Annotated in this window: 99 protein-coding genes (2 of these 99 running past the window's edge); 64 read left to right on the top strand and 35 right to left on the bottom strand. The window is 71.7% G+C overall.

Annotation, left to right across the window (positions count from 1 at the left end):
• The 3 genes from ACWCPF_RS09190 to ACWCPF_RS09200 all read right to left on the bottom strand — a co-directional run.
• Positions 1-685, bottom strand: partial view of a SpoIIE family protein phosphatase gene (locus tag ACWCPF_RS09190; RefSeq protein ID WP_451044345.1) — the 5' end (the start) only. The gene continues 1,514 nt to the left of window position 1, outside the view; only the first 685 of its 2,199 coding nucleotides appear in the window; the start codon lies at positions 683-685; the stop codon falls past the left edge of the window.
• Positions 686-1,001: 316 nt separating this feature from the next.
• Positions 1,002-1,694, bottom strand: a complete 693-nt coding sequence (fomD, locus tag ACWCPF_RS09195) for a cytidylyl-2-hydroxypropylphosphonate hydrolase (RefSeq protein WP_451044346.1) — start codon at positions 1,692-1,694, stop codon at positions 1,002-1,004.
• 84 nt (positions 1,695-1,778) lie between these two features.
• The gene (locus ACWCPF_RS09200) at positions 1,779-3,164 is read right to left on the bottom strand and encodes a class II fumarate hydratase (protein WP_451044347.1); all 1,386 of its coding nucleotides are present in this window, start codon (positions 3,162-3,164) and stop codon (positions 1,779-1,781) included.
• Between the two features lie 146 nt (positions 3,165-3,310).
• Between ACWCPF_RS09200 and ACWCPF_RS09205 the strand changes: the two genes are divergently transcribed.
• Complete coding sequence (locus tag ACWCPF_RS09205) at positions 3,311-3,832, top strand: SigE family RNA polymerase sigma factor (protein WP_451044348.1); 522 nt, start codon at positions 3,311-3,313, stop codon at positions 3,830-3,832.
• Entirely contained in the window at positions 3,829-4,338 is a 510-nt protein-coding gene (locus ACWCPF_RS09210; RefSeq protein ID WP_451044349.1) for a hypothetical protein, read from the top strand. Before ACWCPF_RS09205 ends, ACWCPF_RS09210 begins: the two co-directional genes overlap by 4 nt.
• A 184-nt stretch (positions 4,339-4,522) precedes the next feature.
• Here the strand turns inward: ACWCPF_RS09210 and ACWCPF_RS09215 are convergent, their stop codons facing one another.
• Positions 4,523-6,190 carry a fumarate hydratase gene (locus ACWCPF_RS09215; RefSeq protein ID WP_451044350.1) on the bottom strand — a complete coding sequence of 556 codons (1,668 nt, stop codon included), beginning with the start codon at positions 6,188-6,190 and terminating at the stop codon, positions 4,523-4,525.
• 164 nt (positions 6,191-6,354) lie between these two features.
• Here ACWCPF_RS09215 and ACWCPF_RS09220 point away from each other — a divergent pair, with 164 nt between their 5' ends.
• Both ACWCPF_RS09220 and ACWCPF_RS09225 read left to right on the top strand, forming a co-directional pair.
• Positions 6,355-7,062, top strand: a complete 708-nt coding sequence (locus tag ACWCPF_RS09220; RefSeq protein ID WP_451044351.1) for a DUF1707 SHOCT-like domain-containing protein — start codon at positions 6,355-6,357, stop codon at positions 7,060-7,062.
• Positions 7,063-7,191: 129 nt separating this feature from the next.
• Positions 7,192-7,569, top strand: a complete 378-nt coding sequence (locus ACWCPF_RS09225) for a WhiB family transcriptional regulator (RefSeq protein ID WP_451044352.1) — start codon at positions 7,192-7,194, stop codon at positions 7,567-7,569.
• Positions 7,570-7,674: 105 nt separating this feature from the next.
• On the opposite strand, the gene glpX is transcribed toward ACWCPF_RS09225, so the two are convergent.
• Positions 7,675-8,709, bottom strand: coding sequence for a class II fructose-bisphosphatase (gene glpX, locus ACWCPF_RS09230; RefSeq protein ID WP_451044353.1), 1,035 nt, complete (start codon positions 8,707-8,709; stop codon positions 7,675-7,677).
• Positions 8,710-8,840: 131 nt separating this feature from the next.
• Here glpX and ACWCPF_RS09235 point away from each other — a divergent pair, with 131 nt between their 5' ends.
• Positions 8,841-9,362 carry a DUF4245 domain-containing protein gene (locus tag ACWCPF_RS09235; RefSeq protein ID WP_451044354.1) on the top strand — a complete coding sequence of 174 codons (522 nt, stop codon included), beginning with the start codon at positions 8,841-8,843 and terminating at the stop codon, positions 9,360-9,362.
• A gap of 131 nt (positions 9,363-9,493) precedes the next feature.
• Here ACWCPF_RS09235 and ACWCPF_RS09240 read toward each other — a convergent pair whose 3' ends face one another.
• The 3 genes from ACWCPF_RS09240 to xseA form a co-directional block, all read right to left on the bottom strand.
• Positions 9,494-10,084 (bottom strand): malonic semialdehyde reductase, encoded by a 591-nt coding sequence (locus ACWCPF_RS09240; RefSeq protein ID WP_451044355.1) that lies wholly within the window; start codon positions 10,082-10,084, stop codon positions 9,494-9,496.
• A gap of 137 nt (positions 10,085-10,221) precedes the next feature.
• Positions 10,222-10,452 (bottom strand): exodeoxyribonuclease VII small subunit, encoded by a 231-nt coding sequence (locus tag ACWCPF_RS09245; protein ID WP_451044356.1) that lies wholly within the window; start codon positions 10,450-10,452, stop codon positions 10,222-10,224.
• Between the two features lie 82 nt (positions 10,453-10,534).
• Complete coding sequence (gene xseA, locus ACWCPF_RS09250; protein ID WP_451044357.1) at positions 10,535-11,755, bottom strand: exodeoxyribonuclease VII large subunit; 1,221 nt, start codon at positions 11,753-11,755, stop codon at positions 10,535-10,537.
• Between the two features lie 187 nt (positions 11,756-11,942).
• Between xseA and ACWCPF_RS09255 the strand changes: the two genes are divergently transcribed.
• Both ACWCPF_RS09255 and ppgK read left to right on the top strand, forming a co-directional pair.
• Positions 11,943-12,971, top strand: coding sequence for a 4-hydroxy-3-methylbut-2-enyl diphosphate reductase (locus tag ACWCPF_RS09255; protein WP_451044358.1), 1,029 nt, complete (start codon positions 11,943-11,945; stop codon positions 12,969-12,971).
• Positions 12,972-13,000: 29 nt separating this feature from the next.
• Positions 13,001-13,747, top strand: coding sequence for a polyphosphate--glucose phosphotransferase (gene ppgK, locus ACWCPF_RS09260; RefSeq protein WP_451044359.1), 747 nt, complete (start codon positions 13,001-13,003; stop codon positions 13,745-13,747).
• Positions 13,748-13,793: 46 nt separating this feature from the next.
• Here the strand turns inward: ppgK and ACWCPF_RS09265 are convergent, their stop codons facing one another.
• A complete protein-coding gene (locus ACWCPF_RS09265; protein ID WP_451044360.1) occupies positions 13,794-14,252 on the bottom strand; it encodes a DUF6542 domain-containing protein in 459 nt (152 codons plus the stop codon).
• Positions 14,253-14,662: 410 nt separating this feature from the next.
• Here ACWCPF_RS09265 and ychF point away from each other — a divergent pair, with 410 nt between their 5' ends.
• A complete protein-coding gene (gene ychF, locus ACWCPF_RS09270; RefSeq protein WP_451044361.1) occupies positions 14,663-15,751 on the top strand; it encodes a redox-regulated ATPase YchF in 1,089 nt (362 codons plus the stop codon).
• 225 nt (positions 15,752-15,976) lie between these two features.
• A complete protein-coding gene (locus tag ACWCPF_RS09275) occupies positions 15,977-18,730 on the top strand; it encodes an NPCBM/NEW2 domain-containing protein (RefSeq protein WP_451044362.1) in 2,754 nt (917 codons plus the stop codon).
• Positions 18,731-18,835: 105 nt separating this feature from the next.
• Here the strand turns inward: ACWCPF_RS09275 and ACWCPF_RS09280 are convergent, their stop codons facing one another.
• Positions 18,836-19,978: an FHA domain-containing protein gene (locus tag ACWCPF_RS09280; RefSeq protein WP_451044363.1), complete on the bottom strand. Its 1,143-nt coding sequence runs from the start codon at positions 19,976-19,978 to the stop codon at positions 18,836-18,838.
• Between the two features lie 103 nt (positions 19,979-20,081).
• Here ACWCPF_RS09280 and ACWCPF_RS09285 point away from each other — a divergent pair, with 103 nt between their 5' ends.
• Genes ACWCPF_RS09285 through ACWCPF_RS09310 form a run of 6 tightly spaced genes read left to right on the top strand, consistent with a single transcriptional unit; the run spans position 20,082 to position 29,852 of the window.
• The gene (locus tag ACWCPF_RS09285; RefSeq protein ID WP_451044364.1) at positions 20,082-21,128 is read left to right on the top strand and encodes a hypothetical protein; all 1,047 of its coding nucleotides are present in this window, start codon (positions 20,082-20,084) and stop codon (positions 21,126-21,128) included.
• A 1-nt stretch (position 21,129) separates the two neighbouring features.
• Positions 21,130-22,749 carry a PP2C family protein-serine/threonine phosphatase gene (locus tag ACWCPF_RS09290; RefSeq protein WP_451044365.1) on the top strand — a complete coding sequence of 540 codons (1,620 nt, stop codon included), beginning with the start codon at positions 21,130-21,132 and terminating at the stop codon, positions 22,747-22,749.
• Positions 22,746-24,329 (top strand): VWA domain-containing protein, encoded by a 1,584-nt coding sequence (locus tag ACWCPF_RS09295; RefSeq protein WP_451044366.1) that lies wholly within the window; start codon positions 22,746-22,748, stop codon positions 24,327-24,329. The genes ACWCPF_RS09290 and ACWCPF_RS09295 overlap by 4 nt, the downstream gene beginning before the upstream one ends.
• Positions 24,326-25,345 (top strand): NYN domain-containing protein, encoded by a 1,020-nt coding sequence (locus tag ACWCPF_RS09300; RefSeq protein WP_451044367.1) that lies wholly within the window; start codon positions 24,326-24,328, stop codon positions 25,343-25,345. The genes ACWCPF_RS09295 and ACWCPF_RS09300 overlap by 4 nt, the downstream gene beginning before the upstream one ends.
• On the top strand, positions 25,342-26,415 hold the full coding sequence (locus ACWCPF_RS09305) for a hypothetical protein (RefSeq protein ID WP_451044368.1): 1,074 nt from the start codon (positions 25,342-25,344) through the stop codon (positions 26,413-26,415). Before ACWCPF_RS09300 ends, ACWCPF_RS09305 begins: the two co-directional genes overlap by 4 nt.
• Complete coding sequence (locus ACWCPF_RS09310) at positions 26,412-29,852, top strand: hypothetical protein (RefSeq protein ID WP_451044369.1); 3,441 nt, start codon at positions 26,412-26,414, stop codon at positions 29,850-29,852. The genes ACWCPF_RS09305 and ACWCPF_RS09310 overlap by 4 nt, the downstream gene beginning before the upstream one ends.
• A gap of 182 nt (positions 29,853-30,034) precedes the next feature.
• Here the strand turns inward: ACWCPF_RS09310 and ACWCPF_RS09315 are convergent, their stop codons facing one another.
• Complete coding sequence (locus ACWCPF_RS09315; RefSeq protein ID WP_451044370.1) at positions 30,035-30,943, bottom strand: squalene/phytoene synthase family protein; 909 nt, start codon at positions 30,941-30,943, stop codon at positions 30,035-30,037.
• A 53-nt stretch (positions 30,944-30,996) separates the two neighbouring features.
• A complete protein-coding gene (locus tag ACWCPF_RS09320; protein WP_451044371.1) occupies positions 30,997-32,178 on the bottom strand; it encodes a serpin family protein in 1,182 nt (393 codons plus the stop codon).
• Positions 32,179-32,368: 190 nt separating this feature from the next.
• On the opposite strand from ACWCPF_RS09320, the gene ACWCPF_RS09325 reads away from it, so the two are divergent.
• The 6 genes from ACWCPF_RS09325 to ACWCPF_RS09350 all read left to right on the top strand — a co-directional run bounded on the left by ACWCPF_RS09325 (position 32,369) and on the right by ACWCPF_RS09350 (position 39,436).
• Positions 32,369-33,673, top strand: coding sequence for a DUF4190 domain-containing protein (locus ACWCPF_RS09325; RefSeq protein ID WP_451044372.1), 1,305 nt, complete (start codon positions 32,369-32,371; stop codon positions 33,671-33,673).
• A 158-nt stretch (positions 33,674-33,831) separates the two neighbouring features.
• On the top strand, positions 33,832-34,584 hold the full coding sequence (locus ACWCPF_RS09330) for a GntR family transcriptional regulator (protein WP_451044373.1): 753 nt from the start codon (positions 33,832-33,834) through the stop codon (positions 34,582-34,584).
• A gap of 415 nt (positions 34,585-34,999) precedes the next feature.
• A complete protein-coding gene (locus ACWCPF_RS09335; RefSeq protein WP_451044374.1) occupies positions 35,000-35,278 on the top strand; it encodes an SPOR domain-containing protein in 279 nt (92 codons plus the stop codon).
• Between the two features lie 73 nt (positions 35,279-35,351).
• Positions 35,352-35,762 carry a (deoxy)nucleoside triphosphate pyrophosphohydrolase gene (locus ACWCPF_RS09340; RefSeq protein WP_451044375.1) on the top strand — a complete coding sequence of 137 codons (411 nt, stop codon included), beginning with the start codon at positions 35,352-35,354 and terminating at the stop codon, positions 35,760-35,762.
• A 193-nt stretch (positions 35,763-35,955) separates the two neighbouring features.
• Positions 35,956-36,363, top strand: coding sequence for an ATP-binding protein (locus ACWCPF_RS09345; RefSeq protein WP_451044376.1), 408 nt, complete (start codon positions 35,956-35,958; stop codon positions 36,361-36,363).
• Between the two features lie 271 nt (positions 36,364-36,634).
• The gene (locus ACWCPF_RS09350) at positions 36,635-39,436 is read left to right on the top strand and encodes a SpoIIE family protein phosphatase (RefSeq protein WP_451044377.1); all 2,802 of its coding nucleotides are present in this window, start codon (positions 36,635-36,637) and stop codon (positions 39,434-39,436) included.
• A gap of 7 nt (positions 39,437-39,443) precedes the next feature.
• Here ACWCPF_RS09350 and ACWCPF_RS09355 read toward each other — a convergent pair whose 3' ends face one another.
• Positions 39,444-40,901: a hypothetical protein gene (locus tag ACWCPF_RS09355; RefSeq protein ID WP_451044378.1), complete on the bottom strand. Its 1,458-nt coding sequence runs from the start codon at positions 40,899-40,901 to the stop codon at positions 39,444-39,446.
• Positions 40,902-41,112: 211 nt separating this feature from the next.
• Here ACWCPF_RS09355 and ACWCPF_RS09360 point away from each other — a divergent pair, with 211 nt between their 5' ends.
• Both ACWCPF_RS09360 and ACWCPF_RS09365 read left to right on the top strand, forming a co-directional pair.
• On the top strand, positions 41,113-42,288 hold the full coding sequence (locus tag ACWCPF_RS09360) for a hypothetical protein (RefSeq protein WP_451044379.1): 1,176 nt from the start codon (positions 41,113-41,115) through the stop codon (positions 42,286-42,288).
• A 145-nt stretch (positions 42,289-42,433) separates the two neighbouring features.
• Positions 42,434-42,790, top strand: a complete 357-nt coding sequence (locus ACWCPF_RS09365; RefSeq protein ID WP_451044380.1) for a hypothetical protein — start codon at positions 42,434-42,436, stop codon at positions 42,788-42,790.
• Here ACWCPF_RS09365 and ACWCPF_RS09370 read toward each other — a convergent pair.
• The 4 genes from ACWCPF_RS09370 to ACWCPF_RS09385 are packed head-to-tail and all read right to left on the bottom strand — an operon-like array spanning position 42,771 to position 46,674.
• The gene (locus tag ACWCPF_RS09370) at positions 42,771-43,541 is read right to left on the bottom strand and encodes a succinate dehydrogenase/fumarate reductase iron-sulfur subunit (protein ID WP_451044381.1); all 771 of its coding nucleotides are present in this window, start codon (positions 43,539-43,541) and stop codon (positions 42,771-42,773) included. The two genes, ACWCPF_RS09365 and ACWCPF_RS09370, sit on opposite strands and share 20 nt — an antisense overlap.
• Positions 43,538-45,496, bottom strand: a complete 1,959-nt coding sequence (locus ACWCPF_RS09375; protein WP_451044382.1) for a fumarate reductase/succinate dehydrogenase flavoprotein subunit — start codon at positions 45,494-45,496, stop codon at positions 43,538-43,540. Before ACWCPF_RS09375 ends, ACWCPF_RS09370 begins: the two co-directional genes overlap by 4 nt.
• 35 nt (positions 45,497-45,531) lie before the next feature.
• A complete protein-coding gene (locus tag ACWCPF_RS09380) occupies positions 45,532-46,365 on the bottom strand; it encodes a hypothetical protein (protein ID WP_451044383.1) in 834 nt (277 codons plus the stop codon).
• 18 nt (positions 46,366-46,383) lie between these two features.
• Entirely contained in the window at positions 46,384-46,674 is a 291-nt protein-coding gene (locus tag ACWCPF_RS09385; protein ID WP_451044384.1) for a hypothetical protein, read from the bottom strand.
• 273 nt (positions 46,675-46,947) lie between these two features.
• Between ACWCPF_RS09385 and ACWCPF_RS09390 the strand changes: the two genes are divergently transcribed.
• The 3 genes from ACWCPF_RS09390 (at position 46,948) to ACWCPF_RS09400 (ending at position 52,399) form a co-directional block, all read left to right on the top strand.
• On the top strand, positions 46,948-49,374 hold the full coding sequence (locus ACWCPF_RS09390) for an ABC transporter family substrate-binding protein (protein ID WP_451044385.1): 2,427 nt from the start codon (positions 46,948-46,950) through the stop codon (positions 49,372-49,374).
• Between the two features lie 149 nt (positions 49,375-49,523).
• Positions 49,524-51,431: a translational GTPase TypA gene (typA, locus tag ACWCPF_RS09395; protein WP_451044386.1), complete on the top strand. Its 1,908-nt coding sequence runs from the start codon at positions 49,524-49,526 to the stop codon at positions 51,429-51,431.
• Between the two features lie 107 nt (positions 51,432-51,538).
• Positions 51,539-52,399, top strand: coding sequence for an AfsR/SARP family transcriptional regulator (locus ACWCPF_RS09400; RefSeq protein ID WP_451044387.1), 861 nt, complete (start codon positions 51,539-51,541; stop codon positions 52,397-52,399).
• A gap of 548 nt (positions 52,400-52,947) precedes the next feature.
• Here the strand turns inward: ACWCPF_RS09400 and ACWCPF_RS09405 are convergent.
• Positions 52,948-56,292 (bottom strand): BTAD domain-containing putative transcriptional regulator, encoded by a 3,345-nt coding sequence (locus ACWCPF_RS09405; RefSeq protein ID WP_451044388.1) that lies wholly within the window; start codon positions 56,290-56,292, stop codon positions 52,948-52,950.
• Positions 56,293-56,690: 398 nt separating this feature from the next.
• On the opposite strand from ACWCPF_RS09405, the gene ACWCPF_RS09410 reads away from it, so the two are divergent.
• Positions 56,691-57,491: a HEAT repeat domain-containing protein gene (locus ACWCPF_RS09410; RefSeq protein ID WP_451044389.1), complete on the top strand. Its 801-nt coding sequence runs from the start codon at positions 56,691-56,693 to the stop codon at positions 57,489-57,491.
• 133 nt (positions 57,492-57,624) lie between these two features.
• On the opposite strand, the gene ACWCPF_RS09415 is transcribed toward ACWCPF_RS09410, so the two are convergent.
• A complete protein-coding gene (locus tag ACWCPF_RS09415; protein ID WP_451044390.1) occupies positions 57,625-58,131 on the bottom strand; it encodes a DinB family protein in 507 nt (168 codons plus the stop codon).
• A gap of 144 nt (positions 58,132-58,275) precedes the next feature.
• Between ACWCPF_RS09415 and ACWCPF_RS09420 the strand changes: the two genes are divergently transcribed.
• The 11 genes from ACWCPF_RS09420 (at position 58,276) to ACWCPF_RS09470 (ending at position 71,612) form a co-directional block, all read left to right on the top strand.
• The gene (locus ACWCPF_RS09420; RefSeq protein WP_451044391.1) at positions 58,276-59,046 is read left to right on the top strand and encodes a class I SAM-dependent methyltransferase; all 771 of its coding nucleotides are present in this window, start codon (positions 58,276-58,278) and stop codon (positions 59,044-59,046) included.
• A 532-nt stretch (positions 59,047-59,578) separates the two neighbouring features.
• Complete coding sequence (locus ACWCPF_RS09425) at positions 59,579-61,192, top strand: peptide ABC transporter substrate-binding protein (protein ID WP_451044392.1); 1,614 nt, start codon at positions 59,579-59,581, stop codon at positions 61,190-61,192.
• Between the two features lie 152 nt (positions 61,193-61,344).
• Complete coding sequence (locus ACWCPF_RS09430; protein ID WP_451044393.1) at positions 61,345-62,271, top strand: ABC transporter permease; 927 nt, start codon at positions 61,345-61,347, stop codon at positions 62,269-62,271.
• Entirely contained in the window at positions 62,264-63,205 is a 942-nt protein-coding gene (locus ACWCPF_RS09435) for an ABC transporter permease (protein ID WP_451044394.1), read from the top strand. The genes ACWCPF_RS09430 and ACWCPF_RS09435 overlap by 8 nt, the downstream gene beginning before the upstream one ends.
• Before the next feature lie 11 nt (positions 63,206-63,216).
• The gene (locus ACWCPF_RS09440) at positions 63,217-64,278 is read left to right on the top strand and encodes an ABC transporter ATP-binding protein (RefSeq protein WP_451044395.1); all 1,062 of its coding nucleotides are present in this window, start codon (positions 63,217-63,219) and stop codon (positions 64,276-64,278) included.
• A complete protein-coding gene (locus ACWCPF_RS09445; protein ID WP_451044396.1) occupies positions 64,271-65,419 on the top strand; it encodes an ABC transporter ATP-binding protein in 1,149 nt (382 codons plus the stop codon). Before ACWCPF_RS09440 ends, ACWCPF_RS09445 begins: the two co-directional genes overlap by 8 nt.
• Positions 65,420-65,691: 272 nt before the next feature.
• The gene (locus tag ACWCPF_RS09450) at positions 65,692-67,323 is read left to right on the top strand and encodes a peptide ABC transporter substrate-binding protein (RefSeq protein ID WP_451044397.1); all 1,632 of its coding nucleotides are present in this window, start codon (positions 65,692-65,694) and stop codon (positions 67,321-67,323) included.
• A gap of 6 nt (positions 67,324-67,329) precedes the next feature.
• Positions 67,330-68,253: an ABC transporter permease gene (locus ACWCPF_RS09455; RefSeq protein ID WP_451044398.1), complete on the top strand. Its 924-nt coding sequence runs from the start codon at positions 67,330-67,332 to the stop codon at positions 68,251-68,253.
• Positions 68,246-69,310 carry an ABC transporter permease gene (locus tag ACWCPF_RS09460; protein WP_451044399.1) on the top strand — a complete coding sequence of 355 codons (1,065 nt, stop codon included), beginning with the start codon at positions 68,246-68,248 and terminating at the stop codon, positions 69,308-69,310. The genes ACWCPF_RS09455 and ACWCPF_RS09460 overlap by 8 nt, the downstream gene beginning before the upstream one ends.
• Positions 69,311-69,517: 207 nt before the next feature.
• Complete coding sequence (locus ACWCPF_RS09465) at positions 69,518-70,525, top strand: ABC transporter ATP-binding protein (protein WP_451044400.1); 1,008 nt, start codon at positions 69,518-69,520, stop codon at positions 70,523-70,525.
• Complete coding sequence (locus tag ACWCPF_RS09470; RefSeq protein ID WP_451044401.1) at positions 70,518-71,612, top strand: ABC transporter ATP-binding protein; 1,095 nt, start codon at positions 70,518-70,520, stop codon at positions 71,610-71,612. The genes ACWCPF_RS09465 and ACWCPF_RS09470 overlap by 8 nt, the downstream gene beginning before the upstream one ends.
• A 276-nt stretch (positions 71,613-71,888) precedes the next feature.
• Here the strand turns inward: ACWCPF_RS09470 and ACWCPF_RS09475 are convergent, their stop codons facing one another.
• Positions 71,889-74,027 (bottom strand): prolyl oligopeptidase family serine peptidase, encoded by a 2,139-nt coding sequence (locus ACWCPF_RS09475; RefSeq protein ID WP_451044402.1) that lies wholly within the window; start codon positions 74,025-74,027, stop codon positions 71,889-71,891.
• 180 nt (positions 74,028-74,207) lie between these two features.
• Here ACWCPF_RS09475 and ACWCPF_RS09480 point away from each other — a divergent pair, with 180 nt between their 5' ends.
• The 8 genes from ACWCPF_RS09480 to ACWCPF_RS09515 all read left to right on the top strand — a co-directional run bounded on the left by ACWCPF_RS09480 (position 74,208) and on the right by ACWCPF_RS09515 (position 81,992).
• Positions 74,208-74,402, top strand: a complete 195-nt coding sequence (locus tag ACWCPF_RS09480; RefSeq protein WP_451044403.1) for a hypothetical protein — start codon at positions 74,208-74,210, stop codon at positions 74,400-74,402.
• A gap of 28 nt (positions 74,403-74,430) precedes the next feature.
• Complete coding sequence (mshB, locus tag ACWCPF_RS09485; protein WP_451044404.1) at positions 74,431-75,342, top strand: N-acetyl-1-D-myo-inositol-2-amino-2-deoxy-alpha-D-glucopyranoside deacetylase; 912 nt, start codon at positions 74,431-74,433, stop codon at positions 75,340-75,342.
• The gene (locus ACWCPF_RS09490) at positions 75,342-75,752 is read left to right on the top strand and encodes a DUF6113 family protein (RefSeq protein ID WP_451044405.1); all 411 of its coding nucleotides are present in this window, start codon (positions 75,342-75,344) and stop codon (positions 75,750-75,752) included. The genes mshB and ACWCPF_RS09490 overlap by 1 nt, the downstream gene beginning before the upstream one ends.
• A gap of 154 nt (positions 75,753-75,906) precedes the next feature.
• Positions 75,907-78,447, top strand: coding sequence for a hypothetical protein (locus tag ACWCPF_RS09495; protein WP_451044406.1), 2,541 nt, complete (start codon positions 75,907-75,909; stop codon positions 78,445-78,447).
• A gap of 110 nt (positions 78,448-78,557) precedes the next feature.
• On the top strand, positions 78,558-79,478 hold the full coding sequence (locus ACWCPF_RS09500) for an ABC transporter ATP-binding protein (protein WP_451044407.1): 921 nt from the start codon (positions 78,558-78,560) through the stop codon (positions 79,476-79,478).
• A complete protein-coding gene (locus ACWCPF_RS09505) occupies positions 79,475-80,215 on the top strand; it encodes an ABC transporter permease (protein WP_451044408.1) in 741 nt (246 codons plus the stop codon). The genes ACWCPF_RS09500 and ACWCPF_RS09505 overlap by 4 nt, the downstream gene beginning before the upstream one ends.
• A complete protein-coding gene (locus tag ACWCPF_RS09510) occupies positions 80,212-81,378 on the top strand; it encodes a sensor histidine kinase (protein ID WP_451044409.1) in 1,167 nt (388 codons plus the stop codon). The genes ACWCPF_RS09505 and ACWCPF_RS09510 overlap by 4 nt, the downstream gene beginning before the upstream one ends.
• Positions 81,375-81,992 carry a response regulator gene (locus tag ACWCPF_RS09515; RefSeq protein WP_451044410.1) on the top strand — a complete coding sequence of 206 codons (618 nt, stop codon included), beginning with the start codon at positions 81,375-81,377 and terminating at the stop codon, positions 81,990-81,992. The genes ACWCPF_RS09510 and ACWCPF_RS09515 overlap by 4 nt, the downstream gene beginning before the upstream one ends.
• A gap of 685 nt (positions 81,993-82,677) precedes the next feature.
• On the opposite strand, the gene ACWCPF_RS09520 is transcribed toward ACWCPF_RS09515, so the two are convergent.
• On the bottom strand, positions 82,678-83,523 hold the full coding sequence (locus ACWCPF_RS09520) for a transglutaminase family protein (RefSeq protein ID WP_451044411.1): 846 nt from the start codon (positions 83,521-83,523) through the stop codon (positions 82,678-82,680).
• Positions 83,520-84,551 (bottom strand): GNAT family N-acetyltransferase, encoded by a 1,032-nt coding sequence (locus ACWCPF_RS09525; protein WP_451044576.1) that lies wholly within the window; start codon positions 84,549-84,551, stop codon positions 83,520-83,522. The genes ACWCPF_RS09520 and ACWCPF_RS09525 overlap by 4 nt, the downstream gene beginning before the upstream one ends.
• A gap of 140 nt (positions 84,552-84,691) precedes the next feature.
• On the opposite strand from ACWCPF_RS09525, the gene fdxA reads away from it, so the two are divergent.
• Both fdxA and ACWCPF_RS09535 read left to right on the top strand, forming a co-directional pair.
• Positions 84,692-85,012 (top strand): ferredoxin, encoded by a 321-nt coding sequence (gene fdxA / locus ACWCPF_RS09530; RefSeq protein ID WP_007495984.1) that lies wholly within the window; start codon positions 84,692-84,694, stop codon positions 85,010-85,012.
• Positions 85,013-85,125: 113 nt separating this feature from the next.
• On the top strand, positions 85,126-86,226 hold the full coding sequence (locus ACWCPF_RS09535) for a bifunctional succinyldiaminopimelate transaminase/glutamate-prephenate aminotransferase (protein ID WP_451044412.1): 1,101 nt from the start codon (positions 85,126-85,128) through the stop codon (positions 86,224-86,226).
• A 234-nt stretch (positions 86,227-86,460) separates the two neighbouring features.
• Here ACWCPF_RS09535 and ACWCPF_RS09540 read toward each other — a convergent pair whose 3' ends face one another.
• Complete coding sequence (locus ACWCPF_RS09540; RefSeq protein WP_451044413.1) at positions 86,461-86,910, bottom strand: ATP-binding protein; 450 nt, start codon at positions 86,908-86,910, stop codon at positions 86,461-86,463.
• Between the two features lie 314 nt (positions 86,911-87,224).
• Positions 87,225-88,184 (bottom strand): heavy metal transporter, encoded by a 960-nt coding sequence (locus tag ACWCPF_RS09545; protein WP_451044414.1) that lies wholly within the window; start codon positions 88,182-88,184, stop codon positions 87,225-87,227.
• A 94-nt stretch (positions 88,185-88,278) separates the two neighbouring features.
• Between ACWCPF_RS09545 and dapE the strand changes: the two genes are divergently transcribed.
• Together dapE and ACWCPF_RS09555 are read left to right on the top strand one after the other, a co-directional pair.
• Complete coding sequence (dapE, locus tag ACWCPF_RS09550; RefSeq protein ID WP_451044415.1) at positions 88,279-89,358, top strand: succinyl-diaminopimelate desuccinylase; 1,080 nt, start codon at positions 88,279-88,281, stop codon at positions 89,356-89,358.
• Between the two features lie 109 nt (positions 89,359-89,467).
• Entirely contained in the window at positions 89,468-90,226 is a 759-nt protein-coding gene (locus tag ACWCPF_RS09555; RefSeq protein WP_451044416.1) for an LOG family protein, read from the top strand.
• Positions 90,227-90,355: 129 nt separating this feature from the next.
• On the opposite strand, the gene folP is transcribed toward ACWCPF_RS09555, so the two are convergent.
• On the bottom strand, positions 90,356-91,216 hold the full coding sequence (gene folP / locus ACWCPF_RS09560) for a dihydropteroate synthase (protein WP_451044417.1): 861 nt from the start codon (positions 91,214-91,216) through the stop codon (positions 90,356-90,358).
• 130 nt (positions 91,217-91,346) lie between these two features.
• On the opposite strand from folP, the gene ACWCPF_RS09565 reads away from it, so the two are divergent.
• Both ACWCPF_RS09565 and ACWCPF_RS09570 read left to right on the top strand, forming a co-directional pair.
• Positions 91,347-91,691: a DivIVA domain-containing protein gene (locus tag ACWCPF_RS09565; protein WP_451044577.1), complete on the top strand. Its 345-nt coding sequence runs from the start codon at positions 91,347-91,349 to the stop codon at positions 91,689-91,691.
• Positions 91,688-92,272: a DNA-3-methyladenine glycosylase I gene (locus ACWCPF_RS09570; RefSeq protein WP_451044418.1), complete on the top strand. Its 585-nt coding sequence runs from the start codon at positions 91,688-91,690 to the stop codon at positions 92,270-92,272. Before ACWCPF_RS09565 ends, ACWCPF_RS09570 begins: the two co-directional genes overlap by 4 nt.
• A gap of 111 nt (positions 92,273-92,383) precedes the next feature.
• Here the strand turns inward: ACWCPF_RS09570 and chcB are convergent, their stop codons facing one another.
• A complete protein-coding gene (gene chcB / locus ACWCPF_RS09575) occupies positions 92,384-93,175 on the bottom strand; it encodes a 2-cyclohexenylcarbonyl CoA isomerase (protein ID WP_451044419.1) in 792 nt (263 codons plus the stop codon).
• Positions 93,176-93,553: 378 nt separating this feature from the next.
• Here chcB and ACWCPF_RS09580 point away from each other — a divergent pair, with 378 nt between their 5' ends.
• Positions 93,554-93,721: a DUF3117 domain-containing protein gene (locus ACWCPF_RS09580; RefSeq protein WP_003966491.1), complete on the top strand. Its 168-nt coding sequence runs from the start codon at positions 93,554-93,556 to the stop codon at positions 93,719-93,721.
• Between the two features lie 229 nt (positions 93,722-93,950).
• Here ACWCPF_RS09580 and ACWCPF_RS09585 read toward each other — a convergent pair whose 3' ends face one another.
• On the bottom strand, positions 93,951-94,649 hold the full coding sequence (locus ACWCPF_RS09585) for an O-methyltransferase (protein ID WP_451044578.1): 699 nt from the start codon (positions 94,647-94,649) through the stop codon (positions 93,951-93,953).
• A 235-nt stretch (positions 94,650-94,884) separates the two neighbouring features.
• Between ACWCPF_RS09585 and sigE the strand changes: the two genes are divergently transcribed.
• The 5 genes from sigE (at position 94,885) to ACWCPF_RS09610 (ending at position 100,097) form a co-directional block, all read left to right on the top strand.
• Positions 94,885-95,598, top strand: a complete 714-nt coding sequence (gene sigE / locus ACWCPF_RS09590; RefSeq protein WP_451044579.1) for an RNA polymerase sigma factor SigE — start codon at positions 94,885-94,887, stop codon at positions 95,596-95,598.
• The gene (locus ACWCPF_RS09595; protein ID WP_451044420.1) at positions 95,595-96,608 is read left to right on the top strand and encodes an anti-sigma factor family protein; all 1,014 of its coding nucleotides are present in this window, start codon (positions 95,595-95,597) and stop codon (positions 96,606-96,608) included. Before sigE ends, ACWCPF_RS09595 begins: the two co-directional genes overlap by 4 nt.
• A 112-nt stretch (positions 96,609-96,720) precedes the next feature.
• Entirely contained in the window at positions 96,721-98,529 is a 1,809-nt protein-coding gene (locus ACWCPF_RS09600) for a trypsin-like peptidase domain-containing protein (RefSeq protein ID WP_451044421.1), read from the top strand.
• Between the two features lie 265 nt (positions 98,530-98,794).
• On the top strand, positions 98,795-99,256 hold the full coding sequence (locus tag ACWCPF_RS09605) for a sec-independent translocase (RefSeq protein ID WP_451044422.1): 462 nt from the start codon (positions 98,795-98,797) through the stop codon (positions 99,254-99,256).
• 181 nt (positions 99,257-99,437) lie between these two features.
• Positions 99,438-100,097, top strand: a complete 660-nt coding sequence (locus tag ACWCPF_RS09610) for a hypothetical protein (protein WP_451044423.1) — start codon at positions 99,438-99,440, stop codon at positions 100,095-100,097.
• Positions 100,098-100,159: 62 nt separating this feature from the next.
• Here ACWCPF_RS09610 and ACWCPF_RS09615 read toward each other — a convergent pair whose 3' ends face one another.
• From ACWCPF_RS09615 to ACWCPF_RS09625, 3 genes are read right to left on the bottom strand one after another with little or no spacing between them, the layout of a single operon-like run.
• Positions 100,160-101,293, bottom strand: a complete 1,134-nt coding sequence (locus tag ACWCPF_RS09615; protein WP_451044424.1) for an Mrp/NBP35 family ATP-binding protein — start codon at positions 101,291-101,293, stop codon at positions 100,160-100,162.
• Between the two features lie 43 nt (positions 101,294-101,336).
• A complete protein-coding gene (locus ACWCPF_RS09620) occupies positions 101,337-101,936 on the bottom strand; it encodes a DUF1003 domain-containing protein (protein ID WP_451044425.1) in 600 nt (199 codons plus the stop codon).
• 14 nt (positions 101,937-101,950) lie between these two features.
• The gene (locus tag ACWCPF_RS09625) at positions 101,951-103,246 is read right to left on the bottom strand and encodes a magnesium transporter MgtE N-terminal domain-containing protein (protein WP_451044426.1); all 1,296 of its coding nucleotides are present in this window, start codon (positions 103,244-103,246) and stop codon (positions 101,951-101,953) included.
• A gap of 175 nt (positions 103,247-103,421) precedes the next feature.
• On the opposite strand from ACWCPF_RS09625, the gene ACWCPF_RS09630 reads away from it, so the two are divergent.
• On the top strand, positions 103,422-104,174 hold the full coding sequence (locus ACWCPF_RS09630) for a hypothetical protein (protein WP_451044427.1): 753 nt from the start codon (positions 103,422-103,424) through the stop codon (positions 104,172-104,174).
• A 47-nt stretch (positions 104,175-104,221) separates the two neighbouring features.
• Here ACWCPF_RS09630 and ACWCPF_RS09635 read toward each other — a convergent pair whose 3' ends face one another.
• Together ACWCPF_RS09635 and ACWCPF_RS09640 are read right to left on the bottom strand one after the other, a co-directional pair.
• Entirely contained in the window at positions 104,222-104,752 is a 531-nt protein-coding gene (locus ACWCPF_RS09635; RefSeq protein WP_451044428.1) for a hypothetical protein, read from the bottom strand.
• Positions 104,753-104,785: 33 nt separating this feature from the next.
• On the bottom strand, positions 104,786-105,916 hold the full coding sequence (locus ACWCPF_RS09640; protein ID WP_451044429.1) for a magnesium and cobalt transport protein CorA: 1,131 nt from the start codon (positions 105,914-105,916) through the stop codon (positions 104,786-104,788).
• A gap of 457 nt (positions 105,917-106,373) precedes the next feature.
• On the opposite strand from ACWCPF_RS09640, the gene ACWCPF_RS09645 reads away from it, so the two are divergent.
• From ACWCPF_RS09645 to ACWCPF_RS09660, 4 genes are all read left to right on the top strand, one after another.
• The gene (locus ACWCPF_RS09645; RefSeq protein WP_451044430.1) at positions 106,374-106,958 is read left to right on the top strand and encodes a suppressor of fused domain protein; all 585 of its coding nucleotides are present in this window, start codon (positions 106,374-106,376) and stop codon (positions 106,956-106,958) included.
• 251 nt (positions 106,959-107,209) lie between these two features.
• Positions 107,210-107,851, top strand: a complete 642-nt coding sequence (locus ACWCPF_RS09650) for a DUF6758 family protein (RefSeq protein ID WP_451044431.1) — start codon at positions 107,210-107,212, stop codon at positions 107,849-107,851.
• Positions 107,852-107,987: 136 nt separating this feature from the next.
• Complete coding sequence (locus tag ACWCPF_RS09655) at positions 107,988-108,845, top strand: PHP domain-containing protein (protein ID WP_451044432.1); 858 nt, start codon at positions 107,988-107,990, stop codon at positions 108,843-108,845.
• A gap of 59 nt (positions 108,846-108,904) precedes the next feature.
• Complete coding sequence (locus ACWCPF_RS09660) at positions 108,905-109,510, top strand: MarC family protein (RefSeq protein WP_363166931.1); 606 nt, start codon at positions 108,905-108,907, stop codon at positions 109,508-109,510.
• Between the two features lie 80 nt (positions 109,511-109,590).
• Here the strand turns inward: ACWCPF_RS09660 and ACWCPF_RS09665 are convergent, their stop codons facing one another.
• Positions 109,591-109,743, bottom strand: coding sequence for a hypothetical protein (locus ACWCPF_RS09665; protein ID WP_451044433.1), 153 nt, complete (start codon positions 109,741-109,743; stop codon positions 109,591-109,593).
• Positions 109,744-109,938: 195 nt separating this feature from the next.
• Between ACWCPF_RS09665 and ACWCPF_RS09670 the strand changes: the two genes are divergently transcribed.
• Complete coding sequence (locus tag ACWCPF_RS09670) at positions 109,939-110,835, top strand: NYN domain-containing protein (RefSeq protein ID WP_451044580.1); 897 nt, start codon at positions 109,939-109,941, stop codon at positions 110,833-110,835.
• 106 nt (positions 110,836-110,941) lie between these two features.
• Here ACWCPF_RS09670 and ACWCPF_RS09675 read toward each other — a convergent pair whose 3' ends face one another.
• Together ACWCPF_RS09675 and ACWCPF_RS09680 are read right to left on the bottom strand one after the other, a co-directional pair.
• Positions 110,942-111,847 carry an alpha/beta fold hydrolase gene (locus ACWCPF_RS09675; protein WP_451044581.1) on the bottom strand — a complete coding sequence of 302 codons (906 nt, stop codon included), beginning with the start codon at positions 111,845-111,847 and terminating at the stop codon, positions 110,942-110,944.
• A gap of 127 nt (positions 111,848-111,974) precedes the next feature.
• Positions 111,975-114,559: the 3' portion of a DEAD/DEAH box helicase gene (locus ACWCPF_RS09680; protein ID WP_451044434.1), read on the bottom strand. 181 nt of this gene lie beyond the right edge of the window; the window shows 2,585 of its 2,766 coding nt (coding positions 182-2,766); the start codon falls outside the window, past its right edge; the stop codon is at positions 111,975-111,977.

The following is a 114,559-nucleotide window of genomic DNA, read 5'->3' on the forward strand; positions in this document are numbered from 1 at the left end:
GGTCGGTGCGCCGCAGCCGCAGCATGATGCGGTCCGCCGCGGGCCGCTCGTCGCCGACCGGCAGCGGGTCGCGCAGATAGACGAGGATCGCGTCGGAGAAGGTCGGCACGGTGGCCCGGCACAGCCCCATCACGATCTCGTCGAGGTCCAGGCCGCGGGCGATCCGCCGGGTCGCCGCGCCCACGAAGCGCAGCCGGTCGCCGTCCCGCCGCATCGGCGTGGGCCGGCCGGGCGTCACCGCGCCGCCGCCGCGCCGGTCCTGCGGGCCGGCCGCGCGCTCCGGGCGGGCCTCGGCGCCGCCCGGCTGGGCGGGGATGGACTCGGGCGCGGGGCGCGGCCGATGCTCGCCCACGTTCGGCTTGGCCCGCGCGGGCGACGCTCCCGTCGCCTCGTCGGACGCCGACGGCTGGGAGTGCTCGGTGTCGGAACCGGCCTCCGGACCGGCCGGATCCTTTCCCGTGTTTCCCGCGGCTTTGTGGCCGCCGCCCTGGCTGCCCTGGCCGCCCATGTCGCCTTTGCCGCCCTTTCCGCCTTTGCCGCCCTTTCCGCGCGTCGCCGTGCCCGAGGTGTCGGGCGGTAAGGCGGCTGCGCCCGGCACGGGCGCCGGGGTATGCAGGAGTGCCCCACGGGGGTCCGTGGGGTCGACGCCCTGGGGGCGTTCGTAGGAGGTGGGCTGCTCCGTCACGCGTGTCGAATCCGTCCGTCCGGGGCTGCGCGCCGCGCGCGCAGTTGGTCCCGCAGGAAACCCGATACCCGGAATACGTGTCCCCGGAACGGAAATCCCGCGTGGTCAGAGGTTGTTCCTGTGTCACGGGTGGACCGGACGCGGCCCGGGGGGCCGACGTCGAACATCCCGCCGGTGTTGCCGTCGTGCCCCTCGCTCACGTCCTGCCGCCCCTCGGTGACGTTCGGTCAGACCCGGCGTCTGCTCCGGGAGTTACTACCTGCGTGCCTTGCGGAGGACGATCCTACGTTTGTTGCCCGGGGGCACATCAAGGGTCTCACGTGGACATGTGCGCGGGAGTGCGGTCCCAGTCCTCCGGCAGCAACGGTACGGCCCAGGACGGATCCGGGCGCCAGTGCTGCCAGCCCTCGTTGTACGGCGGCCCCCAGGAACGGATCGATTCCACCGCCCGGCGGCCCGCCTGACGCACCTGTGCGGCCACCGTGACGTCCATCAGTCCGTCCTGCTGGGCCTGCGCGAACTCGTCCTCGTCGCGCCAGCCCCAACTGCGGTCCGGGTACACGCAGATGTCCAGGAAATGGTCCTCGGAGTCCACCCCGCCGTCCCAACGGGCCAGCGGCTGCTCCAGGTTGACGTACCAGTTCTTGAACTGCCAGCCCGGCTCCCAGAACAGCCACACCGACCAGGGCTCACCGGGCCGGGCCAGCTTCAGCACGCCGGTGCCGAACCAGTGGTCGCGCCGCACGGTCCGGGGCTTGGTGTACCGGGTGCGCAGCGGTTCCTGGTGCGGCGAGGTGCCGTCCGCGAGCACCGGCTTGACGCACTCCGTGCCCGGGGCCAGCCACACGGCGAGCAGCTCCTCGTCGTCCCGCACGACGGTGACCGGGCGGGCGATGTGGACCTGCGCGCCGCCGTTCTCCCGGTAGCGCCACAGGATCCGGTCCCCGGGCCGCCAGAAAGCGGCCGCGCCGCCCGTTCCTACGCGTCTCACCGCTCCACCGTCTGCCATGCACAGATATTAGGTGCCATGGGCATACGACGCTGCGGCGCGCGTCACGGTTCTCACGCCGGGGCGTGAAGGTTTCTGGCGCTGTTACGGGTGTGTCATCCGCAGGACATCCAGCGCCTCGTCGAGTTGCCGAACCGTCAGGTCCCCGCGCTCCACGTATCCGCCCTCCAGCACCGTCTGCCGGATCGTCTTCCGCTCCGAGAGGGCCTTTTTGGCCACCTTCGCGGCCTCCTCGTACCCGATGTACTTGTTCAGCGGGGTGACGACGGACGGCGAGGACTCGGCGTACTCGCGGGCGCGCTCGCGGTGGGCGACGATGCCGTCGACCGTCCGGTCGGCGAGCAGCCGCGACACGTTGGCGAGCAGCCGGATCGATTCCAGCACGTTCTTCGCGATCACCGGCAGCATCACGTTGAGCTCGAAGTTGCCGGCCGCGCCCGCCGTGGCCACCGTCGCGTCGTTGCCGACGACCTGTGCGGCGACCATCAGCACGGCCTCCGGGATCACCGGGTTGACCTTGCCGGGCATGATCGAGGAGCCGGGCTGGAGGTCCGGCAGGCTGATTTCGGCCAATCCCGTGCGCGGCCCCGAGGCCATCCAGCGCAGATCGTTGGCGATCTTCGTCAGGCCCACGGCGATGGTCCGCAGCTGCCCGCTGGTCTCGACGATGCCGTCCCGCGCGCCCTGCGCCTCGAAGTGGTCGCGCGCCTCGGTCAGCGGCAGCCCGGTGGCCCGCGCGACCTCCTCGATGACGGCGGCGGAGAAACCGGGCGGTGTGTTGATGCCGGTGCCGACGGCCGTACCGCCCAGCGGCAGCTCGGCGAGCCGGGGGAGGGAGGCGGTCAGCCGCTCGACGCCGTACCGCACCTGCGCGGCGTACCCGCCGAACTCCTGGCCCAGGGTGACGGGCGTCGCGTCCATCAGATGGGTGCGCCCCGACTTCACGACGTCGGCGAACTCCGCCGACTTCCGCTCCAGGGACGCCGCGAGCCGCTCCAGCGCGGGGATCAGATCGCGCGTGACGGCGGCGGTGGCCGCGATGTGGATCGAGGAGGGGAAGACGTCGTTGGAGGACTGGGAGGCGTTGACGTGGTCGTTGGGGTGCACGCCGCGGCCCAGCCGCTCACTGGCCAGCGTGGCCACGACCTCGTTGGCGTTCATGTTGGACGACGTACCGGACCCGGTCTGGAACACGTCCACCGGGAAGTGCTCGTCCCACCGGCCCTCGGCGACCTCGGCGGCGGCCTCCTGGATGGCGTCCGCGATGTCCTTGTCGACCACCCCGAGCTGCGCGTTCACCTTCGCCGCGGCGCCCTTGATGCGGGCCAGGGCCTCGATGTGCGCGCGCTCCAGGCGCTGCCCCGAGACGGGGAAGTTCTCGACGGCGCGCTGCGTCTGGGCCCGCCACTTGGCGTCCGCCGGGACGCGTACCTCGCCCATGGAGTCGTGCTCGATCCGGAATTCGCTCATGCCCGGTACAGCGAACGGGACGGCGGGGATGTTCCGGCGTTGCGCCGATCGGGTGACACCCTCCTTGTGACTCAGGTCTCACCGAGGCCATGCAGCAGACGAGGGGGCGGCCGCGTCGTGGAGGGGTGACAGGAAGGGAGGAGCGTGTGGAGACGGACTTCCAGGAGTTCGTGGCCGCTCGATCGGCCGCGTTGTTCAAGGGCGCGTTCGTCCTCACGGGAAACCGTGAGGCGGCGGAGGACCTCGTCCAGGAGACCCTGGAGAAGGCCTGCCGCAAGTGGCGCACCATCGCTGCGAAGGACGCTCCGGACGCCTACGTCCGGCGGATCATGGTGAACCTCGCCAACGACCGCTGGCGGAGATTCCGCCGCCTGACCACGACCTCGCACCCGGACGGCGCCGACCCGGCCGCCCCCGGGGACGAGTACGGACAGGTGGACAGCAGGGACCAGTTGGTGCGCGCACTGCAACGACTGCCCATGCGGATGCGGACGGTCGTGGTGCTGCGGTACTTCCACGATCTCTCGGACCTCGAGATAGGGGCCGACCTCGGCGTCTCGCCGAGCACGGTCCGCTCCCAGCTCGCCCGGGGGATCGAGAAGCTCAGAAGCCAGTTCCCCGCACTCTCCGAACCTTCGCCCCAGCGGCACACGGAAGGAATCCGATGACTTCGTACGGCGACGCGCCGGCTTCCGGCCGCACACCTTTCGAACAGGAACTGATGAACGCCATGAACGATTTCGCGAACTCCGCCGACGCCCCCGACTTCGACGCGCCCCAGATCCAGCGCCGCACCCGGCGCCGCCGGACCGTCGGCATCGCCGCCGTCGCCGCCGCCCTCATCGCGGCCGGCGGCGGCACGGCCCTGGCCACCTCGGTCGCGGGCGGCGGCAAGGCCTCGACCCCGGCGGCGACCAGCACGTCTGCCAAGGGCGACGACGCCACCACCCTGCTCTACCTCTTCAGCGACGGCGCGACCACGCGGATCCCCCTCGCGGGCCTCAGCCTGGACATGGCCAAGCCGCTGCTCGAAAAGACGCAGACGAAACTCGGCACCGTCACCAAGAAGGCCGTCAAGGGCTGCAAGCCGAACTCGGTGCTCGAGGTGACCCCGCACGCCCCGAAGACCATCAAGCCGGGCGACACGGTCGACTTCACCATCTGCGCCGGCTGACCGGGCCCCGACCTGACAACGACGCCCGCCCCTGCGCCAATCAGGGGCGGGCGTCAGCAGGCAGCCCGTCCGGCGCTTGAGGACAAGGCCCGTTCAGGGCCGACGGGGTCCGGGGGCGGAGCCCCTGGGGGACGGGACGGGTAGGGGCGGCGGGGGCGAAGTCGTCCCCACCGCTCCACCGGCACTACACCAGCCCCGGTCCCCGAACCGGGATCGTCGTGAACGTCGGGGCGGGGGCCGGGTCCTGGAAGAAGTCGTTGCCCTTGTCGTCCACGACGACGAACGCCGGGAAGTCCTCGACCTCGATCTTCCAGACGGCCTCCATGCCGAGTTCCTCGTACTCGACGACCTCGACCTTCTTGATGCAGTCCTGGGCGAGCCGGGCGGCGGGGCCGCCGATGGAGCCGAGGTAGAAGCCGCCGTGCGCGTCGCACGCGTCCGTGACCTGTTTGCTGCGGTTGCCCTTGGCGAGCATCACCTTGGAGCCGCCCGCGGCCTGGAACTGCTCCACGTAGGAGTCCATGCGGCCGGCGGTCGTCGGCCCGAAGGAGCCGGACGCGTAGCCCTCGGGGGTCTTAGCCGGGCCCGCGTAGTACACCGGGTGGTCCTTCAGGTACTGCGGCATCTCCTCGCCCGCGTCCAGCCGCTCCTTGATCTTGGCGTGCGCGATGTCGCGGGCCACGACCAGCGGGCCGGTGAGCGAGAGCCGGGTCTTGACCGGGTACTTCGTCAGCTCGGCGAGGATCGACTCCATCGGCTGGTTCAGGTCGATCCTGACGACGTCCGACGACTCGTCGAGGTGCTCGTCCGTCGTCTCCGGCAGGAAGCGCGCCGGGTCGGTCTCCAGCTGCTCCAGGAAGACGCCCTCGGCGGTGATCTTCGCGACGGCCTGGCGGTCGGCGGAGCAGGAGACGGCGATGGCGACCGGGCAGGACGCGCCGTGCCGCGGCAGGCGCACCACGCGCACGTCGTGGCAGAAGTACTTGCCGCCGAACTGCGCGCCGATGCCGATCTTCTGCGTCAGCTCGAAGACCTTCTCCTCCAGCTCCGTGTCCCGGAAGCCGTGCCCGAGCGGCGAGCCCTCGGCCGGGATCTCGTCCAGGTAGTGCGCGGAGGCGTACTTCGCGGTCTTCAGCGCGTACTCGGCGGACGTGCCGCCCACGACGATCGCCAGGTGGTACGGCGGACAGGCGGCCGTGCCCAGCGAACGGATCTTCTCCTCCAGGAACTTCATCATGGAGGCCTCGTTCAGGACCGCCTTCGTCTCCTGGTAGAGGAACGACTTGTTGGCGGAGCCGCCGCCCTTCGCCATGAACAGGAACTTGTACGCGCCGCCGTCGGTGGCGTACAGCTCGATCTGCGCCGGGAGGTTGGAGCCGGTGTTCTTCTCGTCCCACATGGTCAGCGGGGCCATCTGCGAGTAGCGCAGGTTCAGGTTCAGGTACGCGTCGTAGATGCCGCGGCTCAGCGCCGCCTCGTCGCCGCCCTCGGTGAGCACGTTCTGGCCGCGCTTGCCCATGACGATCGCCGTGCCGGTGTCCTGGCACATCGGCAGCACGCCCGCGGCCGCGATGTTCGCGTTCTTCAGCAGGTCGAGCGCGACGAACTTGTCGTTGGCCGAGGCCTCCGGGTCGTCGATGATGCGCCGCAGCTGCGCGAGGTGCGCGGGCCGCAGATAGTGCTGGATGTCGTGGATCGCCTCCTCGGCGAGCTTGCGCAGCGCCTCCGGCTCGACCTTGAGGAACGTCCGCCCGTCGGCCTCGAAGGTGGAGACACCCTCGGCGGTCACCAGCCGGTAGGGGGTGGTGTCCTCTCCCATGGGGAGCAGATCGGTGTACGCGAACTCAGGCATCTCGCCCATTCCTCACTCGACAGACAGCGGCCGCCTCCATTGGCGGGCGCTCACCAGCGTAGAACCTGCCTCGGACGGCGGGCTTGTGAGGTAAGGCTCAGTTCGAACGCGGACCACCCGGACGGGGGCTATCGCGATCTATCGTGTTTGGGTACGCTGGCCCCGTGGACCTTCAGAAGCAGACCGCTGCCGCCCCCACACCGACGGCCGAGTTGCGCGCCTCGGACGCCGACCGTGACCGTATCGCCGACATGCTCCGCGAGGCCCTCGCGGAGGGCCGGCTCACCGCCGACGAGCACGCCGAGCGCGTCGAGGGCGTCCTGGCCGCCAAGACCGTCGGCGAGCTGGAGGTCTTCGTCCGGGACCTGCCCGCCGCCCATGAGCGGCGCACGGCCCCCGGCCCCGGCCCCGCCTTCGCCTCGGCCCCCAGTCGGCCCACCCCCGGCGCGATACCCGCCGACCCGGACGACACCGTGGTCGCGGTCTTCAGCAGCGCCGTCCGCAGAGGCCGTTGGCGCGCGGGCCGCCGCCTGCACGCGTACGCGGTCTTCGGGAGCGTCGAGATCGACCTCACCGAGGCGCTGTTCGAGTACCGGCAGGTCGTGATCAAGGCGTTCTCGGTCTTCGGCAACGTGGAGGTCCGCGTCCCGGAGAACGTCTCGCTGCGCGGCACCGGCGGCGCGGTGCTCGGGAACTTCGAGGTGGTCTCGCTCGACTCCCCGCAGCACGACGCCCCGGTGGTCTATGTGGACGGCTGGGCGGTACTGGGCAACATCGAAGGCCGGCCGAAGCGCGGAGAGCTCGTCGCGGACATTCTCGATCGGGTTCAGGACAAGGTCGACAAGAGTTTGCGCAAACACCTGGACCGTTGACGGTAGTGAAGAGGGCCGGGGAGCCGGAGCGGCCGCGGTGGTTCGGAACCCAGTGCATAGGCACGCGCACAGCGGGTAGGCCTTGCTGCATCGTCTCTCGCTCGCGAAGCCGTCGTCAGGAGTAGACCCGTGCTGCAACCGCCGCATTCGTCCCTGCAGGTCGCCGCCGTACCGGCCCAGCGGGTACCAGCGCGCGACAGGGATCAAGACGCTCCCTGGCATACCGAGGCGGTGTGCCGGCGCGACGAGGCAGGCCTGTTCTTCGCCCCCTCCAAGGAGCCCACCGCCGCCCGGCTCTCCCGCGAGGAAGCGGCGAAGCGGGTCTGTGCGCGCTGCCCCGTCATGGTGCAGTGCCGCGAACACGCGCTCCTGCAACCCGAGCCCTACGGCGTCTGGGGCGGCCTGACCGCCGCGGAACGCCGCGTGGTCCTCGCCCGACGCCGCCGTCGCGACGTGGAACTGCAGAAGGCGGCCCGCGCGACGGGTCGCATAGCGGCAGCGGGCTGACGGCCCTGACCGGCTGAGAGAAGGCCCCACAGAAATGGGGCGCCCCCTCCGCACCGGGGGCGCCCTGCTTCTTGTGGCTTTCTTGCTTTTGAGGGGACGCCGCCGCTACTTCGCCCGGTCGAAATCGACCGCGCTGTACGCGCGGAGCTTGGCCAGCCGGTGCTCGGAGTCGATCCGCCGAACCGTCCCGGACTTCGACCGCATCACGATCGAGTCGGTGGTCGCGGTCTCCGACCGGTACCGCACCCCGCGCAGCAGCTCGCCGTCCGTGATGCCGGTGGCGACGAAGAAGACGTTCTCGCCGGTCACCAGGTCCTCGGTGGTCAGCACCCGGCCCAGATCGTGCCCGGCGTCGATCGCCCGCTGCCGCTCCTCGTCGTCCTTGGGCCACAGCTTGCCCTGGATGACACCGCCCAGACAGCGCACGGCGCAGGCCGAGATGATGCCCTCGGGCGTGCCGCCGATGCCGAGCAGCAGGTCGACGCCGGTGCCCTCGCGCAGGGCCAGGATCGAGCCGGCCACATCACCGTCGGAGATCAGCTTGATCCGCGCACCGGTCGCCCGGATCTCCTCGATGATGCCCTCGTGCCGCGGCCGGTCGAGGATGACGACGGTGACGTCCTCGGGCGTGCCCCGCTTGGCCTTGGCGACGCGCCGGATGTTCACGGAGACGGGTGCGTCGATGTCGACGAAGTCGGCCGCCTCCGGCCCGGTGACCAGCTTGTCCATGTAGAACACGGCGGACGGGTCGAACATCGCCCCCCGTTCGGTGGCCGCCAGGACGGCGATCGCGTTCGGCATGCCCTTCGCCGTCAGCGTGGTGCCGTCGATCGGGTCGACCGCGATGTCGACCTCGGGCCCGGTGCCGTCGCCGACGCGCTCGCCGTTGAAGAGCATCGGGGCTTCGTCCTTCTCGCCCTCGCCGATGACGACCACGCCGTTCATCGACACGGTGGAGACGAGCGTCCGCATGGCGCGCACCGCGGCGCCGTCGGCGCCGTTCTTGTCGCCGCGTCCCACCCAGCGGCCCGCGGCCATGGCGGCGGCTTCGGTCACCCGGACCAGCTCGAGGGCGAGGTTGCGGTCGGGGGCTTCGGAGGGGACGTCGAGTTCGGACGGCAAGTGATGATGCTCGGTCATCGGAGCGCACCTTTCTGACTGATACGACGACGGCCGGATGAGGGTTCGATCCCCGACTCTATCGTCAGTCCGACAAAATGAGCAGGGGACCCCACGGATGAGCGCACCGGGCACCTGCGACGATAGGGGGCGTGGCAGGTTCGAAAGGCAAGCAGAAGACAGCCCGGGACATGGTCCTCTCCCTGGGCGTGATCATGATTGCGGCGGGGGTCATCTACCTCTTCGTCCCGCACGACGATCGCGCTCCCGACGTCAAGAAGGTCGACTACCGCGTCGAGCTCCTCACGGCGCGCCGCGCGGCGTCGTACCCGGTGGCCGCGCCCGAGGGCCTGCCCGACACCTGGAAGGCGACCTCGGTGCGCTTCAAGGCCGCCGACTCCGACGCCTGGCACCTCGGCTTCCACGCCCCCGACGGGGAGTACGTGGCGATCGAGCAGTCCACTCAGAAGCGCTCGCAGTTCATCGAGCAGGCCAGCCAGGGCGCGACGGCGACGAAGGTCACCGAGCAGATCGGCGGCCGCACCTGGACCCGCTACACCGGCGGCCGCTACGACGCGCTCGTGCTGGACGCCGAGGGCTCCACCACGGTGGTCGCGGGCACGGGCTCCTTCGAACAGCTGTCGACGATGGCCGGCGCGCTGAAGCTGGCGTGAGCCTCCGGGGTCACCGGGCATGAGTGAGCCCCCGGCGCGATGGGGGATCGCCGGGGGCTCAGGTCATGAAGACGGCTCAGGTCATGAAGACCGCTCACCGCTCACCGCTCACCAGGAGCGGGACGGGTGCGTCAGACGGTGGTGACGACCTCGTCGTAGGCCCGGCGCGGGGAGCGCGGGTACCAGGCGCCCTCGCCCGGCTTGCCGATGTTGACGACCATCAGCGGGGTGTGGTCGTCGTCGAGGAACTCCTTGCGGATGCCCTCGAAGTCCATGCCGTTCATCGGGCCGGCGGCGAGGCCCGCGGCGCGGATGCCGATGATGAAGTACGCGGCCTGGAGGGCGGCGTTGACGGTGGCGGAGTCCTCGCGGGCGGCGCGCGTGCCGAAGATGACGTCCTTGGCCTGGGGGAAGGCCGGGAACAGGGTCGGCAGCTCCTCGTGGAACTCGATGTCCGCGGAGAGGATCGCGACCAGCGGGGCGGTGGCGGTCTTGGCCTGGTTGCCCTCGGCCATGTGCTGCACCAGGCGCTCGCGGGCCTCGGCGGAGCGGACCAGGGTGATGCGCAGCGGGGTCTGGTTGAACGCCGTCGGCCCGTACTTGACCAGGTCGTAGATGGCCTGGATCTGCTCGTCGGTCACCGGCTCGTCGGTGAAGGTGTTCGCGGTGCGGGCCTCGCGGAACAGCAGGTCCTGGGCGGCGGCGTCAAGAACGAGAGACATGCGTCGACTTTCTGTGGTGCGTGTCCGGATCCGGACTGCCGGACCCGCTGACATCCACGACGCTACGCGAGGGAAGTTCAAGGTTCAACGAAAATGAGGTCCGCAGTGACCGTAATCACAGCTTTCGTCCCGTGTGCCTACTTGTCCCCGGCCTCCCCTTCGGCCTCCTCCTCGGCGAGCGCCGCGTCCAGCCGGGCCCGCGCGCCCTCCAGCCAGCGTCGGCACACCTTGGCCAGCTCCTCGCCGCGCTCCCAGAGGGCGAGGGACTCCTCCAGGGTGGTGCCGCCCGCCTCCAGCCGCCGGACGACCTCGATCAGCTCGTCGCGTGCCTGCTCGTACCCGAGGGTTTCCTCGACCTTGCCCGTCATGCACCCCGTCCTAGTTCTCGTCGTTGCCTTGGTCTGTCGCCTGCTGCGGTCTGCCTGAGCTCAGGTGAGCTCTGGCCCGTCGTCAGCTGTGGTCGTCGTGGTCGACCCGCACCGTGAACTCGCCCTCGGCGACCCGCGCGCGCAGCGGCTCGTCCGCCGCCACCTCGGCCGGATCCCGGACCACATGCCCGTCCGCCCGCTGCAGCACCGCGTACCCCCGCTTCAGCGTCGCGGCCGGCGAGAGGGCCACCACGCGTGCGTGCGTATGCGTCAGCTCGGAATCGGCGCGGTCCAGCAGGTGCCCGACCGTGCGCCGGGAACGGCCGACGAGCGCGGCGACGTGATCGGCCCGCTCGTCGATCATCCGGTGCGGATCCTGTATCGCGGGCCGCGCGAGCGCATGGGCCAGCCCGCGCTCCTCCCGCTCCACGAACGCCTCCGCACACCGGCGCGCACGCCCGCGCAGCATCCGCACCCGCTCCAGCTCCTCGCCGACGTCCGGCACCACCTTCTTCGCGGCGTCGGTCGGCGTCGAGGCGCGCAGGTCGGCCACATGGTCGAGCAGCGGGTTGTCCGGCTCGTGCCCGATCGCCGAGACGACCGGCGTACGGCAGGCCGCGACCGCCCGGACCAGCTGCTCGTCCGAGAACGGCAGCAGATCCTCCACGCTTCCGCCGCCGCGCGCGACGATGATCACGTCCACGTCCTCCAGGTCGTCCAGCTCCTTCACGGCCTGGACGACCTGCGTCACCGCGTGCACGCCCTGGACGGGCACATTGCGCACCTCGAAGCGGACGGCGGGCCAGCGGTGCCGGGCGTTCTCCAGCACGTCCCGCTCGGCCGCGGAGGCCCGCCCGCACACCAGCCCGATGAGCTGCGGCAGAAAGGGCAGCGGCTTCTTCCGCGCAGGCGAGAAGAGACCTTCCGAGGCCAGCGACTTCTTCAGCTGCTCCAGCCGCGCCAGCAGCTCACCGACGCCCACCGGCTTTATCTCCACGGCCCGCAGCGACAGCTGACCGCGCGGCGCGTACCACTCCGGCTTCGCGTGGACGACGACCCGCGCGCCCTCGCCCACGACGTCCGCGACCGCGTCGAACACCTGTCGGTAGCAGGTCACGCCCACGGAGATGTCGTGCGACGGGTCCCGCAGCGTCAGAAACACGACGCCGGCGCCCGGACGCCGCGACAACTGCGTGATCTGCCCCTCGACCCACACCGCGCCGAGCCGGTCGATCCAGCTTCCGATGAGCCGCGAGACCTCGCCCACGGGCAGGGGCGTCTCGGCGGACGTGTTGACAGCCATGCTCGCGAGGGTAGTGGGCACCGCTGACAATCCGGCGCCCGCTGCACAGGACGCCGCTGTCGGCTGCGCCGGTCACGGAAATTCAGCCCGTCCGGCGATTGAGGACAAGGCCAGTTCAGGGCCGAAGCGGGGGCCTGGGGGGCAGCAGCCCCGAGCGACGCCAGCGGTGGCCGACCCCGGCCTTACGATGGGACGCATGACTGCTTCGCCTGGCCGCCGCCGTGTCCTGCTCGCCGCTCCCCGGGGCTACTGCGCGGGCGTCGACCGTGCCGTGATCGCCGTCGAGAAGGCCCTGGAGCAGTACGGGGCCCCGGTCTACGTCCGGCACGAGATCGTCCACAACAAGTACGTCGTGCAGACCCTGGAGAAGAAGGGCGCCATCTTCGTCGAACGGACGGAGGAGGTCCCGCCGGGCAACATCGTCATGTTCTCGGCGCACGGCGTCGCCCCGGTCGTCCACGAGGAGGCCGCGCGCGGGCGGCTCGCCACCATCGACGCGACCTGCCCGCTGGTCACCAAGGTCCACAAGGAAGCCGTCCGCTTCGCCAACGAGGACTACGACATCCTCCTGATCGGGCACGAGGGCCACGAGGAGGTCATCGGCACCTCCGGTGAGGCGCCCGACCACATCCAGCTCGTCGACGGCCCCGCAGACGTCGCCAAGGTCGAGGTCCGCGACCCGTCGAAGATCGTCTGGCTCTCCCAGACCACCCTCTCGGTCGACGAGACCATGGAGACGGTCGACGCCCTCAAGGAGAAGTTCCCGCAGCTCATCTCCCCGCCCAGCGACGACATCTGCTACGCCACGCAGAACCGTCAGCTCGCGGTGAAGCAGATGGGCGCGGAGGCGGAACTGGTCATCGTGGTCGGCTCCCGCAACTCCTCGAACTCCGTGCGGCTGGTCGAGGTCGCCAAGCTGGCCGGCTCCCGCGCGGCCTACCTGGTGGACTTCGCGAGCGAGATCGACGAAGCCTGGCTGGAGGGCGTGACCACGGTGGGCGTCACCTCCGGGGCCTCCGTCCCGGAGATCCTCGTCGAGGAGGTCCTGGCCTGGCTCACCGAGCGCGGTTACGGGGACGTCGAGCTGGTCAAGGCCGCCGAGGAGCACATCACCTTCTCGCTGCCCAAGGAACTCCGCCGTGACCTGCGCGAAGAGGCCGCGGCGCTGGTCGCCGAGCGCGGCGGGCGCGGTGCCGCGGAGGCCTCGACTGAGTGACTGTCAGTCGATCGTCGTAACGTAGGGCCATGCAGATCTTCGGCGTGGACATCGGCGGATCCGGAATCAAGGGCGCCCCGGTGGACCTGGACAAAGGCGACCTGGCTCAGGAGCGCCTGAAAGTACTCACCCCGCACCCGGCGACGCCCGAGAGCGTCGCCGACGGGGTGCAGCAGGTCGTGGAGCACTTCGGCTGGACCGGCCCGGTGGGCCTGACCTTCCCCGGCGTGGTCACCGGCGGATCCACCATCCGTACGGCGGCCAATGTGGACAAGAGCTGGATCGACACGGACGCGCGCGCGTTGTTCGGCGAGCGCCTGGGCGGCCTGCCGGTGACGATGGTCAACGACGCGGACGCGGCGGGTGTGGCCGAGATGGCCTTCGGCGCCGGCCGCGACCGCAGCGGCACGGTGATCCTGCTGACGTTCGGCACGGGCATCGGCAGCGCCCTCTTCGTGGACGGCGTGCTCATCCCCAACACCGAGCTGGGCCACCTGGAGCTGAACGGCCATGACGCGGAGAAGCGCGCCAGCAGCAAGGCCAAGGAGGACGGCGAGCTGACCTGGGAGCACTGGGCGCGCCGCGTCCAGAAGTACCTGGAGCACGTCGAGATGCTCTTCTCTCCCGAGCTGTTCATCATCGGCGGCGGCGTCAGCCGAAAGTCGGAGAAGTTCCTGCACTTCATCGAGGGCGTCAAGGCGGACATCGTCCCGGCCCAGCTGCAGAACAACGCGGGGATCGTGGGGGCGGCGATGCACGCGGCGAAGGGCAGCTAGGCGCTCCGCTCAGCGCTCCGCTGGTAGTGCCGCGATGTGTCGTCGTTCAGCTGCCGCGCCGTTGTGGCTGGTCGCGCAGTTCCCCGCGCCCCTTTGGGGCGCTGCTGATCTGCGGCCGAGTCCGTCGTACGGCGTGGCGGCGGGCCGCCGCTCGGCGCAGGCCGCGCGCCAGGATGGTCAGCGCGGCCAGGAGCGTCCCCCCGTACAGCCAGCCGACCTGGGTGGCCAGCGCCGTGACCAGCCCCATCAGCCGCGCCCCGAACCCGTGCCCGCCCTCGGCCACCGGCAGCAGCCCGACGGCGAACGCGATCGGCACGACCACGGGCGCGGAGAGCAGCTCGCCGCCGCGCACCCACAGGGCGGTCAGCAGGCACACCGGCAGGAACAGCACGCCGTACGCCGTCAGCGAGGAACCGAACAGCAGCTGGATCAGGCACCCGAGCACGAACATCAGCGCACTGCTGAAGAGCCCGGCGCCGAGCCCGGTGAGCCGCGGATTGGGCACCCGCCGCCCGCCAGGCCACCCGGAGGGCTGTGCGGGGGAGGGACCGTCGGCGCCGGCGGGACGACTCCGAGGAACGGCAGGACGAAGAGGCCGAGCGGCCGGAACGGCCGGAACGGACGGAACGGGCGGAAGGGGCGGCAGAGCCGGAAGGGGCGGCGGCGGGTCGCGCCGGGTGGCGCCTCGGCTCGGCGGACGGGTCCTGTGTTGCTCCACTGGGCCAACTTAGGTCGGTTTATGTGCCGAATCGGGTGTCGGACACGCCGGGGCCCCGAGCTTGGCCATCCGTTCGACAGGTCCGCCGGGCCGCGTCCGCGCACGCCGTAAACTGGTGGACCGGTCGGCCCTCCGCCCCCTGGCCCTCGCCTCGAGGGAACCGGCCCCCTGGCCCTCTCACTACGGGAAGTCGCAACGTGTCGCTCACGATCGGAATCGTCGGCCTGCCGAATGTCGGCAAGTCGACCCTGTTCAACGCCCTGACCAAGAACGACGTGCTGGCGGCCAACTACCCGTTCGCCACGATCGAGCCGAACGTCGGGGTGGTCGGCGTCCCCGACGCGCGCCTCACGAAGCTGGCCGAGATCTTCTCCTCCCAGCGCATCCTCCCGGCGACGGTCGACTTCGTCGACATCGCGGGCATCGTGCGCGGCGCGAGCGAGGGCGAGGGCCTGGGCAACAAGTTCCTCGCGAACATCCGCGAGTCCGACGCGATCTGCCAGGTCATCCGCGCCTTCAAGGACGAGAACGTCGTCCACGTGGACGGCAAGGTCTCGCCGAAGGACGACATCGAGACGATCAACACCGAACTGATCCTCGCGGACCTCCAGACGATCGAGAAGGTCCTGCCCCGCCTCCAGAAGGAGTCGCGGATCAAGAAGGACGTCGTCCCGAAGGTCGCGGCCGTCGAGGCGGCGAAGGAGATCCTGGAGAAGGGCGACACCCTGTTCTCCGCGGGCATCGTCCAGGGCTCCGGCAACGAGGAGCTCCTGCACGACCTGCACCTCCTGACCACCAAGCCGTTCCTCTACGTCTTCAACGTCGACGAGGACGAACTGGTCGACGAGGACTTCAAGACCGAACAGCGCGCCCTGGTCGCCCCCGCCGAGGCGATCTTCCTCAACGCCAAGCTGGAGCAGGACCTCGCCGAGCTGGACGAGGAGGACGCGATGGAACTCCTGGAGTCGGTCGGCGCGGAGGAGCCCGGCCTCGCCACCCTCGCCCGAGTCGGCTTCAACACCCTCGGCCTGCAGACCTACCTCACCGCAGGCCCCAAGGAATCCCGCGCCTGGACCATCAAGAAGGGCGCCACCGCCCCCGAGGCCGCCGGTGTCATCCACACCGACTTCCAGAAGGGCTTCATCAAGGCGGAGGTCATCTCCTTCGCCGACCTGGTGGAAACCGGCTCGGTCGCCGAGGCCCGCGCCAAGGGCAAGGCCCGCATGGAGGGCAAGGAGTACGTGATGCAGGACGGGGACGTGGTGGAGTTCCGCTTCAACGTCTGATTCAACGTCTGATACGTCCGGCGAAAGGCCGTCCGACCTGCGGTGGAGCGGGTCGGGCGGCCTTTCGCCGTCCGCCCGGAATCCGCAGCGTGCTGACGGCGGCCGGCGTGTAGCAGTAGCAGACGCACCACCTCAACGACCAGCCTGCCGATGCCTTCCGTGATGATCAAGTAGCGCCCTATAGTGACCGCCGACTTGCGATGATCGATCAGTGATGGGAGCAGGATGGACTGGAAACGGCGCGTGCTCGTCCTCGGCACCACGGCGACGGCGCTGGCCGCGCTGATGACCGTCCCGGCATCGGCCCAGCCGACGGGTACCACCCGCTACGTGAGCGTCACGGGTTCCGACGCGAACCGCGGCACCGCGAAATCCCCGTTCCGCACGGTGCAGAAGTGCGCGACGACAGCGGTCGCCGGTGACACGTGTGTGATCGCGTCCGGCACCTACCGGGAGACCGTCACTCCGGCCCGCAGTGGAACCGCCTCGGCCCGGATCACCTATCGGGCCGCGCCGGGAGCGGACGTCGTCATCGACGGGAGCGACCCGGTCACCGGATGGTCGGCGGTGACCGGGTCGGACCTGTCGCAGCTGGAGGCGGCGGATCCGACGCTGGCCGGCTCGGACTTCTCCGCGGCCGTCTCCGCCGGCCGGATCTACCAGACCGGCGTGGTGCTGGACCCGGAGCTTCCGGGCAACCAGCTGTTCGTCGACGGCCGCATGCTCGGCGAGGCCCAGTGGCCCTACCCCGGCACCGATCCCACGCGCCCGAACTACCACTCGGCCGACTCGGGCACGACCGACACCCTCTACGACTCCGCCCTGACCCAGCCCGCCGGGTACTGGGAAGGGGCCAGGCTGACCTCGCACAACTGGTTCGTCAGCGAGACCGGCACCGTCACCGGTTCGAGCGTCGGCTCCGTGACGGCGTCCGGCCTGCCCGCCTGTGTCGGCCTCAGCCCCCACCAGCAGAACCTCTACTCCCTCACCGGCAAGCTGCAGGCCTTCAGCCACTCCGGTCAGTGGTTCTACGACGAGGACACTCACAAGCTGTACCTGTGGACGGCCGACAGCGGCAGCCCGGCCACGCACCTGGTGGAGGCCAAGCAACGCAACGTCGCCATCGATCTGTCGGGACGCTCCTACATCTCGGTGGTCGGCATAGGCATCCGCTCGGCCACGGCCCAGACCTCCGCGTCGTCCGCTCACAACGTGCTGGATGACATCGATGCCAAGTACGTCTCCCACTACATGGACCTCAAGGTCGACCCGGGCAAGGTCACGCCGACCGACGCGTGCGACGTGCTGACGGCCGGGGAGACGACCAGCGGCATCCTCCTGCGGGGTACCGCGAACACCCTGCGCAACAGCAGGATCGACGCCAGCGCGGGCAACGGGGTCCTGGCTGCCGGTTCCGGCAACACGGTGACCGACAACCTCATCACGCGCGTCGACTACCGCGGCAGCTACGCCGCCGGGATCAACGTGCTCGGCAGCGACCACACCATCACGCGCAACACCGTGACCAACAGCGGCCGCAGCAGCATCAACATCGACAACAAGGTCGCCGGGACGACGTCCTCGGGCCACGAGATCGCCTACAACGATCTGTCGGACTACGGGAACCTCGTCGTCGACGTCGGCGCGATCTACGTCTGCTGCCGGGTCGACCTCGCGGGGACGGAGATCCACCACAACCTCCTGCACGACGCGGCAGCCTTCGCGGCCAGCGCACCGGCACCGGGTGTGTATCTGGATAACTCCACTTACAACGGGACCATTTACAACAACGTGGCGTGGAACCGCACCACCTACGGCGCCGTGCTGATCAACCCCAACGGAGGCACCACCTCCGGCAACCGCGTCTACAACAACACCAGCGGCACCGACCGCAAGTCCGTCAGTCTTTTCCCCGGCACGTACTCGGACACCGAGGTGGCCAACAACATCGGTGACGCCGACACCGTGGACGGAGTGTCCTCGACCAACAACCTCCCCCAGGCGTCGGGCCCGGAGTTCACGAACCCTGCGGCGTACGACTTCACCCTCAAACCGACGTCTCCCGCCCGCAATTACGCGCTGGTCCGTCCGCCGGCCACCGACGGGTACACCGACCCTGCGCCCAGCGCCGGCGCCTACCAGTACGGGGCGGCCAAGTGGAGGGCCGGAACGGCGCAGGTCGTCGCCGGTCTTCCGCTGGTGACGCAGGTCGGTGGCGACACGGTGCCGGCCGGGGTCGCCCCGGTGGTCGGCGGCGGCGACCAGGCCCGGGTCGAGGTCACCGTCCGCAACGACGGTCCGCGCTCGGTCTCCTCTCCGAGGGTCGAGCTGGCGGTCCCCGCCGGCTGGACCGCCCGACCGCTCGGCAAGGCGCCGAAGCACCTGGCCTCCGACCGCTCCGTGACCTTCGCCTTTACGGTGACCTTGCCGGCCACCGCCGAACCCGGCAGCGGCACGCTGACCGCCACCACCTCGTACGAGGTGAGCGGCAAGGGACGGCTGCGGCAGGAGACGGCCACGGCGGTGGCGGTCGCACCGGCGGCGCCGGACGGCGAGGTCGTGCTGTCGCACCACGAGTGGATCAGCGGCACCAGCGGGTGGATGAGCCCGACGGTCGACAACAGCGTCGGCGGCTGGTCGCCGATCAGCATGCTCGGCCAGGTCCACCCGACGGGCATCGGCGTCGCCTCGCCGTCGACGGTGCGTTACTACGTCGGCGGTCAGTGCAGCCGGCTGGCGGCGACCGTCGGCATCGACGACGCCGTGCGCAACGTCGGTCCGGAGGGCGGCACGTCGACCTTCCAGGTGATCGGTGACGGCCGGGTGCTGTTCGACAGCGGCGTGCTGACCCGCGACGACGTCCGTCAGGCCGACATCGACCTGACCGGCGTCCGGGTCCTCGACCTGGTGGTCGGCGACGCCGGCGACGGCGGCTACAACGACCGCGCCGACTGGGCGGGTCTGAACGCCACCTGCTGACCCGGCTCGCCCGCAGACCATGAGACGCCGTGGCGCGAATACGCGCCACGGCGTCGTGCTGCCGCACCCCCCAGGCCTCCAGGCATCCAGGCCACCGAGAGTCCTTCAGAACATTCGGGTGATCGCTTCCGCTTCCTTTCCCGTTGGTGGCTTGCGGCGTTGCCAGTCTTCGGCCAGTTCGGCCGGGAAGCGGCGTCCGCTGCGGGCCAGGACGACGCCCTCGGTCAGTTCCAGTTCGTCGCCGGCGTGGAAGCCGCGCGCGGAGTCCTTCGGGAGGTCGCGCCAGGGGCCCGGGTTCGACTTGCCCGTCGACCGCCATCGGGTGCCGAAGCTGCTCAGGTCGGTGGCGTGCACGGCTCCTCCCGTGACCCGCAGTTCCACGTGGGCGCGGCTCACGCGGGTGGCGACGTCGCCGGGCAGCAGGTCGTGCAGGGCGATGCCGTCGGGGTCCGGCTTCCGGCCGATCCGTACCGTCGAGCCGTCCTCCAGGGTGAAGCGGGCCGCGACGCTGTCGGCGATCAGCAGCTTGATCTGGACGGTGGCCGTGCGCGGGCCGTCGTCCAGCAGTTCGAGGCCGTGGTACTCGCAGGTCGGGACGGAGCGCCGCATGCGGGGCAGGAGCACATGCGTGCCCTTGCGGCTGTCGTACGCGGTGCACCGGCCGTCCGGGCAGCGCCAGTTGCGTCGCACCACCTCGGAGCGGGGCTTGCGCCGGGGATCGAGCAGACCCTGTTTCTTCAGGACCGACTCCTCCTTCTTGCGCGAGATCTCCGCCGGCGTGGCCACTCCCATGTCCAACGGGACCAGCCGGACCGTGCCGTGCGGTCCGGGCACGGGCTCCAGGAAGTCGTCGGTGTTGCCCTGGAGGAAGGCGAAGTCGTCGCGGGCGTCCCGGTAGTGGTCGCCGGTGATGACCGGGATGCCGGTCATCTCGCACAGCTCCAGGACCCGTCCGTCCGCGTCGCCCAGCTCCTCGACCAGGCCGAGCCGCACCCACTTCGCCAGCAGCAGCACGTCCGCCGGGTCGGCGAACTCGTGGCGGCCGCCGCCGTGGCGCAGGCTGCGGTCGGCGACGAGATACAGCTTGACGTCCGGATCGCGGGCGAGCCGCACGGCCGCGTCGACGACGAGGGCGAGGCGGCGCAGCGAACGCTGGCCCGGCTCGCCGAGGCTCTGGTTGCGCACCACGTTCGAGAGATCGACGAGGAAGCACGCCTCTTCGAAGTCCGATGTCAGATGCTTCTGCACAAGATTCCCCCGCTTCCCCGAAAGTCCTTACGCGCCCACTGATGTGATGTTAATTACTTTGTAGGGCATTGGTCTTGGGGATCCAGAAACGCGGGGGGCGGAGATGACCGAGTGGGGTTCGCTGGCGGACGAGACGTCGTCCGGGGGGTGGCAGCAGGCGGCTCCGCCTCCCTCGTCGGCGCCTCCCCCGGCGGCCGACGACGACGAGTGGGGCAGTCTCGACTCCGGGACGCCTGCTCCCGACCCGGCCGCCTCGCCGGCACAGGACTCCGCAGGAGCCGGTGGACGGCAATTCGGGGCTTCCGCGCCTCCGACGGGCGTGCCGGTGCCGTCCCCGGAGGTCGTCGCCTCCCTGCTGACGGCCGGTGAGACGCTGTGGGCCCAGGTCGACGGCGCCGTCGCGGTGCTCGGCTCCGGCTGCCACGTCACCGCGGTGTACGGCGGCGATCCGGACGGCTTCAGCGGCTGGCGTCCCGTCACGGTCGTCGACCCGGCCCGGCTCATCGTGCGCCCGGTGCCGCTGTCCCTGGCCGAACCGCCCGTCGGCGCGGCCACTTCCGTCGCCGAGCTCTACACCGACACCGAACCGCCGCAGACCGGCGAACCCCTGCGCGCCGCCCGCTTCCCGGTCGGCCACGGGCCCGACCTGGACGCCCTGCTGGACCGGGCGCTCGCCGAGGAGCGCGAGCGGGTGCGCGCCGAGGCCGCCGCGGCGGCCCGCCGAGTGCAGGAGGAACTCGCCTACGCCCACCGGGAGCTGGCCGAACAGACCGAACTCGCCGAGCGCGCCGCGCGGTTGCGTGAGCAGGCCGCCGAGGAGTCGGTGCAGCGGTCGCGGCGGGAGGCCGAGCGGCGGATCGCCGCCGCGCAGAGCCAGGCCGGTCAGCGGATCGCCGCCGCCGAGAACCTGGCCGGTCAGCGGATCGCCGGCGCCGAGGCGGCGGCCCGGCGGGAGGTCGACGACGCCCGCGAACAGGTGGCGCAGGCGGTCCGGCAATGGCAGCACCGGGCCGAGCAGGCGGAGGCCGAACGGGCCCGCGCCACCGAGGAGTTACAACGCGTCAGCCGGGCGAGCGCGCAGCGCCTGGTGTTCCTCGGTGTGCTGGCCGTGATCGCGGTCCTGCTCGCCTTCGTCCTCAAGGGAGTGTGACGTGAGCGAACACGCTGACGACGCCATCGGCCGCGACGCCGACATCGGCACGGGCCCCGGCCTCGTCCTGAGCCCCGGTCCCGACGACGACCGCCACGGCGACGGCCATGCCAACCGGAACGAATGCCGCGAACCCGACCACAATTCCGCAGGGGAGCACGGCCCGGTCCCGGAGACCGAAGCGGCCGAAGCGAACGACCCGGTCCAAGCGAACGACGCGGCCGACACGGTCGAAACTGCCGAGGACGCCGCGGCTGCCGCGGATGTCGACTTCGTCGACACCGCCGAGGACACCCAAGAGATGCAGCGGCCCGAGTTCGTCGCCGTCGCCATCCCCGAGATCACCGTCCGCTGGCATCAGGACCTGGCGCCGACCCTGCGCGAGTGCGTCGACGAGCACGGTCGGCCCGAACGGGACGAACTGATCGCGGAGTTGCCCGAGCTCTGGCATCGGGTGGACTCCGCGCTGCGGCGGCTCGGGCCCGGCTGTCTGGTGACCGAGTCCGTGCGGCACGACGCGTACGAGGGCTGGCAGATCGCCGCGCTGCCGCGCTACGACCTGGAGGGCGGCGTCGAGTTCCACGACCGGCGCGAGGTCGCGCCCGCGCCACGCGACCGGCGGGCCCTCGTGCAGGCGCTGGTGGACGCCGTCGCGGAGCGGCCCTGTCTGGACCTGCGGGACGCCCTGCAACTGCTCGGGGTGTTCGCCGGCACGTTCCCGCCCGGCCTCGACGCGGTGAGCCACCGCCTGCTGGGCCATGACCTGCGGCAGGGCGTGGCGGCGGGCATGGCGGCACTGCACGAGGCCCTCGCGCGCCGCGCCCCGGACGGCGTCTCGGCGACCTGCTACCGGGAGAGCGCGGTCGGTTCCCGCAAGGCCAAGGGCGACCCGGCCACCGACAACGAGGACGCGGCCGGCGCCAGTCGCGACGTCTCCGGCACGGTGCGCTGCGCCGTGTTCGACGGGGTGACCGGCGAGGGAGACGGCTCCGGCCGGATCGCCGCCCAGGCGGCGCTGAGCCAGATCGAGCGGATCTGGAGGTCGGCGGAGGACCTGCCCCCGCAGCAACTCGTCGACGAACTGGACGTGTTCGTGCGCCGGGCCACGGACACGGGGAGCGCGGCGGCCGTCCTGGCCACCGTGCGCCCGGACGGCACGGCCGGCCTGGTGTCCGTCGGGGACGCCGAGGCCTGGCTGGTGCGGCCCCTGCGCGAACCGGCGTCGGGCGGGCCGCCCTCGCGGGAATCCGCCTACGCCGCATGGAAGCTGACCCCCGCCCACACCGGCTACGCCGAGCGGCTGCGGATCACCCCGCACGCCCAGGGCGACGCATCGGCCCTGGTCAACTACCTCGGCAACGGCCCCGGCCGCTGGGCGCAGACCGTGGTCGCCCTCGCCCCGGGAGACCTGCTGCTGCTCGCCTCGGACGGGGCGACGGAACCCGAACGGGACCGCTGGTTCGGCGCCGTACTGGCCGAACTGGCCGCCCGGATCGAGGCGTCGGGGCGGCCGCTCGCCCCGGGGCTCGCCGCGGCCCTCGTCCAGCGGGCGGAGACCCTGGGCGGCTGGGACAACGCCACGGCACTGGTGTGTGGGATCGGGGAGGCGAAGGAAGCATGACCACTGAGGACATCAAGCTCGGAGCGGACCGACCGCAGGTCCATGTCGACCAGGAGTTCTTCCTCTCGGTCGCACCGCGCGTACTGCGCCGCGCCGACCGGGTCGCGGACGGCATCGCCTATGTGCTCGCGGTCGACGACAGCTCGTCGATGGACATCAAGGCCGACGCGGCCACGAACGAGTTCGCGGACCCGAACAACCCGCAGGACACCAGCCGCAAGGACGTGGCCGTGGCCGGGGTACGCGAGTTGGTGGCGGCGCTGCCCCCGGACGCCGGGGTCGACGTCATCACCTTCGGGCAGCACGCGGGCCTGCGCTTCTCCGGCACGGCGGGCGAACTGCGCAACAAGGGCAGCTGGCCGGGCAACGCCCAGGGCGAGCGCTGGCGGACCGACATCGAGGGCGCGCTGCGGGAGGCGTACGCGCAACTCGGCCGGCGGACGGCGGCGTCCCGCCGGGTGGTGCTGCTCAGCGACGGACTGCCCAACTCCGGTGAGTCCGACCCGCGGCGGCTCGCCGCGATCGCCCAGGAGGCCGCCGGTCGCGAACTGCACACCGACGTCATCGGCATCGGCGAGGGCGCCGACTACCCCCTGCTGGAAGGGCTCGCGCCGACCGGGATGACCGCCCATGTGTCGTCCCGCGCGACCGCCGCCGAGAAGATGCGGGAGATCACGGCGAGCTTCGCGGCCTACGGCCGGGACGTCGTCGCGGGCAGCGCCGAGCTGTCCCTGCAGATCCACCCCAACATCAAGGTCGTCGCCGTCTACCAGATCGACCCGGTGCGCCGACGCCTGGACGGCGTGGTCTCCGACGGCGCGGGACACCGCCCCAGCCGGGTCCGGCTCACCCTGGGCGCGGTCGGCGCGGGCGACGAGGGCCAGCTGCGCTACGTCCTGAAGCTGCGCGCGCCCGACCGGACCAGCAGGACCGCGCTCCTCGTCGCCAAGGCGAGCGGGCGGATCGGCTCCGGGGCCGAGGCGCGGGAGCTGGGGGAGGCGACGACCCATGCGTGGGTCGTGAACGATCCGAACACCCCGATCCTGCGCCCCGACTACCGCCGGGAGGTGGACGCCGCGGAACTCGAACAGGACATCAACAACCGGGTCGCCGCGGCCGGTTCCACCACCGAACGGGAACGGATCTACGAGGAGGGCATCGAGCGGGCCCGCCGGATCCCCGACCCCGTGCTGATCGCCGCCTTCCAGCAGGCGGCCGCGGGACTGCGCGAGGGAATGCAGGCGAAGGACGTGCTCAACGAGTCCCGCGCCTCCTCCAGCCGCAGCAGCTCCAGCCGCAACAAACGGGACTGGTTCAAGGACATCCAGGTGGAGATGCCCGACGAGATCCGGGCCAGCCGCAGACAGCGCAGCCTGTACGACGACGACGGCGACACCGACTCGTACGGCGGCGGCTCCTACGGCGGCGGGTCGGGCAGCGGCGGCGGCTACGGCGGCGGCTACGACCCGGGTCGCGACAGCGGCCGGCGCTCCCACGGCGGACCGGTCCGGGGCCGTGACACCGGAGCCGACGACGGAGCCGACGCCCCGACCGACCCGCCGCGCCGGAGCGGCTCATGACCGTGCCCGTCATCATCGACGCGTCGAACGTGGCCGCGACCAGCCAGACCCCGTGGCCGTTCTCCCGGGTCGTCGAGGTACGGGAGGCATGGCTGCGCCGGCATCCCGGCGCCGATGTCATAGCCGTCCTGGATGCCACCGTCCGACCCCACCTGGACGACCAGAAACTCGTCGAACAGGCCGAACGCGCCCGATGGCTCCAGGTCTACCAGGGCGACGCGGACGACCGGATCCTCGCGCTCGCCGACCAGTACGACGCGGCGATCGTCTCCGACGACAACTTCCGCTACGCCCGCCGTGAGCACGCCTGGCTGCAGGGCAACAGCTCCCGGGTCTTCAGCGTGCGGCGGATGCGCGGAGAGGTCATTCTCAGCCTGCGCCACCTGGGCGTCGCCACCGACCAGGAGATCGAACGCGACCGGCTCAAGAAACTCCGCAAGGCCGGGCTGCTGCACCCCGATTCCGAGAAGCGGTTCCGGCATGCCTCGGGCGGCTCCGGCTGTGTGCACGCCGACGACGAACTGCGGCCCCGGCACGTGCACAAGCAGGGCACCCGCTGGTACTGCCGGCTCTGCTACTTCGACGTGACCGAGACGGTGGCGGAGGCGCCGCTGACGCCGGGGCCCGGCGCCGGACCGGTCCGGGTGACGGTGCTGCACGGTCATCGCACCCGGGAATCGCTCGCCGTGCCCCCCGAGGGCATGACGCTGGGCCGGCCCTCGCGCGGCCGTCCGGAGGTCACCGTCGTCACCACCGGACTGGACGAGCAGCAGGTCCGGCAGATCTCCCGGGCCCATGTCCGCATCTTCCTCGACGACGACGGCAAACCGCTGGTCGAGCACATCCCGGACCCCTGCCAGAACGCGTCGTTCCTCAACCCCGAGCTGGACTTCCGGGGCCGCCCGCAGTCCTCCCGGCTCGCCACCGGGACGCCGTACGCGCTGGAGGACGGCGACGAACTCTGCCTCGGCCCGGGCACCGTCCGGCTCCGGATCGGCTTCGGGAGCGACGAGTGACCGGCTTCGAACCGCAGTGGGTGCACGCGGACAGCCCCGACGAGAACGGCTCCCCGCGCAGAGCCTGGGTGCCCGCCGACTACGGGATGGACGGACGGTTCGCCACCCGGGAGATCATCTCCCGGGGCGGCCAGGGGTACGCCCTGCTCGCGGAGGACCGCTGGTCCGGCGGCGACGTCGTGGTCAAGGGCCTGTGGTGGCCCGAGACGGCGCTCGACGACCCGCAGAACGTCCTCACCACCCTGTCCCAGCATCAGAAGGCCCGCAGACAGGGGCTGCACGCCGCACGGCAGGCGGCGCAGCTGACACAGCAGTGCCCCGTCGTGATCAGTGTGGAGGCCCAGCCCTCGCCGTCCCTGACCGAGGCCGGCCACCCGCGGCCGCTCGTCGAGAGCTTCCTGGTGCAGCAGTTCATCGGAGCGCACGGCACCGCCTCGATCACCCTGCAGCAGGACATCGACGCCCGGAAGGCGAACGAGGACCACTACACCGAGGCCGAACTCCTCGACCTGGCCGAGCAGTTGTGCAACACGCTCGCCGCCCTGCACGCCGACCGGCACGAGAACGACAAGTCGTCCAAGGGCTGGATCCACGCCGACATCAAACCGGAGAACATCCTGGTCCTGGGCCCGCCCGCCCGCTATGTCCTGATCGACTACGACGCGGCCGTGCGGATCGGCGGACGGGTCGACACCACCACCCCCGCCTACGCGCCGCCGTCCGCCGAGGGCACCGACGAGCCCAGCGAGAAGGCCCCCGCGGCCGAGCGCTTCGACATCTACATGCTCGGCGCCACCCTCGCGCACGCGGCCGGGCTCAAACGTCTCTCCGAGGAGCACCGCCGCCAGCTGTACGCGGAGAAGCCCGCCTACACGGACACCGCCGAGGCCCGCAGGTATCTCACCTCGCTGGGCCACGGACCGGTGCTCACCAACGCCCTCATCACCTGTCTGTCCTGGCGGACCTTCCGCCTCTCCACCGTCGACCGCGTCCGTATCGACCTCGCCCGCGCCCGCCGGGTCACGGCCCTGCAGTCCGCGCTGCGCACCCTGGGAGGCGGATCCCGATGACCGCGAACGCCACCTTCGGCCGACTGCTCACCCAGGTCCGGGGACGCTCCGGACGCTCCTGGGAACCGCGCACCGTGCAACTGCGCCCCGGGCAGCTGCGTTCCTCCGGCGCGAACGCGCTGCGCGCCACCCGCCTCGTCAAGGACGCCGACGACGAGGCGTACGGCGCGCTGCGGTTCTTCCCCAGCGTCAAGGACCGCGGCCGGGCGGCCGCCCTGCTCGCCGCCGGCAGCCCCGTCACACCCCCGCTCGTGGACGTCGTCGACCACCCCCAGCTGCCGCCCGCCCTGATCACCGCATGGGCGCCCGGCAACGAATCGGTGCCGCTGCACGCCCTGCGCGACCGCGACGACCTCGGCGCGATGCTCGCCGGCGGCCACCGCTGGGCGCCCGCCGCGGCCCTGCGCACCCTGGTCCCCCTCGGCCGGGCCCTGGACGACATGGCACGCGCCGGATTCGTCCCCGTCGAGCTCTCCCCCGACCACCTCGTCGTCAACTTCGGGTCGGTCGTCCTGGCGGGCATCGGCCGGCACGGCTACCTCCCGCACGAGGGCCGCATGCCCGGCGCCCAGGGCATGTCGCTGCCCAGCGCCCTGCTCCTCGGCGGTGACACGCCGAGCGCGGGCAGCGGGGACCAGGCCCTCGCCCAGTGGCGGGAGGTGCAGTTACGCGCCCTGATCCGGCTGGCCGGCTGGATGGCCTGCGGACTCCCGCCCGGCGCCTGGGGCCCGGTGGACGGCCCCGCCGACCTCTACGGCTACCTGGAGGCGGCCGGATTCCAGCGGGTGCCCACGCTGCGCCCCGGCCGGCTCGCCGACACCCTCGCCCGCGCCGCGCAGGACGAGGAACAGGCCCGCGCCCGCGCCGACCTGGCCGGGGCCGAAGCCCTCCTGGTCTACGACGACACGGCACAGAGCAGGGGCGGCGACCGGCTCAGCATCAACCCGGAGTCGCTGCGGCTCGGACTGCTCCACGAACACGGCCCCAATGTGATCGCCGTCGCCGCCTTCGACCAGCGGCGGCTCAGCACCCGCGGCGCCACGCTGCTCTCCGGCGCGGGCTGGGTCCTGGTCCGCCCCGACGAACTGGTCAACCTGGCCTGCCGGATCGCGTCGGCGGCCCCGCACGCCCGCGTGGTGGTCGCGGGCCGGACGACGGCCGGCGCGCTGCGCAGTCTCCAGCGGGTGCGCGGCGCAGGCGTCGAACAGGTCGACTGGGACGACCTGTCGATCCCCTCGCCGCAGATCGCGGGCATGGCCGCCGACCGGCTGCCGTTCGCCACCGACCCGAATCTGGAGGAGTACTACGAGCAGGTCCTGGACAGCCGCGGCGGCGCGGCCCGGCGCCGCCGGACCTTCGCCGCCGGCTGGACCCTGAGACTCGGCGGCGTCGACCGCGTGATGCGGCCCGCACCGCGCGCGGCCCTGCTGGAACGCCTGGCCGACAGCTTCGGCACCGACACCGAACTGCTGGTTGCGGTGCGCTCCCTGCAGAACGCGCCCGGCCTGCGCCGACAGAACCGACTGCAGGACGAGGCTGGCCTGCGCCGCCTGGTGACCGCCCTGTCGGGCGTGCCCCGGTCCGTCTTCCGCGAATGCCTGATGTCGGCGCTGCTCGGGCCCGCGGAGCGGGACGTGTACGACGAGGCGGCCCGCCGCCTGCTGCCCGTGGCGGGCCGGCTCGCCGACGTCTTCGACCCGCGCCAGGAAGTCGGCGCCGACGGGCTGACGATGGCCACCGCCCTCCAGGAGCTGGAGGGCATCCGCCGCGTCGGCCTCTACGGGCGACTGTGCACGGCCGTCCCCGAGGTCGCGCCCGAACGCCTCGCCGCCGCGGTCGCCGGCATGGACGACCCGCTGGTCTCCCTGCTCTCCCAGATCCCGGCGCCCAGCCTGCAGTTCCTCGTCGGGCGCCTCGACGACCCGCAACTGCTCGACCTGCTGCGACCCCACCTGCACGGCGAGGACCAGGACCTGCTCGCCCGCTACACCCCGCAGATGTGGCGGCGGCTGCTCGACGGGCTGCGCCAGCCCGAGCACCTCACCGCGCTCGGACTGGGCTGGGTGCAGATCGTCGACCAGGACACCGCCCGGACGGTGGACGCCCGCGTGCTCCTGCAGATCGCCACCGACGCGAACGTCACGGGACGCGACGCGGTGCGCGCCCTGCTCGGCACGGCCCCCGCCGGCTGGCCGGCCGTGTGCGCCCACCCGACCCTTGCCGCCAGATGGCTGTCCGAACAGGGCGATCTGGACATCGCCGAGATCGCCGAGCGCTTCCCCGACACCCGGGCCGCCCTCGCCGAACTCGGCACCGAGGGCCTGCGGCACGCCCTGGAACTCGGCCTGAACCAGCGGGCGATGACCCGGCTCAACGCCTACGCCGACGGCGTCGGCCACCCGCTGTCCGACGTGATCGCCGCCTTCAAGGAGCGCGGCTACGAGACCGTGGAGCACACCGAGCCGCTCGGCACCGCCGCCGCCGTCGCCTGGTCGCGTTGGCAGCTCGACCTGGGCAACGAGCTCGACTGGGTGATCGGCAACGTCGTGCAACGCCCCGAGCGGATCCGCGACTGGGCCGTGAACGGGCCCCGGCTGACGGACCGGGTCGGCGCCGCGGTCCTCGCCCCGGGCGCGTCCACCGAGGCACTGGAGGCCGACCCGGTCCTGCTGCCGCTCCTGGCCACCCTGGCCGGCCCCGCCCAGCGCACCGCCCTGCTGCACCTGTACGCCGCCGACCCGAAGGGCACCCTCGAACCGCGCGCCCGCCGTGAACTCCCGCTGATCCTGGCCGCCGACGATCCACCGCTCGCCCTGCACACCCTGCTGCGCGACGGACTGGGCGTGGTCGCGCAGCAGTACGCCGAGCGGCTCGGACTCAGCCCCGAACTGCGCCGTGTCCTCGCCGAACTGGAACCCCTCGCCAGCAGGTTGGCGCTGCGTTCGCTGGAGGCCGTGCTGTCCGTGGGCGCGCGGTGGGGGACGCGGGTCGCGGTCACCGCGGCCGTGGTGGAGCAGCGGCTGCCGGGCAGCGCCGAGGCGGTGAACCTGTGGGGGCCGCGCTGGCTGCCGCTCCTGGCGGGCCGCTCCGGGCAGCGCGTGCTGTGGCTGCTGACCGAACAGGGCGAGAAGCACAGTCGCCATACGGACCGGCTCACCCCGTGGCTGCTGGCGGCCGGCGACGACGGACTCCGGCTCGTCGAACGCTATGGGTCCGACGCCCTGGACCTGGTCCTGGCCACCGGCGCCGCGCCGAGCGGGGCCAGGCTGCTGGGCGAGCTGCTGACGCTGCCCGGCCCAGGACCCGTCCTGTACCGCCTGATCACCGAGAACGGGCTGCCGCCGCAGACCTGGCGCCGCGCGGCCCGCCTGCTGTCCCGCGGTGAGCAGCCGGAGCGGGTCCTCCTGCGGCTGTGGAGCAGCACGCCGGTGAGGTGACCCGAGGCGGGTTCGTCGCTCCGCGAGACGGTCCGCACGGCAGACGGCCCGCACCGCGGTCCCGTCCTGCGGGCGGCGCCGCTGCCGCCTCGGCCGAAATACGGAGCCGGCTTCGGAGGCCGGATCCGGTCACCGGCGCCGGGTCGTCCGGACCCTGTGCCGGGTTCGTCGGGGCGTCGCGCTCAGCGTCGTCCGCGGGCCGTGCGGCGGGCGTCCCGTAGTACGCGCAGTGTGCCCGGCAGCGGCGGGTTCGCGGAGCCGCCCAGGAGGGCGGCTCCGCGGGTCAGAGCCGCGTCCGCGGTCAGCAGCTCGATGTCGATCACCGCGGCCAGCAGGGCTCGGTGCGCGGGCGCGACCAGGTCGGGCAGTTCGCGGGCCGCTCGCAGATCCGCGCGGGCGGCTTCGACCTCGTGGGTCACCAGTGCGCCCAGGGCCGGCGACCGCACGCCCGCCGTGAGGTCCGCCGTCGTCACCGAGAAGCGTTCCAGGGTCTCGGTCGGGATGCCGAGGTGGCCTTCCCGCAGGTCCTCCGCGAGGTCGTTGACGAAGTCCAGCCGCTGGCTGCCGTCGATGAACGTCCGGCACAGCGTCCGGTAGCGGTCGGCGTCGGTCTCCGGTTCCAGCAGCACGGCGACCAGCCGGAACGCGGGCAGCGAGTAGGCGTCCAGATAGGCCTGGTACTCGGACTCGGTGGTGAAGCCCTGGAAGTCCAGGTCGGTGTCGGCCGTGGACAGGTACTCCTCCAGCGCCGGCCGCAGCCGCGGGTGAGCGGCGACGGTGTGCAGCAGGGCGCGGATCAGCGGGTGGTCGGACTCGCCCGTCTCCAGTGCCTTGCGCAGCTGCTGCTCCCAGGACGCCCAGGCCGCGATCCGTTGCGGCTTCGGGCCGGTGTCCAGGAGGTTGTCGCCGTGGTGCATCACCGCCGTCGCGACCACCACGTGCGGCAGCAGGGGCCGTGGCAGCAGCAGTGCGGCCGCCAGATAGGACGTGCGGCGATAGCGCACGACGAGTCGCCGCTGGGCGGTGTAGTCGCGGCGCAGCTCCGGCTCCCCGATCCCGGCCGCGTCCAGGCTCTGTCTCCACATGTGCAACTCCGTCTGCCTCTGTGCTCGTACTTCTGACTGCTGGTAGGCCTGTCCGCCGGTCAGTGGAAGGGCTTCGGTTCCGTGACCCATCCTGCCGCCAGCACCAGCCGGGAGTGACGGTGCAGGGCGAGGAAGCCGAAGGGACGGTCGAAGCGGGCCCTGAGCCTGGTGGTGGTCCAGCGGAGCTGGGGTATCGCACCCGGTGCGAGGGCGAAGGCCGTCACCGCGGACGCGCGGAAGCCCGTCGCGCCGAACTCGGCCATCGCGGACTGCCGGGCCGAACCGACGGCCAGCGGGGAGGCGCTGATGCCGGGGAAGTGGCCCACGTCGGTGTCCCGGGCGGTCGTGAGGCCGAACAGTTCGTGCCGCGCGAGCAGATCGTGGTCGGCGGTGACGCCGAACGCCGGCGTCACGACGTCCAGCGTCGGCGGGTCGGGCGTCATGGAGCGCACTTTCTCCATGCGCAGGCCGGGACCGACGTCCCCGTAGGGGAGCATCGTGCCGGGCACGACCGGGTGCCGGCCGGCGAGGAGGCCCACGCCCGCGCCCAGCACCTGGCCCGGCGTCATCTGCTGCTCGCCGAGCAGCAGATGGACGTCGAGGCCGTCGGTGCCGAACACCTTCAGCTCGGTGACGTGTCCGGCGGGCGTGTCCGCGACGCCGATGCGGTCCAGCAGGAGGCTCTGGCGCCGCAGACCGAGCAGCGTGGGGTCGGTCAGGCCGGGCCAGTGCGGGCTGTACAGCGGGATCTCGTCGAAGGGGCGCAGCCACTTCGTCCGCAGGGTCAGCGCGCTCGCCAGCACCATCTCGGTGTCGTCCGTCAACGCGACGGGCATCCGCTCGATCAGCCCGCCGGTCCGCTTCGCCGCCCAGGCGTCCAGGGCCTGCCGGTCGGCGACCGGGTCTGCGGTCAGCACGCCGTGCGCCTCGGCCGGCAGTCCCGCCGCCCAGGCCTCGCGCAGCTCCAGGGTGCGTTTGGTCCACAGGCCCAGGGCGCTGTCGAGACCGCGCATCGACGCCAACGCGGCGAGCAACTCCCGCGCCGCGGGCGCGGCTTCGCCGGCCGGTACGCCGAGGGCCTCCGCAAGCTCCGCGCGCGCCGGGCCCGTCGCCCCGTCCGCGAGGAAGGCCAGCAGCGGCCACACCCCGGCGGCCGAGAAGACCGAGCCCTCGTCCACGACCCCGGCCCATCGGCCGGTCAGCGCATTGACCGCCCGGATCGTCGCCTTGGTGACCGCCATTCCATCCCCGCTCGTGTCGCGCCTACGCCTACGATGCGCCCAGTCGTACACCAGTTCAGTGCAGCTGTCAGAGCCCCCTGTCAGACTGACCCGAGCATGTGAACGACCAGTTGACCGGCTGTCCGGAAGACAGACTGTCTCGACAACTGCCTGAACCGTCTGAACCGTCTGAACCAGGAGCACGGTACTCGTGTCCATACCCCCGCCTCCCGGGCCCCACCAGCCCCAGGACCCGTACCAGCCTCCGCAGCCGCAGAGTCCGTACCCGGGAAGCCCGTATCCGCAGGACCCGTACGCCCAAGGAGCGCAGGGGCCTCAGGGGGCGTACGGGCCTCAGGGACCGCAGGGGCCGTACGGGCCTCCGGGGCCGTACCCGCAGGCTCCCTACGGGATGGCGCCCTATCCGGCCTGGGGGCAGCCGTACAACCCCTACGGGCGGCCCCCGACGATCAACGGCGTGGCCATCGCCTCCCTCGTCCTCGGCATCCTCTGCTTCCTGCCGGCCATCGGCCTGATCCTCGGGATCATCGCGCTGGTGCAGATCAAGAAGCGGGGCGAGCGCGGCAAGGGGATGGCGATCGCCGGCTCGATCCTGTCCTCCCTCGGACTCGCGCTGTGGGTCATGGCGCTGGCCACGGGCGGCGCCTCCGAGTTCTGGGAAGGGTTCAAGGAGGGCGCGAGCGCCAACTCCAGCTTCTCGCTCGCCAAGGGCGACTGCTTCGACGTGCCGGGCGAGACCTTCGACGAGGACGTCTACGACGTCGACAAGGTGCCCTGCGCCGGTGTGCACGACGCCGAGGTGTTCGCGTCCGTCCCGCTGTCCGGCAGCGACTACCCGGGCGACGACCGCGTCACCGACGTGGCCGACGACAAGTGCTACACGCTGGAGAGCGCCTACGCGATGGACCCGTGGGCGCTGACCGACAAGGTCGACGTCTACTACCTCACGCCCACCTCCGAGAGCTGGGAGTGGGGCGACCGCGAGATCACCTGCGTCTTCGCGCACGTGGACGAGGGCAAGACCCTGACCGGCTCGCTGCGCGCCGACGAGACGACCCTGGACGCCGACCAGTTGGCCTTCCTCAAGGCGATGGCCGCCGTCGACGACGTGCTCTTCGAGGAGCCGCAGGACTACGCCGAGGACGACCTGGAGGGCAACCGGACCTGGGCCGGGGACACCGGTGACGTGACCGGCGCGCAGGCGGTCGTGCTGGGTGCGCACAGCTGGTCCGCGGAAGCCAAGGAGCCCGTCGGGGCGCTGGTGAAGGACATGCAGGCCGCGAGCAAGGAGTGGGCGGCGGCGGCGAAGGCCACCGACGCCGACGGCTTCTACGGGCACTACGACACCGCCTACTCGTACGTCGACGGCGACTCCACCGTCACGGCACGCGAGGCTCTGGGTCTGGCCACCACGCCGCCCGCCTACGGCGAGGACTCCGGCGGCGGGAGCGGCGGCCCGGGCGGGGGCGACAGCGACGGCGGTCTGGAGGTGTGATCGCGCCCGCAGTGGGGAGAAAGCGGTGAGAAAGTGCCTGGCTAATGCGTTTCCCGGGCACTTGTCATCACATCGAGTGATTCTCTGGCCTTTGCTTGCACGGTACAACCCAGGGTTGCCAGGCTGTAGCTGTCTGTACAACCTGATGGGAGTGGCCAGTGACATTCGGTGAGCAGCCGGCGTATCTGCGTGTCGCGGGTGATCTCCGCAAGAAGATCGCCGACGGGTCGCTGCCACCGCACACCCGCCTCCCCTCCCAGGCGAGAATCCGCGAGGAATACGGGGTCTCCGACACCGTGGCCCTCGAGGCGCGCAAGGTGCTGATGGCGGAGGGGCTGGTCGAGGGCCGTTCCGGTTCGGGGACCTATGTGCGTGAGCGGCCCGTGCCGCGCCGGATCTCCCGCTCCGGCTATCGCCCCGTCAGCGGTGCCACCCCGTTCCGTCAGGAGCAGGCGGAGGCGCACACGCGGGGCACCTGGGAGTCCAACAGCGAGCAGACCGAGGCGAGCGTCGCGGTCGCGGAGCGGCTCGGGATCCAGTCGGGCGACCGGGTGATGTGCACGAAGTACGTCTTCCGGGAGGCCGGCGAGGTGATGATGCTGTCCACCTCGTGGGAGCCCCTCGCCGTCACCGGCCGCACGCCGGTCATGCTCCCCGAGGAGGGCCCGCTCGGCGGCATGGGCGTCGTCGAGCGGATGCGGGCGATCGACGTCATCGTCGACAACGTCACCGAGGAGGTGGGGGCCCGTCCCGGTCTCGCCGAGGAACTGCTCGCCCTCGGCGGCGTTCCGGGGCATGTCGTCCTGGTCGTCCAGCGCACGTACTACGCCTCGGGCCGCCCGGTCGAGACGGCCGACGTGGTGATCCCGGCGGACCGCTACCGGGTCGCCTATCACCTGCCGGTGAAGTAGCCCCGCCGGAGCGGGCGGGCGGGGCGGGGTGGGCGGGGGAGCGGGCAGGGGCGGTAGCGCATTCGCTCCGACGGCGCACACCCTTCCGGCAGTTGCCCCTGGTATCCGCACGTCGTGGGCCCCTCCGCGGGCCGTCGGGATCCGGTCGTTTCCGGTCGTTCTCGCAGGTCGCCCGGTACATGCAAAGAACCCCGCCAACCGGACGCGTTGCGGCGCGCGCACGGCGCGTTCGGCCCCGTGCGCCCCCTGCGTCTTGGCTGGTTGCGTACCTCTTTGTGCAAAGCCGTGTTCGGTGCGTAAAGGTAAGGCGTACGCTCGGGCATATGCGGATTGCGGTTTCCTTGGAAGGCGGGGCGCGAGGCGTACCGCGGACGGGATCCGGGCGGGCCGGGGCGAGAAGGGGGCGTGGGGCGCGATGAACGACAGCACCATCTCTCTGCCTTGGCACGTCATACGGCAGGACGACAACGGCAATCGGTACCGCGTGGGCCGGTACGCGACCCGGGCCGAGGCCCAGAAGATCGCGGACAGCCTCGACGCCCGCGGTCACAAGCAGCTGTACTGGGTCGAGCGGGTGGGCCAGGGGCAGTCCTCGGTACAGGCGCAGTCCCAGTCCCAGTCCCAGACACAACCTCAGGCCCCGGCCCCGGCCCCGGCTCAGGTGCAGAACGGGGCAGACGGGACCCGGAACTGACGGGTCAGGTCCCCGGGCTCCGGGTCCCCTGGGCTTTCGGCCCCCGGGCTCCCGGTCCCGTAGGCTCCGGCGCATGACGGAACGGATCGTGGTGGTCGGAGCCGCCCTGCTCGACGGCGGCCGCCTGCTCGCCGCGCGCCGCAGCGCACCCCCGGAACTCGCCGGACGCTGGGAACTGCCCGGCGGCAAGGTCGAGGTGGGCGAGGCCCCCGAGGCGGCTCTCGTGCGCGAACTGCGCGAGGAACTCGGCGTCGAGGCGCAGGCCGTCGAGCGCGTCCCCGGGGAGTGGCCCCTCAGGCCGCCCTATGTCCTACAGGTATGGACCGCCCGCCTGCGTCCCGGTTCCCCCGCCGCCCAACCCCTCCAGGACCACGACGCGCTGCGCTGGCTCACCCCGGATCACATCTGGGACGTCGACTGGCTGGAGCAGGACGTGCCCGCGGTGCGCGAAACCCTCACGAGGCTCCCCAGCGAAACCCGCTGAACGATCCGGTCGCCCCCAGGGCGCGCGGGCCGGCCCCGGTTTGCCTCGGGGGCGCGTTGATCGCGGTGCGGGGTCGGCGGTACGCCGTTTGTGCCACTGTGCGCCCTGCGTTGCGGTACTGGCTCGTGGATATCGGGTATGTGCTGATTAACCCTATGAAATCGGACATGGGGTCTACTCGCTGGCCTGGGAAGTGATCGGCGTGATCGACTCCGAAGGCAGCCGCGCCGAGTGGACGTTTCCCGCGGAGCCCGGTGCTGTGCGCACCGCCCGCAGCGCCGTCCGGGACCAGTTGCGCGGCTGGGGCCTCGACAGTCTGGGCGATGTCGCGGCTCTGCTGGTCAGTGAGCTGGTCACCAATGCGTTGCGGCATGCGACGGGTCCCATCGGGGTCCGGCTGGTCCGCCCCGCGGGCATGGCCGACGTGCTGCTGGTCGAGGTCTCCGACCCGTTGCCGGACCCGCCCCGCGAGCGCGTCGCCCGGCTCGAGGACGAGAGCGGACGCGGGCTGCAACTGGTGGCTTCGTCCGCGCGCCGCTGGGGCACCCGGCCCGGGGACACCGGAAAGACCGTGTGGTTCGAACTCGCGGTGCCGGGTTGACGGCGCGTGACGCGGGGATGAGCCGGGTGTACAGCGGGGGCGGCGGTGTCGTCCGTCCGGTTCTGGTCGCCGACCGGTTGCGGAAGGTGTGATTCGACGACGTGTCCGCTGGTTAGAAGACTGGAAGTGTTGTCGCGGAACGGGCCAAAAAACGCCTGGACCGTGCTGTGATCGTGAACACCGTGTCGTGCGGCCCCGTAGTGCTGGATACTGCGGGCAGCCGCCGCCGGTGACCGGTGCCGGACGCGGTGAGCTGGAGGGGACGGTTCGCGTGAGCGAGATACCAGCGAAGGCCACGGAGTCCGAGGACCCGTCGGGCGGCGCGAGGGCGAAGAGTTCTGGCGTGCTCGCCGCGGACGCCGTGCTCGCCGCCGATGCCGCGCACGACCCGGCCAACCGCGCGACCGCCAGCCAGGCCGACCGCGCGACCGGCAGTCACACCGGCAGCCCGGCCGACCGCGCCACCGGCAGCCCCACCGGCAGTCCGGCCGACCGTGTGAGCGACACCCTGGGTGACACCTTGGGTGACGGCGTGGGCGAGGCGGCGGCGCACGGTGACGCGATGTGGCAGAGCAGCCCGCCCGGCTCGATCTACGACTACATCAAGGTCGCCTCGTTCTCGATCGGCCCCGACGGCCTCGTCGACCAGTGGAGTCTGCGCGCCGAGCAGATCTTCGGCATCCCCGCCGACAAGGCCGTCGGCATGGACCCCATCGACGCCTTCGTCGAGCCGACCCTGCGCGAACGCGGCCAGCGCAAGATGGCCGAGATCCTGGACGGCCGCGAGTGGACCGGCGTCGTGCCGTTCCGGATGCCGGACCCGGTGCCCGGCGGCGGACGCGGCGAACAGGGCCTCGCCGAGGTCTACGTCATGCCGACGCAGACCCTGGACGGCGAGAAGGCCGCCGTGTGCATCGTCGTCGACGTCCGCACGCTCCGCAGCATCGAGACCGACCTCGCCGCCTCGCAGGCCATTTTCGGTCAATCCCCGTTCGGGTTCCTGCTGATCGACCCCGACCTGCGGATCCGCCGGGCCAACCAGCGGTTCTCCTCGATCTTCGGCGGCGGCCCCGACGACCACCGGGGCAAGGGCGTCCACGACTATCTGCCCCGGCCCGAGGCCGAGCGGGTCAGCGCGACCCTGCGCAGGGTTCTGCAGACCGGCGACTCCATCACGGACATGCACGTCACCGGGTTCGTGCCGGGCTCCGACGAGCGCCGCCACTGGTCGATCAACCTCTACCGCGTGCACAGCGGCAGCGGCCGTCCCATCGGCGTCGCCTGGCTCGGCACCGACATCACCGCCCGGCGCGCCGCCGCCCGCGAGGCCGCCGCCGCACGGCGCAATCTCGCCCTGCTGAACGAGGCGGGAGCCCGCATAGGGAACTCCCTCGACCTGGAGACGACCGCGCGCGAGCTCCTCGACGTCGTCGTGCCCGGCTTCTGCGACCTCGCCACCGTGGACCTCTACCAGGGCCTTTTGGCCGGCGACGAGACCCCGCCCGGCCTTGCCGACGGCAGCGCGGAACTGCGCCGGGTCGCCTTCTCCTCCGCCGTCTCCGACGCCCCCTTCGCCGGCAGCGGCGCGCCCGTCGCCGTCGGCGCGGTCCACCACTTCCCGTTCAACTCGCCCTGCGCGGACGCCCTGCGCACCGCCCGCCCGCAGCTCATCCCCGGCGAGGACGGCGGCCGCCTCGTGCAGTCCACCCTCGCCGTCCCGATGGTCGCCCACGACACCGTCGTCGGCCTCGCGCAGTTCTCGCGGACGAAGGGCAGCGAGCCGTTCGGGGACCGGGACCGCGATCTGGCCGTGGAGCTGGCCGCCCGCGCGGCCGTCTGCATCGACAACGCGCGGCTGTACCGGCGGGAGCACGAACGGGCGTTGATACTGCAGCGGTCGCTGCTGCCGCCCGGCGACCCGGTCGCCTCCGGACTGGACATCGCCTGTCGCTACCTCCCCGGCAACGCCTCCACGGGCCGCCCCAGCGAGGTCGGCGGCGACTGGTTCGACGTCATCGAACTGCCCGGGCACCGGACCGCGTTGGTGGTCGGCGACGTCATGGGCCGCGGGCTGCGCGCCGCCGTCGCCATGGGCGAACTGCGCACCGCCGTGCGCACGCTGGCGCTGCTGGACCTCGAACCCGCCGAGGTCCTCTCCGCGTTGGACGAGATCGCGCGCGGACTCGGCACCCCCGGCGGCGTCCAGCAGGCCACCCGCGCCGCCCGCCGCCCCCGCGAGGCCGATCTGTCCGAGGTGTATCTCGCCACGTGCGTGTACGCGGTCTACGACTCGGTGACCCGGCGCTGCACCTTCGCCAACGCGGGCCATCTGCCGCCGGTCCTCGTCGAACCCGGCGAGCCCGCCCTGATGCTGGACGTGCCGCCGGGCATGCCGCTCGGCGTGGGCGGCGAGCCCTTCGAGGAGGTGGAGGTCGAACTCCCCGAGGGCGCGCTGCTGGCGCTCTACACGGACGGACTCGTCGAATCGCGCGACCACCCGCTGGACGAGGGCCTCAACGCGTTCGTCGCGGCGCTGACGGACCCCTCCAGCCCGCTGGAGGACGTCTGCGACCACGTCCTGAACACCCTCGACACCCACCACGGCGAGGACGACCTCGCCCTGCTGATGGCCCGCGTCCAGGGCCTGCCCGCCGACTCGGTCGGCGACTGGACCCTGCCGCGCGAGCCGCGCAGCGTGGGCCGGGCGAGAGAGCACGCACGGCGGCAGCTGCTGGCCTGGGACCTGGAACCCCTGGTCGACACGACGGAACTGCTGGTCAGCGAGCTGGTCACGAACGCCCTGCGGTACGGCGAGGGCGAGATCAGACTCCGGCTGCTGCTGGACCGCACGCTGGTCTGCGAGGTCTGGGACTCCGGCCTGGTCCAGCCGCGCCGCCGCCGCGCCCGGGACACCGACGAGGGCGGCCGCGGCCTCCAGCTCGTCGGCCTCCTCTCCGCCGCCTGGGGCTCACGCCGCACCCCCCGCGGCAAGACGGTGTGGTTCGAACTCCCCCTCCCCGACGGCGAAACAGGCCTGACAGACCCCGCAGAGGCCCTGCTGAGCCTGTTCTGACCCCCGATCACCCAGGAGCCGGTCCGCCGAAGCCGGCCGGTGTCCCGGTGTCGGGGGTCTCGGCCGGGACGATGCCGCCGAGGATGGCGCCGGCGGACCCCGCTGGGCCGGGGCCCGCGTACGGGTTGCCGTGTGCTCGTACGTCGAGTTCGGCCAGTTCCCGTGCCTCCAGGGCGAGCGCGTCGGCGCGCGGGCGGTCCGCCGGGTCCCCCGTGGCGAGCAGCCGTTCCGCCTCCGCCAGCCGGGTGCGTGCGGCGGCCCCCACCGCACCGCGGTGCGTCGCGACGAAGTCGGCCGCGGCGGCGACGGCGACACGGGCGGTGAGCAGCGCGGCGGCCGGCAACACCCCGGCCCGCCCCGAGGCGACCGGCGCGGTCGCCCGCACGATCCGCCGCAGCACCGCGACCGGGTCATGGAGCTGCCCGCCGGTCAACTCCTGCCGCACGGACGCGAGCACGGCATCGGCATGCGCCAGCCGCGAGTGCAGCTCGCCCGGGGGCGGTAGCCCGGCAACCCCGGGCGCCGCTTTCCCTTCCCGGATCCAGGCGAGCTCCGACTCCGCGCCCGTGAGCGCGGCCGGCACCGTCTCTTCCGCCGTGTGCGACTCCGCGGCCAGCCGGTCGACTCCCTCGACGAGGACGGCCGCCTGGTCGACCGCGCCCTCCGCCGCCCGCAGGCGCCGGGCCGCCCGCTCGGGTCGCCCCGAGTCGGCAGACTGGCGGGCCTCGTTCAGCAGGGCCGTGGCGAACACCAGCCGGTCCTTGGCCTGTTCGACGTTTCCGGTCACCGAGTCGGTGGCGGTGGGCGCGTACCGGGCCCGGAGCCCGGCGAGGACGGCTTCCGAGGCCCCCGCCCGCCCCGCCAGCTCCCGGAAGCGGCCCTCGGCGACCCCCAGAGCCTCGCCCAACCCCCCGTGTTCCAGTGCGCGCAGCCGCCGGAAGTCGTCGGCCACGGCGTCCAGCCGCCGTTCCGCCTCCTCGCACCGCCCGACGATCCCGGCGAGCGCATGCCCCCGCGCCGCCGCCTCCGCCGGCACCCCCTCGTCGTAGCGCTGCCGCATCCGGAAGGCCGCCGCGAGTTCGTTCTCCGCCTCGCGGACGGCCCGGCGGAACGCCGTCACGGCCTCCGCGCCGAACAGCGCCTCGGCGAAGCCGAGTTCGGCGCGCGCCGCCCGCAGCCGGTTGTCGGCGGCGACCAGCGCCGCGGACGCCTGTTCGTCGGGGGCGGCGAGCGGCGACGACGCCGTCCGCGGCGGTGGGCTGCCGGCCCCGCCCGGGGTCGTCCGGTCGCGGGTGCGCCGGACCCGGCGTATGTACCCGTATCCGGCGACCGCGCCCGCCGCCGCGACGGCGGCCAGCGGCAGCACCAGATCGACCGTGGACCTCTCGTCCTCCTGGGCCACGGCGGCGCTCGCGGCGGGCGTCGGCTCCTTGATCGCAACCGGAGCGTCGGTGTCGGACGTCATCCCTGGCAACACCAGCCACACGACCCCGACCGCACCGCCCAGCACGGCATGCGCCACCCGCACGGATATCTGCGATGCGGAACGCCGCGGCCGGCCTCGGAGCAAGGAAGAGGTCACATTTGGGAGCGTATGGCCGCGAATACGGCCACGCGACCGGGATGCACCCGAGACGGGGCAGGTGGTGCGGAACAACACGGGAGGGGGAACCGCGGTGGAACGCGCGGGAGGACAGCCGGGAACGGAAGCAGGAGCGGAGGCGGCGGCCGAGGCGGCGGCCGAGGGGGCGGCCGAGGGGGAGACGTCACCCGCAGTCGACGACGCGCCCCATGACGCAACCGACGATGCGGCCGAGGCGGCGGCAGCCGCTCCGCGCAGGCCTCGTCGCCGGCGTCGGCTGCTGCTCCGCGTCGCCCTCGGTCTCGTCCTGCTCCTCCTCGTGCCGGTGCTCGTCGCCCTGACCGCCCTGCGGGTGAACTACCTGGGCGACCCGGCCGACGGCACGTACACCCGCGGCAAGGACGCCATCTGGCTGGGCCACGCCTGGGTGGACGGCCGGAAGAAGGACGCCGACGTCAAGGCGCTGGCCGACCGGCTGCGGGACACCGGGATGCGGGACCTGTACGTCCACGCGGGCCCGCTGGAGCACGACGGCACGCTGCCCGAGTCCGCGTACGCCAACGCGCGTTGGTTCATAGCCGCCGTCCACCGGGAAGCGCCGCAGCTGCGCGTCCAGGCCTGGCTCGGCGACGTCCTCGCCAGCGAGAGCCCGAACGGCATGCGGCTGGAGCGGGCGGCGACCCGCGCGGCCGTCGTCCGGTCGACGCAGGAGATCCTCGCCGTCGGCTTCCAGGGCGCGCACTTCGACCTGGAGCCCCTGCACTCCGACGACGCCGACTACCTCACGCTCCTGGACGCCCTGCGCGCCGTCACCCGCGCCCACGACGCCCAGCTCTCCGTCGCCGCCCACCAGATCGACCCGGTGCCCGGCTTCCACTCCTTCTGGGGCGCGACCACCGGCCACCCCAAGTGGTGGTCGCAGAAGTTCTTCGGCCAGGTCGCCCGCCGCGTCGACCAGATCGCCGTGATGTCGTACGACACCATTCAGCCGCTGGAGGGCACGTACGGCGGTTACGTCGCCCAGCAGACCTCCCTCGCCCTGGAGGTCACCCCGCCCGGCACCGACCTGCTGATGGGCCTGCCCTTCTACCGCGAGAACCGGTTCGGCCACTGGGCGCACGCCGAGACGGTCGCCGCCGCCGTCCGGGGCGTCCGGCTGGGGCTGTCCCGCACCGACGCCGACCGCGAGAACTTCGGCGTCGCGGCCTACGTCGACTTCACAGCGACGGAAACCGACTGGACGTCGTACGAGAAGGGCTGGGTCCGCTAAGCGCTCCGCTGGAAGTGCCGCGATGCGCCGTCGTTCCGCTGCGGCGCCGTCGGGGCTGGTCGCGCAGTTCCCCGCGCCCCTTCAGGGCGCTGCCGAACCGCAGCCGCCCCTCCCCTTGTCCTTGCCCGGGTGCGATCATCGGCGCATGCTGCATTGGAGTCTGATGGCGACGGCCGTCGTCTGTGTGACGGGCATGGCGGTGGGCGGCCTCGCGGCGGTGACGCGGGAGTGGGTGCCGCCGTTCGGCCGCAGGCGGGTGCTGCGGCCGAAGCTGTGGGGCATCGGCACCCTGATGAGCGCCCTGGGCCTGAGCCTCTTCATGTTTCTGGGCCCGTTGGCCTCCGCCCCCTCGGCGGTGAACTACTTCATCCCGCTCGCCGGAATGGCCGTCAACTTCGCCGGACTCGGCGTCCAGATGCTCGCCCAGCGCTCCGTCCATGCAACGCCCCCGCTGCCCCCGCTGCCCCCACTGCCCCCGCCCCCTACGACGACCGCCTCCTGATCTTCGATCCCAGCCAGACCAGCGGGTCGTACTTGCGGTCGACCGCTCGCTCCTTCAAGGGGATCAGCGCATTGTCCGTGATCTTGATGCCCTCGGGGCAGACCTCCGTGCAGCACTTGGTGATGTTGCAGTAGCCGAGGCCGTGTTCGTCCTGGGCGGTGCGTTTGCGGTCCAGGCCGGACTCCTCGGCCCCGTCCAGCGGATGCATGTCGAGCTCGGCGACCCGCATCAGGAAGCGCGGGCCCGCGAACGCCGGCTTGTTCTCCTCGTGGTCGCGGACGACATGGCAGGTGTCCTGGCACAGGAAGCACTCGATGCACTTGCGGAACTCCTGCGGACGGTCCACGTCCTCCTGGAACATCCGGTACTCGCCGGGCCCGACCCCCTCCGGCGGCACGAACGACGGGACCTCCCTGGCCTTCTGGTAGTTGAAGCCGACGTCCGTGACGAGATCGCGGATCACCGGGAAGGCGCGCAGGGGAGTGACGGTGATCGTCTCCGCCCGGTCGAACACCGACATGCGGGTCATGCACAGCAGCCGGGGCCGCCCGTTGATCTCCGCCGAACACGAACCGCACTTGCCCGCCTTGCAGTTCCAGCGGACGGCGAGATCGGGGGCCTGAGTGGACTGGAGACGGTGGATGATGTCCAGCACCACCTCGCCGTCGTTGACCTCGACCCCGAAGTCCTTCAGCCCGCCGCCGTCGACGTCGCCCCGCCAGACCCGGAAGCGGGCCTCGTAGCTGCTCACTTGTACAGCTCCTCTTCGGTGAGGTACTTGACCAGCTCCTCCTTCTCGAAAAGGGCGAGCAGGTCGGGGCGGATGGGTTCGGTGGTCTCGCGGGTGAGGGCGATCTGGCCGCGGACGGGGTCCGTCGCCGCCAGGCCGCCGGTCGCGTCGACGAGCGCGCACAGCAGGTTGACGTTGCGCCAGCCGCGGTCCATCGTCGGGTGGTCCTCGCGGGTGTGTCCGCCGCGGGACTCCGTGCGTTCCAGGGCGGCCCGGGCCACGCACTCGCTGACCAGGAGCATGTTGCGCAGGTCGAGGGCGAGGTGCCAGCCCGGGTTGAACTGGCGGTGGCCCTCGACGCCCGCCCGCCGCGCCCGGACCCGCAGTTCGGCCAGCTTCTCCAGGGCGTGCTCCATCTCGCCCTCCCGGCGGATGATGCCGACCAGGTCGTTCATGGTCTGCTGGAGTTCCTGGTGGAGGGTGTACGGGTTCTCCGGCGGTCGCCTGGCGGGCTCCTCGCCCTCCGTGGAGCCCGCTGTGGAGCCCTCGGCGGAGAACGGGCGCAGCGCCTCCGCGGCCGCCGCGTCGATCTGCGCGTCGTCCACCGCGGGGCGGGTTCCCGCGAGGTCCGCCGTGTGCCGGGCCGCGTGCAGTCCGGCCCGGCGGCCGAAGACCAGCAGGTCGGACAGCGAGTTGCCGCCGAGCCGGTTGGAGCCGTGCATGCCGCCGGCCACCTCGCCGGCCGCGAAGAGCCCCGGCACCCCGCGGGCGGCGGCCGTGTCGGAGTCGACGGCGATGCCGCCCATCACGTAGTGGCAGGTCGGCCCGACCTCCATGGCCTCCGCGGTGATGTCGACGTCCGCCAGCTCCTTGAACTGGTGGTACATCGAGGGGAGCCGGCGCTTGATCCGCTCGGCCGGCATCCGCGTCGACACGTCGAGGAAGACTCCGCCGTGCGGGGAGCCGCGGCCCGCCTTCACCTCGGAGTTGATGGCGCGCGCCACCTCGTCACGGGGGAGCAGCTCGGGGGGACGCCGGTTGTGGTCCGGGTCCTCGTACCAGCGGTCGCCCTCCTCCTCGGACTCGGCGTACTTCTCCTTGAAGACGTCCGGGACGTAGTCGAACATGAACCGCTTGCCCTCGGAGTTGCGCAGCACCCCGCCGTCGCCGCGCACGGACTCCGTGACGAGGATGCCCTTCACCGACGGCGGCCAGACCATGCCCGTCGGGTGGAACTGCACGAACTCCATGTTCAGCAGGGGCGCGCCGGCCAGGAGGGCGAGGGCGTGGCCGTCGCCCGTGTACTCCCAGGAGTTCGACGTGACCTTGAAGGACTTGCCGATGCCGCCGGTCGCGATCACCACGGAGGGGGCCTGGAGCACGAAGAAGCGGCCCGTCTCGCGCTCGTAGGCGAAGACGCCGGAGACCCTGCTGCCGTCCTTCAGGATCCGGGTGACCGTGCACTCCTGGAAGACCTTCAGCCGGGACTCGTAGTCGCCCGTCTCGCGGAAGTCCTCCTGCTGGAGGGAGACGATCTTCTGCTGGAGCGTGCGGATCAGCTCCAGGCCCGTGCGGTCGCCGACGTGGGCGAGGCGCGGGTACTCGTGGCCGCCGAAGTTGCGCTGGGAGATACGGCCGTCCTTGGTGCGGTCGAACAGCGCGCCCCAGGTCTCCAGCTCCCACACCCGGTCCGGGGCCTCCTGGGCGTGCAGCTCGGCCATCCGCCACTGGTTGAGGAACTTGCCGCCGCGCAGGGTGTCGCGGAAGTGGACCTGCCAGTTGTCGTGCTCGTTGGCGTTGGCCATCGCCGCCGCGATGCCGCCCTCGGCCATCACGGTGTGCGCCTTGCCGAACAGCGACTTGCAGATGACGGCCGTGCGGGCGCCGTGCTCCCGGGCCTCGATGGCGGCACGCAGCCCGGCGCCTCCCGCGCCGACCACGACGACGTCCCACTCCTGGCGGTCGACCACGGACATCAGAAGGCCCCACTCGTCTCGCGCGTGTCGCGCATCTAGAAAAACCTCGGATCGTCGAAGACACCGGACGCGACCAGGTACACGTAGAAGTCGGCGAGGGCCACGCTCACCAGCGACGCCCAGGCGAGCCCCATGTGACGGGCGTTCAGCTTCCCGACGAACTGCCAGGCCCCGTAGCGCACGGGGTGTTTGGAGAAGTGCTTCAGCTTGCCGCCGACGATGTGCCGGCAGGAGTGGCAGGAGAGCGTGTACGCCCAGATCAGCGTGATGTTGAGCAGGAAGACCAGGGTGCCCAGGCCCATGTGGCCCCACTCGTAGTGCTCGTCGCGGAACGAGAGCACGGTGTCGTACGTCAGGATCCCGGCGACCACGAGCGCGGCGTAGAAGAAGTACCGGTGGATGTTCTGCAGGATCAGCGGGAAGCGCGTCTCACCGGTGTACTTCGCGTGCGGCTCGGCCACCGCGCAGGCCGGGGGCGAGGCCCAGAAGCCCCGGTAGTAGGCCTTGCGGTAGTAGTAGCAGGTCAGGCGGAAGCCGAGCGGGAAGATCAGGATGATGATCGCGGGGGAGAGGCCCCACCAGCCCCCTAAGAGGTCCGCGTTGGGGCCGTGGCGCATCGTCTCGCAGTTCTCCGCCAGACACGGCGAGTAGAACGGCGAGACGTACGGCGCCGCGTAGTAGTCCGCGTTCGCGAAGGCCCGCCAGGTCGAGTAGACGATGAACGCCAGCAGACCGGCGGCGGTGGCGGCGGGGGCCAGCCACCAGCGGTCGGTCCGCAGATGGGGCGCGGCGATCGCGGCGCGGCCGGCGCCGCGTACGCCGCTTCGGGGATGGGGGTCGGTGAGTGGAGGTTCCGTACCAGTGGCCAACTCAGGACTCCGGTCGGGTCAGGGTGCGTGTCGGTCCCGGGCGCCGAGTCCCTCGTCGTCGGTGTCGATCCACAGGGAGTCGTCGTACGGGGTGTCGGGGATGGTGACCAGCTCGGGCTTGCGCGGTGCGTGGGGTTGGTCAGCGACCTCGCGCAGCAGGGCGACGCTCTCCTTGAGATGAGCGGCGTCGGTGCTGACCCGGCGCATCTCCAGCCCGCCTGGGCCGAGCTTTTCTTCCAGGCGCCCGACGGACCGGTAGAGGTCGTCGAGACAGCGCTGGACCGTTGTCAGGTCGTCGTGCACGGACATGACATGACCTCGCTTCCGTGGGCGGTGCCCTGGACGGCAACGTTCATGCGCCTGCGAGTGTTGCGCGTCACACCGGTGAATGTGAAGGCGTGTGCAGCGATTGGCGGGAGCGTTGCGCCGCACGGGTGGCGTTGGACGCGCCCGCCGCCGTGTCGCTCTCGGCAGGCGAATCCTTTCGTCTTCAGTTCCTCTTCAGAGAGCCGTAGATCTGATCAACTCCAAAATACCGCCAAACGTGATCAAAACGCACCCGCGTCACCGGAGGTACCAGAGATGTCCCACGACGGCGTCGGTCCGCGCGCGGTACTGCGCTCGGTCGCCTTCCTCACCGCGGGTGCGCTCGCGGTGCCCCTGCTGGCCGGCTGCGGCTCCGCCGACGAGGCCGGCAAGCCGCTGGCCCGTCAGGACATCGCCCCGGCCGCCCGCGCCCGGGTCGCCGAGGGCGGCACCCTGCGCTGGGCGGTGGACGCGGTGCCGGAGACCTTCAACACCTTCCAGGCGGACGCCGACGCCACCACGACCCGGGTCGCCCAGGCCGTGCTGCCCACGATGTACCGCATCGACGCCAACGGACGGCCGCAGCGCGACGCCGACTACCTGGAGTCCGCGAAGGTCGTCGACACCGAGCCCAAGCAGGTCGTGCTGTACAAGCTGAACCAGCAGGCCGTCTGGAGCGACGGCCGCGAGATCGGCGCCGCCGACTTCGCCGCCCAGTGGCGCGCGCTGGCGGGCAAGGACACCGCGTACTGGACCGCCCGCAACGCCGGCTACGACCGCATCGAGAAGATCGAGCGCGGCGACAACGACCTGGAGGTCCGGGTCACCTTCAGCCGGCGCTACACCGACTGGCGGTCGCTGTTCTCCCCGCTGTACCCGAAGACCGTCATGGGCACGCCCGACGCCTTCAACGACGGGGCGCGGCGCAAGCTGACGGTGACCGCCGGGCCGTTCCTCGTGAAGGAGACCGACCGCAAGACGAAAGAGGTGCGCCTCACCCGCAGCCCGCGCTGGTGGGGACGTCCGGCCAAGCTCTCCGAGCTCGTGCTGACGGCCGTCCCCAGGGACGAGCGGGCGTCCGCGCTGGCCGCCGGGAAGATCGATCTCGCCGAGGTCGACCCGGTCGCGGCCCAGCGCATCGACGGCGCCGCGAACGGCACCGCCGGACCGCTGGCCGGCCCCGGTTCCGGGCGCACCGCGGCGAAGGCGCTGCGCTCCTGGGCACTCGCCCACCGCGCCGCCGAGGACACCGCGGACGACGAGGACGACGAGGACGACGAGGACACGGCCGACGACGAGAACGCGCCCGACGGCGAGGACGAGGCCCGCACGAAGCTGCGCAGCGCGATCGCACAGTGGGAGCAGCAGCAAAAAGCGCTGCGCGGCTTCGAGGTGCGCAGATCGCTGGAGCCGGCCTACACCCAGCTGGCCCTGAACGGCGCGGAGGGACCGCTCGCGGACGAACGGGTGCGCCGCGCCGTGGCCAGGGCGCTGGACCGCAAGGAGCTGGCCCGCCTGGTGCTGAAGCCGCTGGGGCTGCCCGCCCAGCCCGTGGGCAGCCATCTGGCCCTGGCCGGACAGGACGTCTACGCCGACAACAGCGGGGCGCTCGGCGGCCAGGACACCTCCGAGGCGCAGGCGCTCCTCGCGGACGCGGGCTGGGTGGCCGGCGGCCCGGTCAAGGAGAAGGGCGGCAAGGCGGCCGGCCCGGCGGGCAAGAAGGCCGACGACGACTCCGACGACGACTCCGACGACGACTCCGCGGACGGCGACGACGGCACGTACATCGTCGGCGAGGACGACAAGGCGCCGGCCGAGACCGGCCGCGAGGAGAAGCACACCGCGGCCAAGGGCGAGAGCGCGCAGAACAGCGCGCACAAGAGCGAGCACGGCGGCCGGCAGCTCGCCCCGGACGGCAAGCAGTACCAGCAGCCGCACCGGGGCGGGGCCCCCGGCGCCTACGCCCCGAAGGGCACCGCGGCCCCGGACGCGACGCCCGGGGCGGGCGGCTCCGCCGCGCCCGCCGTGGCTCCGGCGAAGGCGCTGGCCAAGGACGGCAAGGCGCTGAACCTGCGGTTCGTGCTGCCGTCCGGCCCCGGCTCGGAGTCCCTGGCGGTGGTCGCCGCACGGATCACGAAGATGCTGGCCAAGGTCGGCATCGGCACGGAGATCACCAAGGTCTCCGACGAGAGCTACTTCAAGGACCACATCGCCTCCGGCCAGTACGACCTCGCCCTCTACTCCTGGCCGTCGTCCGCCTTCCCCGCCACCGACGCCCGGCCGATCTACGCCAAGCCCGTCCCGGCCGCCGACGGCTCGCTCAGCGTCGAGCAGAACTACACGCGGGTCGGCACCGACCAGGTCGACCAGCTCTTCGACCAGGCGATCGGCACCCTGGACGCGAGCGAGGCGCGGTCCCTGCTGCGCAAGGCCGACTCCCGGATCTGGGCGGCGGCCGGATCGATTCCGCTCTACCAGCGGCCCCAGCTCACGGCCGTCCGCAAGAACGTGGCGAACGTGGGCGCCTTCGGCTTCGAGACCCCCGTCTACGAGGACATGGGCTTCCTGAAGAAGGGCGCGAGCGGCGCGAAGGGCGCCGCGACCCCCGCCCCGAAGTCCTCCGTCGGCTCCTCCCTGAATCCGTCCGCGAATCCCTCCGTGAAGTCCTCTGCGAAGTCCTCCGAGAAGCCTTCCGAGGACTGAGCGGAACCGGCCGAGTGGCCCTGCGGAGGCCGTCCGTCGCGGGGCCACGTACCATGGGGTGAGGCCGTGGCGTGTCAAGCCCGGCAGGGCCCGCGTAACACAGACGTACGCAGCAGGGTCGCCCTCACACTCCGGGAGAACGCCGCTATATGGCCACGCGCCACGACATCCGCAATGTCGCCATCGTCGCTCACGTCGACCACGGCAAGACGACCTTGGTCGACGCCATGCTCAAGCAGGCCGGTGCCTTCGCAGCGCACGCCGCGGAGTCGCTCGACGACCGCATGATGGACTCGAACGACCTGGAGCGTGAGAAGGGCATCACGATCCTGGCCAAGAACACGGCCGTGAAGTACCACCCCAAGGATGGCGGCGAGATCGTCACCATCAACATCATCGACACCCCGGGCCACGCCGACTTCGGCGGCGAGGTCGAGCGCGGTCTGTCGATGGTGGACGCGGTCGTGCTGCTCGTCGACGCCTCCGAGGGTCCGCTGCCCCAGACCCGCTTCGTGCTGCGCAAGGCGCTTCAGCAGCGCCTGCCGGTCATCCTGTGCATCAACAAGACGGACCGCCCCGACTCCCGCATCGACGAGGTCGTCAACGAGACCTACGACCTCTTCCTCGACCTGGACGCGGACGAGGAGCAGATCGAGTTCCCCATCGTCTACGCGTGTGCGCGTGACGGTGTGGCCTCGCTCACCAAGCCGGCGGACGGCACCGTCCCGGCCGACAGCGACAGCCTGGAGCCGTTCTTCTCCACGATCCTGTCGCACGTCCCGGCTCCGGAGTACGACACCGAGGCCCCCCTCCAGGCGCACGTCACCAACCTGGACGCCGACAACTTCCTCGGCCGTATCGCGCTGCTCCGTGTCGAGCAGGGCGAGCTGCGCAAGGGCCAGACCGTCACGTGGATCAAGCGCGACGGCACCATGTCCAACGTGCGCATCACCGAGCTGCTGATGACCGAGGCGCTCACCCGCAAGCCCGCCGAGAAGGCCGGCCCCGGTGACATCTGCGCCGTCGCCGGCATCGCGGACATCATGATCGGCGAGACCCTCGCCGACCCCGAGAACCCGATCGCGCTGCCGCTCATCACGGTCGACGAGCCGGCCATCTCCATGACCATCGGCACCAACACCTCGCCGCTGGTCGGCCGCGGCGGCACCGGCAAGGGCGCGGAGAACAAGGCCGCGGTCAAGGACCGCAAGGTCACCGCCCGCCAGGTCAAGGACCGCCTCGACCGCGAACTGATCGGCAACGTCTCGCTGCGCGTGCTCGACACCGAGCGGCCGGACGCCTGGGAGGTCCAGGGCCGTGGTGAGCTCGCGCTCGCCATCCTGGTCGAGCAGATGCGCCGCGAGGGCTTCGAGCTGACCATCGGCAAGCCGCAGGTCGTCACGAAGGACGTCGAGGGCAAGGTCTACGAGCCCGTCGAGCGCATGACGATCGACGTGCCCGAGGAGCACATGGGCGCCGTCACGCAGCTCATGGGCGTCCGCAAGGGCCGCATGGACAACATGTCCAACCACGGCTCCGGCTGGGTCCGCATGGAGTTCGTCGTCCCGTCCCGCGGCCTCATCGGCTTCCGTACGGAGTTCCTGACCGGCACGCGCGGCACGGGCATCGCCCACTCCATCCACGAGGGCCACGAGCCGTGGTTCGGCACGCTGACGACCCGTAACAACGGCTCGCTGGTCGCCGACCGCTCGGGCGCCGTCACCGCGTTCGCGATGACGAACCTCCAGGAGCGCGGTGTGCTGTTCACCGACCCCGGCACCGAGGTGTACGAGGGCATGATCGTCGGCGAGAACTCGCGCTCCGACGACATGGACGTGAACATCACCAAGGAGAAGAAGCTCACGAACATGCGGTCCTCGTCGGCCGACTCGTTCGAGGCGATCGTCCCGCCGCGCAAGCTGTCGCTGGAGCAGTCCCTGGAGTTCTGCCGGGACGACGAGTGCGTCGAGGTGACCCCGGAGGCGGTCCGCATCCGCAAGGTCGTCCTCGACCAGCGCGACCGCGCCCGCACGGCGAGCCGCGCCAAGCACGGCTGATTTTCGGCCGCGTGACGTCCGTCTGAGCCCGGGCGCCCCCCTCGTGGGGGCGCCCGGGCTTTTGCGTTCGGCTGCTGTACTCGGCCTTCGTGTTCCGTGCAGCATCCATGCGCCAGCCGAACAGTTCGTGCGCACAGTGGTGGCTCAAGTGGTTCCAGGTACGGGGGTACGGCATGGAGATTCAGTTGTTGGGGTGTGTGGAGGCGCGGGCGCGGTCGGGGGACAAGCTGCCGCTTCCGCACGGGACCAAGCTGTTGTTGGCGGCGCTGGCGTGGACCCCCGGCGGCTTCGTGGCCGACGAGGCGCTGATCGAGCGGGTGTGGCAGGAGCGCCGGCCCCAGCGTCCGCGCGACGCCCTGTACATCCAGGCGACCCGGCTGCGGAAGGCGCTGCGGGCCGACGGGCCGCAGCGGGCCGAGGGGGTCGAGCTGGTGCGCAAGCGCGGCGGCTACATCCTCGCCATCGAGGAGGACAGCGTGGACACCGCGCGGTTCCGGAGTCTGGTGCGGCAGGCCCAGCAGGCCGCCCGGAGCGGGGAGACCGACCTCGCCCTCGGTCACTACGGGCGGGCCCTGGAGCTGTGGCGGGGCGAGCCGCTGGCGGACGTCCGCACGGCCTGGGCGGAGTCGGCGCGGGTGGCGCTGCGGCGCGAGCACCGGGAGGCGCTGATCGGCAGCACGGAGCTGTCGCTGCGGGCCGGGCGGCACGAGGAGTGCCTGCCCCAGTTGCACTGGCTGGCCGAGATGCACCCCTTCGACGAGAAGGTCACGGGCCTGCTGATGCTCGCCCTGCACCGCGGCGGACGCCAGGCCGACGCGCTGGACTGCTTCCAGTTGCTGCGGCTGCGGATGGTCGACCTGCTGGGCTGTGAACCGGGCCCGGACCTGCGCTCCCTCCAGGAACGAATCCTCGCCCGAGACCCCCGCCTCCGCCTCGGCACCGCATACGCAACAGCATCCGCCGTCTGAAGCCCCCGCCCTCCGCCCCGCCCGCCGACGCTCCGCCCGCGCCCCCGTCGGCCCGCCCGGCCCTCCGCCCGTCCGACCGTCCGCTCGTCCGTCCGGCCCGTCCGTCCGCCCCAGCCCGGCCCTCCGTTCAGCCCGGCCCTCCGTCCAGCCCGGCCGTCCGGCCGCCGGGCCCTCCGGCTGTTCGTTCGGCGGCCCGTCCGCCCGCCCGGCCCTCCGCCTGCCTGCCCGCTCGTCCGGTCCTCCGCCTGCCGGCCCGCTCGTCCGGCCGCCTGACCGGCCCGGCCGTCCGCTCGTCCGACCCGGCCCTCCGTCCGACCCGGCCCTCCGTCCGACCCGGCCGACCGGCCGGGCCCTCCGGCCGCCTGCCCGACCCGGCCCTCCGGCCGTCTGTCCGTCCGACCCGCCCGACCCGCCCGTCCGACCAGCCTGCCCGTCCGGCCGACCCGCCCGACCCGGCCGTCTGTCCGGCTGTTCGGCCCGCCCGTTCGATCGTCGTAGTGGGCTCGGTCGGGTCGGCTCTTTCTGCTGGTTTCGTCTGTTGGGTCGGGTCAGCCGTCGAAGTGTTCGGTCAGGTAGAGGGTGAGTCTGGATTCTGCGTCCGGGGGGAGCTCTTGGTGACGGTGTTGGGGGAGTGGTGCGGAGGGCTCGGGCCGGAGGCCGATCGCTCGGTACAACGAGTCCGCCTCCGTCCGGGCCGTGTGCGCCGCGGCGGCGTCCCCCTGGGCCTCGTGCGCGGCGGCCAGGGCGGCGACGGCGCGCGCGTGCACGAGGCGTTGGCCGGAGGCCTGGGCCAGGGTCGCCGCGCGGATCGCCTCGGCGCCGCCCGCGCCGCCGGTGTCCAGGAGGGTGAGGGCGGCCGTCAGATGGACCCGCGGGAGGGTGAGGGGGTTGCCGTCGACCGCGAGACCCTCGGCGCGCTCCAGGCAGTCCAGGGCCTCGGCGGGACGCCCCTGCGCGCGGGCCAGGTCGGCGCGGGCCAGCAGGACCTCGACGAGGCCCGCGCGGTGCCCGGTGCGCTCGGCGATCTCGAAGGCGGCGTCGAGGTGTTCGGCCGTCTCCTCGGCCCGGCCCGCGCGCAGTTTCACGGAGGCGATCCCGACCAGCGTGTCGACCTGGCAATTGCGGTTCTCCACCCGCCGGGAGACGGCGAGGGCGTCCTCGTAGGCGAGGAGCGCGCGGTCGTCGCGGCCGGTGTCGGCGCGGACCCGGCCCAGCGCCTCCAGGGCCACCGCCTCGGTGTACGTGGAGCCGGCGTCGCGGGAGACGAGGAAGCAGGTGCGCAGCGCCGCCGTCGCCTCGTCGAACCGGGCCTGCTTCTGCCGGACCAGGGCGAGGTTGACGAGGGCCATCGCACGGTTGTGGTGGGCCGTGTCGCCGATCAGGTCGAGGGCCGCGCACGCCGCCTCCTCGGCCGCGTCGAGGCGGCCCAGGGCGAGGTTCAGGGAGGCCGTGTTGATCAGCATGATCTCTTCGTTCTTGACGTTCCCCAGGGTGCGGTAGAGCGCCAGGGCACGGTCGTAGCACGGCAGCGCGCGGTGCAGCTCGCCCAGCAGCTTGAGGGTGACGCCCTTGCCCTGGAGGCTGCCGGCCTCGCCGTACGCCCAGCCGGCCCGGCGCGCCAGCTCCTCCGCCTCCTCGTACTCCGCCAGGGCGCCCCGCAGATCTCCGTTGCGCCAGCGGGCGCTGCCCAGCGACAGGCACATGGAGGCCTGGCCGACGTCGTCCCCGCTGCGCGCGGCCACCTGCCGGGCGAGGGTGGCCAGCCGCATCCAGTCGGACAGCGGACGGCGGTGGTGGAACAGGTCCTGGAGCGCGTCCACCAGCCACCACACGTACGGCGCGGGGCCGTGCTCGGCGGCGTGCCCGATCGCCGCGGCGATGTCGTCCCACTCCCCGTCGAACCAGGCGTACGCCTCCTCCGTCGTGGCGAACTCCCGTGGCCGGGAGCCCTCGACGGCCGCTGGGCGGTTGCGCATGACGTACAGACCGACCGTGGCGGCCGCGTTGACGACGCTCTGGAGGTAGTGGTCGAGGATCCGGGTGACGGCGGCGGCCCGCTCCTCGGGGGCGTCCTCGGCGGCCGTGCGGTCGCGGGCGTACTCGTGCACGAGGTCGTGCCAGGCCGGGCGGCCGTACTCGACGTCGCGCAGCAGATGCACGCGCTGGGCGAGCCGCAGCAGGTCGGCGAGGCCGCGCTCGTCCGTCCCGGCGGCAGCGGCGGCGGCCGGCACCGACCGGCCGGTGCCGGGCAGCACGCCCAGCGAGCGGAAGGCCCGGCGCGCCGCGTCCGGCAGCACCCCGTAGGACAGGTCGAGCGCGGCCCGGACGGCGACGGACTCCTCGCCCTCGATGTGCAGCCGGGCCAGCCGCCCCCGGTCGGCGAGGTCGCGGACGTAGGCCCGGATACTGCCCGGCCGGTCGCCGATCCAGGAGCCGGCGACGCACAGCGCGAGCGGCAGGTGGTCGCAGAGTTCGACGAGCCGCGCGGCCGCGTCCGGATCGGCGGCCACCGCCTCCTCGCCCACCGCGCCGCTGATCAGCTCCAGCGCGGCGGCGCTGTCGAGGACGTCGCAGGAGACCCGGAACGCGCCGTCCAGGGTGACCAGGCCGCTCAGCTTGTCGCGGCTCGTGACCAGCGTGAGTGAGCCCGCCGACGCGGGCAGCAGCCGGCGTACGTACGACGCGTCGGCCACGTCGTCGAGGACGACCAGCACCCGGCGGTCCGCCAGCAGCGTCCGGTACAGCGCGGTCTGCGCCTCGGCGCCCAGCGGGATGTCGCGCGGGGCGCAGCCCAGGCCCTGGAGGAGCAGCGGCAGGGCCTCCTCGGGGGTCATCGGCTCGGCGTTGTCGAAGCCCCGCATGTCGAGGAAGAGCTGTCCGTCGGGGAAGCGGTCGGCGGCCCGGTGGGCCCAGTTGAGCGCCAGGGCGCTCTTGCCGACGCCCGCCGGTCCCACGATCACCGCGAGCGGTTCGGCCGAGTGCAGGCAGGAGTCGAGGCGTTCGAGCTCCGGGCCGCGGCCGACGAAACGGCGTGGCGTGGGCGGGAGTTGGCGCGGCACGGGCCGCTCGGGCGGGGCGGCGGGACCGCGCCGGGGCGGGCCGCTGCCGGTGCCGCCGACGCCCGCGCCGGCTCCCGGGGCGCTGCCGCCGCCGCGCAGCAGACGCTGGTGCAGCTCCCTGAGGTCGGCCGAGGGGTCCATGCCGAGTTCGTCGACCAGGCGTCGGCGCAGCGCGGTGTACAGCTCCAGGGCCTCGGCGCTGCGACCGTCCTGGTGCAGGGCGCGCATCAGCAGGCCGTGCGGGCGTTCGCGCAGCGGGTGGGCGGCGGTCAGCCGGAGGAGTTCGGCGATGGCCTCCCGGTGCCGGCCGGTCTCGATCTCGGCTTCGGCCATGCCCTCACGGGCCACGAGGTGCAGTTCGCCGAGGCGTTGGTGTTCGGCCTCGCGCACCGAGACGTCCGACAGATCGGTCAGCGGCTCGTCCCGCCAGAGCGCGAGGGCCTGTTCGCCGCAGCGCCGGGCCACCCGCCAGTCGCCGTCGGCCGCGGCCCGGGAGCCGTCCCGGATGAGGTTCTCGAAGGCGAGCAGGTCGAGTTCATCGGGGCCGGCGTGCATGACGTAGCCGGGCCGACGGGTGGTCAGCAGCTCCGGTCCGGTGGGCCCGAGGGCGCGCCGCACCTCGGCGACGAGGGCCCGGACGCGGGCCGCGCCGGCGCCGGGCGGACGGTCGTCCCACAGGCACTGGATCAGCCGGTCGACGGAGACGACGTGGTTGGCGTGGAGCAAAAGCACGGCGCACAGCGCCCGTTGCCGGCCGGTGAGGACGACGGCCCGTCCGTCGACCTCGACGTCCAGGGGTCCGAGCAGGCGGAACCGGGGCCGTGGGGAGAGCATTCACAGAACGTAGTCCAGGAGCAACGGCCGGGCAACGCCGCCCCTCACCAACGGTGACCGCCGGGACACCCGGGGGTCGGATTCCGGCCAATGCGGCGGGCGCGGTGGCCGAGCGGAGGCGGCCGGGCGAGGCGGAGCGGGGCGGGCGCCGCGTCGTCCCCCGTTGGAGGCCCGCCCCGCACCAACAGTCTCGGCCGGCCGGCTTTCCCAGCTCCTTCGACAGTCTTTCACCCACCTTTCACCACCCCCCGACCAGCGAAAACCCTCGTCCAAGCGAGTCAGCGGAGTCGGCAGCGCCCCCGAAGGGGCGCGGGGAACTGCGCGACCAGCCACGACGGAGCCGCACCGAAACGACGGCACATCACGGCACTCCCAGCGGAGCGCCTAGCATGCGTGCCATGGCGATGTTCGTGCACCTGACCTCCGCGGCGAACGCGCCGCGCATCCGGCGGTCCGGCATCCGCGCGAGCGGTCAGGGCCGAGGCGACGCGCGCGGGGTGCACTGCTTCCCGGTGCTGCCGTCGTACACCCTCACCCACCAGTGGCTGCGCGAGCTGGCCCGGTTCGGCAGCCGGGGCGGACTGGTCGCCGTCCATCTGCGGCTGGACGACGCTCAGCAGGTGTCGGCGGGCCACTACCGCGACCGTCCCCGGGACGAGGAGCCGCAGCTCACCGTCGCCGAGGCGGTACGGCGGATCGCGGCGCTGGAGGACCCGCGCGGGTGGGAGGTGTTCGTGCCCCGGGGGATCCGGCCCCGCGAGGTCCACCGGATCCGCAAGGCCCCGCAGGTGGTCGGCTGGCGGTACCGGCCGGACGCGCACGGCACGAAGCCGTGCACCTGCTTCGGCTGCCGGGTGCGCGGCGGCCACGGCGCCCGGAGACTGCTCGAACGGCTGCCGCACCCGCTGGACGGCCCGCCCCCGCCGCCCCGCGTGCTGCTGGCGCGGGTCGCGGCGGCCGGCGATCCCGGGGAGCCGGCGGTGCTGCGGGAGGCGCTGCACTGGTTCGGCATGCGCGGGCGCGGCCCGCTCGCCGAACTGGCGCCACTGGCCGGGCATCCCGACCCGTCGGTGCGCGAGGACCTGGTCTGGGCGGTGGCCCGCTGGTCCACCCCAGGCGTCACGGACCTGCTGGACCGCCTCGCCGCCGACCCGGCCCCGCAGGTCCGGGAGGCGGTGGAGGCGATCCGCGAGGAGTGAGCGTTCCGCTGGGAGCGCCGCGATGTGCCGTCGTTCCGCCGCGGCGCCGTCGTGGCTGGTCGCGCAGTTCCCCGCGCCCCTTGAGGGCGCTGCCGAACCGCAGCGGACCGGACCCGACCGGCTGGGGAAACCGCTAGACGCCGGTCCGGCCGTCGATCAGTTCGCGCAGGATGTCGAGGTGGCCGTTGTGCCGGGCCGTCTCCTCGATCAGATGCAGCAGGATCCAGCGCAGGTCCACATGACGGCCGTCGCGGGTCGCAGTGCGCGCCTTGGTGTCGAGGTCGTGCTGGGCGACCAGCTTGCGGTGGCTCCCGGCGTGTTCGGCGTACTCGTCGAGCACGCGCGCGAGCGGGAGGTCTACGGCGATGCGCATCTCGCGGTCGGGGTCCTCGTCGGTCCACGGCCCCTCGTCCGCCTCGCCGAGGAACACGACCCGGAACCAGTAGTACTCGACCCAGCGCAGATGGTTGACCACGCCGCTCGGGGTCATCAGCGGCGAACCCGGCAGGGGCGCCTTGCGGGCGTCCGCGTCGGAGAGGTCCTCGCACTTGGCGCGGGCGGTGTCCCGGGCGTAGTCGAGGAACGTGGTCAGCTGGGTGCGCTCGTCCCACGCGGGGGGCATGTCGTCTGTTCTCGTCATCGCGGACGAGCATGTCCGCCGCCGACCCGCCTGTCGAGCGCATTCCGCAGCGCATCGGGAGGGGAGTTCCAGAGGACCCCGCATGGGGATCGCGATGTTGTGGATCTTGCCGTGTGGCGCAGCGGGGTGTGGCAGACTGCCGCGGTGGTCGATCATTCGTTCGCGGATCTCACCCTCGCCTCCCTCTACGACACCATCAACCCGTGGGGGCCGGACGACGACTTCTACCTGGACCTGGTGACAGCCGCCGACGCGGTGCTGGACGTCGGCTGCGGCACCGGCAGGCTCCTCGCGCGGGCCGCCGAGGACCGCCGCCCCGGGCGACGGCTCACCGGTCTCGACCCCGCCGCCGCGATGCTCGTCCAGGCCCGGCGCCGGGCGCCCGGCGTGGAGTGGCTGCTCGGCGACCTCCGCACCCACCGGTGGAACGGCGCGTTCGACCTCGTCACGATGAAGGGCCACGCCTTCCAGGTGCTCCTGGGCGACGACGAACTGCGCACCGCGCTGCGAGCCGTCCGGTCCGCGCTGGCCGACGGCGGACGGTTCGTGTTCGAGACCCGCAACCCGGCGGCGCGGGCCTGGGAGACCTGGACCCCGGACCGCGCGCGCGAGATCACCGACGCGGACGGCCGTGTCGTACGCGTCCGGCACGAGGTCGAGGACCCGCCGGCCGGCGACCGCGTCACCTTCACGGAGACCTTCGAGTGCGCCGGGTGGCCCCGCCGGCGCGTCAGCCGCACCACGCTCCGCTTCCTCGCCCCCGACGTTCTCTGCGGCTTCCTCGCCGAGGCGGGGCTGCGGGTGGTGGACCAGTACGGGGACTGGGGACGGGGGCCGCTGACCTCGACCAGTCCGGAGATCATCACGGTGGTGACGCCGGAGGAGCGGCCGGAGAAGCGGCCGGTTCCCCGCTGAGTTCCGGCTGGTTCGCGGTGGCATACGCGGTTCGTTCGGTAGTAAGGAGCACGTAGGGAAAACCCTTCATCCTGGGCCAGAAGTCCACTTGGAGCCGCTTTCCCTACTAGCCTGCTGTGAGCGCGGACAGTCTGCGCGCCTTCGAGCGCGCCTCCGCCGCCCGGCCTATACAGACGGCCGCCTGGTTTGCAACCGGTTTTTTCCTTTCGCGCGTCCGCATTACGGACAGTCACTTCCGATAGATGTGTAACAAGTCCGTTTCGCAGGGATCTTTCTGCTAACCGTTTGTCCGGATTTTGGAAGAAGTACACGTCAGGTGTGATCGAACCGAGACCTTTGGGGTGTGGTTCGCTCTTCGCCCATGGCAGATAGTTAGGCGCGTAGAGCTCGGATATACGGGTCACGCGCTGCTGGGGGGAGCGCCGACTCACGAGCGTGGGGGCACCTGACTTTCCCTGGCATCGGTGACGGTGCCGGTCGTGTCATGTGCTCCCTCATGTGGTGAATCAATGGACTCATGAGGAGGAACCCCATGCGCGGTGCCAAGAGCGCCAAGTGGGTGGCCATAGCCGCTGTTGTGGCTCTCGGTGCGACGGCCTGTGGTGGCGGCGGGGACAGCGGCTCGGGCAGTGGCGACGGCACCGTCTCGATGGAGATCGGTGAGCCGCAGAACGGCCTGATCCCGAGCAACACGTACGAGACCGAGGGCGGCCAGGTCATCCACGCCCTCTTCACGGGGCTGACCAAGCTCGACGCCGACAACAAGGTCGTCAACGACATGGCCGCGTCGATCGAGAGCACGGACAACAAGGTCTGGACGATCAAGCTCAAGACCGGCTACACCTTCCACGACGGTGAGAAGGTCACGGCGCAGTCGTACGTCGACGCCTGGAACTACGGCGCCGACCAGACCAACGCCCAGCAGACCAACCCGCTGTTCAACCACATCCAGGGTTGGAGCGACCTGAACCCGGGCGAGGGCAAGAAGGTCACCGCCAAGGGCATGTCCGGTCTGAAGGCCGTCGACGACTCCACCCTCGAGATCACGCTGACCGGCGCGTTCTCCGCGTTCCCGACCCAGCTCTCGTACCTGTCGTTCGCGCCCCTGCCGAAGGCGTTCTTCAAGGACCCGAAGGCCTTCGGCGAGAACCCGATCGGCAACGGCCCGTTCCAGATGGACGGCACGTTCAAGCACAACGAGTCGATCAAGCTGAAGAAGTACGACAAGTACCCCGACGCCTCGAAGATCGAGGTCAAGGCGATCAACTTCAAGATCTACTCGAACCAGGACACCGCCTACAAGGACCTGGTCGCCGGCAACCTCGACCTCGACATCACGATCCCGACCTCGGGTCTGCCGACGTACAAGAAGGACCTGCCGAACCGCACGATCGACGAGGCCGACTCGGGCGTCGGATACATCGGCTTCCCGATCAAGTACAACAAGGCGTTCCAGAACAAGGACCTGCGCAAGGCGATCTCGATGTCGATCGACCGCCAGGCGATCGCCGACAAGATCTTCCTCGGCGCGCGCATGCCCGCCGACGACTTCATCAGCCCGATCATCGACGGCTACCGCCAGGGCGCCTGCGGCGACGCGTGCACGCTCAACCCGACCAAGGCCAAGGAGCTCTACAAGGCGAGCGGCGGCCTGCCGGGCAACACGCTGGAGCTCGGCTACAACGCCGACGGCGACCACAAGGCCTGGATCGAGGCCGTCGCCAACCAGATCCAGCAGAACCTCGGCATCAAGGTCACGGCCAAGCCGTTCGAGCAGTTCCAGACCATCCTGAACGACCTGGACGCGAAGAAGTACAGCGGCGCGTTCCGCATGGGCTGGAACATGGACTACCCGGACATGGAGAACTACCTCCGTCCGATCTTCTCCAAGGACGCGATCACCTCCGGCTCGAACTACGCCGGATACGTGAACGAGAACTTCGAGAAGCTCATCGTCGCGGGCGACCAGGGTGCCACGCACGCGGACGCCATCAAGAAGTACCAGGAAGCCGACGACATCATCCTCGACGAGATGCCGTACATCCCGGTGTACTTCTACAAGACGAACGGTGGCTTCAGCGACAAGATCAAGTCCGTGAAGATCGCCGGTCACCAGGTCCTGTGGGAGACGGTCAAGCTCAGCTGAACCAAGTTCTGAGCGGTTCCCCCACACAGAGCGCGGACAACGGGTGAGCAGCGAGAGACGCGTGTCTCTCCCTGCTCACCCCGTCTGCCGTCTCCCGTCCTACAGCGCCGCCCCGGCTGCGGACGGTTTCTGCACCCCCCTCTGGAGTACCCATGGGCCGATATGTCGCGCGCCGCGTGTTGCAGGCCATCCCTGTGCTGCTAGGCGTCACGTTCATCATCTTCTGTCTGGTCTTCGCTCTGCCCGGCGATCCCATCCAGGCACTGGCCGGCGAAAAGCGCGCCGACCCCAACATCGCGGCGATGCTCCGCGCGCAGTACCACCTCAACGACCCCCTGTACCAGCAGTACTGGCACTACATCACCGGAGTCTTCACCGGTGACCTGGGGGAGACGTACAACGGGCGGGCCATCTCCGAGATCGTGTCGGAGAGATTCCCGATCACGCTGAAGCTGGGCCTGACCGCCTTCGGGATCGAGGCCGTCATCGGCATCGTGGCGGGCATCTTCTCGGCACTGAAGAAGGGCAAGTTCCTCGACAACGTGGTGCTGGTCTCCACGCTGGTGCTGATCTCCATCCCCGTCTTCGTGCTCGGCAGCGTGCTCCAGCTGGAGTTCGGCGTCAATCTGAAGATCACGCCTGTCGCCGGCATCGAGCAGGGCTGGCCGCAGAGCTACATCCTCCCGGCCATCGTCCTGGCCTCGACCTCCATGGCGTACATCGCACGGCTCACCCGGACGAGCATGACCGAGTCGATCCGCGCGGACTACGTCCGTACGGCGATCGCCAAGGGTCTGCCGCGGCGCCGGGTCATCGGCGTGCACGCGCTGCGCAACTCGCTGATCCCGGTCATCACCTTCCTGGGCTTCGACCTCGGCGCTCTCATGGGCGGCGCCATCATCACCGAGCGGGTCTTCAACCTGCCCGGCATCGGTGGCCAGTTGGCCCAGTCCGTGTATCTGCGAGAACGGCCCGTCGTGGTCGGTCTGGTGACCCTGCTCGTCCTGATCTACCTGGTCGCCAACCTCCTCGTAGACCTGCTGTACGCCGTGCTCGACCCGAGGATCCGTTATGAGTGAGAAGACGATAGACAAGCCCGTCGTGGCAGGCGCGGACGGGCTGACCAAGGAGCTGGAGGAAGAGGAGAAGGCCGCCGCGCGGCAGGCCAGTCTCCTCAAGGACGGCTGGCTGGACCTGCGAAAACGGCCGATGTTCATCCTGACGGCGCTGATCATCCTCGGTCTGCTGGCGCTGGCGGTCGTGCCGGGCCTGTTCACCTCGCGCTCGCCGTTCTCGAACGGCTTCTGCCAGCTGGACAACTCCATGGAGGGCCCCTCCTCCGGGCACCTGTTCGGCTTCGACGTCCAGGGCTGCGACATCTACACGCGTACGGTGTTCGGCACCCGCAACTCCATCGTCGTCGGCGTGATCACCACGCTGGCCACCACGCTCGTCGGCTGTCTGCTCGGCATGCTGGCCGGACTGCGCGGCGGCTGGCTGGACGCGATCCTCTCCCGGGTCACCGAGGTCTTCTCCGCGCTGCCCCTCATCATCGGCGGCCTGCTGATCATGTCGATCTGGCAGACCGGCAACGTGTGGACCGTCTCCCTGGTGATGGCGCTGCTGGGCTGGCCGCAGGTCTACCGGATCATGCGCGGCGAGGTCATCTCCAACAAGTACAACGACTATGTGATGGCCGCCAAGGCACTCGGCGCCGACTCCGGCCGGATCGCGTTCCGGCACATCCTGCCGAACACGCTGGCCCCGGTCATCGTCATCTCCACCATGAACCTCGGCGTGTACATCGCCGCCGAGGCCGCCCTGTCCTACCTCGGCATCGGCATCCAGTCCCCGAACATCTCCTGGGGCCTGATGATCAGCGACGCCCAGGACAGGTTCCTGACCTCGCCGCACGCACTGCTGTTCCCGGCCGGGGCGCTGAGCATCACCGTGCTCGCGTTCATCATGCTCGGCGACGTGGTACGCGACGCCTTCGACCCCAAGATGCGCTGAGGGAGGCGTACGTGACCATCATCGATCCGACGGACGCCGTTCCGGCTCCGCGCGAGGCCGACGGCGAACAGCCCGGCCCGCTCCTCGACGTGCGCGACCTGCACGTGGAGTTCCACACCCGCGAGGGAGTGGTCCGCGCCGTCAACGGCGTCAACTACTCGGTCGACTCCGGGGAGACCCTCGCCGTGCTCGGCGAGTCCGGCTCCGGCAAGTCCGTGACCGCTCAGGCGATCATGGGCATTCTCGACATGCCGCCGGCCCGCATTCCCCAGGGCGAGATCCGCTTCCGAGGCCGGGACATGCTCACCATGTCCGAGGAGGAGCGGCGCAAGCTGCGCGGTGCGCGCATCGCGATGATCTTCCAGGACGCGCTGTCCTCGCTCAACCCCGTGCTCAGCGTGGGCTTCCAGCTCGGCGAGATGTTCCGCGTCCACCAGGGGATGTCCCGCAAGGACGCCAAGGCCAAGGCCGTCGAGCTGATGGACCGGGTGAAGATCCCGGCCGCCGCGGCCCGGGTGAGCGACTACCCGCACCAGTTCTCCGGTGGTATGCGCCAGCGCATCATGATCGCCATGGCGCTCGCCCTGGAGCCGGACCTGATCATCGCCGACGAGCCCACCACGGCCCTCGACGTGACGGTCCAGGCCCAGGTCATGGACCTGCTGGCGGAGCTGCAGCGCGAGTACCGGATGGGCCTCATCCTCATCACCCACGACCTGGGCGTCGTCGCGGACGTCGCCGACAAGATCGCGGTGATGTACGCGGGCCGCATCGTGGAGACGGCGCCGGTGCACGAGCTCTACAAGCGCCCCGCCCACCCCTACACCCGCGGTCTGCTGGACTCGATCCCGCGCCTCGACCAGAAGGGCCAGGACCTCTACGCGATCAAGGGACTGCCGCCCAACCTGCTCAAGGTGCCCCAGGGCTGCGCCTTCAACCCGCGGTGCGAGAAGGCGCAGGACATCTGCCGCACGGACCTTCCGCCGCTGGTCCCGGTGGCGGAGCGGGACGGAACGGAACTGCCCGGCCGCGCGAGCGCGTGCCACTTCTGGAAGGAGACGATCCATGGCTGAGACGACCGAGGCAGCCGAGCCTCAGGACGTGACGCCCAACGTCTCCGCTGTGGAGATCGCCGACGTGCACTCGCAGGAGGAGGCGGTCGCCGCCCTCGACGCGCCCGTCGAGCGGGGCGAGCCGATCCTCCAGGTGCGCAACCTGGTCAAGCACTTCCCGCTGACCCAGGGCATCCTCATCAAGCGCCAGATCGGTGCGGTGAAGGCGGTCGACGGCGTCTCCTTCGACCTCTACCAGGGCGAGACCCTGGGCATCGTCGGCGAGTCCGGCTGCGGCAAGTCGACGGTCGCGAAGCTCCTGATGAACCTGGAGCGGGCGACCGCCGGCGAGGTCTTCTACAAGGGCCAGGACATCACCAAGCTGTCCGGGAAGGCCCTCAAGGCCGTCCGCCGCAACATCCAGATGATCTTCCAGGACCCGTACACCTCCCTCAACCCCCGGATGACGGTGGGCGACATCATCGGGGAGCCGTACGAGATCCATCCGGAGGTGGCCCCGAAGGGCGACCGGCGCCGCAAGGTCCAGGAGTTGCTGGACGTCGTGGGCCTCAACCCCGAGTACATCAACCGGTACCCGCACCAGTTCTCCGGCGGTCAGCGTCAGCGCATCGGCATCGCCCGCGGTCTGGCGCTCAACCCGGAGATCATCATCTGCGACGAGCCGGTGTCGGCGCTGGACGTGTCGGTGCAGGCGCAGGTCATCAACCTGATGGAGCGGCTGCAGAACGAGTTCAACCTCTCGTACCTCTTCATCGCCCACGACCTCTCGATCGTCCGGCACATCTCGGACCGGGTGGGCGTGATGTACCTGGGCCGGCTGGCCGAGATCGGCTCGGACGAGGAGATCTACGAGCACCCGACGCACCCCTACACCCAGGCGTTGCTGTCGGCGGTCCCCGTTCCGGACCCCGAGGCCCGTGAGCACCGCGAGCGGATCATCCTCACCGGCGATGTGCCGTCCCCGGCCAACCCGCCGTCCGGCTGCAGCTTCCGCACCCGCTGCTGGAAGGCGCAGGACAAGTGCGCCGCGGAGACTCCGCTGCTGGCGGTGCCCGAGCGCTTCAAGGGCGAGGACTCCCCGGCGGCCCATGACTCGGCCTGCCACTTCGCCGAGGTGAAGGACGTCGTGCACGCGGCCTGACCTCCTGGTCGACGCAGTCGACGCGCCCCCACATGAGAGCGGCCCGCCGGGTACCCCCGGCGGGCCGCTCTCATGGCGCTACTGCCACTCCAGGCCCCAGACGTTGGCGTCCTTCTTCACGAGAGCCACTTGGCGTCCTCTTAACCCGTACGGGTGGGGTGAGGGTGCATCAAGTCCGTGATGTGCCGATATTGACTGGTAAAGGATCAATATCCCGGCGTCGGCGGCACAGGGCTGCTCACGGTAGGCGCGCGGTCGATGAGGAGGCAGCCATGCGTGGAGCCAGGCACGCCAAGTGGGCCGTGTGCGCGGCGGCGACAGCGCTCGCGGCGACGGCCTGCGGGGGCGGGGGGAGCGACGGCGGGGGCGACGGCGGCGCGGTGCTCAGTTCCTCCTGGGGAGACCCGCAGAACCCGCTGGAGCCCGCCAACACCAACGAGGTGCAGGGCGGCAAGGTCCTCGACATGATCTTCCGGAGCCTGAAGAAGTACAACCCGGAGACCGGCGCCGCCGAGGACATGCTGGCCGAGAAGATCGAGACCTCGGACTCCCAGAACTTCACCATCACCGTCAAGGACGGCTGGACGTTCAGCAATGGCGAAAAAGTGACGTCCAAGTCCTTCGTCGACGCCTGGAACTACGGCGCCAGCCTGAAGAACAACCAGAAGAACGCGTACTTCTTCGAGTACATCGACGGCTACACCGCGGTCCACCCCGCCGACGGGAGCGCGCAGAGCGCCAGCGCCCTCGCCGGGCTCAAGGTCGTCGACGACCAGACCTTCACCGTCAAGCTCAAGCAGAAGTTCTCCACGTTCCCCGACACCCTGGGCTACCCCGCCTACGCCCCGCTGCCCCAGTCCTTCTTCACCGACCACGCGGGCTGGCTGCAGAAACCTGTCGGAAACGGTCCCTACGCGATCGACTCCTACACCAAGGGCTCCCAGATGGCCCTGAAGAAGTGGGACGGCTACCCCGGCACCGACAAGGCGGAGAACGGCGGAGTGACCCTCAAGGTCTACACCGACAACAACACCGCCTACACCGACCTGATGGCCGGAAACCTCGACCTGGTCGACGACGTGCCCGCGGCCCAGCTCAAGAACGTCAAGAACGACCTCGGCGACCGCTACCTCAACACCCCCGCCGGCATCATCCAGACCCTGGCCTTCCCGTTCTACGACGCGAAGTGGAACACCGACGGCTCGGACAAGGTCCGCACCGGCCTGTCCCGGGCGATCGACCGCAAGCAGATCACCGAGACGATCTTCCAGAACACCCGCACCCCCGCCACCGACTGGACCTCCCCGGTGCTCGGCGAGGAGGGCGGCTTCAAGGAAGGCCTGTGCGGGGACGCCTGCGAATACGACCCCGACGCGGCCAAGGAACTCATCGAGGAGGGCGGCGGGCTCCCCGGCGGCCAGGTCAAGATCACCTACAACGCGGACACCGGATCCCACAAACAGTGGGTCGACGCGGTCTGCAACTCGATCAACAACGCCCTCGACAACGAGAAGGCCTGCGTCGGCAACCCGGTCGGCACCTTTGCCGACTTCCGCGGCCAGATCACCGACCGCAAGATGAGCGGCCCGTTCCGGGCGGGCTGGCAGATGGACTACCCCCTCATCCAGAACTTCCTCCAGCCGCTCTACTACACCAACGCCTCCTCCAACGACGGCAAGTGGTCCAACGCGGAGTTCGACAAGCTCGTCGACCAGGCCAACGCCGAGACCGACACCGCCAAGGCCGTGGAGACCTTCCAGCAGGCCGAGGAGGTCGTCCGCGACAACATGGCCGCCATCCCGCTCTGGTACCAGAACGGCAGCGCCGGCTACTCGGAGCGCCTCTCCAACGTCAAGCTGAACCCGTTCTCCGTCCCGGTCTACAACGAGATCAAGGTCAGCTGACCCGCCATGGGCCGGTATGTGATCCGGCGGCTGCTCCAGATGATCCCCGTGTTCATCGGCGCCACGCTGCTGATCTTCCTGATGGTGAACGTGATGGGCGACCCCGTCGCGGGCCTGTGCGGCGACCGCCAGTGCGATCCGGCCACCGCCGCCCAGCTGGAGAAGGAGTTCGGCCTCGACAAGCCGGTCTGGGAGCAGTACCTGACCTACATGGGGAACGTCTTCACCGGAGACTTCGGGACGGCGTTCAACGGACAGCCCGTCACCGAGCTGATGGCCTCGGCGTTCCCGGTCACCATCCGGCTGACGATCGTCGCGATCCTCTTCGAGATCGTCATCGGGATCACCCTCGGCGTGGTCACGGGCCTGCGCCGGGGGAGGCCCGTCGACACCGGGGTCCTGCTCCTCACCCTCGTCGTCATCTCCGTCCCCACCTTCGTCACCGGTTTGCTGCTGCAACTGCTGCTCGGCGTCGAGTGGGGCTGGATCAAGCCGTCGGTCTCCTCGGAGGCCACCTTCGGCGAGCTGATCGTGCCCGGCCTGGTGCTGGCCTCGGTCTCCCTCGCCTACGTCACCCGCCTGACCCGCACCTCCATCGCCGAGAACAAACGCTCCGACTACGTCCGCACGGCCGTGGCCAAGGGGCTCCCCCGCCACCGGGTCGTCACCCGCCATCTGCTGCGCAACTCGCTCATCCCGGTGGTCACCTTCATCGGCACCGACATCGGGGCGCTGATGGGCGGCGCGATCGTCACCGAGCGGATCTTCAACATCCACGGCGTCGGCTTCCAGCTCTACCAGGGGATTCTGCGCCAGAACACCCAGACGGTCGTCGGCTTCGTCACGGTCCTGGTCCTGGTCTTCCTCGTCGCCAACCTGCTCGTCGACCTCCTGTACGCCGTACTCGACCCGAGGATCCGCTATGTCTGAGCCGACGCGTGAGCCGACGCCCGGGGAGCAGCCCGGGGAGCACCATCTGCAGGGCGCGGCCCGCACGCCGGAGGAGGGCGTCATCGCCGACACCGGCATGGGCGGCACGATGGACCTGGCGACGGCGGAGGGCGAGACACTGGAGCCGCTTCCATCAGCCGCCTCCGGCGGACGGGCTCCCGGCGGAGCGCTGGGCACCGGTCCCGCGGAGAAGCCCCGCTCCCTGTGGTCCGACGCCTGGCGCGACCTGCGCCGCAACCCGGTGTTCCTCGTCGCCGGCCTGGTCATCCTCTTCCTGGTCTTCATCTCGCTGTGGCCCGGGGCCATCACCTGGGAGAGCCCCCTCAAGTGCAACCTCGCCAAGGCCCAGGAGGGCTCCCAGCCCGGCCACCCCTTCGGCTTCGACGGCCAGGGCTGCGACGTCTACACCCGCACCGTCTACGGCGCCCGTACGTCCGTCTCGGTCGGCGTCCTGGCCACCCTCGGCGTCGCCCTGCTCGGCAGCGTGCTGGGCGGTCTCGCCGGGTTCTTCGGCGGGTCGGGGGACTCGGTCCTGTCCCGGATCACCGACATCTTCTTCGCCATCCCGGTCGTCCTCGGCGGACTCGTCCTCCTCTCCGTGGTGACCAGCAATACGGTCTGGCCGGTCATCGGGTTCATGGTGCTGCTCGGCTGGCCCCAGATCTCCCGCATCGCCCGCGGCTCGGTGATCACCGCCAAGCAGAACGACTACGTCCAGGCCGCCCGCGCCCTGGGCGCCTCCAACTCCCGGATGCTGCTGCGCCACATCACCCCGAACGCGGTCGCCCCGGTGATCGTCGTCGCGACCATCGCGCTCGGCACCTACATCTCCCTGGAGGCGACCCTGTCCTACCTCGGCGTCGGCCTGAAGCCGCCCACCGTCTCCTGGGGCATCGACATCTCCGCCGCCTCCCCCTACATCCGCAACGCCCCCCACGCCCTGCTCTGGCCCTCAGGAGCCCTGGCCGTCACGGTCCTGGCCTTCATCATGCTCGGCGACGCGGTCCGCGACGCCCTCGACCCGAAGCTGAGGTGACGACGGATGCGAGTGCACGTACGTGATGCGAGGGCGGGGTTCCGCTCCCGGTACGGGCAGCGGCCGCGGACCGGCTGCCGGCCGGCCGTCCCGCGGACGCCCAGGCAGGGCTCCGGCCCCCGGCCGGCCGCCGTGCCCGGCGCGGGGGCGTGTTCGGCGATGCCGGTGGGCGACGCCGCCCTCGACCCGAAGCTGAGGTGACGACGGATGCTGCTCGAAGTGCGGGACCTGCACGTGGAGTTCCGTACCCGGGACGGGATCGCCCGGGCCGTCAACGGCGTCAGCTACGGCGTGGACGAGGGCGAGACGCTCGCCGTGCTCGGGGAGTCCGGGTCCGGGAAGTCCGTCACCGCGCAGGCGGTCATGGGCATCCTCGACATGCCGCCCGGGCGGATCACCGGCGGCGAGATCCTGTTCCAGGGCCGGGATTTGCTGAAGCTCAAGGAGGAGGAGCGCAGGAAGGTCCGGGGCGCCGAGATGGCGATGATCTTCCAGGACGCCCTGTCGTCCCTGAACCCCGTGCTGTCGGTCGGCGACCAGCTCGGCGAGATGTTCACCGTGCACCGCGGGATGTCGCGCAAGGAAGCGCGGGCCAAGGCCGTCGAGCTGATGGACCACGTCCGCATCCCGGCCGCCCGCGAACGGGTCAAGGACTACCCGCACCAGTTCTCCGGCGGCATGCGCCAGCGCATCATGATCGCGATGGCGCTCGCGCTCGAACCGGCGCTCATCATCGCCGACGAACCCACCACCGCCCTCGACGTCACCGTCCAGGCCCAGGTCATGGACCTGCTCGCGGAGTTGCAGCGCGAGTACCGCATGGGGCTCATCCTCATCACCCACGACCTCGGCGTGGTCGCCGACGTCGCCGACCGCATCGCCGTCATGTACGCGGGCCGGATCGTCGAGTCGGCCCCCGTCCACGACATCTACAAGGCCCCGGCCCACCCGTACACGCGCGGACTGCTCGACTCCATCCCGCGGCTGGACCAGAAGGGCCAGGAGCTGTACGCCATCAAGGGCCTGCCGCCCAACCTGATGCACATCCCGCCGGGCTGCGCCTTCAACCCGCGCTGTCCGATGGCCCAGGACGTGTGCCGCACGGACGAGCCCCCGCTCTTCGAGGTCGACGAGCCGGCGGCCGGCGCGGACCGCACGGACCGGACGGAACGCACGAGCGCCTGCCACTTCTGGCGGGAGTGCCTCCATGGCTAGCACCTCGGCCGCCTCGGCCGTCCCGGCAGCATCGGCCGCCGAGCCGATCCTCGAAGTCAGCGGACTGGTCAAGCACTACCCGCTCACCCAGGGCATCCTGTTCAAGAAGCAGGTCGGAGCGGTGAAGGCCGTCGACGGGGTCGACTTCACCCTCCACCGCGGCGAGACCCTCGGCATCGTCGGGGAGTCCGGCTGCGGCAAGTCCACGGTCGCCAAGATGCTGGTCAACCTGGAGAAGCCGACGGCGGGGGAGATCCGTTACAAGGGCGAGGACCTGACCCGTCTGTCGGGCAAGGCCCTGCGGGCGGTCCGCCGCAACATCCAGATGGTGTTCCAGGACCCGTACACCTCCCTCAACCCCCGGATGACCGTCGGCGACATCATCGGAGAGCCGTACGAGATCCACCCCGAGGTGGCCCCCAAGGGCGACCGGCGCCGCAAGGTCCAGGATCTCCTGGACGTCGTCGGCCTCAACCCCGAGTACATCAACCGCTACCCGCACCAGTTCTCCGGCGGCCAGCGCCAGCGCATCGGCATCGCCCGCGGCCTCGCCCTGCGCCCGGAGGTGATCGTCGCCGACGAGCCGGTCTCCGCGCTGGACGTGTCGGTCCAGGCCCAGGTGATCAACCTGCTGGACCGCCTGCAGAGCGAGTTCGACCTCTCGTACCTCTTCATCGCCCACGACCTCTCGATCGTCCGCCACATCTCGGACCGGGTCGGGGTCATGTACCTCGGACGGATCGTGGAGATCGGCCGGGACGCCGAGATCTACGACCACCCCACCCACCCGTACACCCAGGCCCTGCTGTCCGCGGTCCCGGTGCCGGACCCGGAGGCGCGGGAGCGCCGGGAGCGGATCATCCTGGCGGGCGACGTCCCGTCCCCGACGAACATCCCCTCCGGCTGCCGCTTCCGCACCCGCTGCTGGAAGGCGCGGGAGCGCTGCGCTCAGGAGGTGCCGGCGCTGGCCGTCCCGGCGGAGTTCCGGCTCGCGACGGGACCCGCGGCCCATGACTCGGCCTGCCACTTCGCGGAGGAGAAACAGGTGGTCCCACCGGAGGACGATCATGGTGAGGGAGTGTCATAAGACATCAAACGCACCCCAACCGCGTTAACACGCAGGCAACTTGGCTGACCCGATTCCGATATACGGACGCGCGAGGCTGAACAGCGTACGGCCGTGCGGGTGCCGTAAACGGGCCGGGAGCGCCATGTCTCCCGGCCCGTTGCCCGTGCCTAAGCGGGTCCGGCGAAGTCGGCGGCGGTTCGGCAGCGCCCCTCAAGGGGCGCGGGGAACTGCGCGACCAGCCGCGACGGCGCCGCAGCCAAACGACGGCACATCGCGGCACTTCCCGCGGAGCGCTTAGCCCAGTTGGAGAGCGCGACGCAAGAAGTCCACCTGGAGCAGCAGCAGGTTTTCCGCGACCTGCTCCTGCGGGGTCATGTGGGTGACCCCCGACAGCGGCAGCACCTCGTGCGGCCGGCCGGCGGACAGCAGGGCCGAGGACAGCCGCAGGGCGTGGGCGACGACCACGTTGTCGTCGGCCAGCCCGTGGACGATCATCAGCGGGCGGTGCGGCTCCGCGGGGTCGGAGAGCCCCTCGTCGGTGAGGAGCGAGCTCTTCGCGTACGCCTCCGGGGAGGCGGCCGGGTCGCCGAGGTACCGCTCGGTGTAGTGGGTGTCGTAGAGCCGCCAGTCGGTCACCGGCGCGCCCGCGATGCCCGCGTGGAAGACGTCGGGGCGGCGCAGCACCGCGAGGGCCGCGAGCCAGCCGCCGAAGGACCAGCCGCGGATCGCCACCCGGGAGAGGTCCAGGGGGTGGCTCTCGGCCAGATCCTGGAGCGCGTCGATCTGGTCGTCGAGGCTGACCGTGAAGTCCTGGTGGATCGCCTTCTCCCAGCCGGGCGAGCGGCCCGGGGTGCCCCGTCCGTCGGCGACGACCACCGCGAAGCCCTGGTCGGCGAACCACTGCGAGGTCAGATGGGCGTTGTGTGCGGCGAGCACCCGGGGCCCGTGCGGACCGCCGTAGGGGTCCAGCAGGACGGGGAGGAGCGGGCCGGACGAGGAGGCTGAGGTGTCACCGGGGTAGTCCGTAGGCATGAGCACGGCGCACGGGATGCGCCGTGCGCCCCCTTCGATGAGCCGCACGCGGGGGGACAGGCCCGGATCCTGCGCATAGGAACGGACGATCCCCGTGGGCTTCCCGTCCTTCAGCACCCGCGCCACGCTGCCCGGCCGGTCCGGCATCGCCGACACCAGAACGGTGACGTTCCCCGCGCGCACCGCCGAGTGCACACCGGGCTCCTCGGAGAGGCGCTCGACGCCCAGTTCGTTGACGCGGTAGACATGCACCTCGCCGATTTCCGGCGCCGCCGCGTCCTCCCCGGCCGAGGCGGAGACCAGCACGTCGTCGGCCGTGACGTCCAGCACCGCCCGCACCTGCAACTGGGCTCCGGTCAGCGGACGTTCGCCGACCGCGAGGACCCGCGCGCCGCCCTCGTCGGCGATCCGGACCAGCTGTCCGGAGGGGCTCCAGCACGGCACTCCAGGGAAAAGATCCAGCCAAATCCGATCTTCGTCCGCGTGCACCATCCGGGTCGTCCCGGAGTCGGTGTCCACGGCCAGGTACAGCTGACTGCGCTGATCGCGCGCCTGTACGAGCAGCAGCGGCGCACCCGCCCCTGACCAGTGCACTCGTGCCAGATACGGGTAGCGCGCCCGGTCCCAGACGACCTCCGTGCGCACCCCGTCGAGCCCGAACAGGAACAGCCGGACCTCCGCGTTGGGCGTCCCGGCAGCCGGATAAGGCACGTGTTGTGGGTCACGTTTCGGCTGCGCAGGATCAGAGATCCACCACCGCTCCACGGGCGTGTCGTCCACCCGCGCCACGAGCAGCCGATCCGACTCCGGCGCCCACCAGAACCCGCGCGAGCGGCCCATCTCCTCGGCCGCGATGAACTCGGCCAATCCATAGGAAACCGACTCCGATTCCGGTTCCGCGACCGCCCGGTCGTCCGCACCCTCGGCGCCGACCATCCGCAGGGCGCCTGCGGCGACGTACGCGACGAGCCGGCCGTCGGGGGAGGGGCGGGGGTCGACGACCGGTCCGGGGACCGGCAGTTCGGCGGCCGTCCCGGCCCGCAGCTCGGCCGTGAAAAGCCGCCCTGACAAGGCGAAAGACGCCAGCTCGACGGCCTCGTCGGTGGCGTAGCCGACGATCCCGGCGCCGCCCTCGCGACTGCGTTCGCGGCGCGCCCGTTCCGCCGGGGAGAGGTCCTCCGCGGCGCCCCCGAGCAGCGCGAGGGGGTCGGCGGCCAGGCGCTCCGTGCCGTCCGCCGGGTCGAGGACCCACAGCGCGCCCGCGCGGTCCGTGCCGGAGCCTGAGCGCAGGAACACGACCCGGGAGCTGTCGGGCGCCACCGTGAACGAACGCGGCGCGCCGAGGGTGAAGCGCTGGGTGCGGGCGTGCCTGCGGGGGAAGGAGTCGGACTCGGTCGTCATGGGCCGACCATATTGGCCATGCGCCCCCTTGTGCGGCCGTGCGCCGAGAGATGCGCACGTACTCATAGTTATGATCACTAGCGCACTGTGGGTATGAACCTGCTGGCAGTTGTATGGATTTACAAGTTACCTCGCTCTGTTTTTGCCCCCACGTTCCCGGGTTCTTGGAGGTGAGCCGCCGTGGCACTCTCGATTTCGGCGGTGGTGCTGCTGGCGATCATCGTCTTCTTGTTGATCAAGAAGTCAGGACTGAAGGGCGGTCACGCTGTCGTCTGCATCCTGCTCGGTTTCTATCTGGCGTCCTCGACGATCGCGCCCACGATCAACGATCTCACCACGAGCGTGGCGGACGTGATCGGCAGCCTCAAGTTCTGACGGGTGGGCCGCCTCGTAGGGTGGCCCCATGACGGAACTGCCCGGCCGGCGTCTGTTGCTGGTGCATGCGCACCCGGACGACGAGTCGATCAACAACGGCGCGACCATGGCCAGGTATGCGGCCGAGGGCGCTCATGTGACCCTGGTCACGTGCACCCTCGGCGAGCGCGGCGAGGTCATCCCGCCCGAGCTGCGGCAGCTGACCGGCGCCGCGCTGGGCGAGTGCCGGCGGCGGGAACTCGCCGCCGCCATGGCCGAACTCGGCGTACGGGACTTCCGCCTGCTCGGCGGCGCCGGCCGCTACGGAGACTCCGGGATGATGGGCATCCCCGACAACGACGACCCCGCCTGCTTCTGGCAGGCCGACGTCGACGAAGCCGCCGCGTCCCTGGTCGAGGTGATCCTGGAGGTGCGGCCCCAGGTGCTCGTCACCTACGACGAGCACGGCGGCTACGGCCACCCCGACCACATCCAGGCCCACCGCGTCGCCATGCGGGCCGTGGAGCTCGCCGAGAGCGCCGGGTGGCGCATCCCCAAGGTGTACTGGAACCGCGTCCCGCGCTCCGTCGCCGAAGCCGCCTTTGCGCGCCTCCGTGAAGAGCTTCCACGGCTGCCCTTCGCCGAGAGCGCCGCCGTCTCCGACGTGCCGGGCGTCGTGGACGACGACCGCGTCACCGCCGAGATCGACGCCACCGCCGCGTACGCGGGCGCCAAGGCGGCGGCGATGCGCGCGCACGCCACCCAGATCGAGGTCGCCCCCGACGAGCGGTCCTTCGCCCTGTCGAACGAACTCGCCCAGCCCCTCTTCACCGCCGAGTACTACGAACTCGTCCGCGGAGAACGCGAAGAGCGCGGAGAACCCGGCGAGCCGGCTGGAAAGAGGGTGACCGACCTGTTCGCCGGTGTCGGCGGCCCGGGCGACGCCGCGGAGGTGGCCTGATGTCCGACCGTGGCTCGATGCTCGCCCAGCCGCTCCGGATGCCCCCCGTCGGACGGGCCGTCGCCTACGGGGTGCTGCTGCTGCTCGGCGCGGTCACCGGACTCGCCGGAGCGCTCGTCCAGGCCGGCTGGTTCCCCGGCGGACTGCTCCTCGCGCTCGCCGGCGCGGCCGGGCTGTTCATCGGCGGGGCGCGGGCCCTCGACACCCGCGCCGGGGCCGTCGCGCCCGCCGGCGGCTGGATGATCGCCGTCATCCTGAGCACCGCGGGCCGTCCCGAGGGCGACTTCCTGTTCGGCGCGGGAGGCGGCTCCTACCTCTTTCTGCTCGGCGGCATGGCACTTGCTGTGATCTGCGCCACCATTGGTTTGAGGCGGCAACCGGTCGGCCATGACGTCCGACTTGGCAAGTGACGTACCACTTCACCCTGGCGCACCGGTGGGAGTCCCGTGTGGGTTTCCCTGACGGTCGTGGGATACGGGCCAGAAGTGGCCAGTATGGTGGTGCGCGCCGCCGAGCTGCCCGTGAGGCCGTGGCGGGCGGCGGAGCCAACCTGGAGAACCTGCCTTGAGTCGTGAAACTGACAGTCCGTCCTCCGGGCCCAACGGGCGCGGCGGAGCCGCCTACCCCTCGGGCACGCCGCCGTACGGCACCCCCGTGGTGTCCGACGGCGGTACGGACGCGGGCCGTTCGGCCGCGCGGCCGGAGGAGCGCAAGACCACCGAGACCACGCTGACGACCCGGATCCGCATCAACATCCCGGGTTCGCGGCCCATTCCGCCGGTCGTCGTACGCACCCCCGTGGCCGACGCCGAGAGCACGGGCGACGACAGCCCCGGCCCCGGCGGCCCCCCCCAAGCCGACACCGGCGCCGACGCGTCGCCGCCGGCAGCTGCGGGCGCCGTCGGCTCGGACTCGTCGGAGACCGGCTCGTTCCGGCTGCCCGGCGAACCCGTGCCCTCCTCGGACGAGAAGAAGAGCGACTGGTTCGCGCCGCGCAAGTCCCCGGCGGGCAAGGGCGGTCAGGGCGGCGGCTCCACCAACGGGGCCGGAATCCCCGGCGGTTCCGCCGCCGGTGCGGGCACGCCGCCCGCGGGCGGCCCGGCGGCCGGAACCGCGGCCGGGTCCGGTACCGGGTCCGGTAGCGGCGCGCCCGGCGGCGCACGGCCGGGCGCCGGGCGTCCCGGTGGCGTGGTCGGCTCCATGAGCCTGTCGGGCGGTTCCCGCCCCGGCGGCACCAACGGCGCGGGGCTCCCCGGCGGCGCCACCGGAGGCCCCGTGGCTCCCGGGCACGGCGGCGGTACCGGCTCCTTCGACGTGACCGAGGCACTCGCCGCGGGCCCGCTCGGCAACGGCCCCCGCCCGGGCCAGGCGCCGGGCCAGGGCCCCGGTCCGGGCCAGGGCCCGGGTCAGGGCCGTCAGGGTCGGGGTCGTCAGGGTCAAGGCCCGGGCCAGGTTCAGGGACAGGGTCAGGGCCAGGGCCAGGGCCAGGGCCAGGCTCAGGGCGGCGGCCCCGCCGAACCGCGGCGCGACAACCTGCCGTACTTCTCCGACAACGGCCAGAACGGCCGGCCGGGTCAGAACGGCCAGAGCGGCCAGAGCGGTCAGTACGGCCCGAACGGGCAGGCCGGCGGCCCGCAGGGGCAGAGCGGTCCGAACGGCCCGCGCGCCTTCGGCGGCTCCTACGACTTCAACGGTCCGGACGGGCCCAGCACCCCGCCCGGCCGAGGCGGCCCCCAGGGCGGCCCCGCGGGCCCGACCGGCGGCCCGGTCACCGGCGACGGCCCGATGGTGCCCCCGATGGCCGGCGCCCCCGCCGCGACCCGCCCGCCCGGCGCCCCGGCCGGCCCCGGCGCCGCCCCCGGCACCGGTCGCCTCCCCGGCGGCGGACTGAGCGACGACACCGCGATCCTCACCCCGCAGAAGCACGTCCCCGAACCGGGCCCGGGCGGCTACGGCGGGCGGCCCGCCGACAACGTCTCCGGGCACACCGTCACCAGCGGCATCCCCGTCGTGCCCACCGGCGGCCAGCCCGGGCCGGGCGGATCCTTCCCGCCGGGCCCCGCACGCACCGACGGGCCGGGCACCCCGCCGCACGGTTCGGAGCAGGTCAGGCCGAGCGCGCCCGCGGGCGACTCCAAGAAGGCGAAGAAGCCGAAAAAGAAGAAGGGCCGCAGCAAGGCCCCCCTGCTGGGCGGCCTGGTGGTCGTCGCGGGGATCGGCCTCTACGGGGCCGGCCTGCTGATGAACCACTCCGACGTGCCCAAGGGCACCACCGTGCTCGGCGTGGAGATCGGCGGCGGCACCCGCGACGACGCCGTCAAGAAGCTCGACGACGCCTTCGAGAAGCGGGCCGTCACACCGCTGAAGCTGTCCGTCGACGGCGCCACCGTCACCCTCAAGCCGGACCAGGCGGGCCTGCAGTTCGACCTGCAGGCCACGGTCGACGCCGCCGCCAAGAGCGACTACAACCCGGTCTCCGTGATCAGCTCGCTGTTCGGGCAGCACCGTGAGGTCGAGCCCGCGATGCCCGTCGACGAGGAGAAGCTCCAGGCGGCCCTGAAGACCGCCGCGGGCGGCTCCGGCTCGGTCACCGAGGGCACCATCAAGTTCGAGTCCGACAAGGCCGTCGCCGTCTACGGCAAGGCGGGCAAGGGCATCGACGCGGCGAAGGCCGCCGACTCCGTCGTGGCGGCCTACCGCGCCCAGGTCGAGACGGGCACGACCACCGCGGTCAAGGTCCCGACCACGGCCAAGCAGCCGACGATCACCGACGCCGAGGTCGACCGGATGATGAAGGAGTTCGCCGAACCGGCGATGTCCGACCGGGTCACGGTCGAGGTCGACGCGGCGCACTCCGTGCTGATGAGCCCGAAGAACTCGCTGTGGAAGTTCCTCGGCGTCAAGGCCATCGACGGCAAGCTCGTGGAGAGCTACGACCAGGCGGCCCTGAAGGAGCTCTACGGCAAGGCCTTCGACGGCGTCCTGATCACCCGCGGCACCGGCCAGAAGACCGCCGTCACCGTCCAGGACGTCATCAGCGCGCTGCGCCCGGCCCTGCTCAGCAAGTCGGACCGGACCGGGACCATCGACACCGACCCCAGCTAGACGCTCCGCTGGAAGTGCCCTCCAGGGCGATGCCGCATGACATCTGTCATGCGGCACCGGGGACGGCCGACACTGCCGTCGGCCGGGTCCCCGGGACGACCATTGGTGTCATGACGACGACAGCACCGGTGGTCGGGTTCGACCAGGTGACCAAGAGCTTCGGGGACGTACGGGCCGTGGACGGCCTGACCCTGGCCCTGCGCCCGGGGGAGACCGTGGCGCTGCTCGGGCCCAACGGCGCCGGCAAGTCGACCGCCCTCGACCTGCTGCTCGGCCTCAAGCAGCCCGACAGCGGCGCCGTCCGCCTCTTCGGCGCCACCCCGCGCGAGGCGATCGTCGGCGGGCGGGTCGGCGCGATGCTGCAGAGCGGCGGCCTGATGGACGAGGTGACGGTCGCCGAACTCGTCCGGCTCGCCTGCGCCCTGCACCCGAGGCCGTACCGGCCCGCCGACGTGCTGGCCCGCGCGGGCGTCACCCAGATCGCCGACCGCAAGGTCGACAAGCTCTCCGGCGGCCAGGCCCAGCGCGTCCGGTTCGCCCTGGCCACCGCCGGCGACAGCGACCTGATCGTCCTGGACGAACCCACCACCGGCATGGACGTCACCACCCGGCAGGCGTTCTGGGCCACCATGCGCGAGCAGGCCGACCAGGGCCGCACGGTCCTGTTCGCCACCCACTACCTCGAAGAGGCCGACGCGATCGCCGACCGGGTGCTGGTCCTGCACCGCGGCCGGCTGCTGGCCGACGGCACGGCCGCCGAGATCAAGGCCAAGGCGGGGGCGCGCCGGATCGCCTTCGACCTGGCGGACGGGATGGACGGGATGGACGAGCCCGCCCTGCGCGCCCTGCCGTTCCTCACCGCCCTCGACGTGTCGGGCCGCACCGTCCGCATCCAGTCCACCGACGCCGACGCCACCGTCCACGCGCTCTACGGCCTCGGCCTCTACCCCCGCAACCTCGAGGTCGCCGGGCTCGGCCTGGAACAGGCCTTCGTCGCCCTCACCACCGCCGAGGAGGCGAAGTCGAAGTGAACGGCCTGATCAAGCTGGAGCTCACCCGCGCCCTGCGCAACCGCAAGTTCCTGTTCTTCTCGGTGATCTACCCGGCGGTGCTGTTCCTGCTCATCGCGGGCAGCGCCGACGGCACGGAGAAGGTCGACGGCACGGGCCTGACCCTGCCGACCTACATGATGGTGTCGATGGCCTCCTTCGGCGCCCTCACGGCCGTCCTGATGGGCAACAGCGAGCGGATAGCGAAGGAGCGCCAGAGCGGCTGGGTGCGCCAGCTGCGCCTGACGACCCTGCCGGGGCGCGGCTATGTCCTGGCGAAGACGGCGAGCGCCGCGGTGGTCAGCCTGCCCTCCATCGTCGTCGTCTTCGTGGTCGCCGCGGCCGTGAAGGACGTCCGGCTGGACGCCTGGCAGTGGCTCGCGCTCACCGGCGCGATCTGGGCCGGCAGCCTGGTCTTCGCGGCCCTCGGCGTGGCGATCGGCTACCTCGCGAGCGGGGACGCGGTCCGCCCGATCGCGATGATCACCTACTTCGGCCTGTCGATCCTCGGCGGCCTGTGGATGCCGACGACGACCTTCCCGACCTGGCTGCAGGACATCGCGAAGTGGGTGCCCACGCACGCGTACGCTGCCCTGGGGCAGGCGATCGAGCAGAGCCGGGCCCCGCAGGCGCAGGACATCGTCGTCCTGGCCGTCTTCTTCGTCCTGTTCACGGGCGGCGCGGCCTGGCTGTACCGGAAGGACACGCTGAAGGCGTGAGCGGCGTCGGCATCGGCATCGGGCAACGCCCCACGACCCGCAGGGCGCGGGTGGTGAAGTCCCTGTGGATCGGCATCTGGCTGGTCTACCTGGGCGCACCGGTCAGCGACCTCCTCCACGGCGGCCACAGCGCGGGCGTTCGGTTCCTCGGCTGGCTGGGCCTGGTGGCCTTCGTCGTCTGGTACGGGGCCCTGGTCTTCCGCACCGGCCGCGGCGAGACGACCCGCGTGGTCGCGGGCTCCCTCGCGGTCCTCGCGGCCCAGTCGACGGTCCTGGCCCTCACCCTGGGCCGCGAGTGGCTGGTCCTGTTCGTGTACGTGTCCACCGCGTCCGGCGCCGCCCTGCCGGGGCGCATGGCCCGCTGGACGATCCCTGCCACGGCGGCCCTGATGACAGCCGTCGCCCTGACGCTCCCCGGCGGCCACTCCTACCTGGCCTCGCTCCTCATCCCGGCCCTGCTCGGCGGCGCCGCCATGGCGGGCGTTCGACGCCTGGTGCGCACGACGATCGAGTTGCGGGAGGCGCGCGCCACGGTCGCCCAGCTCGCCGCCAACGAGGAGCGCCTGCGCCTGGCCCGGGATCTGCACGACCTCCTCGGCCACTCGCTTTCCCTGATCACCCTCAAGAGCGAGCTGGCCGGCCGGATGCTCCCCGACCACCCCGACAAGGCCGCCCAGCAGGTCGCCGACATCGAGCAGGTCAGCCGGCAGGCGCTGGTCGACGTCCGCGCGGCCGTCACCGGCTACCGCCGCCCCCGCCTCGCCTCCGAACTCGCCGGTGCGCAGGTCGCGTCGACGGCGGCCGGCATCGCCGTCGCGATCCCCGCCGAACCGGACCTGGACGGCGTCCCCGAGGAGAGCGAGTCCGCGCTGGCCTGGGCGCTGCGCGAGGCGATCACCAACGTCGTCCGGCACAGCGGCGCCGACCGCTGCACGGTGGACCTCGTGCGCCGCCAGACCCTCGACGGCCCCGTCCTCGAACTCTCCGTCCAGGACGACGGCGTCGGCGGCTCCGGCACGGGCCCCGGCAACGGCCTCACCGGCCTCACCGAACGCCTGGCGAAGGCCGGCGGGACCCTGGAGGCGGGCGGCGACAAGCGGGGCTTCCGGCTGACCGCCCGGGTCCCGGCCGGTCCGGCGCCGGACATAGGATCCCGCCCATGAGTGGTCGCACGATCAAGGTCCTGCTGGCCGAGGACCAGTCGATGGTCCGCGAGGCCCTGGCGGCCCTGCTCGGCCTGGAGGACGACATCGAGGTCGTCGCCCAGGTGGCCCGCGGCGACGAGGTCCTCGCCGCGGCCCACGCCCACGACGTCGACGTGGCCCTCCTCGACATCGAGATGCCGGGCGCGACGGGCATCGAGGCGGCGGCCCGACTCCACCGGGAGCTCCCGCGGTTGAAGCTGGTCGTCCTCACCACCTTCGGCCGCCCGGGCTATCTGCGCAGCGCCATGGAGGCCGGCGCCGACGCCTTCCTCGTCAAGGACGCCCCCGCGGCCCAACTCGCGCAGGCGGTCCGCAAGGTCCTGGCGGGCGAGCGGGTCATCGACCCCACGCTCGCCGCCGCGGCCCTCGCCGAGGGCGCCAACCCGCTGACCGACCGCGAGCGGGAGGTCCTGCGCGCGGCGGCCGACGGCTCGACCAACGCGGAACTCGCGACGGCCCTGCACCTGTCCCAGGGCACGGTCCGCAACTACCTCTCCACGGCGATCCAGAAACTGGCGGTCCGCAACCGCGCGGAGGCGGTACGGACAGCCAGAGACAAGGGCTGGCTGTAACGCCCCCACACCCGGGCTCCGCCCCGCGGCCGGGCTCCGCCCCGCGGCCGGGCTCCGCCCCGCGGCCGGGCTCCGCCCCGCGGCCGGGCTCCGCCCCGCGGCCGGGCTCCGCCCCGCGCCCGGGCTCCGCCCCGCGCCCGGGGTCAGCCCAGCGGCTGTGCTCTGTCCCGTGGCTGTGCTCCGCCCTGCGGCTGGGGTCAGCCCCGCGGCTGCGCTCCGTCCTGCGGCCGTGCCCGTCCCGTGGCTGGGCGCCGCCCCTTGGCCGGGCGTCGCCCCGCGACTGCGCTCAGCCCCGCGACTGCGCTCAGCCCCGCGGCCGGGCTCGGCCCCGCGGCCGGGCTCAGCCCTGCGACTGCGCTCAGCCCTGCGGTTGGGCTCAGCCCTGCGACTGCGCTCAGCCCCGCGGCCGGGCTCCGTCCTGCGGCCGGGCTCAGCCGCGCAGCTGTGCTCGGCTCCGCGGCCGGGCGCCGCCCTCTGGCCGGGCTCGGCCCCGCGACTGCGCTCGGCCCTGCGGCCGGGCTCCGTCCTGCGGCCGGGCTCAGCCACGCAGCTGTGCTCGACTCCGCGGCCGGGCTCCGTCCCGCGGCTGTGCTCGGCTCCGCGACTGCGCTCGGCCCCGCGGCCGGGCTCCGCCCCGCGACTGTGCTCAGCCCCGCGGCCGGGCTCAGCCCTGTAGTCAGGTCGCTCAGTTCAGCATTGCCCGTGCGGCGAAGGCCTCTTTTCGTACCCGTTCCGCGGTGCCCTCGTCCACGACCTCCACCAGGTCCGCGTAGTCCTCCAACTCCGCGGCCCCGCCCAGGAAATCGCCCCGCCGCACCAGCAACTGCCCCCGCTCGTACCGCAACCGGGCCGGGTGCGAGGGAATCATCAGCCCCAACTCCACCGCCCACAGGGCGACATCGGACCGCTCCGGCCGGGCCGCCGCCCACGCCCGGATGTTGTTCAGGATCCGCACGACGACGTCCAGCGGATCGGCCGGCGTCAGCATCGACGCCTCCAGCGGCGCGCCCGTGGCCCCGACCACCAGCGACCGGGTGTCCTCGCCCGTCAGCAGCCGCCCCCCGTCGAAGGGGTCGACCAGCACCTGCCGCTCCGGGTCCGCGGGCGGGCCGAACCCCACCACGAAGTGCCCCGGCAGCGCGACCCCGTACACCGGCGCCCCGGCCCGCCGCGCCACCTCCACCCACACCACCGACAGCAGGATCGGCAGCCCCCGCCGCCGCCTCAGCACCAGATGCAGCAGCGACGACTCCAGCCGGTCGTAGTCCGCCGCCGACCCGCGGAACCCGTACCCCTCGCCGAGCAGGTCCCGCAGCGCCACGGCCCACGCCCGCGGCCCGCCCGACGGCCGGTACGGCAGCTGCCCCGCCAGCCGGTCCAGCTCGATCTGCGCGGCGTCCAGCCCGGCCTCGTCCAGCTCGGCGTCCGCCTCGGCGCCGATCAGCAGACACAGCAGCGACAGATCGGGCCGCTCGGCCCGCACCTCCGCGCCGAACCGCCGTACCGCCTCGCCGCCCTCGAAGCCGCTCAACGTAGCTCCACCGACGGCCCGCGATAGTGGTGGTACGCGTGATGCGCCGCGAAGCCCATCCCCGCGTACAGCGCCCGCGCCCCCGCGTTCTCCTCCTCCACCTGCAGCCAGGCCGCCGACGCGCCCTCCGCCAGCGCCCGCCGGGCCAGCGCCGCCATCACGGCCGTGCCGAGCCCCCTGCGCCGCTGCGCCGGATCGACCTCGACGGCCCCGAACCCGGCCCACCGCCCGTCCACGACACACCGTCCGATGGCGGCCGGAGCCCCGCCCTCCGGTCCGGGCACGGAGGCGAACCAGACCGACGGCCCTCCGCCCAGCACCTTCAGGGCCACCTCGCTCACCCCCTTGCGCTGATACCGATCCAGCCACGCCGCGTCGGCCTCCCGGGCCAACACCACGCCCGCGGCCTCAGCCCCAGCCTCAGTCTCAGCCTCCGCCAGATCGGCGACCGGCGCCAGCGCCCCGACCCACAGCTCGGCCGTCACCTCCCGCACCCACCCCCGCCGCTCCAGCTCCGCGCACAGCGGTTCCTGCGCGCCCTCGGCCCCCGTCGCCGTCTGCACATAGGCGGGCAGCCCGCGCGCGCCGTACCAGCGCCGCACGACGTCCAGGGCCTCGTCGAGCGGGACCCCCGGCGCGCCGAGCGGCAGCACCGAGTTGGCCCGGCGCGTGTACCCGCCGGCGGCCCGCAGCTCCCACTCGCCGAGCCGCTCGCTCTCCACCGGCGGCCAGCCCCGTGCGGCCACCCGGGCGAGCTCCTCGTAGGAGGCGGCAGGGCCCCGACGGCGGGCCGGGGCGGCCGGCACGACCTTCCCGGCGACCAGCGAGGACTCGTCAATGCGGACGCTCTCGCCGCTCTTCCGTGTGATCGCGAGCACACCGTCGTCCCATGATGTGAGAACACCCACCGTGTCGGTGAATTTCCCCCCGGTGTCCCCAGGGTCGCTCAAGCGGCGCACCGAGACACGTTTGCCCACGTCAGCACTGGTGATACGGACCTCGAGGCGTCCGGCGGCCGAGATTTCCACAGGTCTGTTCACCCCTCCTGTTCGGATCATGCCCAAGAACGGAGATACTAGGGGCGGGCATCGACGACGCCGCGCTCCCGCGCGCCAGGCGGCGGAGCCTGAGGAGGCCCGCCAGCGCCCTATCGAGGAGGAACGACAGCGTGACCTACGTCATCGCGCAGCCTTGTGTCGACGTCAAGGACAAGGCGTGCATCGAGGAGTGCCCGGTCGACTGCATCTACGAGGGCCAGCGGTCCTTGTACATCCATCCGGACGAATGCGTCGACTGCGGCGCCTGTGAGCCGGTCTGCCCGGTCGAGGCGATCTTCTACGAGGACGACACTCCGGAGGAGTGGAAGGACTACTACAAGGCGAACGTCGAGTTCTTCGACGAGCTCGGCTCCCCCGGCGGCGCGAGCAAGCTGGGTCTGATCGAGCGCGACCACCCCTTCGTCGCCGCGCTGCCGCCGCAGGCCGAGTAATCCGCATCAGCGGTCCGCACCCCGTGCCGCCTCGGTCCCGTACGGCCTGATCGCCCTTGATCGCCGTACGGGACCGAGGCGTTTGCCGTACGTACGAAAGTGAGCCAGTCACCGTGTCCTCCGCAGTCTCCGACCGTCTCCCCGCCTTCCCCTGGGACAAACTGGAGCCGTACAAGAAGACGGCAGCAGCGCACCCGGACGGCATCGTCGACCTCTCCGTCGGCACCCCGGTCGACCCGGTCCCCGAGCTGATCCAGAAGGCGCTGATCGACGCGGCGGACTCCCCGGGCTACCCGACCGTCTGGGGCACCCCGGCGCTGCGCGACGCGATCACCGGCTGGCTGGAGCGCCGCCTGGGGGCCCGCGAGGTCACCCACCGGCACGTCCTGCCGATCGTCGGCTCCAAGGAACTCGTGGCCTGGCTCCCGACCCAGCTGGGCCTCGGCCCCGGCGACAAGGTGGCCTACCCGCGCCTGGCGTACCCGACGTACGAGGTGGGCGCGCGCCTGGCCCGCGCCGAGCACGAGGTCTACGACGACCCGACGGCCCTGGACCCCACGAACCTCAAGCTCCTGTGGCTGAACTCCCCGTCCAACCCGACGGGCCGGGTCCTGTCGAAGGCGGAGCTGACCCGGACCGTCGCGTGGGCCCGCGAGCACGGCGTGCTGCTGTTCTCCGACGAGTGCTACCTGGAACTGGGCTGGGAGGCCGACCCGGTCTCGGTCCTGCACCCGGAGGTCAACGGCGGCTCGTACGAGGGCATCGTCTCGGTGCACTCCCTGTCGAAGCGCTCGAACCTGGCCGGCTACCGGGCGGCCTTCCTGGCGGGCGACCCGGCCGTCCTGGGCCCGCTGCTGGAGATCCGCAAGCACGGCGGCATGATGACGTCCGCGCCCACCCAGGCGGCGGTCGTCGCGGCGCTGGGCGACGACGCCCACGTCCGCGAGCAGCGCGAACGCTACGCGGCCCGCCGCGCGCTCCTGCGCGAGGCGCTCGTGTCCCACGGCTTCCGCATCGAGCACAGCGAGGCCAGCCTCTACCTCTGGGCCACGAGGGACGAGTCCTGCTGGACGACGGTCGCCCACCTGGCCGACCGAGGCATCCTGGTGGCCCCGGGCGACTTCTACGGCGAGGCCGGCGACACCTTCGTCCGCGTGGCCCTGACGGCGACGGACGAGCGGGTGGCGGCGGCGGTCGAGCGCCTGGCGCGCTGAGCGGGGCGGGCAAGGTCGGCGGCGGTTCGGCAGCGCCCTGAAAGGGCGCGGGGCGCTGACATATGCGGCTCCGCCGCGCGGGAGCGACCGGCCACGACGGCGCCGCAGCGCAATGACGGCACCTCGCGGCACTTCCAGCGGAGCGCTCAGTCCGCGCCCGCACATGGTGCGGCGGGGCCCGGGGAGATCCCCGGGCCCCGCCGCTCTGTGCGCTTGTGCTGCTGTGGGCGTGGCTCAGCCGAGGGGCAGGCCCTTGACCGGCAGGGTCTCCGCGCCCGGCAGCCCGCCCTTGGTGAGTGAGTCCGTCGGCAGCCCGCCCTTCGTGGCGGTCGACGCGGTGTCCCCGAGGACGTCCCCGGCGGAGCCCGCCGCCTCGCCGGCCGTCTTCTGCGCCGCGGGCGCGGCCTTCTTCACCGCCTTGCCGCCGGTCTTGCCCGCGGTCGGCACCGCCTGCTTGACGGCCTTGCCGCCGGTCTCACCCGCGAGGCCGGTGACGTTCTGCGCCGCGCCGTCGACCGTGTTGCCGACGCCCGCCGCGTCCAGGGCGGTCAGACCGCCCAGGCTCGGAGCGGCGGGAAGGCCGGTGGCCGCACCGGCGGAGCCGGCCGCACCGACCCCGGCGGCCGCTCCTGCAGCGACGAGCAGCGCGGCACGGGCGATCCGGCGGGTCAGGGGGAGGGACATGGTGCTCCTTCGACGGGAGAGAACTAAGGACTGTCTGTCCGGGCCCGGACGCAGTGACTACCGCTCGAAGCCCGCGAAGGTTGCGCACGGCCGACGTAAAGAGTTGGCAATGCGTCGCATTATCGGCTGTGGATAAAAACGGGCAAAAGTGTCCCGATGTGAAAGTCCGTCAAACCCCCGCAGCCCTTTGTTCGCAAGGGTCCGCCCGGATACGAGGGTGACGGCGCGAAAACCTGAGCACCCGGCCGCCCGGCCGCCCCGCACATGACCCGCCCGGGTGAAGACCCGCACTGCTGCGCGGTCGACGCCTCGGATTACTGCGCGGTGAGGATCCGCACGCTGTCGCCGCCGCCGACCGCCGAGCCGCCGACGGCCTCCGCGTTGGTCGAACCGGTCGCCCGCCACTGGCTGCCGCTGTTCCCGGAGATCCACACCCGGCCGGCGTAGGAGACGCGCTCGATGCGCAGCGCCGTGGCGTTGGCCACCGCCCAGTGCGCCAGCTGCCAGCCGCGCTCGCCGACGCTGCGTCCGTCGGCGGTGGTGTCCTCGGTCACCGGCAGCGTCACGGTCCGCCCGCCGCTCTGGGCGGCCGGCGGGGCCGTGTCCTTGTCGGTCTTCTCGTCGGCGACCCGGCCGAAGTCCCGGGCCAGCGCCGCCTGCACCGCGGCCGGGCCGGTGGTCGTCGTGGGTTCCGAGCGGCCGTCGCAGGTCAGCGCGGCCGCCGAGGTCCCGGTGAGCGCGGCGGCCAGCGCGGTGGCGTCCGCCTCGTGCTTGGCGTACGCCTCCGGGTAGCCGCTGCGCTGCACACGCTGCGCGGCGACCGTGAGCGGGAGTTCGGCGTAGTCGTCGATCTTGGCGAGGTGCTCGTAGAAGATGTTCGCCGAGTATGCGGGGTCCGTGACCTGTTTCACGGTGCCCCAGCCCTGCGAGGGCCGCTGCTGGAACAGCCCGAGCGAGTCCCGGTCGCCGTGCGTGAGGTTGCGCAGCGCCGACTCCTGGAGGGAGGTCGCGAGCGCGATGGCGACGGCCCGCTCGGGCATCGCCCGGTCGGTGCCGACGGCGGCGATCGTGGCCGCGTTCACCGCCTGCTCCGGCGTGAACTCGTACGTCTTCCCGGTGCCGTCGCCGGAAACGACTCTGCAGCCCGGATCTCCCGTGCCACCGGCGACGTACTGCACCACGACATAGCCCGCGAGGGCGGACAGGACCACGCAGGCCGCCCCGAAACGGAGGAGGCGGCCGCGGCGCTTGGAAGAGGGGGACTGCTTCGGCACGCGTACAACGTACTGGAGACTACTGAGGAGTAGGAGTCTCTTGCGCACAGCGGGCAAGAGCGATGCCGACAACTGGCGCGTTAGGGTCGACGGCATGGCCGACACCCCGCTTGACCTCACTCTGGATGCCGCTGTCCTCACCGCGCGGCTCGTCGACTTCCGTTCGGAGAGCGGCGCCGAGAAGCCGCTCGCGGACGCGATTGAGAACGCCCTGAGCGCGTTGCCGCACCTCACGGTGGACCGCTACGGCAACAACGTGATCGCCCGCACGAACCTGGGGCGGGCGGAGCGCGTGGTCCTGGCCGGCCACATCGACACGGTCCCGATCGCGGACAACGTCCCCTCGCGGCTCGACGAGGACGGGGTGCTCTGGGGCTGCGGCACCTGCGACATGAAGTCGGGGGTGGCGGTGCAGCTGCGCATCGCGGCCACGGTCCCGCAGCCCAACCGCGACCTGACGTTCGTCTTCTACGACAACGAGGAGGTCGCCGCCGACCTCAACGGCCTCAAGCATGTGGCCGAGGCCCACCCGGAGTGGCTGGCGGGCGACTTCGCGGTCCTCCTCGAACCCTCCGACGGCCAGGTCGAGGGCGGCTGCCAGGGCACCCTGCGGGTCCTGCTGAGGACGAAGGGCGAGCGGGCCCACTCGGCGCGCGGCTGGATGGGCTCCAACGCCATCCACGCCGCCGCCCCGATCCTGGCCCGGCTGGCCGCCTACGAGCCGCGCCGTCCGGTCATCGACGGCCTGGAGTACCGCGAGGGCCTCAACGCGGTCGGCATCACGGGCGGGGTGGCCGGCAACGTCATCCCGGACGAGTGCGTCGTCACCGTCAACTTCCGCTACGCGCCGGACCGCAGCGCCGAGGACGCCGTCGCGCACGTCCGCGAGGTCTTCGCCGACTGCGGGGTCGAGGAGTTCACGGTCGACGACCACAGCCCCGCCGCCCTCCCCGGCCTCTCCCACCCCGCCGCGGCGGCCTTCATCAAGGCGGTGGGCGGCACCCCGATGCCCAAGTACGGCTGGACGGACGTCAGCCGCTTCTCCTCGCTGGGCGTGCCCGCGGTCAACTACGGCCCCGGCAACCCGCACTTGGCGCACAAGCGGGACGAACGCGTCGAGACGGCCAAGATCCTGGCGGGCGAGGAGCGCCTGCGGACCTGGCTGACGCTCTGAGGGGACGTTCGGCGCGGCGCCGCTTCATCGCGGACACGCCGACGTCCCCCGCACGTAACCGGCGTAGATCTACGCTGAGCTGGAACCACTGCAAGCGGAGGGAGCTCACATGGCTACAGGGAACCCCGAGGGCAAGAAGCAGCCACCGGAGGAACAGCGCCTGGGACCTGTCCTCCGGAGGCGGGGTCAGGTCACGGCGAGCACGACCGACCAGCGCCTGCTGGACGCCGGCGGACCGTCGGACTGGGTCCACACGGACCCCTGGCGGGTCCTGCGCATCCAGTCGGAGTTCATCGAAGGCTTCGGCACTCTCGCCGAACTCCCGCCCGCCATCAGCGTGTTCGGCTCCGCCCGCACACGGGCGGACTCCCCGGAGTACGAGGCGGGCGTCCGGCTGGGCAGCGCCCTGGTCGACGCCGGCTGGGCCGTCATCACGGGCGGCGGTCCGGGCGCGATGGAGGCGGCCAACAAGGGTGCGTGCGAGGCGGGCGGCATCTCCGTCGGCCTCGGCATCGAGCTCCCCTTCGAGCAGGGCCTCAACCCGTACGTCGACATCGGCCTCAACTTCCGCTACTTCTTCGTGCGGAAGATGATGTTCGTGAAGTACGCGCAGGGCTTCGTGGTCCTGCCCGGCGGCCTCGGCACCCTGGACGAACTCTTCGAGGCGCTCACCCTCGTCCAGACCCAGAAGGTCACCCGCTTCCCGATCGTCCTCTTCGGCACGGAGTACTGGGGCGGGCTCATCGACTGGCTGAAGAACACCCTGATCGCCCAGGGCAAGGCCTCCGAGAAGGACCTCCTCCTGTTCCACATCACGGACGACGTGGAGGAAGCGGTCGCCCTGGTCTCGAAGGAAGCGGGCCGCTAGGGCTGTCGGATGCCTTGCGAACGCCGGGCGGGTGTCTGTCTTTCAGCCCGTCCGGCGTTTGAGGACGAGGCCCCTTCAGGGCCGATCGGGGGTCCAGCGGGCGGAGCCCCCTGGTACGGCGCGTGCGGCCTACGCGAGCCCCCGTCGCGCCACCGCCGGAGGCCGATGCCCGGCGATGGACGCGACCATGTCCAGCACCTGCCGGGTCTCGGCCACCTCGTGCACCCGGTACACCTGCGCCCCCAGCCACGCCGACACCGCCGTCGTCGCCAGGGTCCCCACCACCCGCTCCTTCACGGGCCGGTCCAACGTCTCCCCGACGAAGTCCTTGTTGGACAGCGACACGAGCACCGGCCAGCCCGTCTCCACCATCTCCCCGAGCCGCCGGGTCGCCTCCAGGCTGTGCCGGGTGTTCTTCCCGAAGTCGTGCCCCGGATCGATCATGATCGACTCCCGCGGCACGCCCAGCGCCGCCGCCCGCTCCGCGAGCCCCACGGTCACGCCCAGGATGTCGGCCATGACGTCGTCGTACGCCACCCGGTGCGGACGCGTCCGCGGCTGCGCGCCCCCCGCGTGCGTGCACACCAGCCCCACCCGGTAGCGCGCCGCGACCTCCGCCAGCCCCGGATCCACCCCGCCCCACGCGTCGTTCAGCAGATCCGCGCCCGCCTCGCAGACCGCCTCCCCGACCTCCGCGCGCCAGGTGTCCACGCTGATGATCACGTCCGGGAAGCGCCGTCGGACCTCGGCCACGAAGCCGACGGTCCGCCGGGCCTCCTCCCGCGCCGTCACCTCTTCGCCGGGCCCGGCCTTGACCCCGCCGATGTCGATCACGGCCGCGCCCTCCGCCACCGCCTGCTCCACGCGCGCGAGGGCCGGCTCGTCGCGGAAGGTCGCCCCCTGGTCGTAGAAGGAGTCCGGGGTCCGGTTCACGATCGCCATGATCACCGGCTCGTGCGCGCCGAATTCCCGCCTGCCCAGCCTGAGCATCCCCTGTGACCTCTCCTAGTACGACCTGCACTTCCACCGCCTGCGACCCTAACTGTCGGACCCGCATGGCACGATCGGACCCACACACATCCACTCCGAGCACACCGAGCGTGGGGGCCCACCGATGGTTATGTTCTTGTTCCTGGTCATCGCGCTCGCCGTCGTGGTCGCCGCGGTGACCCTCGCCGTGGTGGGCGGCGGCGAGGGCACCGGCCCGTTGCCGGAGGTCGCCCCCGAGCGGCTGCACGACCCGCTGCCCCCGGACCGCGCGGTCGACCGGGCCGACATCGACCGCCTCCGCTTCCCGCTGGCCGCCCGCGGCTACCGCATGGCGGACGTGGACGACGCCCTCAACCGCATCGCCGCCGAACTCGCCGAGCGCGACGCCCGCATCGCCGACCTGGAGTCCGCCCTGTCCGGGGCGCACACCTCGGCCGTCTCCTTCGAGAAGCCCGAGCCCGAGGACCACCGGTGAGCGACGGCACGGCCCTCCCGGGCGAGGACGGCGCGCTGCGCTGCCCCTGGGCCCTGTCCACGCCGGACTACGTGACCTACCACGACGAGGAGTGGGGCCGCCCGGTCCACGGCGACGACGCGCTCTTCGAACGCCTCAGCCTGGAGGCCTTCCAGTCCGGCCTCTCCTGGATCACGATCCTGCGCCGCCGCCCCGGCTTCCGCACCGCCTTCGCCGACTTCAAGATCGCCTCGGTGGCCGGCTTCACCGACGAGGACCGCGAACGCCTGCTCGCCGACCCGGGCATCATCCGCAACCGGGCCAAGATCGACGCCACCCTCGCCAACGCCCGGCTGCTGGCCGACTGGGCCCCGGGCGACCTGGACGAACTGATCTGGTCCCACGCCCCGGACACGGCGGCCCGCCCCGCCCCGAAGACCCTCGCCGACGTCCCGGCCGTGACCGACGAGTCGACCGCCTTGTCGAAGGCGCTGAAGAAGCGCGGCGTACGGTTCGTCGGCCCCACGACGGCCTACGCGTTGATGCAGGCGTGCGGCTTGGTCAACGACCACCTGGCAGCGTGCGTGAGCAGACCTGGCTAAGCAGGTCGGCGGCGGTTCGGCAGCGCCCTGAAGGGGCGCGGGGCGCTGACATGTGCGGCTCCGCCGCGCGGGCCCGACCAGCTACGACGGCGCCGCAGCCGCCGGGGATGCTCAGCGTCCCAAGTACTTGGGCGTCTCCTTGTCGATGAACGCCTGCACCGCGATCCCGTGGTCCTCGGACGCCCCGGCCCGGGTCTGCAGCTCGTCCTCCTTCTCCAGCGTCTCCGCCAGCGAGTGGGAGAACCCGTACGCGACGGCCTCCTTGATCGCCGCGTACGCCACCGTCGGCCCCGCGGCCAGGGCGCGGGCCACCTTCTCGCCCTCGGCGCGCAGCTCCGCCGACGGAACGACCCGGTTCGCGATCCCCAGCTCGTACGCCTCCTGCGCCTTGACGCTGCGCGGGAACAGCAGCAGATCGGCGGCCCGCCCGGGGCCGATCACCCGGGGCAGGGTCCAGGACACCCCGGAGTCGGCGGTCAGCGCGACACCCGCGAACGAGGTGTTGAAGGACGCCGTGTCGGCCACGACCCGGTAGTCCGCGGCCAGCGCGAACCCGAATCCCGCGCCGGCGGCGACCCCGTTCACCGCGGCGACCACCGGCTTCCGTGCCTCCGTCAGCGCCCGCACGATCGGGTTGTAGTGCTCCTTGACCGTGCTCATGACCTGCCCCGAGCCCTCGGCCAGCAGCCCGATGTGCTCCTTGAGGTCCTGCCCCACGCAGAACGCCCGCTCACCCGCGGCGGTCAGCAGCACGGCCCGTACGGCGTCGTCGGCCGCCGCGGACCCGACCGCGTCCCGAAGGGCGACCTTGGTCGCGATGTTCAGCGCGTTCATCGCCTCCGGGCGGTTCAGCGTGATCGTCGCGAGTCCGTCGCTCACCTCGTAGAGCACGGTGTCGGCCATGGCGTTTCCCCTCCGTGTCGCGGCTCCGACGTACTACTGGTCGGTACGTCCGGTGTACGAGGACAGCATGGCGGAGATCGCCGTCCGCGGACCGGACCCGACATGTGACCTGCGTCAAAGAATCCGGGACGGATTCCGGGCGGGGGAAGTGCGTGCGGCGGCGAAGTATCGCAGTCACATCGCCGAATTGAGTGGTTTTGCTCGCGCGCGTTGCCCAAGCGATGCCGACTGATGTTGGTCATCGGGTCCTGAGATGCGGGATAATGGCTTGGAAGCAATGTGTTCGATGCCGGTGTCGCGTGTCCCACGCTGGACTGCGGCTGCCCTCCACGGGCCGTCGGCTTTGGCGATGAGCTGGTTTCAGGAAGGGGAACGAGCATGGCGGCCATGAAGCCGCGGACGGGTGATGGCCCGCTCGAGGTGACCAAGGAGGGGCGGGGCATCGTCATGCGCGTTCCGCTCGAAGGCGGCGGGCGGCTCGTCGTCGAGCTGACCCCTGACGAGGCCGACGCGCTCGGCGACGCCCTCAAGAAGGTCGTCGGCTGACGCGCAAGCGACCCTGTTCTTTCGACCGCTCCGGCACCCTTCGGGATGCCGGAGCGGTTGTTTTTCCACGTTTCGCCTAAGCGCCCCGAAGGGGCGCGAGGCGCTGACATATGCGGCTCCGCCGCGGTGGGGGTCCCCCCGCTCGAGCGGAGCCGAGAGTGGGGGAGCGACCAGCCACGACGGCGCGGCAGCCGAACGACGGCACATCGCGGCAGGCCCAGTGCAGCGCTCAGCGCTTGACCGCGCACAGCAGGCCGTCGCCCACCGGGAGCAGCGACGGCACCAGCTCCTGGCTCTCGCGCACCGCCCGCAGCAGTTCCCGGATCCTTATGACCTCGGTGGGCTGCGGCCCCGAATCCACCGTGCGGCCGTTGGCGAAGACGCCCTCGAAGACGACCAGCCCGCCCGGACGCAGCAGGCGCAACGATTCAGCGAGGTAGTCCATCAGCTCCAGCCGGTCGCCGTCGCAGAAGACCAGGTCATAGCCCGCGTCCGCGAGGCGGGGCAGGACGTCCAGGGCGCGGCCCGGGATGAAGCGGGCCCGGTTGCTGGCGAAACCGCAGGCACGGAAGGCCTGCCGGGCGAACTGCTGGTGCTCCGGCTCGGGGTCGACGGTCGTCAGGACGCCGTCCGGGCGCATCCCGTACAGCAGGTGGATCCCGGAGACGCCGGTGCCGGTACCGATCTCCGCGACCGCCTTCGCGTCCACGGTGGCGGCGAGCATCCGCAGGGCTGCGCCCGTGCTGGGCGACACCGAGCGCAGCCCTGCGTCGCGGGCCCGGTCACGGGCCCAGAGCAGCGCTTCGTCCTCGGCGGCATAGGCGTCGGCGAACGCCCAGCTTGCCTGCCGGTTGCCGGTAATGACCCTCTCCTGTCCCCGTGGTTGCCTCGGCGTGACTGTATCCGTTGCCGCCGGGAACCCGCAGATGGGACCGCGCGTTTGAAGGGGTGTGAACGATGACGGGGGGACACAGTTGGATCACGATGAAGGACCGGGTGTCGAGCAAGTGCTGACGCAGCCGTATGAGCCGTATCAGCCCAGATCAATTTCTCGTAAAACCGCTTATCCGGAGCTAACGGGCGAGGTGGCTATGGTAGGGGCTCCACTGGACACCACCAGAGCCGACAGGGGAGGTGCGGCTGCGCCTGTGGATCGGGGAGGAGTGCTGCGGCGCTTTCTCGGTTCGGCAGGCAAGCCGAAATCCGTGAACGACACCGCTGCTGACCCCAGCCACGCCGCCGGCCTCGCCGACGGCCCAGCCCAGACCGCGACTTTCTCCACCGACGCGGACGGGCAGGCCTGGACTCCGCCCACGTGGGAGGAGATCGTCAGCATGCACAGCGGCCGGGTCTACCGGCTCGCCTACCGTCTGACCGGCAACCAGCACGACGCCGAGGATCTCACCCAAGAGGTCTTCGTCCGTGTCTTCCGTTCCCTGTCGACGTACACGCCGGGCACGTTCGAGGGCTGGCTGCACCGCATCACCACCAACCTCTTCCTGGACATGGTCCGCCGCAAGCAGCGCATCCGCTTCGACGCGCTGGGCGACGACGCCGCCGAGCGGCTGCCCAGCAAGGAGCCCAACCCGCAGCAGGTCTTCAACGACGCCCACTTCGACGCGGACGTCCAGCAGGCCCTCGACACCCTCGCGCCCGAGTTCCGCGCCGCGGTCGTCCTCTGCGACATCGAAGGCCTGTCCTACGAGGAGATCGCCGCGACCCTGGGCGTCAAGCTGGGCACGGTCCGCTCGCGCATCCACCGCGGCCGTTCCCAGCTGCGCAAGGCCCTCGCGCACCGCTCGCCCGAGGCACGCGCGGAGCGACGCTCCTTCGTGCCCCGCGTGCCCGCACTGGGAGGAGGGGGCGCGACCGCGTGAGTGGAACCGGATCCCGAAACAACGCAGCCGAGAGGCTCCTCGCGGAGCAGCATCTCGGTGACCGGCTCTCGGCCCTGGTGGACGGCGAGCTCGGTCATGACACCCGTGAGCGGGTGCTGGCGCATGTGGCGACCTGCCCCAAGTGCAAGTCGGAGGTCGACGCGCAGCGCCGGCTGAAGAACGTCTTCGCGGAAGTGGCCCCACCGGCCCCCTCGGAGAGCTTCCTGGCCCGTCTCCAGGGGCTTCCCGGGGGCGGCGACCCCGGCGACGGCGGCAGCCCGCTGGGCGGCGGAGCGTTCGGCGAGGGACTCCCCGGCGGAGTCTTCGGAATGAGAGGCGGCAGACGGGACGAGCCGTTCGAGTTCGGCTATGTGCCCGCCCGCGACCACGGCTCCGTCCTGGCACCCGCCTCGGAGCGGGGTTTCCGCATCCACCCCGTCGGCCGAGGCGGCGACCGCGGCGACACCGAGCGCTCGCGCAGCATGCGGTTCGCGTTCGTCGCCGCCGGCGCGGTGTCGCTCGCCGCGATCGCTCTGGGCGGCATGACCACCGTCGCCCCGATCGACACGACCGCGGACGGCCGTGGCGGCTCGGGCTCCGGGAGCAATGTGACGCCGGCCCGCACGCCGGGCTCGGGCACGGGTTCCTCGACCGCGCAGGACAACCAGCGCCGTCGCGCCGTCGGCCCGCTGCTCTCCCAGAGCGGCCACCTCGGCGACACCCCGGTGGCCCCGACCGAGGTGTCCGCGCCGCTGCTGCCCGGTGTGCCCGCGCCGGCCGACCGCCAGTTCGAGCAGGCCCTGCACCGGCTCACCACGCCCATGGTGGCCGGCGCGGCCGTCATGTCCCCGCTGATACGGCCGCTCGGCACCCACCCGCCGATCCCGCTGACCGCGCTCTCCGCGTGGACCAACGGGGTCGAGGCCACCGCGCCCGGTCTGCTCGCCGCACCCGTCCCCGACGCCACCTCCGCTCCCAGCGACTCGCCCACCTCGCAGAACACCCGCTGACCCGGGCCCTGCGCCGCTCCGCCGTGAACCTGGTTGAATCCAGGGTGGACCGCGCCTTGCCTGGAGTCAGCCGGGCCGCTCGGTGCGGCGGGGGCTCGAGCGTGGGGAGAGCATGGACGAGGGGAAGCCCACGAGGGCGAAATGGTGGAGCCGGCCTCGACCGCAGGCGTCCTCGGAGCAACAGAGCCCCGCGGACCCGGGTCCGGAAACGGCCACGAGCCCACCCGCTCCCACAGCCGAGGGCGACTTCGAACTGGCCCGCCCGACGCCCGCGGAGCCCGCGTCCGAGCCGGCCGGGTCGGAAACCGGTGCAGCGGGTCTCGTCGCGGCCGGTTCGGGCCAGTCCGTGGTTCAGGACGGTGCGGGTTTCGCCGAGGCGGTTCCCGCGGGGCCGGGGGCGGGGGCGGTCGCCGGCGAGCGTCCCAAGCCGTTGCACGATCCCGACCCCTACAGCACCCCGCCGTACGGCGAGCCGGGCCCCTGGGCGCCCGCGCCGCCCGTCCAGCACCCGGCGGTCACACCCGCGCACGGCACCGCGCTGCCCCCGCCGGCCCCCGCACCCGTTGCCGGTCCTGTTCCCATTCCTCCTCCTGTTCCGGGTCCCGTTCCTCCTGTGATCCCGCCGCAGGCCGTCCACGGCCCGCCCGCGGCGCCCCTGATACCGCAGCAGTCCACGGCCGAACCCGTCGATCCCTGGCGGCGCTACGACCCCTGGGCCCCCGCCCCGCTCGCCGGGGCGCAGGGGGCCGAGATCGTCGTCGGCGGGCCGTTCCAGCAGACCGGGGCCGGGGTGGACACCGAGGCCGAGCGGCGCAGGCAGGTGCGGCGGAGGCTGGCCGGGGGCGCTCTGGCCCTCGCGCTGGTCTCCGGCGGGCTCGGCGGGGCCGTGGGCACCTATCTGGAGCGCAACGGCGGGCTGAACCCCGTACGGCTGCCGCAGGCCTCCGCGGAGCCCACCGGGCGGGCCGCGGACAGCGTGGCCGGGATCGCCGCGCGGGCCCTGCCCAGCGTCGTGACGCTGCATGTCAGCGGGAGCGACGAGTCCGGCACCGGAACCGGCTTCGTGCTCGACACGCGCGGCTACATCCTCACCAACAACCACGTCGTCGAGCCCGCCGGAAACGACGGCGAGATATCCGTCGTCTTCAACGGGGGCCAGACCGCCGACGCCGAGGTCGTCGGCCGGGACAGCGGCTACGACCTCGCCGTGGTGCGGGTGACCGGGGTGAAGGGCCTGCAGCCCCTCAGGCTCGGCAACTCCGACAACGTCCGGGTCGGCGATCCGGTCGTCGCCATCGGCGCCCCCTTCGACCTGGAGGGCACCGTCACCTCCGGGATCATCAGCGCCAGGGAACGGCCGGTCGTCGCCGGAGGCGAGAGAGGGGACGGCAGCGACGTGTCGTACGTGGACGCCCTGCAGACCGACGCGCCGATCAACCCCGGCAACTCCGGCGGCCCCCTCCTCGACGCGCGGGGCCAGGTCATCGGCATCAACTCCGCGATCCGCTCCGCCGCCGACGGCACCGACTCCGACAGCGCCCAGGCCGGTTCGATCGGCCTCGGTTTCGCCATCCCGATCAACCAGGGCAAGCGCGTCGCCGAGGAGCTGATCAACAACGGCAAGGCGACCCACCCGGTCATCGGCATCACCCTCGACCTGGACTACGCCGGGGACGGCGCCCGGGTCAGCGTGGCCGGCGGGGAGGCGGGCGCGCCGGTCACCGCGGGCGGCCCCGGCGACCGGGCCGGCATCCGGGCCGGAGACGTCGTCACGGAGGTCGACGGACAGCGCATCCACTCCGGTGAGGAGCTGATCGTCAAGACCCGCGCCCACCGCCCCGGCGACCGCCTGGAACTGACGATCCAGCGCGACGGGCGCGAACGGACGCTCACCCTGGTCCTGGGCTCGTCCGACGGCTAGAAGTCGTCGGGCCGATCCGGCCGGGGCGCTGCCAGCCCACACCCATCGATTGACAGAAACGTCACAGGTCAGACGGTGAAACGCGGTCCGACAAGGCAAACAACGCGAAAAACGGGCCGCCTACACGCATTCGGGGGCCCCGGGACGGTACCGGTCGGACAGGTGCGACAGGTACCGTGGACCCGGCCCGGACCACGGAAGACCCGAACTTGATCACTCAGGGCCCGAGGGCCGAGGACCGCGGACATCGCGCAAGGAGCTTCAGGTGTTCAATGACATAGGACCGCTCGAGCTGGTGACGATCGCCGTCCTGGCCGTGCTCGTCTTCGGTCCGGACAAGCTCCCGAAGGTCATCCAGGACATGATGCGGACCGTCCGGAAGATCCGTGAGTTCTCGGAGAGCGCCAAGGCGGACATCCGCAGCGAGCTGGGACCGGAGTTCAAGGACTTCGAGTTCGAGGACCTCAACCCCAAGACGTTCATCCGCAAGCAGCTGGACAACGACGAGCTGGGGCTCAAGGAGATCCGCAACGGCTTCGACCTGAAGAAGGAGATGGCCGAGGTCACGGACGCGGTCCACAGCCGCGACACGGACACCGCGGCCGCGGGATCGTCCTCTTCGTCCTCGGGCTCGTCCTCGTCCGGCGACGGTCGGATCGACATGACCAAGAAGCCCGAAGAGCCCGGCAAGGACGACCGCCCGCCCTTCGACGCGGACGCCACGTAAAGCCTCTCCCGACTCACCCGCGTGCCCCGATGTGAGGGGGCGCACGCCGCACGCGCCGGGTGGATTCCCGGCAGCCCGGGGCGGGGTGGCTATGCTGCCTGGTTGTTGTGCGGAGCGGACGAGTACGCCCGAAGGGGGGCGGGCCGGTCGCTCCGTCGAGAACGAGGAGGCGTCCGGGCACATGGAGACGACGAGTCGGGCAGTCGCGCAGACGCCGGACGCGGAGGGCGGACAACAGCTCCCCTCCGTCCGGCGTACGGTCGACGGCTACTTGGAGGCACCCTTCCCCTGGTACGGCCTCGACGAGGCCTTCACAGGGCCGCGCTGGCTGATGCAGGTGGGCACGGCGGCCGACGGGGCCGTCGAACACGGTTCCGTCGGACACGGCGACGAGCCCTCCGTACGGCATGAGACGTCCGGTGAGGACCGCGGGAAGTTCGCGGTCGTCGTGACCGTCGCCACGAACCCCGTGCGGCGCAGCGCCGACGGCACGGGCCTGCTGGAGGCCACCTCGGTGTCCTCGGCGGCCTGGCTCGCGGGGGTGGGCCTGCTGTCCTTCACCTGGCCGGGGCAGATGGACCACAGCCTGCGCGACGACTGGCTGGACCAGCAGACCGAGACGGCGTGGGTCCTCGCCGACGACCTCGCCGGCGAGGACTGGTCGACGCTGTCCCTGCCGGTCGACGGCGTGCCGACGCCCTTCCACTACCGAGAGTCCGAGTTCGGCTGGGTACTGGCCGGCTCGACCTCGGAAGGGGTGCACCTGGGGGCGTACGGGAGGGGCATGAGCGCGTACGGGCTCGGCTTCGCCATGATCAAGGACATCGACGCGTACGCCTAGACACGACGAAGGGTGCCCTCCCGGCGGTGGGCACCCTGACGATCGTCGCGCTGGAAGTCGCGCTAGAACTTGTTCCGGGGCGTGATCCCGAGCGACAGTCCGGACAGGCCGCGCTGGCGGCCGCCCAGCTTGCCCGCGATCGCCCGCAGGGCCGCGCCCGCCGGGGAGTCGGGGTCGCTCAGGACCACCGGCTTGCCGTCGTCGCCGCCCTCGCGCAGCCGGACGTCGATCGGGATCGAGCCGAGGACCGGGACGGTGGCGCCGGTCGTGCGGGTCAGCCCGTCCGCCACCGACTGTCCGCCGCCGGTGCCGAAGACATCGACCATCTCGTCGCAGTGCGGGCAGGGCAGGCCGGCCATGTTCTCGACCACGCCGACGATCTTCTGGTGGGTCTGCACGGCGATGGAGCCCGCCCGCTCGGCGACCTCCGCCGCGGCCTGCTGGGGGGTGGTGACGACCAGGATCTCCGCGTTGGGGACCAGCTGGGCCACCGAGATCGCGATGTCGCCCGTGCCCGGCGGCAGGTCCATCAGCAGCACGTCCAGGTCGCCCCAGTACACGTCGGCCAGGAACTGCTGGAGGGCGCGGTGCAGCATCGGGCCGCGCCAGACGACCGGCGCGTTGCCCTGGATGAACATGCCGATGGAGATGACCTTCACGCCGTTCGCGGACGGCGGCATGATCATGTTCTCGACCTGGGTCGGACGGCCGTCCGCGCCCAGCATGCGCGGCACGCTGTGGCCGTAGATGTCGGCGTCGACCACGCCCACCTTGAGGCCGTCGGCGGCCATCGCCGCCGCCAGGTTCACCGTCACCGACGACTTGCCGACGCCGCCCTTGCCGGAGGCGACCGCATACACGCGGGTCAGCGAGCCGGGCTTGGCGAACGGGACCTCGCGCTCGGCGGTGCCGCCGCGCAGGGCGGTCGCCAGTTCCTTGCGTTGCTCGTCGCTCATCACGTCGAGGGTGACGTCGACGCGGGTGACGCCGTCCACCCGGGAGACCGCGTCCGTCACGCGCTGCGTGATCGTCTCGCGCATCGGGCAGCCGGAGACCGTCAGGTACACGGTGACCGCGACCGCCCCGTCCGCGCCGATCTCGACCGACTTCACCATCCCGAGTTCGGTGATGGGCCGGTTGATCTCGGGGTCGTTCACCGTCGCCAGTGCCTCGCGCACCGCGTCTTCGCTAGCCATGAGGTCGATGGTACGGCTGTCGGAGGGGGCCCCGGTAAGTCCGTCACCGGTCTTCTACGTCACGTCCCCGGGACCGTTCTGCCGGGAATACGGCGCCTTCGCGGTGTCCGTTGCCCCGTTCCTCCATTTCCTTGACCATGTCCTGCAGCTCCGAGCGGATCCAGTCCCGGGTGGCGACCTCGCCCAGGCCGATGCGCAGGGCGGCGATCTCCCTGGTCAGGTACTCGGTGTCGGCGATGGACCGTTCGTTCTGCTTGCGGTCCTGCTCCAGGTTGACCCGGTCGCGGTCGTCCTGCCGGTTCTGCGCGAGCAGGATCAGCGGGGCCGCGTAGGAGGCCTGGAGGGACAGCATCAGGGTCAGGAAGATGAACGGATAGTTGTCGAAGCGCAGATCGCGCGGGGCGAAGATGTTCCACAGCACCCAGACGATGATGACGACCGTCATCCAGACGATGAACCGCCCGGTGCCCAGGAAGCGCGCGATGCGCTCCGACAGCCGTCCGAACGCCTCCGGGTCCCACTCGGGCAGCAGTGGGCGCCGGCGCGGCTGCGGCTGGTCCAGGCGCGGGCGGTGCCGGCCGGCCGCCGTCGCCCCGACCGGCGTGCGCTCCACGCGGCCGCCGCCCTCGCGCTCAGGAGCCATCGGAAGCAGTCCCGTCAGTCATGGGAACCAGTCCCGTCGATGTCCATCGCGTCCTCGAGGTGGAACTCGGTCTCCCGCCAGTCCTCCGGCAGCATGTGGTCCAGGACGTCGTCCACCGTCACCGCGCCGAGGAGCGAGCCCGCTTCGTCCACCACGGGCGCCGCGACCATGTCGTACGTCGCGAAGAACCCGGCGACGACCGGCAGCGCCGCGTCCGGCGCCAGGGCCTGGAGATCGTCGTCGAGCAGCGCGCTGACCAGCGTGTACGGGGGGTCGCGCAGCAGGCGCTGGAAGTGGACCGTGCCCAGGTACTTGCCGGTCGGGGTCTCGTCGGGCGGGCGGCAGACGTAGACCTGGGCGGCGAGCGCGGGTGAGAGGTCCGCGTTGCGCACGCGCGCGAGGGCGTCGGCGACGGTGGCGTCGGGGCGCAGCACGATCGGCTCGGTGGTCATCAGCCCGCCCGCGGTGTGCTCCTCGTACGCCATCAGCCGCCGCATGTCGGCCGCGTCCGCCGGCTCCATCAGGCTCAGCAGCCGCTCCTGGTCCGCCTCGGGGAGCTCGGAGAGCAGGTCGGCCGCGTCGTCGGGGTCCATGGCCTCCAGGACGTCCGCCGCGCGCTCCTCCTTCAGCTTGCCGAGGATCTCGATCTGGTCGTCCTCCGGCAGCTCCTCCAGGACGTCGGCGAGCCGGTCGTCGTCCAGGGCGGCGGCGACCTCGGCGCGCCGCTTCGGCGACAGATGGTGCAGGACGTTGGCGAGGTCGGCGGGGCGCAGCTGCTCGAAGGTGGCGAGAAGGCTCTCCGCGCCCTGTCCGTGCTCCTCCAGCGAGAACCCGGTCACCGCGGACCACCCCACGGTCAGCGTCTCGCCCTTGGCCCGCCGGAAGGCGCTCGCCTTCCTCCCCTTGCGGACGAAGACCCGGTCGATCTCCCAGTCCCGGCGGGCCGGCAGCTGCCGCACCGACACGTCGAGGACGTTGACCTCCTCGCCGGTCTCGACGAGCGTGACGCGCCGGTCGAGCAGCTCCCCGAACGCCAGCCGCTCGGTGGGGCGCTGCTCGAAGCGCCGCACGTTGACCACGCCGGTGGTGATCACCTGGCCGGACTCGATGCCGGTCACCCGGGTCATGGGCAGGAAGATCCGGCGCCGGGTGGCCAGTTCGACGACCAGCCCGAGCACCCGCGGCGGCCGCCGCCCCACGCGCAGCACGACGACCAGATCGCGCACCCGCCCGACCACGTCGCCGTTCGGATCGAAGACCGGGATGCCGGAGAGATGCGAGACGAAGATCCGCGGTGCGCCCGCCGCCATGACCGCACCTCCGCCCTTGTCCCGATTGCCCGCCGTTGCGGGCTTCAGGCTAGCCCGTCCCGATCGGATACGCCCTGACGGCCGGTCCGGACGGACTGGCTCCGTTCGCCGCTCGCGCCCCCGGTACGCTGCCGTACGCCGCTCGGCACACCCCCGCAGAAAGGCAGCTCTCTCTGTGACTGCGATTTCCCACGGCCGTACTCGCCGGACCCCGTTGGTGAGCGCGCTGTGCGCACTGGTCGTGGGCAGTCTGGGACTGGCGGGGTGCAGTGAGGATCCGGACGCGGGCACGAACGGGGTGGGCAAACTGCCGGCCGCGCAGATCCAGTCCAAGACGAAGACGGCCGCGGCCGGCGTGGACGCGGTGCGGCTGTCGGGGAGCGTGGTCACCAGCGGGCACACGTACAAGCTCGACATGAGCCTGAAGGCGGACGGCGGCACCGGATCGGTCACCGCGGAGGGGGCCACCTTCCATCTGCTGCGGATCGGCGAGCAGTTGTACCTGAAGGCCGACGCGTCCTTCTGGGCCAAGGAGGACGGCAAGTCGGGCGACGGCTCGGACACGGCGGCCGCCGACAAGCTCGACGGCAAGTACGTGAAGGTGCCGACGGGCGACCCCTCGTACAAGAAGTTCAGCGGCTTCACGGACAAGGACGTCCTCCTCGACGGGCTGCTGACCCTGCACGGCTCGCTGGCCACGGACGGCCACCACGAGCAGTCCGGCGTCCGCACGATCCGCATCACCGGCGACGGCGGCTCCGGCGGCAAGCTGGACGTGTCGCTGGAGGGCACGCCGTACCCGCTGCGCCTGGAACGCGCCGGAGGCGCGGGCACGCTGAGCTTCTCCGCCTGGGGCAAGGACTTCGACCTGAAGGAGCCGGCGAAGGGCGACACGGTGGACTACGGCAAGCAGCTGCCGTCGTCATAGATCTTGCCGTCGTAGATCTGCCGTCGTCCTGACGTTTCAGAGACCGGTTACTTGCGTCTGCGCTTCTTCAGCAGCAGCTTCGGCAGTCCGGCCGGGGCCGGCCGGCGCGTGGTGGCGGGCGAGGGCACCGGCTTGGCCGCCAGATCCCCGTCGGGCAGCGGCAGGGTGGTCCCGGTCGGCTCCAGGCGCAGCACCCGGCACTCCCGCGCCCAGCGCTCGGTCATGGCCTCGCCGTCGGGCGCGTTCAGCCGCTTGCCCTTGAGCTCGGCGACGGCCGCGTCCCACGCCTCGGAACCGGGCTCGACCTGCACGACGCGCGCCGTCCAGGAGACCAGCCGGCCGCCCTTGTCCTTGCTGCGGACGGTGACCTCGGCCGAACCCCCGCCGACGAGCCCGGACAGCGGCTGCTCACCGGGTCCGTCGCCGACCAGACAGGCCGCGCCCTCGTGCCACACATGCCACAGCGCACGCGCGGCCGGTTCGCCGGCGCCCCGGACCCAGACGAGGCCGGACTTCTTGGTGGCCTCCTCGACGAGGGCCTGCGTGACGACGGCGTGGTCGGGCAGCTCGCTTGTCATGGGCTCACCCTAGCGAGGCGCCATCGAGGGCACTCACAGCCAGCCGTTGCGCTTCAGCGTGCGGTGGATGCCGAAGCAGAGGGCCACCATGGCCGACATGACCACGGGATAGCCGAACTTCCAGTGCAGCTCCGGCATGTAGTCGAAGTTCATGCCGTACACCCCGCAGACCATGGTCGGTACGGCGATGATGGCCGCCCAGGACGTGATCTTCCGCATGTCCTCGTTCTGCGCGACGGACGCCTGCGCCAGGTTGGCCTGGAGAATCGAGTTGAGCAGCTCGTCGAAGCCGACGACCTGCTCCTGGACCCGGGCGAGGTGGTCGGCGACGTCGCGGAAGTACTTCTGGATGTCGGGGTCGATCAGCCGCATCGGCCGCTCGCTCAGCAGCTGCATCGGCCGCAGCAGCGGCGACACCGCGCGCTTGAACTCCAGTACCTCACGCTTGAGTTGGTAGATCCGGCCGGCGTCCGTGCCGCGCGGGGTGCCCTTGCGCCCGGGCGAGAACACCTCCGTCTCGACCTCGTCGATGTCGTCCTGCACGGCGTCCGCGACCGCGATGTAGCCGTCGACGACGTGGTCCGCGATGGCGTGCAGCACCGCGGAGGGACCCTTGATCAGCAGCTCGGGGTCGTCCTGGAGGCGGTGGCGCAGCGCGCGCAGCGAGCCCTGGCCGCCGTGCCGGACCGTGATGAAGAAGTCCTTGCCGGTGAAGCACATGACCTCGCCGGCCTCGACGATCTCGCTGTTGGCCTCGAGCCGGTCGTGCTCGATGTAGTGGATGGTCTTGAAGACCGTGAAGAGCGAGTCGTCGTAGCGCTCCAGCTTGGGCCGCTGGTGCGCCTGCACCGCGTCCTCCACGGCCAGCGGGTGCAGCCCGAACTCCGCCGCGATACCGGCGAATTCGGCCTCGGTGGGCTCGTGCAGACCGATCCACACGAAGCCTCCGTCGCGCCGCACCTGGCGCATGGCCTCCTGCGGGGTCGGCGCCTGTGCGCACTGGACGCGCGAACCGTCCCGGTAGACGGCGCAGTCGACGACGGCCGACGGGGTCGCGGGGTCACGGGTGGTGTCGTACGCGCTGCCGTCCGTGCGTGCGCCCCCGTTGCGCAGGGAGGGGCGGGCGGGGCGGACGACGGCCCTGAGGTCGCGGATCATCGACATGGCAGGCTCCTTCGTGACAGGCAACGAAAGGCCGCCGACGACGGGTGGAACTACCCGGAATGGGGACGTCCTGACTGCGGAGGTTTGGCACGTCCACAAAGCGGGGAGCACCGCTCCGTCGCGGTGGCGAGCTTCGCTACTGATTCAGATCAGAGGCAAAAACGAAACGAAGTGCTCTTCGGCATGAAGATGAGCGCGAGAGGTGGCGACCAGCCGAGGGCCAAGAAGCCGGAGCAGCTGCATCAGCGGCCGGAAGAGCGAGTGGTACTGCACGGGTGACTTCGATCCATGACAGCCCCACCTCCTCCAGCCGGTCCCTCGTAAGGGAGTCTCGTCTGCGTCGAGGCAAGATAGCGACGCTTCTGCGTGCTGCCCCGAACCACCGGGCCAGACTACCAGCCGAGTGAAGTGTCAAGGCGCTGCTTTGCCCTGTGCCGACGAGTTCTATGCTCCCCGCATGGCTGATGTTCTTCCTCTGGTCGAGGCTCGTTTGCGCTCCGCGCTGGGTGAGCCGGACGCCCGCGCCGCCGTCACGTTCCTCGGTACGGACCGCGTCGAGGTGCTGCGGTTCCACGAGGGCGACATCGTCCGCTACGCCACGCTCGGGATGTCCGCGCAGCCGATGAGCGACCCCGCCGCGGTGCTCGCGGATCCGGTCGAGGGGCCGCGCGCCGAGCTGGTCCTGTCGGTCCGGCCGGGCGTCGCCGACACCGACAAGGTGCTCCGTCCGCTCGCCGTGCTCGCCGCGTCCCCGCAGGTCGAGGGAGTGGTGGTGGCCCCCGGCGCCTCGCTCGACGTCGGCGAGCCGCTGTGGCCCGGCGCACCGTTCACCTCGGTCCTGGTCGCCGAGCCCGGCGGTCTGGTCGAGGATCTCGACCTCGACGAGCCGCTCGACCCGGTCCGCTTCCTGCCGCTGCTCCCGATGACCGCGAACGAGGCCGCCTGGAAGCGCGTGCACGGCGCCCAGGCCCTCCAGGAGCGCTGGCTGACGAACGGGACGGACCTGCGGGATCCGTCCCGCAGGTCCGTCCCGCTCGACTGACGCCTCGGGTGGCGTTCGTGAGGAAGGTCACCAACATGTGGCCGAAGACGTTCAGTTGGCGAGGACGACGACGAGGGCGAGGTCGAGCGGCAGCGTCCCGCGGTCGCCGATGCGGCGGGAGACGAAGCCGGTGACCGGCATCGCGAACGCGGGCGGGATCGGGTCGGCGAGGCCGTTTCGGTCGATCGGTTTCCGCCCGGACGGGTGATCGTCCTTGACGTGGGCGGGCTCGGGTAGGACCGTGGGGCTCTATGAGGGGCGAACCCAGTTGCCCGAAGTGTGGTGGCCGGGTCAGGGCTCCCGGACTCTTCGCCGATTCCTGGCAGTGTGACGTGCACGGGACGGTGCATCCGCTGCAGCCCGTGATCCCGCCCAGCGTCGAGGCCCTCAGCGTCGTCGTGCACCGCACGCAGGTGCCGTTGTGGATGCCGTGGCCGCTGCCGGTCGGCTGGCTGTTCACGGGTGTGACCTACGCGGGGGACGACCGCAGCGGCGGTCGCGCCACCGCCGTGGCCTGCTCCGGACCGGGGCCGCTCGGCGGCATGGGCGAGCTGATCCTCGTCGCCGAAGAGCTGGGCGTCGGGCTCGGCGCGCGGTACGCCGGCGTCGACGGGCCGGATCCGGGTCCGTACATGAGCGTCGAGAAACCTCCGCAGGCGAAGGTCCTGGCCGCGGGCCGTCCCACCCCGCTCTGGCATGTCTCCGCCACCCCGGACGACCGTGCGGTCTTCGCGGGCGAGGCGCGCGGGCTGTGGCTGTGGGCGGTGGTGTGGCCCGAGCAGTCGGGGCTGCTGATGTACGACGAGCTGGTGCTGACGGATCTGCGGGATGCGGGCGCGGAGCTGGATCTGGTGCCCTGCGGGGCGCTGTCGCCGCGCCTGCTCAAGCCGTAGCGGATCGCGGGCCGGGCCCGGCGGTGAGCCCCAGGGTGTAGGGGGCGCTACCGGCTTTCGACTGTGACAGGGCCGGTGTGACAAGCCGTTATGCTGGAGCGTCCGCTTCCGTCCCGTCGCCGTCTGGAGTCCGCTCGTGCGTATCGATCTGCACTGCCACTCCACCGCGTCCGACGGTACGGACACCCCGGCCGAGCTGGTCCGCAACGCGGCCGCCGCCGGGCTGGACGTCGTCGCACTGACCGACCACGACACCACCCGCGGACATGCCGAGGCCATCGCCGCGCTGCCGCGGGGGCTCGCTCTCGTCACCGGCGCGGAGCTGTCGTGTCGTATCGACGGCATCAGCATGCACATGCTGGCCTACCTGTTCGACCCCGAGGAGCCCGCGCTGCTCGCCGAGCGCGAGCTGGTGCGGGACGACCGGGTGCCGCGGGCGCGCGGGATGGTCGCCCGGCTCAACGAGCTGGGCGTGCCCGTCACCTGGGAGCAGGTCGCGCGGATCGCGGGGGACGGGTCCGTCGGGCGGCCGCACGTGGCCACCGCCCTGGTCGAGCTGGGCGTCGTGCCGACCGTGAGCGACGCCTTCACCCAGGACTGGCTCGCCGACGGCGGCCGGGCCTACGTCGCGAAGCACGAGACCGACCCCTTCGAGGCGATCCGGCTGGTCAAGGGCGCGGGCGGGGTCACCGTCTTCGCCCACCCGGGCGCCAGCAAGCGCGGCCGTACGGTGCCGGAGCCGGCGATCGCCGAGCTGGCCGCGGCCGGCCTCGACGGCATCGAGGTCGACCACATGGACCACGACGCGGACACGCGGGCCCGGCTGCGCGGGCTGGCCGCCGAGCTGGGACTGCTGGTCACCGGCTCGTCGGACTACCACGGCAGCCGCAAGACGTGCGTGCTCGGCGAGTACACCACCGACCCCGAGGTGTACGGGGAGATCACCCGGCGTGCCACCGGCGCGTTCCCGGTGCCGGGGACCGGCGGAGCCTGAGGCTCACCCCTCCGCCCTGCCCTTCCGTTCTTCCTCTTCCTTGCAAGGTCTGTGCACAGATGTTCGACGTCGCCGTCTTCGGCTCTCTCTTCCTGACCCTTTTTGTCATCATGGATCCCCCCGGGATCACCCCGATCTTCCTCGCGCTGACCTCCGGGCGTCCCGGCAAGGTGCAGAAGCGGATGGCCTTCCAGGCGGTCTGCGTGGCGGGCGGTGTGATCGCCGTCTTCGGGCTCCTGGGGCACCAGATCCTCGACTATCTGCACGTCTCCGTGCCCGCGCTGATGATCGCGGGCGGACTGCTGCTCCTGCTGATCGCGCTCGATCTGCTCACCGGCAAGACCGACGAGCCGAAACAGACCAAGGACGTCAACGTCGCGCTCGTTCCGCTGGGCATGCCGCTGCTGGCCGGACCCGGCGCGATCGTGTCCGTCATCCTCGCCGTGCAGAAGGCCGACAGCGTGGCGACGCAGGTGTCGGTCTGGGCGGCGATCCTCGCCATCCATGTCGTGCTGTGGCTGGTGATGCGGTACTCGCTGCTGATCATCCGCGTCATCAAGGACGGCGGTGTGGTCCTGGTGACCCGGCTCGCGGGCATGATGCTCTCCGCGATCGCCGTGCAGCAGATCATCAACGGGGTCACCCAGGTGATCCGCGCGAGCTGACCGGATGCCCGTCATACGCAGATCCCCCTACGGCATGGCCGTAAGGGGATCTGAAACCTGTATGGGAACCCTGTCCCGTGTTACGAGGCCGTGGGGTCGGCCGGACGGATCCACAGCCGCTGCCCGATGGCGGCGGCCTGCTGAACGATCCGGTTGACGGAGGCGGCGTCCACGACGGTGCAGTCCACGGGGGTCCCGTCGACGTCGTCGAGTCGCATGATTTCGAAGCGCATGGCTTCTCCCTTCGTCTGGTCATCCTCCTGAGGAGAACTACTTGGTTACGTAGGGAGTCAACGGGGTGCGTGTTACAAACATTCCCTACGCTAAAGAAATTTTTCGAACGGCTAATTACTAACGAGTAAGCCTGTTTGTGGAGACTGAACGGGACCGGTTGTGTTCGCAGCGTGACCACCGGGACAATGGAGGCGATGAACGACGACCTGCCGGACCTCGCCGCCCGCATCGACCGCACGAACGAGCTGCTCACGCGCATGCTCGCCGAGGTGGCCAAGACGCCCTCCACCCACGCGATCTTCGTCGACGCGGGCTATCTCTACGCGGCCGCGGGGCGCCTGGTGGCAGGCACCGAGGACCGCCGGGCCTTCGACCTCGACGCCGAGGGCCTGATCGAGGCGCTCATCGACCGCGCCCGCTCGATCTTCGCCGACAGCCGGCTGCTGCGCGTCTACTGGTACGACGGCGCCCGGCGCCGCATCCACACCTCCGAGCAGCAGTCCATCGCCGAACTGCCGGACGTGAAGGTGCGGTTGGGCAATCTGAACGCCAACAACCAGCAGAAGGGCGTCGATTCGCTCATCCGGACGGACCTGGAGTCCCTGGCCCGCCACCGCGCCATCAGCGACGCGGCCCTGCTGGGCGGCGACGAGGACCTGGTCTCGGCGGTCGAGGCCGCGCAGGGGTACGGCGCCCGCGTCCACCTCTGGGGCATCGAGGCGCCGGAAGGCCGCAACCAGGCCGAGCCGCTGCTCTGGGAGGTCGACAGCCAGCGCACCCTCGACCTCGACTTCTTCAAGCCGTACGTCTCCCGGCGCACCGCCGCCGCCTACGAGACGACCGGCGCGAGCCGTCCCAGCCGTGAGGCCGTCCGCTTCGTCGGTGCGCAGATCGCCGCGAAGTGGCTGGCGGCGCGGGGCCGGGAGGCCCTGGCCGACCTGCTGCCGGGCCACCCCTACCTCCCCGGCTCCGTCGACCAGGACCTGCTGGTGGAGGCCGAGGGCATCCTGCAGTACTCCCTGCGCGGCCAGGCGGACCTGAGACGCGCGCTGCGCGACGGCTTCTGGGAGCACGTGCAGACGCAGTACTGAGCGCTCCCGCTGGGGGTGCCGCGATGTGCCGTCGTTTCGCTGCGGCGCCGGCGTGGCCGGTCGCGCCCGCGCGGCGGAGCCGCAAATGTCAGCGCCCCGCGTCCCTTCAGGGCGCGTGTCCGGCGGTCGGCGGTAGCGGCTGGCCCGGGTGACGGTCCCAGAAGTCGGCCAGGCCCTGGGCCGTCTGCAGCGGCTTGTCCAGGTTCGGCGAGTGCTCGGCGCCCGGCACGACCGTCCGGTGCGCACCCAGCGCGACGGCCATGTCGTCGAGGAGGGGCACCGGCCAGGTGTCGTCCCGCGCCCCCGACAGGACGTGCAGCGGCAGCGGGACGGCGGCCAGCTCCGCGACCCGGTTCGGCTCGACGCACAACTGCCGTCCGGCCACGAGGAGTTGGGCGGGCTTGTGGTTCAGCCAGCGCAGCTCCAGCTGTTCCGGCTTGCCGAAGCCGCGGGCCGGACCGCCGACCTCCTCCGGCGGCCCCATCGCCTGCATCGCCGCCCACACCTCCGGCATCGTCATCACCGCGAGCGCGTCGTGCAGCAGCTTCACGCGCAGTTTCTGGGAGTCCGAGATCTCGGCCGGGCCCGAGGAGATCATCGTGAACGACACGAAGGGCGAGTGGTCCAGGAGGACGGCCGCGCGGGCGACCTGGCCGCCCATCGAGTGCCCGGTGAGATGCACGGGCGTGCCGAGGGCGGCGGCCTGCGCGAGCACGTCCCGCGCCAACTCCGCCTGCGCGTACGGGGATTCGTCGTCGGCCGGTCCGTCGGACTCGTTCTGCCCGCGCCCGTCCACGGCGACGGTCCGGTAGCCGCGGGCCGCGAGCGGCTCGTGCAGCCGGTGGAAGTCCTCCTTGCTGCCGGTGAAGCCCGGCAGCAGCAACGCGACCCCCCGCGGCTCGACGCCTGCGGCCACCGGCGAGTCGACGACGGCGAACTCACCGCGCTCGGTGCGCAGGGCGTACGAACGGGCGCCGGGGGGCGGCGGGAAGGGAGTGGACCTCGTGGGCATGGACACGGGGGGAGATTACCCGGCGTTCCTCTCCTCGCCGTCAACCGGGGCGGGGGTCGCGGACACGTCCGGCAAACGCCGAGGGCCCGGCCCACCTGCACGGTGGACCGGGCCCTCGGGCGTGACCTCAGCTGTCCGACGGCTCCACGACGGCCGCGGTCTTGCGGGTGGTGCGGCGCCGGGGCGTGGCCGCCTTGGCTCCCGCTTGCGGTTCCTGCGTGGCCTGGGCCGGGATGTCGGCGGTGGTGGCCGTCGTCTCGGTCTTGGCGGCGGTCTTGGCGGCGGTCTTGCGGGTGCGGCGGGGCTTGGCCTCGGTCGCTTCCGCGGTGTCGACCGCCGTGTCGGCCGCGGTCTCGGCGGCGGCTGCCGTCTTGCGGGTGCGACGCGGCTTGGTCACCGCGGCCTCCGCGACCGGCTCCGCTTCCGTGGCCTTGACGGCGGTGACTGCCGTGGCGGCGGTTGCGGCCGTCTTGCGGGTGCGGCGCGGCTTCGCCTCCGTACCCTCGGCCGTGTCGACCGCGACCGCGGCTTCGGCCGGAGCCGCTGCCTTGCGGGTGCGACGGGGCTTGACCTCGGCCTCGACGGCTTCCGGGGCCTCGACGACGGCAGTCGCCGTCGCCGCCGTCTTACGGGTGCGGCGCGGCTTGACCTCGGTGGCCTCGGCCGTTTCCACGGCTGCCTCCGCCGGGGCGGCCGTCTTACGGGTGGTGCGGCGACGCGGCTTGGTCTCCGTCGGCTCCACGCCCTCCGCGGTGTCGACCGCGACCACGGCTTCGGCCGGGGCCGGGGCGGTGGCGGCGGTCTTGCGGGTGGTGCGGCGGCGGGGCGTGGCGGCCTCCGCTTCCGCTTGCGGTTCCTGCGTGGCCTGGGCCGGGATGTCGGCCGTGGTGGCCGTCGTCTCGGTCTTGGCGGCGGTCTTGCGGGTGCGGCGGGGCTTGGCCTCGGTCGCTTCCGCGGTGTCGACCGCCGTGTCGGCCGCGGTCTCGGCGGCGGCTGCCGTCTTGCGGGTGCGACGCGGCTTGACCACAGGCTCGACCGTCTCGACCACGTCGACGGCTTCGACGGCCTTGACCTCGGCCACGGCTTCGGCCGGAGCCGTCGCCTTGCGGGTGCGACGGCGCGGCTTGACCTCCGCCGTCTCCTGCGTGTCGACGACGGCCTCGGCAACCGGCTCGGTCACGGTGGTGGCCGGGGCCGCCTCCGCGGTCTTGCGGGTGCGGCGCCGACGCGGCTTCTCCGGCGCGTCGAGGACGACGCCCTCCGCCGTCGCGACGGCCGCTTCCGCAGCCTGGACCACCGGCTCGACGACAGACTCGACGACGGGCTCGACGACGGGCTCGACGGCCACCGGGGTGGTCGTGCTCGCCGCGACGAAGGCATCCTGCGCCGATCCGGCGCGCGTACGGCGGCGACGGCGCGGGGTGCGCGGGCCGGCGGCCTCCTCGGTCACCTGCTCCGCAGCCGCAGCCGTGGTCGCAGCCGTGGTCGCGGCCGGGGCCGAAGTGGCGTCGATGGGCGCGCCGTTGCGCATCCGACGACGTCGGCGGGGCGTGCCGGCCGAGCGCTCACGCTCGTCGGAACGCTCGCCGGAGCGCTCGTTGGAACGGGACTCGCCCCGGCCGCCGCGGTCGTTGCGACCGCCTCGGTCGCCGCGGTCACCACGGCCGCCCCGGTCGTTGCGACCGCGTGCGCCGCGGCCGCCCGGCTCGCCCAGGTCCTCGAGCACTTCCGCGTCGAGCCCGGCGCGGGTGCGCTCCGCGCGCGGCAGGACACCCTTGGTGCCCGCGGGGATGCCGAGCTCCTCGTAGAAGTGCGGCGAGGTGGAGTACGTCTCCGGCGGGTCGCTGAACTCGAGCTCCAGCGCCTTGTTGATGAGCTGCCAGCGGGGGATGTCGTCCCAGTCGACCAGGGTGATCGCGATGCCCTTGGCGCCCGCGCGGCCGGTACGGCCGATGCGGTGCAGGTACGTCTTCTCGTCCTCGGGGGACTGGTAGTTGATGACGTGCGTGACGCCCTCGACGTCGATGCCGCGCGCGGCGACGTCGGTGCAGACGAGGACGTCGACCTTGCCGTTGCGGAACGCGCGCAGCGCCTGCTCGCGGGCGCCCTGGCCGAGGTCGCCGTGGACCGCGCCGGAGGCGAAGCCGCGCTGCTGGAGCTGGTCGGCCAGATCGGCCGCCGTGCGCTTGGTACGGCAGAACACCATGACCAGGCCGCGGCCCTCCGCCTGGAGGATGCGCGCCACCATCTCGGGCTTGTCCATGTTGTGCGCGCGGTACACGTGCTGCTTGGTGTTCGCGACGGTCCGGCCCGCGTCGTCCGGCGACGTGGCGTTGATGTGCGTCGGCTGCGACATGTAGCGGCGGGCGAGGCTGATGACCGCGCCCGGCATGGTCGCCGAGAACAGCATGGTCTGGCGCTTCGCCGGCAGCAGGTTGATGATCTTCTCGACGTCGGGCAGGAAGCCCAGGTCGAGCATCTCGTCGGCCTCGTCGAGGACGAGCGACCTGATGTGCTTGAGGTCGAGCTTCTTCTGGCCCGCGAGGTCCAGCAGTCGGCCCGGGGTGCCGACGACGACGTCGACGCCCTTCTTGAGGGCCTCGACCTGGGGCTCGTAGGCCCGGCCGCCGTAGATGGCGAGGACGCGCACATTGCGCACCTTGCCCGCGGTCAGCAGGTCGTTGGTGACCTGCGTGCACAGCTCACGCGTGG

Source organism: Streptomyces sp. NPDC001858 (genome assembly GCF_053594615.1).

What these genes read in the sequence shown, in the direction of transcription:
- ACWCPF_RS09660 (WP_363166931.1), top strand. Translation starts at nt 108,905, where the DNA reads ATGTTCGACGTCGCCGTCTTCGGCTCTCTCTTCCTGACCCTTTTTGTC.
- ACWCPF_RS09665 (WP_451044433.1), bottom strand. Translation starts at nt 109,743, where the DNA reads ATGCGCTTCGAAATCATGCGACTCGACGACGTCGACGGGACCCCCGTG.
- fomD (WP_451044346.1), bottom strand. Translation starts at nt 1,694, where the DNA reads ATGGCAGACGGTGGAGCGGTGAGACGCGTAGGAACGGGCGGCGCGGCC.
- ppgK (WP_451044359.1), top strand. Translation starts at nt 13,001, where the DNA reads ATGCAGATCTTCGGCGTGGACATCGGCGGATCCGGAATCAAGGGCGCC.
- ACWCPF_RS09515 (WP_451044410.1), top strand. Translation starts at nt 81,375, where the DNA reads ATGAGTGGTCGCACGATCAAGGTCCTGCTGGCCGAGGACCAGTCGATG.
- ACWCPF_RS09390 (WP_451044385.1), top strand. Translation starts at nt 46,948, where the DNA reads ATGTCCCACGACGGCGTCGGTCCGCGCGCGGTACTGCGCTCGGTCGCC.
- ACWCPF_RS09625 (WP_451044426.1), bottom strand. Translation starts at nt 103,246, where the DNA reads ATGGCGGCGGGCGCACCGCGGATCTTCGTCTCGCATCTCTCCGGCATC.
- ACWCPF_RS09675 (WP_451044581.1), bottom strand. Translation starts at nt 111,847, where the DNA reads ATGCCCACGAGGTCCACTCCCTTCCCGCCGCCCCCCGGCGCCCGTTCG.
- dapE (WP_451044415.1), top strand. Translation starts at nt 88,279, where the DNA reads ATGGCCGACACCCCGCTTGACCTCACTCTGGATGCCGCTGTCCTCACC.
- ACWCPF_RS09465 (WP_451044400.1), top strand. Translation starts at nt 69,518, where the DNA reads ATGCTGCTCGAAGTGCGGGACCTGCACGTGGAGTTCCGTACCCGGGAC.
- ACWCPF_RS09540 (WP_451044413.1), bottom strand. Translation starts at nt 86,910, where the DNA reads ATGTCCCTCCCCCTGACCCGCCGGATCGCCCGTGCCGCGCTGCTCGTC.
- ACWCPF_RS09240 (WP_451044355.1), bottom strand. Translation starts at nt 10,084, where the DNA reads ATGTCTCTCGTTCTTGACGCCGCCGCCCAGGACCTGCTGTTCCGCGAG.
- ACWCPF_RS09620 (WP_451044425.1), bottom strand. Translation starts at nt 101,936, where the DNA reads ATGGCTCCTGAGCGCGAGGGCGGCGGCCGCGTGGAGCGCACGCCGGTC.
- ACWCPF_RS09435 (WP_451044394.1), top strand. Translation starts at nt 62,264, where the DNA reads ATGAGTGAGAAGACGATAGACAAGCCCGTCGTGGCAGGCGCGGACGGG.
- ACWCPF_RS09320 (WP_451044371.1), bottom strand. Translation starts at nt 32,178, where the DNA reads ATGGCGGTCACCAAGGCGACGATCCGGGCGGTCAATGCGCTGACCGGC.
- ACWCPF_RS09340 (WP_451044375.1), top strand. Translation starts at nt 35,352, where the DNA reads ATGACGGAACGGATCGTGGTGGTCGGAGCCGCCCTGCTCGACGGCGGC.
- ACWCPF_RS09450 (WP_451044397.1), top strand. Translation starts at nt 65,692, where the DNA reads ATGCGTGGAGCCAGGCACGCCAAGTGGGCCGTGTGCGCGGCGGCGACA.
- ACWCPF_RS09415 (WP_451044390.1), bottom strand. Translation starts at nt 58,131, where the DNA reads ATGACGAGAACAGACGACATGCCCCCCGCGTGGGACGAGCGCACCCAG.
- ACWCPF_RS09565 (WP_451044577.1), top strand. Translation starts at nt 91,347, where the DNA reads ATGTTCTTGTTCCTGGTCATCGCGCTCGCCGTCGTGGTCGCCGCGGTG.
- ACWCPF_RS09255 (WP_451044358.1), top strand. Translation starts at nt 11,943, where the DNA reads ATGGGACGCATGACTGCTTCGCCTGGCCGCCGCCGTGTCCTGCTCGCC.
- ACWCPF_RS09355 (WP_451044378.1), bottom strand. Translation starts at nt 40,901, where the DNA reads ATGACGTCCGACACCGACGCTCCGGTTGCGATCAAGGAGCCGACGCCC.
- ACWCPF_RS09365 (WP_451044380.1), top strand. Translation starts at nt 42,434, where the DNA reads ATGCTGCATTGGAGTCTGATGGCGACGGCCGTCGTCTGTGTGACGGGC.
- ACWCPF_RS09375 (WP_451044382.1), bottom strand. Translation starts at nt 45,496, where the DNA reads ATGTCCGTGGTCGACCGCCAGGAGTGGGACGTCGTCGTGGTCGGCGCG.
- ACWCPF_RS09275 (WP_451044362.1), top strand. Translation starts at nt 15,977, where the DNA reads ATGGACTGGAAACGGCGCGTGCTCGTCCTCGGCACCACGGCGACGGCG.
- xseA (WP_451044357.1), bottom strand. Translation starts at nt 11,755, where the DNA reads ATGGCTGTCAACACGTCCGCCGAGACGCCCCTGCCCGTGGGCGAGGTC.
- ACWCPF_RS09640 (WP_451044429.1), bottom strand. Translation starts at nt 105,916, where the DNA reads ATGTCGATGATCCGCGACCTCAGGGCCGTCGTCCGCCCCGCCCGCCCC.
- folP (WP_451044417.1), bottom strand. Translation starts at nt 91,216, where the DNA reads ATGCTCAGGCTGGGCAGGCGGGAATTCGGCGCGCACGAGCCGGTGATC.
- ACWCPF_RS09430 (WP_451044393.1), top strand. Translation starts at nt 61,345, where the DNA reads ATGGGCCGATATGTCGCGCGCCGCGTGTTGCAGGCCATCCCTGTGCTG.
- ACWCPF_RS09215 (WP_451044350.1), bottom strand. Translation starts at nt 6,190, where the DNA reads ATGCCTGAGTTCGCGTACACCGATCTGCTCCCCATGGGAGAGGACACC.
- ACWCPF_RS09470 (WP_451044401.1), top strand. Translation starts at nt 70,518, where the DNA reads ATGGCTAGCACCTCGGCCGCCTCGGCCGTCCCGGCAGCATCGGCCGCC.
- ACWCPF_RS09200 (WP_451044347.1), bottom strand. Translation starts at nt 3,164, where the DNA reads ATGAGCGAATTCCGGATCGAGCACGACTCCATGGGCGAGGTACGCGTC.
- ACWCPF_RS09670 (WP_451044580.1), top strand. Translation starts at nt 109,939, where the DNA reads ATGAACGACGACCTGCCGGACCTCGCCGCCCGCATCGACCGCACGAAC.
- ACWCPF_RS09455 (WP_451044398.1), top strand. Translation starts at nt 67,330, where the DNA reads ATGGGCCGGTATGTGATCCGGCGGCTGCTCCAGATGATCCCCGTGTTC.
- ACWCPF_RS09610 (WP_451044423.1), top strand. Translation starts at nt 99,438, where the DNA reads ATGGAGACGACGAGTCGGGCAGTCGCGCAGACGCCGGACGCGGAGGGC.
- ACWCPF_RS09460 (WP_451044399.1), top strand. Translation starts at nt 68,246, where the DNA reads ATGTCTGAGCCGACGCGTGAGCCGACGCCCGGGGAGCAGCCCGGGGAG.
- ACWCPF_RS09555 (WP_451044416.1), top strand. Translation starts at nt 89,468, where the DNA reads ATGGCTACAGGGAACCCCGAGGGCAAGAAGCAGCCACCGGAGGAACAG.
- ACWCPF_RS09295 (WP_451044366.1), top strand. Translation starts at nt 22,746, where the DNA reads ATGACCACTGAGGACATCAAGCTCGGAGCGGACCGACCGCAGGTCCAT.
- ACWCPF_RS09385 (WP_451044384.1), bottom strand. Translation starts at nt 46,674, where the DNA reads ATGTCCGTGCACGACGACCTGACAACGGTCCAGCGCTGTCTCGACGAC.
- ACWCPF_RS09425 (WP_451044392.1), top strand. Translation starts at nt 59,579, where the DNA reads ATGCGCGGTGCCAAGAGCGCCAAGTGGGTGGCCATAGCCGCTGTTGTG.
- ACWCPF_RS09300 (WP_451044367.1), top strand. Translation starts at nt 24,326, where the DNA reads ATGACCGTGCCCGTCATCATCGACGCGTCGAACGTGGCCGCGACCAGC.
- ACWCPF_RS09645 (WP_451044430.1), top strand. Translation starts at nt 106,374, where the DNA reads ATGGCTGATGTTCTTCCTCTGGTCGAGGCTCGTTTGCGCTCCGCGCTG.
- ACWCPF_RS09615 (WP_451044424.1), bottom strand. Translation starts at nt 101,293, where the DNA reads ATGGCTAGCGAAGACGCGGTGCGCGAGGCACTGGCGACGGTGAACGAC.
- ACWCPF_RS09475 (WP_451044402.1), bottom strand. Translation starts at nt 74,027, where the DNA reads ATGACGACCGAGTCCGACTCCTTCCCCCGCAGGCACGCCCGCACCCAG.
- ACWCPF_RS09245 (WP_451044356.1), bottom strand. Translation starts at nt 10,452, where the DNA reads ATGACGGGCAAGGTCGAGGAAACCCTCGGGTACGAGCAGGCACGCGAC.
- ACWCPF_RS09580 (WP_003966491.1), top strand. Translation starts at nt 93,554, where the DNA reads ATGGCGGCCATGAAGCCGCGGACGGGTGATGGCCCGCTCGAGGTGACC.
- ACWCPF_RS09445 (WP_451044396.1), top strand. Translation starts at nt 64,271, where the DNA reads ATGGCTGAGACGACCGAGGCAGCCGAGCCTCAGGACGTGACGCCCAAC.
- glpX (WP_451044353.1), bottom strand. Translation starts at nt 8,709, where the DNA reads ATGACCGAGCATCATCACTTGCCGTCCGAACTCGACGTCCCCTCCGAA.
- typA (WP_451044386.1), top strand. Translation starts at nt 49,524, where the DNA reads ATGGCCACGCGCCACGACATCCGCAATGTCGCCATCGTCGCTCACGTC.
- mshB (WP_451044404.1), top strand. Translation starts at nt 74,431, where the DNA reads ATGACGGAACTGCCCGGCCGGCGTCTGTTGCTGGTGCATGCGCACCCG.
- chcB (WP_451044419.1), bottom strand. Translation starts at nt 93,175, where the DNA reads ATGGCCGACACCGTGCTCTACGAGGTGAGCGACGGACTCGCGACGATC.
- ACWCPF_RS09635 (WP_451044428.1), bottom strand. Translation starts at nt 104,752, where the DNA reads ATGACAAGCGAGCTGCCCGACCACGCCGTCGTCACGCAGGCCCTCGTC.
- ACWCPF_RS09210 (WP_451044349.1), top strand. Translation starts at nt 3,829, where the DNA reads ATGACTTCGTACGGCGACGCGCCGGCTTCCGGCCGCACACCTTTCGAA.
- ACWCPF_RS09285 (WP_451044364.1), top strand. Translation starts at nt 20,082, where the DNA reads ATGACCGAGTGGGGTTCGCTGGCGGACGAGACGTCGTCCGGGGGGTGG.
- ACWCPF_RS09490 (WP_451044405.1), top strand. Translation starts at nt 75,342, where the DNA reads ATGTCCGACCGTGGCTCGATGCTCGCCCAGCCGCTCCGGATGCCCCCC.
- ACWCPF_RS09600 (WP_451044421.1), top strand. Translation starts at nt 96,721, where the DNA reads ATGGACGAGGGGAAGCCCACGAGGGCGAAATGGTGGAGCCGGCCTCGA.
- ACWCPF_RS09500 (WP_451044407.1), top strand. Translation starts at nt 78,558, where the DNA reads ATGACGACGACAGCACCGGTGGTCGGGTTCGACCAGGTGACCAAGAGC.
- ACWCPF_RS09405 (WP_451044388.1), bottom strand. Translation starts at nt 56,292, where the DNA reads ATGCTCTCCCCACGGCCCCGGTTCCGCCTGCTCGGACCCCTGGACGTC.
- ACWCPF_RS09310 (WP_451044369.1), top strand. Translation starts at nt 26,412, where the DNA reads ATGACCGCGAACGCCACCTTCGGCCGACTGCTCACCCAGGTCCGGGGA.
- ACWCPF_RS09400 (WP_451044387.1), top strand. Translation starts at nt 51,539, where the DNA reads ATGCGCCAGCCGAACAGTTCGTGCGCACAGTGGTGGCTCAAGTGGTTC.
- ACWCPF_RS09410 (WP_451044389.1), top strand. Translation starts at nt 56,691, where the DNA reads ATGGCGATGTTCGTGCACCTGACCTCCGCGGCGAACGCGCCGCGCATC.
- ACWCPF_RS09650 (WP_451044431.1), top strand. Translation starts at nt 107,210, where the DNA reads ATGAGGGGCGAACCCAGTTGCCCGAAGTGTGGTGGCCGGGTCAGGGCT.
- ACWCPF_RS09335 (WP_451044374.1), top strand. Translation starts at nt 35,000, where the DNA reads ATGAACGACAGCACCATCTCTCTGCCTTGGCACGTCATACGGCAGGAC.